Here is a 113,601-nt window from a genome sequence, read left to right on the forward strand (position 1 = left end):
GCCACGATCATCAGATCGGACTGGCGCGGGCTGGGGCGGAACAGCATGCCGAAACGGTCGATGTCGTAGCGGGCAGCGCCCGCGTGCATCATTTCGACCGCGCAGCATGCGAGGCCGAACGTCATCGGCCAGAGAGATCCGGTCTTCGCCCAGTTCACGACCGAGTCGTAGGTCGTGGTGACGAAGCCTTCTTTGAGAACGCCTTCAATGGCCATCGTGTAGCTTCCTTGTCATTCCCAGTCGAGCGCGCCTTTTTTCCACTCGTAGACGAAGCCCACGACGAGGATGGCGAGAAAGATCATCATGGCCCAGAAGCCAACAGCGCCGATTTCCTTGAGCGCAATGGCCCACGGAAAGAGAAAGGCAATCTCGAGATCGAAGAGGATGAAGAGAATCGCGACGAGGTAATAGCGCACGTCGAACTTCATGCGCGCATCCTCGAAGGCTTCGAAGCCGCACTCGTAGGGCGCGTTCTTCGCAGCGTCGGGCCGATTGGGCCCGAGGATGTATCCGATGACTTGCGGGGCGACGCCTACGCCGACCCCGACCAAAATGAACAAAAGGACGGGAAGGTAGGAATCGAGGTTCATCGAGAAATTTTCACCGCTTGCCACCGACAGAAGAGCCTCTGGAAAGAGATCTTCTGTCGGTGAGATTTGGTGCGGTCGGCGAGACTCGAACTCGCACAGCTTTCGCCACTACCCCCTCAAGATAGCGTGTCTACCAATTTCACCACGACCGCGGTTTTTAACTGTCCAGATGGCATGAGGTGCCGTTGAGGCATTTGGCTTTCTGAACAGATTTAGAGTTTACCCTGAAATGAAGCCGTTTCTCACGAACGGCTGCATGAAAACAACCTGATTACTTGGCCGGAATCTGGCCGGTGCCCGAAACGGGTGCCACAGGCGCCGAAGCCGCCTTGGCAGGTGCCGCCGCAGCGGGGATTTCGCCCGCAGCGCCAGTCGTCGCAGGAGCGACCGGCACAGCAGGCGCACCCACGGCTGCGCGCTCCAGCAGGCTGCCGCCGCCCGCAGGACGTGCGTGGCTGAAGTAGGCCAGCAGCAGCGTGCAGGCGAAGAACACCGCAGCCAGCACGGCCGTCGTGCGCGAGAGGAAGTTGGCACTGCCGCTGGCGCCGAACAGGCTGCCTGCACTGCCGCTGCCGAAGGCCGCGCCCATGTCGGCACCCTTGCCGTGCTGGATCAGGATCAGGCCGATCATTGCCAGCGCCGCCAGCATTTGCACGCCGACCAGAAGATTGAGGACCACGTTCATTCGTTCTTACTCCTAAGTGATGGCTGCCGTTGCCGCGATCAGCGTGCAGCGGCAGAAATGATCTGCAGAAAGTCGGGCGCCTTGAGCGAGGCGCCGCCGATGAGGCCGCCGTCGATGTCGGCCTGCGCCAGCAGTTCGGCGGCATTCGCCGCGTTCATGCTGCCGCCGTACAGAATCTTGATGCCCGCGGCGTGTTCGCTCGCGGCATGGTGCAGTTGCGCACGCAGCACGGCATGCACCGCCTGCGCCTGCTCCGGCGAAGCCGTCTTGCCCGTGCCGATGGCCCAGACCGGCTCGTAGGCCACGACGATCTCGCTGATGCAATGGCCGTTCACATGGATCACCGCAGCCAGCTGGCGCTTGACGATCTCTTCGGTCTGCCCTGCTTCGCGCTCTGCCAGCGTCTCGCCGACACAGACGATTGGCGTGATGCCGTTCGCCAGCGCCGCCGCCGTCTTCGCGGCCACGGCATCGTCGGTTTCGCCGTGGTACTGGCGACGCTCCGAATGGCCGACGATGGCATAGCGCACGCCGAAATCCTTCAGCATCGCAGCCGATTGCTCGCCGGTGAACGCACCTTGCGGGTGCGCCGAAATGTCCTGCGCACCGAGGGCCAGCGACGGCGTGTCCGCCAGCAGCGATTGCAGCTGGGCGAAGTACGGCGCAGGCGCGCACAGCGCGACACCGCATGCTGCAGGGCTGGCGGCCAGCCCTTGCTGCAGGGCCCTCACCAGCGCCTCGTTGGCGGCCAGACCGCCATTCATCTTCCAGTTGCCGGCAATCAGTTTCTTGAAGGTTGTCATCGCGTTGTTCGTCTCACCAAGTCAGCACGATCTTGCCGATGTGCTGGTTCGATTCCATCAGCGTGTGAGCCTGGGCCGCGCCGCTGGGCTCACCTGCTGCCGCATAGGTGCTGTGGATCACGGGCTTGACCGCGCCGCTTTCGAGCAACGGCCAGACCTTTTCACGCAAAGCCTTGGCGATGGCGCCCTTGAACGCCACCGGCCGCGGACGCAGCGTCGAGCCGGTGATCGTGAGCCGACGACGCAGCACGAGGCCCGCGTTGATCTCACTCTTCACACCGCCCTGCACCGCAATGATCACCAGCCGGCCGTCTTCGGCTAGGCACTCGACCTCGCGCGCCACGTAGTCGCCCGCCACCATGTCGAGCACCACATCCACGCCCTTGCCGCCCGTGAGCTGCTTCGCCACTTCGACAAAATCGCTCGTGCGGTAGTTGATCGCGTGGTCGGCGCCGAGTTTCAGGCAGGCTTCGCACTTGTCGTCGCTGCCGGCCGTGACGATCACGGTCGCACCGAGCGCCTTGGCGATCTGGATCGCCGTGACGCCGATGCCGCTGGAGCCACCCTGGATCAGCAGGGTCTCGCCCTTCTGCAGGCGGCCGCGCTCGAACACATTGCTCCAGACGGTGAAGAAGGTCTCGGGCAGCGAAGCCGCCTCGACATCGCTCCAGCCCTTGGGCACCGGCAGGCATTGCGCCACGGGCGCCACGCACAGCTCGGCATAGCCGCCACCAGCCACCAGCGCGCACACGCGGTCGCCGACCTGGAAGCCCGCATCGGCCAGCGCCTTGGCGTCACCCGACACGATCTCGCCGGCCACTTCGAGGCCCGGCAGGTCGGAGGCGCCGGGCGGCACGGGGTAGTGCCCCATCCGCTGCAGCACGTCCGGGCGATTCACGCCGCTGGCCGCCACGCGGATCAGCAGCTCGCCCTCGCCCGCCACCGGGTCGGGACGTGCAGCGACGCGCAGCACCTCAGGGGCGCCGTACGAAGTGATCTCAATGGCTTTCATGGGGGTCTCCGAGGCTCGGATGCCCGCACGGGGCGGGCATCACCACTGTCCACGCGAGAGGCGACGGCACAGGCCGTCGCGCCTCACTGCTTACTCCTGCGGTTCGCGCGGCCCTTGCTGCTGCGACTCGCCGGCGGGCTGCTGTTGCTGCTCGCCGCGGGGCTGTTGCTGCTGGTCGTTGAAGCGCGGTGCGCGCTCGCCGCGGTCACCGCGGTCACCGCGGTCGCCACGGTCCGAACGCTCGCGGCGGTCGCCGCCACGGTCGCCGCGATCACCACGGTCTTCGCGCGGCGGGCGCTCGCTGTATTCCATGCCGGCCGGACGCTCGGTCAGGGCCTTCATGGACAGCTTGACGCGGCCCTTTTCGTCGGTCTCGAGAACCTTGACCTTCACGATCTGGCCTTCGCTCAGGTAGTCGGTCACCTTCTCGACGCGCTCGTGCGCGATCTGGCTGATGTGCAGCAGGCCGTCCTTGCCGGGCAGCAGGTTGACCAGCGCGCCGAAGTCCAGGATCTTGGTGATCGGGCCTTCGTAGACCTTGCCGATTTCGACTTCAGCGGTGATCTGCTCGATGCGCTTCTTGGCGAATTCGGCCTTTTCCGGATCGGTCGAGGCGATGGTGATGGTGCCGTCTTCGTCGATGTTGATCGTCGTGCCGGTTTCTTCCTGCAGGCCGCGGATGACCGCGCCGCCCTTGCCGATCACGTCGCGGATCTTCTCGGGGTTGATCTTCAGCGTGGTCAGGCGCGGTGCGAACTGCGACACGTCGGCCTTGGCCTCGCCCATCGCTTCTTGCATCTTGCCCAGGATGTGCATGCGCGCTTCCTTGGCCTGAGCCAGTGCGACCTGCATGATTTCCTTGGTGATGCCCTGGATCTTGATGTCCATCTGCAGCGCGGTGATGCCGTTGGTCGTGCCAGCCACCTTGAAGTCCATGTCGCCCAGGTGATCTTCGTCGCCCAGGATGTCGGTCAGCACCGCGAAGCGGTTGTCTTCCTTGATCAGGCCCATGGCGATACCGGCCACGTGCGCCTTCATGGGCACGCCGGCGTCCATCATCGAGAGGCAGCCGCCGCAGACCGAAGCCATCGACGAGGAACCGTTCGACTCGGTGATTTCCGACACCACGCGGATGGTGTACGGGAATTCTTCCTTGGTCGGCAGCACGGCGACGAGCGCGCGCTTGGCCAGACGGCCGTGGCCCACTTCGCGGCGCTTGGTGGAGCCCATGCGGCCCACTTCACCGGTGGCAAAGGGAGGCATGTTGTAGTGGAACAGGAAGCGGTCTTCGTACTCGCCGGCCAGCGCGTCGATGCGCTGTGCGTCGCGCTCGGTACCGAGCGTGGTGACGACCAGGCCCTGCGTCTCGCCGCGCGTGAACAGCGCCGAGCCGTGGGTGCGGGGCAGCACCGAGTTGCGGATTTCGATGGGGCGCACGGTGCGCGTGTCGCGGCCGTCGATGCGCGGCTCGCCCTGCAGGATCTGGCCGCGCACGATGCGCGACTCGATCGCGAACAGCAGGTCGCTGACCTTGCCGGCGTCGAACTCGGCGCCTTCGGCCTTCAGGGCCGTGAAGACGCTGGCATTGGCTTCGCGCAGGGCTTGCGTGCGAGCTTGCTTGCTGCGGATCTGGTAGACGGCGCGCAGCTTTTCTTCGGCCAGGCCGTTGATCTTGGCGATGAAGTCTTCGTCCTTGGCTTCAGGCACCCAGGTGCCTTCCTTGAGCCATTCCGGCTTGCCGGCGTCGCGCACGAGGTCGTGGATCGCGTTGATCGCGATGTTGGCTTGCTCGTGACCGAACACCACGCCACCCAGCATGATTTCTTCGCTGAGTTGCTGGGCTTCGGATTCGACCATCAGCACGGCGGCTTGCGTGCCGGCGACGACGAGGTCCATCTGCGAATCCTTGCGGGCGGTGGGGCCCGGATTCAGCACGTACTGGCCGTTGATGTAGCCCACGCGGGCGGCACCGATCGGGCCGCTGAACGGGATGCCGGAGATCGACAGCGCGGCGCTCACGCCGATCATGGCGGCGATGTCGGCATCGACTTCAGGGTTCAGCGACACGGTGTGGATCACCACGTGCACTTCGTTCAGGAAACCTTCGGGGAACAGCGGGCGGATCGGACGGTCGATCAGGCGGCTGGTCAGGGTTTCGTGTTCGCTGGGCTTGGCTTCGCGCTTGAAGAAGCTGCCGGGGATCTTGCCCGCGGCGTAGGTCTTCTCGATGTAGTCGACGGTCAGCGGGAAGAAGTCCTGGCCGGGCTTGGCGGTTTTGGAAGCGACCACGGTCGCCAGGATCACGGTGCCGTCGATGTCGACCAGCACGGCGCCGGTCGCCTGGCGGGCGATTTCACCCGTTTCCATGACGACAGTCTTGTCGCCCCATTGGAAGGACTTGGTGATTTTGTTGAAGAGGCTCATTATTGCTCCTATTTTGATAGCGAATCACACAGGATTCGCAAGGGGCGGAGGCTGCTCAGAACACGATGCCATTCCAGCGAAGCTCGGGGCGAACTTCATTGGAATGACACAGCTTCGCTCTGTTGGGCACTCCGAAAGTGGATCGCGAAGTAAAAAACGCCTGAGCTAGCGGACTAACCCAGGCGTTTTTTCATGCGATTCGAATTACTTGCGCAGACCCAGCTTGGCGATCAGCGCGGTGTAACGCTCGGCGTCCTTGGACTTGAGGTAGTCGAGCAGCTTGCGACGGCGGCTGACCATGCGCAGCAGGCCGCGACGACCGTGGTGGTCCTTGGCGTGCGTCTTGAAGTGGGGGGTCAGCTCGTTGATACGGGCGGTCAGCAGTGCGACTTGCACTTCGGGGCTGCCGGTGTCGTTGGCTGCACGGGCGTTGTCCTTGACAACTTCGGCCTTGATGGAGGCTGCGATCATGTTGAATTTCCTTGTTCCGGGATGTTTGACTTGCGGTGAGCACTGGAACTGCCCTCACCGTGCGCCTTGCGGCATGCAAAGCTTTGGGAGTATACATCGGCCGGCTTGACCACTCCCTCTCGCCGCCTTCCGTCAAGCGAAACCAGCCCCACCGCCCCCAGCACGCAGGCGGCGCCGGCGACCTGGGCCCACCCCACCGCCTCCCCCAGCCACCACGCCGCCAGGACCAGCGCCGACACCGGCATCAGCGCCGTGAACAGCGCCGCCTCGGCACCGCGCAGCCGGGCGGCGCCCGCGTACCAGAGCAGGAAACCCGCCACCGTCGGCACCAGCGCGTAGTAGGCCACCCCGGCCAGCGCCTCGGCCGGCACCGGCCGAAGCCAGGCGCGCTCCAGCAGCGCGGGGATCACGGACAGCAGCAGCCCCAGCGCCACCATCGCGGTCGATTGCACGAGAGGCGCCAACGGCACGCGCAGCCGCTTGTTGAGCAGGATGAACAGCGACTCGAGCGCCACCGCCCCCAGCACCAGCAGGTTGCCGAGCAGCGCGGTCGACGTGCGCTCGCCACCTCCGTCGCCCGGACGCAGCGTGATCGCCAGCACGCCCAGGCTCGCGAGCACGATCCCGCCGATCAGATAACGCCCCGGCCGCTCGCGCAGCGCCAGCACAGCCACCAGCGCGGCCATCGCCGGCAGCGTGCCGGTCACCACGCCCGCGTCGGCGGCCGGCGCCCAGCGCACGCCCAGGATCAGCAGCACCGTGTAGCCGACGCTGCCCGCCGCCGCCTGGCACAGCAGCAGCACGGCGTCGTGGCGATCGGGGCGCGGCCAGCGCACGCGCATGAACCCCATCAGCGCCACGAACACGGGCAGCGCCAGCGCAAAGCGCAGCGCGGTCGCCGTGAACGGCGGCAAGCCGCTCGCGATGAGCTTGCTCGCGACCACCGTGCTGCCGACCGTGACCATCGCGAGCGCGCACAGCCACATTCCCTTGCTTCGTTCCGACATCCTGATCGCCTTCCGTTTTGCAGAAAGCGCGAGCGTCTCCCGCCAGGGGCACGGCGGTCTTGAACGAAATTGCAGGAATCGAGCTAGCGCGCCGCCGCATACGCCCCGGGCGTGAAGCCCAGGAAGCGCACGAAGACCCGCGTCATGTGGCTCTGGTCAGAGAAGCCCGCGCCGGCCGCGGCATCGGCCAGCGCCCTGCCCTGCGCGATCAGCCGGCGGGCGCGCGACAACCGGCATTGCTGCAGCCAGGCATGCGGCGGCAGCCCGAAGGCGGCCGCGAAGCCGCGCAGCAGCTGGTAGCGGCTCAGGCCGGCCTCGCGTGCCAGTTCGGCGAGCGTGGGCGCGTGGAGGCAATCGTCGGCGATGCGTGCACGCGCACGCTCCATCGCTGCCGGCGCCACGCGCCGTGGCGATTCAGGAGCCCGCGCGCCGGGGGCATCGCGCAGCAGTTGCAGCACGCCCTGCTCCAGCGCCAGCGCGTCGTCGCCTTCGACGACGGCCACGAACAGCCGGTCGAAGCCCTGCCGCAGTGCCGGATCGCTCAGCACCGGCCGCGTCAGCTCGAACCCCGGGGGCACACCGTCCGACAGCAGCGCAGGCGCCAGATGCAACATGCGCCAGGCCCGTGCCTCACCGCGCATCGCGACGCCGTCGTGCACCTCGCCCGGATTCACCGTGATGACATCGCCGCGCACCGCCTCGACCGCACCGCGCCCGCTGGCCGAGCGCTGCCCGCCGCGGTCCATCACGCCGATGCCGAACACGTCGTGCATGTGGCGCGGAAAGCTGCGACTCGATTCGGCCGCGATCGCCTGCAGTCCCGGCAGCGCCGAGCCGCGGATACGCACGGCATCGACGGGCGCAGACCTCGACGCCATGCCGGAAAGCCTCAGCGCGCCTGCTTGGCCAGCCAGCCGCGCAGCCGCTCGACGCCCTGCACCAGCCGCTGCGGATCTTTCGATGCGAAGCACCAGCGCAGCCAGCCCTGCGCCTCGGGCGCGAAGGCGTTGCCCGGCGCGAGCCCCAGGCCCGCTTCGGCGACCAGGCGCTTGGCGAGCTCGAGCGAATCGCCAAAGCCTTCGAGCCGGAAGAAGGCGTACATGCCGCCCTTGGCCGGCGCCACCTGCACGCCCGGCACGGCCGCCAGCAGCGGCACCAGCGTGTCGCGGCACTGCTTCAGGTGCGCGACCACGCGCGGCGTGATGTCCGCCGTGTGCTCCAGCGCCGCGATGGCGGCGCGCTGCGTGAACACGCTGGCGCACGAGGTGTTGAACTCGATCAGCTTGCCGATGCCGTCGACCATCGCCGGCGGCAGCACCAGCCAGCCGAGGCGCCAGCCGGTCATGAGGAAGCTCTTCGAGAAGCTGTGCGTGACGACGAGGCGGTCGTCCGGCGTCGAGATGTCGAGGAAGCTCGGCGCGCAGCCGTTCGGCGTGGGCTCGAAGTACAGGCGCTCGTACACCTCGTCGGCCAGGATCCAGGTGCCGGTTTCGCGGCAATGGTCGAGCACGGCCTGCTGCTCGTCGCGCGTCATCGTCCAGCCGGTGGGGTTGTTCGGTGCATTGACGATCAGAAGCTTCGTCTTCGGCGTGACCGCCTCGCGCAACGCGGGCAGGTCGAGCGTCCACTGCCCGTTCACCGGCACCAGCGACACGGTGCGCACCTGCGCGCCCATGATCGCCGGCTGTGCCGTGAGGTTGGGCCACACAGGCGTGACCGCGACCACGTCGTCGCCCGCGTCGACCAGCGCCTGCACCGCGAGCATTAGCGCGCTCACGCCGCCCGAGGTGACGGCGATGCGCGAGGCGTCGACCGTCGGGTGCAGGCGGCTGGTGTAGCGCGCGATGGCTTCGCGCAGCTCGGGCAGGCCGAGGTTGTGCGCGTAGAAGGTTTCGCCGCGCTGCAGCGACTCGATGGCCGCCTGGCGGATCACCTCGGGAGTGACCTCGTCGCTCTCGCCGAACCAGAAGGCGAGCACGTCGTCGCGGCCCATGCCGGCATTCGCGACTTCGCGGATCTTCGAGGCTTCGAGGTGGTGGATGGCTTCACGCATGTCTGGGGGTTCCTGTGCTGTCGGGTGTCGTCTGCCTCAAGGGCGCTTCATCTTGCAGGACGTGGGCTGCTCGGCGCGCTCGGGCGCAATCGTCTTGATCACGCGAAAGCCGTAGCCCGAGCCCTCGACGTCGAACTGCACGCCGGGCTTGCCCTGCTTGTCCATCACGCCGACCACGAGCTGCTGCTGGAACTGGTGGTCGGCCGCGCGCATGCGGCCGCGCTGGCCGTACAGGCTCACGTCGGCCTGCTCCAGCGCGCGCGCCAGCGGCACGGCCTCGGTGCTGCCCGCGCGTTCCAGCGCCTGCGCGAGCGACTCGACCAGAAGCTGCATGCGCATGTGCACGTAGTCGTCGGCCGGGCGCGGAAAGCGCGTGCGGAAGGCGCGGTAGAAGGCTTCGGACTGCGGCGTCTGCACGTTCGGCAGCCAGTCGGCCACGGCGACCACGCGGCCGATGCCCGCGTCGCCGATGGCGGCCGGCGCGCCCAGCGCATTGCCGTAGAAGGTGTAGAAGCTGCCGTTGAAGCCGGCTTCGCGCGCGGCCTTCACGAGCAGCGTGAGGTCGTTGCCCCAGTTGCCGGTGACCACCGCCTGCGCGCCGCTGGCGAGGATCTTGGTGGCGTAGGGCGCGAAGTCCTTCACCTTGCCCATCGGGTGCAGCTCGTCGCCGACGATCTCCACGTCGGGGCGCTGCGCGCCGAGCTGGCGGCGCGATTCGCGCAGCACGGCCTGGCCGAAGCTGTAGTCCTGCCCGATCAGGTAGACGCGCTTGAGCGCCGCGTCGTCCTTGACCACGTCCATCAGCGCGGCCACGCGCATGTCGGCATGGGCGTCGAAGCGGAAGTGCCAGAAGCTGCAGCGCTCGTTGGTCAGCACCGGATCGACGGCCGAGTAGTTCAGGAAGATCGCGCGGCGCGACGGGTCGCGCTCGTTGTTCTTGTCGATGGCATCGATCAGCGCCGCGGCCGTCACCGACGAGTTGCCCTGCAGCACGATGCGGGTGCCGTCGTCCATGGCCGCGCGCAGCGCCGACAGCGCTTCTTCGTTCTGGCCCTTGCTGTCGTAGCGGTCCAGTTGCAGCGGCCGCGCGCCGCCCGGCAGCTTCACGCCGCCGCGCGCGTTCACGCGCTCCACGGCCCACTGCAGGTTGCGGAACACGGCCTCGCCGGTGTTGGCAAACGGGCCACTCATGCTCTCGATCAGCGCCAGCCGGATGGGGGCGGGTTGCGGGGCCTGGGCCAGGCCGGCGAACGGGGTCGCGCATAGCGCCGCCGCTGCGAATTTCAAGGCCTGGCGGCGCCAAATAAAGGGGGTTTTCATTGTCTTGAAACGCGTGCCGATGCGCCTAGATGAGGTGTCAAGCGGCACTCACGATGGAAAGGCCGCGCAGTGTAAGGGACACACATTCCATGTCCCCATTGTGTTCATTCACCCAGGAGTTTTCGCCATGTTCTTCACCCCCACCCACCGCAGCGCGCATTTCGCTCCCCGTGCCCACGACCGCGCTTTCGAGCGCTTCGTGAACGAGGCTTTCTCCGGCGCCCGCCGCTCGCCCCTGGTCGAGCAGGACGACAAGAGCTGGACCCTGTCGCTGGACGTGCCCGGCCTGTCGCGTGAAGACCTGTCGGTGGCCATCGAAGGCGCCGTGGTCCGCATCGAAAGCAAGGCCGAAGCCAAGCGCCAGATCAAGCTCGCCTACGAGCTGCCGCAAGCCATCGACCTGGCCACCAGCGAAGCCAAGCTGGAGAACGGCGTGCTGACCCTGAAGCTCGGCAAGCTGGTGCCGGCAAGCCAGGTTTCGCACTTGCAGATCAACTAGTCCCGGCGATGCCCCCACGAAGAAAATGTTAGTGACAGCTTGTTTTGACTTTAAACAAGCGCCGTATTCACAATAGTGCCGGATAACGTCACATGATGTGACGATTTATTAGTACTTTCTTCTTCGTGGGCATCTCGTAAACGCATCGAGTTCCCGGGCGGTGCGGACAGCGGGTGTGCCTCAAGGCACCATGAAAACGCACCTGCAGTCAGCCAATGACAACGAACGGTCCGACACGCTCCTGATCTTCCTGCCAGGGGCCTACCTCAAACCCGAAGAGTTCGAGCGCGAGGGTTTCATCAGCGCCGTGCGCGAACGCCACCTCGCAGCCGATGCGCTGCTGGTCGATGCGGACGTCTCCTACTACTACGACCAGACCCTCAGCGAGCGGCTGCATGCCGACGTCATCGAGCCCCAGCGGGCCAAGGGCTACACCTCGATCTGGCTGGTCGGCATTTCCATCGGCGGGTTCGGCGCACTGATCCACGAACTGGCACGCCCGGGCTCGGTGGACGGCATCGTGGCGCTGGCGCCCTACCTGGGGCGCCGCGTGCTCGGTGCGGAAATCAAGAAGGCCGGCGGCCTGCGCGCCTGGCAGGCGCCCACCGGGCCGCAGCCCGACGAGGAACCCGACCGCAAGCTCTGGCCCTTCTTCCAGCAGTACCTGGCGCCGAAGCCTTCCCAGGACCTGCCGCCGCTGTACCTGGGTTTCGGCCTGGCCGACCGCTTTGCCAGCAACCACAAGCTGCTGGCCGACGCCCTGCCCCCGGGGCGCGTGTTCACCACCGAAGGCGGCCACGACTGGCCCGAGTGGCGCCAGCTGTGGCGCAACGTGCTCGACGTGCTGCCGCTGCCCTCGCTGGGGCGTGCACGGCCGCAGCCGGCTACACGGTTTCCGGCAGCGGCGTCTCGGGCGTCATCAGCGATGCCATCGGCCATCGCGGCTTGACGTCGAAGGCATAGCGCTCCGAGGCCTGCGACAGGCCTGATTGCAGCCGCATCGCCGCCGCCATGGCGATCATGGCGCCGTTGTCGGTGCACAGGTGCAGCTCGGGGTAGTGCACGCGCACCTTGCGCTTCGCGCAGGCCGCGTTCAGTTGCTCGCGCAGGTTCTTGTTGGCCCCCACGCCACCCGCCACCACCAGCCGCTTCAGGCCGGTCTGGTCCAGCGCCGCGAGCGACTTCTTCAGCAGCACCTCGACGATGGCCGCCTGCGTGGACGCCGCCAGGTCGGCCTTGCGCGCCTCGAGCTGGTCGCCGAGCTTCTTGGCCTGCGTGAGCACGGCCGTCTTCAGTCCGGCAAACGAAAAGTCGAGATCGCCGCTGTGCAGCAGCGGGCGCGGCAGCTTGAAGGCCGCGGCGTCGCCCTCTTCGGCCAGCTTCGCCAGCCAGGGGCCGCCGGGGTACGGCAGGCCCATGAGCTTGGCGCTCTTGTCGAAGGCCTCGCCCGCCGCGTCGTCGATGGTCTCGCCGAGCAGTTCGTAGCGGCCCACGCCGTCGACCCGCATCAGCTGCGTGTGACCACCCGACACCAGCAGCGCCACGAACGGAAATTCGGGCGGATCGGCGCTCAGGAACGGCGACAGCAGATGCCCTTCGAGGTGATGCACCCCCAGCACCGGCTTGCCCAGCGCCACGCCGAGCGCGCAGGCCACGCCGGCGCCCACGAGCAGCGCACCGGCCAGGCCCGGGCCGCGCGTGTAGGCCACCACGTCGATCTCGGCCAGCGAGCGCCCGGCCTCGGCCATGACGGCTTCGGTGAGCGGCAGCACGCGACGGATGTGGTCGCGGCTGGCCAGCTCGGGCACCACGCCGCCGTAGGCCTGGTGCATGGCGATCTGGCTGTGCAGCGCGTGCGAACGCAGCAGCGGCAGCGCGTCGCCGTGCGACTCGACCAGCGCCACGCCGGTCTCGTCGCAGGATGATTCGATTCCCAACAAGAGCATGGCGCCGAGTGTAGGGGCCGCCCGCCGGCGGCGCCGGCGAAGGGGCAAGCGAGGCACGGAAGTTGCACGAGCGGAAGGCGCCCCTTCCGCGCCCCCACGAATGACTTCCGGCCTGAGCTTCCTGATCGCCGCGCGCCGATGCGAGATCGACGCGCTGGACCAGCTCGCGCGCACCAGCGAGCTGGTCGGCGCCATCGGGCGGCTCGTGCATGCGCTGCAGCGCGAGCGCGGCATGTCGAACGTGTTCCTGGCCTCGCACGGCGGGCGCTTTGCCGACCAGCGCGGCCCGCAGATCGCTGAATGCCTGGCGCTCGAGCAGCAGGTGCGCGCCGGCTTCGACCGGCTCGAGGCCGAGCACCACCGCGCGGTGGGCGCCGGCCACGGCGCGCGCCTGTTCAGCCGCATCGCCTGGGTGCTGCCCGGCCTGGACGCCCTGCCCGCGCTGCGCCGGCGCATCGACGCGCTCGAACTCCAGCCCGCGCAGGCCGTGGCCGCCTTCGCCAAGCTCGTGGCCGGCCTGCTGGCGGTGGTGTTCGAGGCGGCCGATGGCGCCACCGACCCCGAGATCTCGCGCCTGCTGGTGGCGATGTTCAACTTCATGCAGGGCAAGGAGTTCGCCGGCCAGGAGCGGGCCTTCGGCGCCGCCGCGCTCGCGCTGGGCCGTGGCGACGACGCGCAGCGCCAGCAGTGGCGCCACCTCATCGAGTCGCAGGAGCGCTGCTTCCAGGTGTTCATCGATTTCTCGGGCGACGCGGTGCGCACGCTCTGGCACGACAGCCAGTCGGACGCCGTGCTGGCCGAGCTCGAGCGCCTGCGCCGCAAGGGCGCCACCTCGGTGCCGGCCGACGCGCTGCTGAGCCAGGCCTGGTTCGACTGCTGCACGCGGCGCATCGACGCCATGCAAACGGTCGAGAACCGCCTCTCGGCCGACCTGCGCGCGCTGTGCGACCACAAGACCGCCCAGGCGCGCAGCGAGCTGGCGGCCTACCGGCAGCTGCTCGGCACGCTGGCCCCGCAGGCCGGCGGCGCGCTGTTCTTCGACGATGCCCAACAGGCGCAGGACGCCACGCCCGCGCAACTCGGGCGCCACCTCGAACGCTCGGTGCTCGACATGGTCCAGGAGCAGTCGCAGCGCCTGCAGGCCATGAGCGACGAGCTCGACACCGTGCGCGCCTCGCTCAACGAACGCAAGATCGTCGAGCGCGCCAAGGGCCTGCTGATGGCGCACCGGCGCCTGAGCGAGGCCGAGGCGCACAAGATGCTGCGCCAGACCGCCATGAACCAGAAGCGCCGCCTCGTCGACGTGGCCGAGTCGATGCTGGCCATGGCCGACTACCTGCCGCTCGAGCCTGCACCGCGGCGCTGAGCCGGGCCGCTTGGATTGGTGCAGCGCACAACAGTTGTGCGTCGCCCGGGTTAGCGAGCCAGCAGGAACTTTCCCCTGCGCCGGCGCGCCCTGCCAGCTATCTTTTCCATAGCTCCCACCGGTGGTTGCGGGCTGGCACACCGCTTGCATGGAGCTTGTCACAGACCGCAAGGTCTTCAGGCAGGTTGCACCCAACGGCGGGTGCGGCCCACCGAACCGGACAAAGGCGTCCCCATCCCGCAAGGGCTCGTTCACGAGCAGCCCCTGCGCGGTGCGGACGCCTTTTCGTTTTTGTCTTTCACTTCTGGAGCCCCGCCCATGTCCGATCTGCTGCTGAAAACCAAACTGAGCCGGCGCCGCGTGCTGCAGGCCGCCGCCCTCGGCGCCGTGGGCATCGACCCGGCGCTGCGCGCCGCCGTCTGGGCCCAGGGCTCGGACAAGCCCGAGAAGGAAGAAGTGAAGATCGGCTTCATCCCGCTGACCGATTGCGCCAGCGTGGTGATGGCCTCGGTGCTGGGCATCGACAAGAAGTACGGCGTGAAGATCGTGCCGAGCAAGGAAGCCAGCTGGGCCGGCGTGCGCGACAAGCTCGTGAACGGCGACCTCGACATGGCGCACGTGCTCTACGGCCTCGTGTACGGCATGCACCTGGGCGTGAGCGGCCCGAAGAAGGACATGGCCGTGCTCATGACCCTCAACAACAACGGCCAGGCCATCACGCTGTCCAAGAAGCTGGCCGACAAGGGCGCGGTCGATGCCGCCTCGCTCGCCAAGCTCATCGCCAAGGAAAAGGGCGAGTACACCTTCGCCCACACCTTCCCCACCGGCACCCACGCCATGTGGCTCTACTACTGGCTCGCCTCGGCCGGCATCGACCCGTTCAAGGACGTGAAGAACATCACCGTGCCGCCCCCGCAGATGGTGGCCAACATGCGCGTGGGCAACATGGACGGCTACTGCGTGGGCGAGCCCTGGGGCCAGCGCGCGATCATGGACGGCATCGGCTTCACCGGCATCACCACCCAGGACATCTGGAAGGACCACCCCGAGAAGGTGCTGGGCTGCACCGCGGAGTTCACGAAGAAGTACCCGAACACCGCGCGCGCCGTCACGGCCGCGATCCTCGAGGCCGGCAAGTGGATCGACACCGGCCTGCAGAACAAGAACAAGATGGCCGAAACCATTGCTGACAAGAGCTACGTCAACACCAGCGTGGACGCGATCAACCAGCGCATCCTGGGCCGCTACACCAACGGCCTGGGCAAGAGCTGGGACGACCCCAACCACATGAAGTTCTACAACGGCGGCGCCGTGAACTTCCCGTACCTGTCGGACGGCATGTGGTTCCTCACGCAGCACAAGCGCTGGGGCCTCTTGAAGGAGCACCCCGACTACCTGAAGGTGGCCACCGAGATCAACCGCATCGACATCTACAAGCAGGCCGCCGCCGCCACGCAGACGCCCGTGCCCAAGGACGTGCTGCGCACCAGCAAGCTCTTCGACGGCACCGTCTGGGACGGCAAGGACCCGAAGAAGTACGCCGAGTCTTTCAAGCTCCATGTCTGAGGAGAAACGCACCATGGTCAGCGCTGTCTTCCATTCCCCGCTCGACGCCGTGGCCTCGCAGGTCGCCGCGCCCGTCGTGTCCAGGCCCCTGGCACCCGCCCCCGCTGTGGCCGTTGCGGCGGCGGCACCCGTGCCCCGCACCCGCGCGCCCCTCGATCTGCGCGCCTTCTGGATGCGCGTGCTCCCGCCGTTCCTGGGCTTCGGCCTGCTGGTGCTGGTGTGGGAGATCGTGGCCATGAAAAGCACCACCGGCTTCCCTTCGCCGCTGGCCACCTGGCAGCAGGCGCTCACGGTGTTCAGCGATCCGTTCTACAGCAAGGGGCCGAACGACCAGGGCGTGGGCTGGAACGTGCTGTCGTCGCTGCAGCGCGTGGCGCTGGGCTTCGGCCTGGCGGCGGCGGTCGGCATTCCGGCCGGCTTCGCCATCGGGCGCTTCGAATTCCTCTCGCGCATGTTCAACCCGCTCATCAGCCTGCTGCGCCCGGTGTCGCCGCTCGCGTGGCTGCCCATCGGCCTGCTGGTGTTCAAGGGCGCCAACCCGGCCGCGATCTGGACCATCTTCATCTGCTCGATCTGGCCGATGGTCATCAACACCGCCGTGGGCGTGCAGCGCGTGCCCAGCGACTACATGAACGTGGCCAAGGTGCTCAACCTCAGCGAATGGAAGATCCTCACCAAGATCCTCTTTCCCGCCGTGCTGCCCTACATGCTCACGGGCGTGCGCCTGGCCGTGGGCACCGCGTGGCTGGTGATCGTCGCGGCCGAGATGCTCACGGGCGGCGTGGGCATCGGCTTCTGGGTGTGGGACGAGTGGAACAACCTCAACGTCGCCAACATCATCATCGCGATCTTCGTGATCGGCATCGTCGGCCTGGTGCTGGAGTTCGCACTCATCAAGCTCGCCACGGCATTCACGTTCGAAGAGGTGAAGTCATGAACGACGACAGCAAGTACATCGAGATCCACAACGTCGAACAGGCGTTCAAGACCCCCAAGGGCCGCTTCGTCGCGCTGCGCGACGTGAACCTGAACGTGGCCAAGGGCGAGTTCGTCACGCTCATCGGGCATTCGGGCTGCGGCAAGTCGACGCTGCTGAACCTCATTGCCGGGCTGACCACGCCCACGCAGGGCGTGCTGCTGTGCGCCAACAAAGAGATCAAGGGCCCGGGGCCCGAGCGCGCCGTGGTGTTCCAGAACCACTCGCTGCTGCCCTGGCTCACCTGCTTCGAGAACGTGTACCTCGCGGTCGAGCGCGTGTTCGCGGCCACCGAGAACAAGGCGCAGCTGCGCGAGCGCACCGACGCAGCGCTCGCGCTGGTGGGCCTCACGCCCGCAGCGCAAAAGCGCCCCGGCGAAATCTCCGGCGGCATGAAGCAGCGCGTGGGCATCGCCCGGGCGCTGTCGATGGAGCCCAAGGTGCTGCTGATGGACGAGCCCTTCGGCGCGCTCGACGCCCTCACCCGCGCCAAGCTGCAGGACGAGCTGCTGGCCATCGTGCAGAAGACGCACAGCACCGTGGTCATGGTCACCCACGACGTCGACGAGGCCGTGCTGCTCAGCGACCGCATCGTGATGCTCACCAACGGCCCGGCCGCCACCATCGGCGACGTGCTGGCAGTGGACATCGCGCGCCCGCGCAACCGCGTCGCGCTGGCCGAAGACCCGGCCTATGTGCATGCGCGCAAGGCGGTGATCGATTTCCTCTACACGCGCCAGGCGCATGTGGAGAAGGCTGCGGCCTGACCCAGGAGGTGCCGCACAACCGGCGTCAGGACATGATGACCTGCAGGCTGTGCTCGTACCACCCCGTGAGACGCTCGAAGGTGTCCACGAGCGCCTCGCTGGAACGCACCAGCGTGGCGCGCCCCTCGGCGCTGTCGAGCGCCTGCACGCCGCCGACGAGGCGCAGCCACTCGTCGCGCGCGCTCGCCAGCCCGGCGCGGATCTCGGGCGAACTGAGCGGCGCGCGCTCCAGCTCCAGCAGCGCGGCTTCGAATTCGTTCATGGTCGGCAGCAGCCGTTCGCGCGAGGCGCCAGCCGCGAGCGTCGAGGCCAGCAAGGCGTCCTTGGCCAGCCGCTGTGCGCGCATGCGCTGCCGTCCGCAGATGTTGACGATGCGCAGCGCGCGCCGCGCACCCGAGGCCTCCAGCGCATCCGTCAGCGACTCGGCCGCCGACAGCAAGGCCTCGCCGCGCGCATCGATCGCAGCCAGCCCCTGCGACGCGGGCTTGGCCACCAGCAGCGCGGCCAGCGCGAGCCACGCGGCCTGCACCTCGCCGAGCGCCTGCACGCCGGCCGGGCCCAGCTCGAGGGCCGTCAGATGATCCAGCGTCTGCTGCACGCGTTCGGTCGACTGCGTGCGCAGAACGCGCGCGCGCTGCGCGTCGATGCCGGCCGCGAGCTGCGCCGCCACGCGCACCAGCCGCTGCGAGAGCATGCGCAGCTGGCCCGCGCGGTTGATCGCCTCGGCCCACTGCGCGGCCTCGATGACCGAGCGCGACACCTCGCCCAGCCGCAGGTTGGCGTGCATCGCGGCGCCCCGCAGCAGGCCGAAGGCCTCGTCCTCGCCGATGCCGCGCGCGGACATCAGCAGGCCCTTGGCGCGGTCGACCCACTTGCGCTCGTCCATGCGCGTGCGCAGGGCGTCGAGTTCGGTGCGCAGCGCGGCCTCGCGGGTCCAACGGGCCTGCGCCTGCGCGGTCAGTGCGGCGAGCGCATCGGCGCCATCGATGGGTACCCACCCGTGCACGCCCGCGGCCACGAGCGCCGCATGCTGGGCGCCGTCCAGCGGCGCGCTCATCACGCCCAGGGCGCACGGCGGTGCGCCGCCCCAGGGCGCCAGCGCATCGAGCAGCGCGTCGAGCTGCGGCTCTGTTGCATCCAGATGCACCAGGACCATCGACGGTGCAAGCGCCTGCGTGCGCTGCACCAGCGTGTGGCAGCCCGCGCGCCCGAGCACCGCGACGCCCGCGGCATCGATCGACTGCTGCAGCGACGCCGGCAAGGGCTCGCCTTCAGCGGGTTCAGGGGAAAGGACGACGAGAAGGGACATGGCGGCAAGGTGTGGCAAGGCCCGGGAAGCATAGGCCACGCCAGCCTGCATTCGCAGGCACGCCTCTTGCATCGAAGGGGGCACGGTGTAACGAAGCACCGCTTTGGTGAGGCTGCAGGTTCCTGCATCCAACCCGGCCCTCCTCAGGCCGGGCTCACCCCCATGCCGACGGCATTCGCCGCCGGCCTCCCGACTCCACCCCTGTCCGTCGACACGACCGCTGCCCGGTCGCGCCGCGGCTTTTTGCACCTTTGAACACCATGTCCGGTTTCAGGAATTTCTTGCAGTCAGGCCACAGTCCGACCCTGTTCGCGGCCTTCCTGTACTTCTCGTTCTCCTGCTGCATCTGGGTGCTCAACGGCGCCATGGCGCCCTTCATCGGCGAGACCTTCAACCTCTCGCCCGCACAGAAGGGCCTGATGCTGTCGGTGCCGATCATCGCGGGCGCGCTCATGCGCTTTCCGCTGGGCCTGCTGTCGCAGTACATCGGCCGCAAGAAGGCCACGCTGGTCGAGATGGGCCTCATCGCCGTGGCGATGCTGTTCGGCTTCTTCTTCGTGAAGAGCTTCAACGACCTGCTCGCCATGGGCGTGCTGCTGGGCATCGCGGGTGCGAGCTTCGGCGTGGCGCTGTCGCTGGGCTCGGGCTGGTTCCCGCCGCAGCACAAGGGCCTGGCCATGGGCCTGGTGGGCGCGGGCAACGTGGGCACGGCCGTGTCGGTGCTGGTGGCGCCGCCGCTGGCCAACTGGCTCGGCTGGCAGGCGGTGTACGGCGTGGCCGCCGTCGCGATCCTCATCCCGATGGTCGTGATGGTGTTCTTCGCCAAGGAGCCGCCGGACGTGGACCCGCACGGCAGCTTCCGCGCCCACATCGCCTGCCTGTTCGAGAAAGACGGCTGGGTCTTCAGCCTGATCTACGGCGTGACCTTCGGCGGCTTCATCGGCCTCACGACCTTCCTGCCCTCGTACTACTACGACCAGTTCGGCGTGAGCAAGGTGCAGGCCGGCCAGCTGACGATGCTCGCGGCCTTCATGGGCGCGGCGGTGCGCATCGTGGGCGGCTGGCTGTCCGACCGCTGGGGCGGCGTGAACACGCTCACGGTGGTGCTGCTGGTGGTGGCCGTGGGCCTCGTGCTGGTGGGCTTCTCGTCGGGCTCGCTGGCGCTCACCACGCTGCTGCTCATCGTGTGCTTCGCGGCGCTGGGCGCGGGCAACGGCGCGCTGTTCCAGCTGGTGCCGCTGCGCTGGCCCACGAGCACGGCGGTGGCCGGCTCGATGATCGGCGAGATCGGCGCCCTCGGCGGCGGCCTGGTGCCCAACGCCATGGGCCTGTCGAAGCAATACCTGGGCAGCTATGCCTGGGGCTTCGTGTTCTTCGGTGCGCTGTCGCTCGCGATGCTGGGCGTGATGCGCGTGATGCAGATCCGCTGGACGCGCACCTGGGCCGAAAAAGGCGGACGCGCGCGCGTCACGCCGGCCCCTGCGGTTGCCAAGCCCTCGCCCGTTCGCAAGGCCGCCCGTTCATGAGCCTCTTCACCCGCCCCCGCTCAACGTGGCAGGAAGAGAAGCCACACGATGAGCAGCACGTTGAACAGCACCGACACGCCGAGCGCGAGCTGGTACAGCGCGAGCGGGTCGCGGCGGATCAGCGGCGTGGCGGCGGGCGCGTTCACGGGGCGCGAGGCGCCGCGCTCCAACGCGAGCAGCATCTCCTCGGCGGTCTCGAAGCGTTCGCGCGGGTCGCGGGCCACGGCCTTGCGCACGAGGTGGTCGAGCCACACGGGCACGTCGGGCCGCAGGCGCGAGAGCGCGACCGGATCGCGCCGGTAGCGCGCCACCTGGTAGGGCTCGATCTCGCCGTAGGGCAGGTGCCCGCCGAGCCACTGGTAGAGCGTGGCGCCGAGCGCGAACAGGTCGCTGCCCGCATCGGCCACGCCGCCTTCCTCCCATTGCTCAGGGTTGATGTAGCTCGGCGTGCCCGCATGCAGCTCGCGCTGCGCCGCGCCTTCGCGGCCCGAGATCGCCACGCCCAGGTCGAGGATGCGCCAGCGCCCGTCGTCGCCCCGGTGCAGGTTGCCGGGCTTGATGTCGCGGTGGACCACGCCGTGGCGGTGCAGCCGCCCGAGCGCACGGCTCACCTCGATGGCCGCGGCGACCACCTCGGCCACGGCGCCGCGCGTGCCGTCCTTGCGCATCTGCTCGAGCGTGCGCCCGCCATGCCAGTCGAACACGATGTACAGCGCGCTGGCGTCCGGCGCGCGCTCGTGCACGCGCACGAAGCCGCCGCCCTGCCCCACGCGCTGCCCCAGCCAGGCCTCGTGCGCCAGCATCGCGCGCTCCTGCGGGTCGCCGGCGCGCGAGGGGTGCAGGGTCTTGAGCGCGACCAGTTCGCGCGTGACCGGATGGCGCGCCTGGTAGAGCAGGTGCACGCCGGTGTCGGCCACCAGGCCGGTGACGACGTAGCCGTCGAGCACGTCGCCCACCTTGAGCCACGGCGGCGGCGCCAGGCGGCGGCCGTCGCCGAGTTCGTCGTCGAGCTGGCGCGCATCGAGCCCCACCACGCGGATCACCAGCGCGGTCGCGTTGTCGCGCGTGCCGGCGTCGAGCGCCGCCTGCACCAGCGCTTCGCTTGCTGCCTCGGCGTCGCCCTGCAGCGCGAGCGCGGCCACCTGCTGCGGCTTGAGCACGGCGTGCACGCCGTCGGTGCTGAGCACGAAGCAGTCGCCCACGCGCACGTCGCCCTGCAAGTAGTCGACGCGCACCTGGTCGTCCAGGCCGATGGCGCGCGTGAGCCGGCTGCGCATGTCGGGGTGGTCGAAGGCGTGGTCCTGCGTGAGCAGCTGCGCGGGCTCGCCGTCGGCGCGCACGCGCCAGGCGCGCGTGTCGCCCACGTGGGCCAGCGTGTAGCTCTGGCCGTGCAGCACCAGCGCGGTGAGCGTGGTGAGCGCCGTGCCCGCGCCCTCCTGTTTGCCCTGGCGCCGGCGGTTGTGATCGGCCAGCCAGCCGTTCTGCGCGCCGATCAAACGGTCGAGCGCGGCGGTCGGCTCCCAGGTCGCGGGCGTGGCGAAGTAGTCGGCCAGCAGGCCCATCACCGTGGTCTGCGCCGCTTCGCGGCCGCGTCCGCCGCTCGAGACCCCATCGGCAATGGCCGCGATGAGCCCGCGTGCCTCGTCGCCGGCCGGCGCATGCACCGTGCCGGCGAAGTCTTCGTTCGCGTCGCGCGGCCCGCGCTGGCTGCTGTAGCCGATGTCCACTTCAAAGCTCATGGCGCGATTCTGACCGCGCGCCGCGGGTCGTCGTTCGGTTGATTTCCCTGAAAGGTCCCGCCCCATGAAGAAAATGAAACTCGTGATGGTCGGCAACGGCATGGCCGGCGTGCGCACGCTCGAAGAGCTGCTGAAGATCGCACCCGACCTGTACGACATCACCGTCTTCGGCGCCGAGCCGCACCCGAACTACAACCGCATCCTGCTGTCGCCCGTGCTCGCGGGCGAGCAGACGGTGGACGAGATCGTGCTCAACAGCTGGGAGTGGTACTCGGACAACCACATCACGCTGCACGCCGGCAAGAAGGTGGTCGAGGTCGACCGCGTGAACCGCATCGTGCGTGCGGAAGACGGCACCGAAGCGCCCTACGACCGCCTGCTGATGTGCACCGGTTCCAACCCCTTCATGCTGCCCGTTCCCGGCAAGGACCTGAAGGGCGTGATCGCCTACCGCGACATCGCCGACACCGACTACATGATCGAGACCGCGCGCACGCACAAGAACGCGGTGGTCATCGGCGGCGGCCTGCTGGGCCTCGAAGCGGCCAACGGCCTGATGCGGCGCGGCATGACCGTGACGGTGGTGCACGTGATGCCCTGGCTCATGGAGCGCCAACTGGACGACGTGGCGGGCAAGCTGCTGCAGAAGTCGCTCGAAGACCGCGGCCTGAAGTTCCTCATGGGCGCGCAGACGCAGGACCTCGTGGGCGGTGACGACGGCCGCGTGAAGGCGATCCGCTTCAAGGACGGCACCGAAGTCGCGGCCGACCTCGTGGTGATGGCCGTGGGCATCCGCCCCAATGTCGAGCTGGCCGAGAAGATGCGCCTGCACTGCAACCGCGGCATCGTGGTCACCGACACGATGCAGACCGTGACCGACGCACGCATCTACTCGGTGGGCGAATGCGCGGCGCATCGCGGCATCGCCTACGGCCTGGTGGCGCCGCTGTTCGAGCAGGCCAAGGTGGCGGCCAACCACCTGGCGCAGTTCGGCATCGGCCGCTACCTCGGTTCGCTCACGTCCACCAAGCTCAAGGTGACGGGCATCGACCTGTTCAGCGCCGGCGAGTTCATGGGCGGCGAAGGCACCGAAGAGATCGTCATGAGCGACCCCTTCGGCGGCGTCTACAAGAAACTGGTGCTCAAGGACGACAAGCTGATCGGCGCCTGCCTGTACGGCGACACGGTGGACGGCAGCTGGTACTTCAAGCTGCTGCGCGACGGCCGCAGCGTGCACGACATCCGCGACAAGCTGATGTTCGGCGAATCGAACATCGGCGACACCGGTCACGAGGGCCACAGCAAGGCCGCGAGCATGCCCGACGACGCCGAGGTGTGCGGCTGCAACGGCGTGAACAAGGGCACCATCTGCAAGGCCATCAAGGAGAAGGGCCTGTTCACGCTCGACGAGGTGAAGAAGCACACCAAGGCCAGCGCCAGCTGCGGCTCGTGCACCGGGCTGGTCGAGCAGATTTTGATGTTCACGGCCGGCGGCGACTACTCGGCCACGCCGAAGAAGAAGGCGATCTGCGGCTGCACCGACATGAGCCACCAGGACGTGCGCGACGCGATCCGCAAGGAGCACTGGCTCACGCACGACGCGGTCTACCGCGGCATGGGCTGGCGCACGCCCAATGGCTGCGCCACCTGCCGCCCAGCCGTCAACTACTACCTCATCAGCACCTGGCCCAAAGAGGCCAAGGACGATCCGCAGAGCCGCTTCATCAACGAGCGCAGCCACGCCAACATCCAGAAGGACGGCACCTACTCCGTCATTCCGCGCATGTGGGGCGGCCACACCACGCCCGACGAACTGCGCCGCATTGCCGACGCGGCCGACAAGTACAAGATCCCGACCGTCAAGGTCACGGGCGGCCAGCGCATCGACCTGCTGGGCGTGAAGAAGGAAGACCTGGAAGGCGTGTGGAAGGACATCGGCATGCCCAGCGGCTTTGCGTACGCCAAGTCGCTGCGCACGGTGAAGACCTGCGTGGGCAGCGAGTGGTGCCGCTTCGGCACGCAGGACTCCACGCAGATGGGCAAGGACCTGGAGCGCGCGCTGTGGGCCATGTACTCGCCGCACAAGGTCAAGCTGGCCGTGTCGGGCTGCCCGCGCAACTGCGCCGAGGCCGGCATCAAGGACGTGGGCGTGATCGGCGTTGATTCTGGCTGGGAGCTCTACGTGGGCGGCAACGGCGGCATCAAGACCGAGGTGGCGCAGTTCCTCGTGAAGGTGAAGACCGCCGGGGAAGTGATGGAACACGCCGGCGCCTTCCTGCAGCTGTACCGCGAGGAAGGCTGGTACCTGGAGCGCACGGTGCACTACATCGGCCGCGTCGGGCTGGACTACGTGAAGAAGAAGGTCCTCGAAGACGCCGAGGGCCGCAAGGCGCTGTGGGAGCGGCTGCAGTTCGCGCTCGACGGCGAGCCCGACCCGTGGTTCGAATCGGCGCAGGCCTCGGTGGACGTGCGGCAGTTTGCGCCGCTGAGCGTGTGATCGGAGCGACCGCTTGAAACGACGACTCTTCATCGCTTCTTCCGCCCTCGCCGCACTCGCCCCGGTGGGTGCCCGTGCGCAGGTGGCCGACCTCAACGACGCCATCAACAAGGCCGGCCGCCAGCGCATGCTGTCGCAGCGCGCGAGCAAGGCCTACCTGGCGCTGGTGCAGAAGGTGGAACCGCGCAGCGCGCAGCAGGTGCTCGACCGCTCGGTGGCGCTGTTCGAGCGCCAGCTCGGCGAGCTCAAGGCCTTTGCGCCGACGCCAACGCTGCGCGCCACCTACGACGGCCTGGACGGTGCCTGGCGCGCGTTCCGCACCGAGCTGGCCGACGCGGCGCCCGGCCGTGAAGCCGCCGCGCGGGTGGTGGCGCTCGACGCTGCCGTGCTCGCGCTGGCCCACCAGGGCACGGCGCAGTACGAGGCGGCCTCGGGCAAGCCGGTCGGGCGGCTGGTCAACATCGCGGGGCGCCAGCGCATGCTGTCGCAGCGCATGGCCAAGTGCTACCTGGCCGCGGCCATGCAGATCGACCCGGCCGGCAGCACCGCCGAGATCGCCAAGGCACGCACCGAATTCCTGGCCGCGCTCGAGCTGCTGCGCAACGCGCCCGAGGCCACCGCGCAGATCCGCCAGGAGCTGGTGCTGGCCGATGCGCAATGGATGTTCTTCAACCGCGGCCTGCAGCGCCTGGACGGTGCGGGCGCCTCGCCCGCGTTGATGTCCGACGTGTTCGTGAGCAGCGAGAACCTGCTCGCGATCATGGACCGCGTGACCGGCCTGTACGCCGAGATCAAGACCTGACCCGCGCCCGAACACAAGACAAGAGAGCCCCACCATGAGCGATTGGAAAGCCATCTGCCGCCTCGACGACATCCCCGTGCTCGGCGCCCGCCGCGTGATGCGGCCCGCTGGCCTGGACGTGGCCGTGTTCCGCAATGCCGAGGACCAGGTCTTTGCGCTGCTCGACCGCTGCCCGCACAAGGGCGGCCCGCTGAGCCAGGGCATCGTGTTCGGCACCAGCGTGGCCTGCCCGCTGCACAACTGGGCCATCGGCCTGGACGACGGCTGCGCCCGCTCGCCCGACGAAGGCTGCACGCCGAAGTTCGCGGTGAAGCTCGAAGACGGCGTGGTGCACCTGGACGCCGGCGAGCTGGCCACGCACGCGCTCGACCTGGAGCGCCCGGTCGCCGGGCCGCAGCGCCTGGCCGCCGTGACGGTCCTGTCCCCGGAAGAAGGTTGAGGCCCGCATGACCCAGGAGACGCGCTCCACCTGCCCGTACTGCGGCGTCGGCTGCGGCGTCATCATCGAATCGCAGGGCGACCAGATCACCGGCGTGCGCGGCGACCCCGACCACCCGGCCAACTTCGGGCGCCTGTGCACCAAGGGCTCGACCTTGCACCTCACGGCCAGCGCGACCGTCACGCGCCAGACGCGGCTGCTGCAGCCCCTGCAGCGCCTCGCGCGCAAGGAGGCGCCCGCGCCCGTGACGTGGGACCACGCGCTCGACCTCGCCGCCGGCAAGTTCGCGCAGGTGGTGCGCGACCACGGCCCCGACGCGGTCGGCTTCTACGTGTCGGGCCAGCTGCTCACCGAGGACTACTACGTCTTCAACAAGCTCGCCAAGGGCCTGGTCGGCACCAACAACATCGACACCAACTCGCGCCTGTGCATGAGCAGCGCGGTGGCCGGCTACAAGCAGACGCTGGGCGCCGACGCGCCGCCGGCCTGCTACGACGACCTGAAGCACGCCGAGTGCCTGTTCATCGTGGGCAGCAACACGGCGTGGGCGCACCCCATCCTGTTTCGCCGCATCGAGGATGCGAAGGCCGCGAACCCGGCGCTGAAGATCGTCGTGGCCGACCCGCGCCGCACCGACACGGTCGAGATCGCCGACCTGTTCCTGCCGATCCAGCCCGGCACCGACGTCATGCTGTTCCACGGCATGCTGCACCTGATGCTGTGGGAAGGCTGGACCGACACCGCCTACATCGCGGCCCGCACCAACGGCTTCGACGCGCTCAAGGCCACGGTGCGCGACTGCACGCCCGACACCGTGGCGCAGGTGTGCGGCATTCCGAAGGACGACCTGCTCGCGGCGGCGCGGATGTTCGCCACCTCGCCCGCCACGCTGAGCCTGTACTGCCAGGGCCTGAACCAGTCGTCCAGCGGCACGGCGAAGAACGCCGCGCTCATCAACCTGCACCTGGCCACGGGCCAGATCGGCAAGCCCGGCGCGGGCCCGTTCTCGCTCACGGGCCAGCCCAATGCGATGGGCGGGCGCGAGGTGGGCGGCCTGGCCAACCTGCTGAGCGCGCACCGCGACCTGGCCAACCCCGAGCACCGCGCCGAAGTGGCCGCGCTGTGGGGCGTGCCCTCGGTGCCCGACAAGCCCGGCAAGACGGCCGTCGAGATGTTCCAGGCCGCAGCCGACGGCGAGATCCGCGCGCTGTGGATCGCCTGCACCAACCCCGCGCAATCGATGCCCGACCAGGCCACGGTGCGCCGCGCGCTCGAACGCGCCGAGTTCGTCGTGGTGCAGGAAGCCTTCGCCACCACCGCCACCTGCGCCTTCGCCGACCTGCTGCTGCCCGCCACCACCTGGGGCGAGAAGGAAGGCACCGTGACCAACAGCGAGCGCCGCATCTCGCGCGTGCGCCCGGCCGTGCCCGCACCGGGCCAGGCGCGCAACGACTGGTCGATCGGCGTGGCCTTCGCGCGCCGGCTCGAACAGCAGTTGGGCCGCAGCTTCACGCTGTTCCCGTACGAGAGCGCCGAATCGGTCTGGAACGAGCACCGCGAATCCACGCGCGGGCGCGACCTCGACATCACCGGCCTGAGCTACGCGATGCTCGAGAACGACGGCCCGCAGCAATGGCCGCTGAAGGAAGGCGAGCGCACCGGCCGCGTGCGCCTGTACGAAGACGGCGTGTTCCCCACGCCCGACGGCCGCGCGCGCTTTGTCGACACGCCCTACAAGCCCGTGGCCGAAGCGCGCGAGGCGCGCTTTCCCTTCTCGCTGAACACCGGCCGGCTGCGCGACCAGTGGCACGGCATGAGCCGCACCGGCACGGTCGGCAAGCTGTTCGGCCACGTGGCCGAGCCCGTGGTGCAGATGAACGCGCAGGACATGGCGCGCCGCCAGATCGCCGAGGGCGACCTGGTGCACCTCACGTCCAAGCGCGGCTCGATCCTGCTGCCGGCGCGCGCCAGCGCCGAGATCGGCCTGAGCCAGGCCTTCGTCGCCATGCACTGGGGCGAGGAGTACCTGAGCGGCTGCTCGTCGACCGGCGTGCGGCTCGCGGGCATCAACGCGCTCACCACGCCGGCCTACTGCCCCACCTCGAAGCAGCCCGAGCTCAAGCACACGCCCGTGAAGATTCTCAAGGCCGAGCTGCCGTGGTCGCTGCTGACCATGGCCTGGCTGCCCGCCGGCGACGCGCTCACGGCGCAGCGCGCACTGCAGCCGCTGATGGCGCTGTTCCCCTTCGCCACCTGCGTGCCATTCGCGAGCAACGCGCAGGGCGAAGAGCGCAGTGGCGTGCTGTTTCGCGCCGCCGCGCACGACGCGCCCGACGCCGCGCTGGTCGAAAAAATCGAAGCCCTGCTGGGCCTGCAGACCGCCGACACCCTGCGCTATGCCGACCACCGCCGCGGCCAGCGCCGCGCCGCGCGGCTGGTGCGCCGTGCCGACGGCAGCGCCGGGCTCGAAGCCTTTTTGCTGGGCGGCGACACCAGCGCCGAGGCCTGGATCGCCACCCTGCTGCGCGAGGAGCTGCCGGCCCAGAGCTATGGTCGCCTGCTGCTGTCGCCGGGCGCCCGCGCGCCGGTGGCCGTGCAGTCGCGCGGCAAGCCGGTGTGCGCCTGCTTCAACGTGACCGACCGCGCCATCGAGGCCGAGCTGGTGCGCTGCACCGGCAGCGCCGACGAGCGGCTGGCGGCGCTGCAGGGGGCGCTGAAATGCGGCACGAACTGCGGCTCGTGCGTGCCGGAGCTCAAGCGCATGGTGCGGGCCACTCCGGCCGAAGCACTGGCCGTGGGGGCATAAGCCGACTCACATTCCGGCATAAGCGTTGCGGGACAATCCGCCTACCCATGGGAATCAGCCACTACATCAAGGAAATCGGCCGCGGCGCGCGGGGCGCCCGTCCGCTCACGCGCGAGCAGGCCTGCGACCTGTTCGGCCAGGTGCTGGACGGCACGGTCACCGACCTGGAAATCGGCGGCTTCTGCCTCGCGATGCGCATCAAGGGCGAGACGCCCGAGGAGATGGCCGGCTTTCTCGACGCCACGCATGCGCGCCTGAACCCCGTGACGACCCGCAGCGGCCCGCTGATCGTGCTGCCCAGCTACAACGGCGCGCGCAAGCTGCCGGTGCTCACGCCGCTTTTGGCACTGCTGCTGGCCCGCGAAGGCCTGCCGGTGCTGGTGCACGGCAGCGCGAGCGAAACCTCGCGCGTACTGGCATCGAACGTGCTTTCAGCCCTGGACATGCCCCCGATGACCACGCTCACCCCTTTGGCCGCCGGCCAGGTGGGCTTTGCCCCGACCGAGCTGCTGAACCCCGCACTCAAGCGCCTGCTCGACGTGCGCCGCGTGGTGGGTCTGCGCAACCCCGGCCACAGCGTGGTCAAGCTGATGCGCCCGACCACCGGCCCCTGCGTGGTGGTGGCCAGCTACACGCACCCCGAATACGCCCGCACGATGGGCGAGACCTTCGAGCTCACGGGCATGACCGCCCTGCTCTCGCGCGGCCTCGAAGGCGAGGTGGTCTCCGACCCGCGCCGCACCGCGCAGATCGACGGCTTCGTGCGCGGCGTGCGCAGCGAACTCCAGGCCCAGGCCGCCGGCACCGCCGCCGACGTGCCTGGGTTGCCGAAAGAAATCGACGTCGCCACCACGGCCGCCTACACGCGACGCGTGCTGGCCGGCGAGCTTCCCGTGCCCGAAGCCATCGCGACGCAAGTCAGGCACATCACCGAACTGGCCTCCCACGCATGAACACCCCTTCCCCCCTCATCACCGGCCGCTGCACGCTGGTGGGCGCCGGCCCCGGCGACCCCGAGCTGCTGACCGTCAAGGCCGTCAAGGCGATCCAGGCCGCCACGGTGCTGCTGGTCGACGACCTCGTGAACGACGCCGTGCTCCAGGCCTACGCCCGGCCCGGCGCGCGCATCGTGCACGTGGGCAAGCGCGGCGGCTGCAAGAGCACGCCGCAGGCTTTCATCGAGCGGCTCATGATCACGGCCGTGCGCGAAGGCGAGACCGTGGTGCGCCTGAAGGGCGGCGACCCGTTCATCTTCGGGCGCGGCGGCGAAGAGGTGGAGCACCTGCGCGAGGCCGGCATCGAATGCGCGGTGGTCAACGGCATCACCGCCGGCCTGGCCGCCGTGACCTCGCTGGGCGTGCCGCTCACGCACCGCGACCACGCGCAGGGCGTGGTCTTCGTCACCGGCCACGCCAAGACCGGCGCCGGCGCGGCCGAAGACCCGACCGACTGGCGCGCGCTGGCCGCCACGGCGCACAACGCGCGCCTCACGCTGGTGATCTACATGGGCGTCTCGGGCGCCGGCCACATCGAGCGCGAGCTGCTGCACGGCCTGCCGGGCGACACGCCCGTGGCCGTGGTGCAGCACGCGAGCCTGCCGCACCAGCGCCACCTCGTGACCACGCTGCAGGGCCTGCAGGCCCGCATCGCCGAGGCCGGGCTGGCCAGCCCGGCGGTGATCGTGGTGGGGGATGTGCTGCAGGGGCTGGCTGCGGCCGCGCTGCAGCCGGGCGACGCCGGCCGGTTCGGGACCTAGCGCGCAGCTTCGAGGTGCGTGACGGTCGGCTTGCCCTTCACCACCTCGACATGAAACCGGACCTTGTCGCCGGGCTTGACCTGTTCGAGCATCTGCTTCTCGGCCACATCGAAACCCATCGTCATCGGCGGCATCGCCAGGTTGGGAATGTCGCCGTGCTTCAACACGATCAGCCCGCGGGCCGGGTCGATCTTCTGGACCACCGCATCGGTCAGCATGCCCGGCGCTGACGCCTTCGCGGGCGGCGGCTCGCTCTTCGGCGCCTGGGCCTGGGCGACACCGGCCAGGCCTGCGATCAGTGCGAACGCAAGGGGATGGAGGATGTTCATGGGGTGACTCCTGGGTTGGACGAGTGGTTGGAAACAGCAGGCGACAAAGGGGCGCGGCGGCGCAACAGATACCAGGCCGCGGGCACGACCAGCATGCTCAGCAGCGGCGCGGTGACCATGCCGCCCACCATGGGCGCGGCAATGCGGGTCATCACCTCCGAGCCGGTGCCGCTGCCCCACAGGATGGGCAGCAGGCCGGCCATCACGACGGCCACGGTCATGGCCTTGGGCCGCACGCGCAGCACGGCGCCTTCGCGGATCGCGGCCAGGAGCGTCTCGTCGTTCATCGGCTCGCCGGCGTCGAGGCGCCGTGTCAGCGCGTTCTTCAGATAGACCAGCATCACCACGCCGAACTCGGCCGCCACGCCGGCCAGCGCGATGAAGCCGACCGCCGTCGCCACCGAGATCGAATGGCCCAGCGCCCAGATGAGCCAGAAGCCGCCGACGAGCGAGAACGGCACGGCCGCCATCACGAGGGCCGCATCGGCGAACGAGCGGAACAGCAGGTAGAGCAGTACGAAGATCACCGCCAGCGTGGCCGGCACGACCAGCTTCAGCCGCTCGGTCGCGCGCGCCAGGTACTCGAACTGGCCGGACCATGACACCGCATAGCCCGCGGGCATCTTCACGGCCTGGTCGACGGCGGCCTGCATGTCGTGGACGGCGGAGCGCAGGTCGCGCCCGCGCACGTCGACGTAGACCCAGCCCGAGAGCCGGGCGTTCTCGCTGCGCAGCATCGGCGGGCCGTCCTCGATGGTGATGCGCGCGACGTCGCCCAGCAGCAGCTGCGCGCCCTTGTCCGTCACGAAGGGCAGCTGCCGCAGCCGCTCCAGCGAATCGCGGATCTCGCGCGGGTAGCGCACGTTGATCGGATAGCGCTCGCGGCCCTGGATGACCTCGCCCACGTTCTCGCCGCCGATGGCCGTCGACACCACGGCCTGCACATCGGCCACCGAGAGGCCGTAGCGCGCGGCAGCGAGCCGGTCGACATCGACGTCGATGTAGCGCCCGCCGGTGAGCCGCTCCGCCAGCGCCGACGACACGCCGGGCACGCCCTTCACCGCCGCCTCGATCTGCGTGGTCAGCGCATCGATGGCGGCCAGGTCCGCCCCCGCCACCTTGATGCCGACCGGGCTCTTGATGCCCGTGGCCAGCATGTCGATGCGGTTGCGAATGGGCGGCACCCACACGTTGGTCAGGCCCGGCACCTTGACGGCGCGGTCCAGTTCCTCGACCAGCCTGTCGGGCGTCATGCCGGCGCGCCACTCGCGCTTCGGCTTGAACTGGACCGTGGTCTCGAACATCTCGAGCGGCGCCGGGTCGGTCGCGGTGTCCGCGCGGCCGGCCTTGCCGAACACGCGCGCGACCTCGGGCACGGTCTTGATGAGGCGGTCGGTCTGCTGCAGCAGTTCGGCGGCCTTCGACACCGACAGCCCCGGCAGCGCCGACGGCATGTAGAGCAGGTCGCCTTCGTCCAGCGGCGGCATGAACTCGCCGCCCAGGCGCATCAGCGGCACCACGGTCAGCGCCAGCAGCACCGCGGCAACGGCCAGCGTTCCCTTGGGAAAGCGCAGCACCAGCTCCAGCGCAGGCCGGTACACGGCCATCAGGCAACGGTTCACCGGATTGGCGCCTTCGTGCGGAATGCGCCCGCGCACCAGGTAGCCCATGAGCACCGGGATCAGCGTCACCGACAGCCCCGCCGCAGCCGCCATCGCGTAAGTCTTGGTGAAGGCCAGCGGCGAGAACAGCCGCCCCTCCTGCGCCTCGAGCGAGAACACGGGCACGAAGGACAGCGTGATCACCAGCAGCGAGAAGAACAGTGCCGGCCCGACTTCCACCGACGCGTCGGTGACGAGCCGCCATCGCTCGACCACCGTGGGCTGCCGGCCCTGCTCTGTCTCGAAGGCCTCGATGTGCTTGTGCACGTTCTCGACCATCACGATGGCGCCGTCCACCATCGCCCCGATCGCGATCGCGATGCCGCCCAGCGACATGATGTTGGCGTTGACGCCCTGCCAGTGCATCACGATGAAGGCCGCGAGCACGCCGATCGGCAAGGCCACCACGGCCACCAGCGCCGAGCGCAGGTGAAACAGGAAGACCGCGCAGACCAGCGCCACCACGATGAACTCCTCGATCAGCTTGCCGCGCAGGTTGTCGACGGCGCGGTCGATCAGCAGCGAACGGTCGTAGGTGGGCACGATCTCGACGCCCGGCGGGAGGCCGGGTTGGAGGGCATCGAGCTTGGCCTTGACGGCCTCGATGGTCGAGCGCGCGTTCTTGCCCGAGCGCATGACGATCACGCCGCCGGCCACTTCGCCCTCGCCGTCGAGCTCGGCGATGCCGCGGCGCATCTCGGGGCCGATCTGCACGGTGGCCACATCGCGCAGCAGCACCGGCGTGGCGCCTGTCACAGCCAGCGGGATGGTGCGGAAGTCGTCCAGCGAACGCAGGTAGCCGCGCGAACGCACCATGTACTCGGCCTCGGCGAGTTCGACGACCGAGCCGCCCGAGGCCTGGTTGGCCTTCTGCAGCGCCGCCACGACCGCCTGCTGTGTGATGCCCAGCGCGCGCATGCGATCGGGATCGAGCACCACCTGGTACTGGCGCACCATGCCGCCGATGCTGGCGACCTCGGCCACGTCGGGCACGGTCTTCAGTTCGAACTTGAGGAACCAGTCGTTCAGTGCGCGCAGCTGCCCGATGTCGCGCGTGCCCGTGCGGTCGACCAGCGCGTACTCGTAGACCCAGCCCACGCCCGTGGCATCGGGGCCCAGCGAGGCGTTCGCGCCCGCGGGGAGCCTGCCCTGCACCTGGTTCAGGTACTCGACGACGCGCGAGCGCGCCCAGTAGGGGTCGGTCTTGTCGTCGAACAGCACGTAGACGAACGAATCGCCGAAGAACGAGTAGCCGCGCACGGTCTTCGCGCCGGGCACGCTGAGCATGGTGGTCGTCAGCGGGTAGGTGACGAGGTCTTCGACCACCTGGGGCGCCTTGCCGGGAAAAGGCGTGCGGATGATGACCTGCGTGTCGGACAGGTCGGGCAGCGCATCGAGCGGCGTGCGCACCACCGACCACCACCCCGCGGCCACCAGGAACAAGGTCGCGATCAGCACCAGGAAGCGGTTGCCGATCGACCAGCGGATGACGGCGGCGATCATCGCTTGGCGCCCTGTGGCATGCGCTGCACGGAGACCAGCTCGTAGCCGGTGGGGCCGCCTTCCTTGAACTCGAAGCGGACCAGGTCGCCGGGCTGGATGTCCGGGAACGCCTCGGGCGTCGCTTTCGCAAAGCCCATCGTCATCGAGGGCCACTTGAGCGTGGCGACAGGGCCGTGCGAGATCGTGAGGCCGTCGGGCGCCACGCTTTCGACCTTGCCTTCGGCTTGGTGCAGCACGGCGGCCGGCGCTGCGGCCGTGACCGCAGGCGATGCCATGCTGCCGAGCATCGACCGCAGCCGGGCCTCCGAGTCGATGAGGAACTGGCCGCTGGCCACCACCTGCTCGCCTTCATTCAGACCGAAGATGACTTCGGTGTCGTCACCCAGGTCCGCGCCAGTCGACACGTCGCGCGGCTCGAACGCGCCGTCGGCCTTGCGCACGATGACGACCGCGCGCTTGCCGGTGCGGATCACGGCTTCGGACGGCACGACCAGCCGGGTGCTGGCGGGCCCCGTCACCTGCAGGCGCAGCAGCATGCCGGGCGTGAGCTTCCCGTTCTTGTTGTCGACCTCGAAGCGGGCCTTCAGGGTGCGGGTGGATGTGTTGACCTCGGGCAGGATCTCGTCGAGCGTGCCCTCGAACGACTGGGCGGCGTCGGCTTGGAGGACCGCCCTGACCTTCTGGCCGCGTGCGAGCCGCACGGCCTGTGCTTCCGGAATCTCGGCCACTGCCCAGACCTTCTCCAGGCCCGCGATGCGGAACAGTGTCATGCCGGGCGTGACCGCGACACCTTCGCGCACGCCCAGCTCGGCCACCACGCCGTCGGACGGCGCGGTGAGCACGTAGCGCGCCTGCGCCGTGCCGGTCTCCTCGCTGCGGCGGATGAGCTCGGCGGGGATGGACAAGGCCCGCATGCGCTCGCGCGCCGCCGCGACGAGGTCGGCCGCAACACCCGATCGCTGGAGGGCCAGCCATTCGTTCTGCGGGCCCAGCCATTCGGGTGCGAAGACCGTCGCCAACGCCTGCCCCTTGCGCACGCGCTCCATCGGCGCGCGGACCGACAGGCGCTCGACGTAGCCCGCCACGCGCGTCTGCACGACGACGTTGAGCCGCTCGTCGAATTGCACGGCGCCGACCGCATCGAAAGAGGCGGAGGTTTGCGCCCGCCGCACGCCGGCATACCGGATGCCGAGGTTCTGCTGGACCGTGGGGCTCACCTGCACGCCGCCTGCACTGCCCGTGCCCGTTGCGCTGTCTGCGTACATGGGCACCAGCTGCATGTCCATGAAGGGCGACTTGCCGGGCTTGTCGAAGCGCGGGCCCGGCACCATGGGGTCGTGCCAGTAGAGGACCTTGCGGCTGTCAGCGGTGGGCGGCGTGGTCGCCGACGCCTCCGTGGGCGGGGCGGTCGTGCGCCCCAGGTAGAAGGCGCCTGCTGCGAGCAACAGGGCGGCCAGCAGCGAAGCACCGATCGTGCGTGTGCGGTTCATGGGGCCCCCTCGGTGGTGAGCGGCCGGAAGGCCAGTTGGACGTGGGTTCTGGCCAGGTCGCGCTGCAGCGTCAGCAGCTTGCGCTGCGCTTCGACTTCGGCATGCCGCGCCTCGAACAACGTGACGAGGCTGCCCTGGTTGGAGCGGTAGGCCGCGGTCGCGGCTGCCGTTCTCTGGCCGGCAGGAACGACCACGCCCGTGCGGTAGCGGTCGATGCGTTGCTGCAGGCGTTGCGCATCGCTGCGCAGCGCCTGGTATTCGGCGGTCGCGGCCCGGGTGGCTTCGGCCAGGTCGGCTTCGGCTTTCTCGACCAATGCGAGCTTGGCGGCGGTGTCCCGATCCTGCCGCTCGCCGGGTGCGATCGGAAGAGGAATGCTCAGGCCCACCGACACCATGTCGGCGTAGCCAGTGCGCTGGCCATAGGCAAGCTCCCAGGTCCAGTTCGGCTTGCGGTTGGACGCGGTGACGGCCGCCGTCTGCCGGGCCACATCGACATCGCGCTGCAGGGCCGCGACCGTGGGGTGCGCGGCCACGTAGGCGGCTTCGGAGGGCACGGCGATGGCGCCCGGAGACTGCAGTTCATCGGGCGACACGCCGACCCAGCGCTGGAAGGCGGCGCTGGCGGCTTCCTGCTGCTGCAGGAGGTCGGCCGTCTCGTCTTCCGCGATGCCTCTGGCGCCGGCCAGCGCCAGCACGTCCTGGCTGCTCCCCGCGGCCGACGACAGGCGTGCGCGCGAGGCCTCCAGTTCTTCGTGCGCGTGGTGTTCCATGCGCCGCGCGAGCTTGATGCTCTCGCCGGCGTAGAAAGCGTCCACGTAGGCGAGCGCGGCCTGCCTGCGGGTGTCGGCCACGGCAGCCTGCACCCGCACCGCCTCCAGCCCGACCGACGCCTCGGCGGCGGCCTGCCGCGCAGCGCGCTTGTCGGCGGACAGCCATTCCTGGCTGATGCCGATGCGCTTCATCGTCATCGAATCGCGCGTGGTGTGGAAACGATCCGAGCCCGTCGCGGGCAGGTTGTCGACACCGATGCGCAGCGTGGGGTCGGAAAGCTGCGGGGCCGCGGAGGCCGCCGCCGTGGCGCTGGCGACGCCGGCACGGGCGGCGCGAGTGGCTTCGGAGCGCTGCGTCGCCAACTGAAGCGCGTCCTCCAGGGACAGGGGGGCCGCCGTCGCCAGGGACGGCAGCAGCGCGGCAGCCCAGGCGGCCGCGCGCGAAAAGGAAATGAACATGAAAACTCCGCAAACGAACGAGCGAATCGCTGGCGGGCGGACGCGCCGCACCAGCACCGGTCAGTCGACGGAGATGTCAGACGCGCAGTCGGCGCGTGGCGAGAAAAACGGGATCGGGCGGTGGATGCTGCCGCTCCGGCACGGCCTGCGGCGGAAGGACATGGCCTTCCGACACCAGCACCAGGGGCATCACCACGAGCTGCACGATGGCCGGCAGCGAAGGCGTGGTCAGCTTCACCGGTTCGAAGGACAGCGACAGGTCAGCGGCGTGCTGGAAACACAGCACCGGCTGGGCCATGTCCATGCCTTCGCAGGGCTCGCCCGACGCCATCCTCTCGGTCATCGAACCCGGGCTGTCCGACGCGCCGGGGCAGACATAGCCTGCCAGCGCCAGCTGCGAGAACAGCAGCGACAGGACCACGAAAATCGCGGTCGTGCAGCGACGAAGGGAGCGGCGGGCCATGAGGAGGCGCAGTGTAGCGCCGCCGTCCGGGCGCCGCCTAAAATCCCGCCCGGCCCAACGAACAAGAAGGAAGAGGCAGGGATGCTCGACAAACTCAACGAATTCACCGAAAGCCACGGCGAGCTGCGCCGCGGGCGCGGTCTGGTCACGGGCACCATTGCCTTCAGCCTCGCCGCCCTGTGCTTTCTGGGCGTGCTGGCCTTCCACTTCCCGCAGTACCTGACGACACCCGAGCTGCGCAAGAGCTACAACGTCGATGTGATGCGCGTCATCCTGCTCACCGCGCTGGTCATTGCGGGCGGGCTCTCGCTGGTCAACATCATCTTCAACCGCTCGCGCTGGCTCTCGTCGGCCGCGTTCCTGCTGGTGGCGGTGTCGGCCCTGCTGGGCGGGCACAAGGTGCCGGTGCACGACTTCGCGGACCACACGCCGTACATCGGGCTCGATTGGTTCATCCTCGACCTGCTGGGTTCGTCGCTGATCTTCATCTTCATCGAGAAGCTCTTTGCGCTGCGCAAAGATCAACCCGTGTTCCGCGAAGAGTGGCAGACCGACTTTCATCACTTCGTGGTGAACCACATGATCGTGGGCTTCGTGCTGCTGGCCACCAACCTCATGGTGCACAAGCTCTTCGGCTGGGCCGCCAACGACGGCATCCGCGGCTGGGTGAGCAACCTGCCGTTCTGGGCCGGCATTTTGCTGATCATCCTGGTGGCCGACCTCGTGCAGTACTGGACGCACCGCGCGTACCACGAGGTGCCGGTGCTGTGGCGCCTGCACGCCGTGCACCACAGCGTGAAGAGCATGGACTGGATGGCGGGCTCGCGCCAGCACATCCTGGAGTTGCTGATCACGCGCACGCTGGTGCTCGCGCCCATCTACGTGCTGGGCTTCAGCAAGGACGTGATCGACGCCTACATCGTGGTGGTCGGCTTCCAGGCGGTGTTCAACCACTGCAACGTGAGCGTGCGCCTGGGCCCGCTGCGCTACCTGATCGTGACGCCCAACTTCCACCACTGGCACCACAGCCAGGACATCGAGGCACTCGACAAGAACTACGCGGCGCACTACGCCTTCCTCGACTACCTCTTCGGCACGGCCGTGAAGAGCACCAAGCTCTGGCCCGAAAAATACGGCGTGCTGGGCGACTACGTGCCCAACGGCTTCTTCAAGCAGCTGAAGTTCCCGTTCGTCTGGAAGGGATGACCATGGCTTCCCTTCTTCGCGCCGTGGCGCTCGCCGCGGCGCTGCCGCTCTTGCTCTCGGCCTGCGCCACGCGCATCGACCTGCCCTCCGAGACCTCCGGCCTGCGCCTGCGCGTGCAGAGCTCGGTGATCGCCCCCGGCAACGGCGGCGAGCTGATCGGCGCCGAGGTGCTGGCGCCCGGCGACATCCTGCTGACCTCGATCGCCACGGTGAATTCGTTCGGCATCCGCCTGGGCACCTTCTCGCCGGTGAGCCATGCCGTGCTGTACCTGGGCGACGGCCAGATCGCCGAGGCCGTGGGCACCGGCGTGCGCGCGCGGCCGCTGGCCGAGGTGGTCGACGAAGAGCAGATGGTCGTGGCCTTTCGCGTGCCGGGCCTCGTCGAGGCCGATGTCGAGAAGATGCGCGACTGGGCGCATTCGCAGGTCGGCACCCGCTACAACACCGCCGGCGTGCTGCTGAACGCGCCCTTCGTGCTGAACCGCCGGCTGTGCGAGCTGCCGCTGATTCCCTCGGCCGTCAGCGCGTACTGCATCAGCGGCCTGGCCACGGTGCAGCTGGGCGCCAGCCGCAACGACCAGTTCTTCTGCTCCCAGTTCGTGCTGGAGGCCTACCGCCAGGCCGGCGTGCCGATCACCGACGCCGACCCGCGCTGGGTGAGCCCCGCCGACCTGCTCCACATGCGCGAAGGCGACGTGCCCTCGATCGCCGCCACGCAGCCGCTGCGCTACGTGGGCCACCTCAAATACAACCCGCCGCCGGTGCTGGCGGCGGACGGACCCGCTTGAGCTCTTCTCCTCCCTCTTCTTCCTTTGACGTCGTTGTCGTCGGTGCCGGCGCCGCCGGTCTTTTTTGCGCCGCACTGGCGGGCCAGCGCGGCCTGCGCGTGCTGCTGGTCGACCACAGCGAGAAGGTCGGCGAAAAGATCCGCATCTCGGGTGGCGGCCGCGCCAACTTCACCAACCGCGACCTCGACGTGCGCGCCCCGCAGCGCCATTTCGTCGGCGACAACCCGAATTTCTGCCGCTCGGCGCTCTCGCGCTACGCGCCGCAGCAGTTCATCGACATGGTGCAGCGCCACGGCATCGCGTACCACGAGAAGCACAAGGGCCAGCTGTTCTGCGACGGCTCCTCGCAGCAGATCGTCGACATGCTGCTGGCCGAATGCGCCGCCGGCAACGTCGAACGCTGGCAGCCGTGCAAGCTCGGCGACATCGCCTTTGTCGACGGTCGCTACCAAATCAGTAGCACGCGCGGCCCGATCGACGCGCCCAAGCTCGTGGTGGCCACCGGCGGCCTGTCAATTCCCCAAATTGGTGCAAGCGACTTCGGCTACCGGCTTGCCGAGCAGTTCGGCCTGCGGCTGGTCACGCCCCGCCCGGCGCTGGTGCCGCTGACCTTCGGCGGCGACGCCTGGGCGCCCTACGCCAGCCTGGCCGGGCTGGCGCTGCCGGTGCGCATCGAGACCGGCGGCAAGAAGGACAAGATGGCTTTCCTGGAAGACCTGCTGTTCACCCACCGCGGCCTGTCGGGCCCGGCGGTGCTGCAGATTTCGAGCTACTGGAAGCCCGGCGCCCCGCTGACACTCGACTTCGCGCCCGGCATAGACGTGGCCGAGTCGCTGTCCGACGCCAAGCGGCGCTCGAAGAAACGCATCGCCAACGAGCTGGCCGCGTTGGTGCCCTCGCGCCTGGCCGACGCCTGGGTCGGCGAAGACCCGGCCCTGCAGCGCCCGGTCAACGAGGCCACCGACAAGGCGCTGGCGGCACTGTCCGAGCGCATCGCCCGCTGGCAGATCACCCCCAGCGGCACCGAAGGCTACAAAAAGGCCGAGGTGACGGCGGGCGGCGTCGACACGCGCGATCTGTCGTCGCAAACGATGGAATCGAAGCAGCCGGGCCTGTATTTCATCGGCGAAGTGGTCGATGTGACGGGCTGGTTGGGCGGATACAACTTCCAGTGGGCGTGGGCGAGCGCACATGCGTGCGCAACCGCGCTATAATCGCGGGCTAACTCTGGCCTTCCCTCAACGGCCGCAAAAAGTTTTCAGTTGAGGAACCCCGGCTTGGGGCCTCGATCTCCCCCGGCCAAATCCATTTCAACGATTCATCAATGACCACCATCCGCGTTAAAGAAAACGAGCCCTTCGACGTCGCCCTGCGCCGCTTCAAGCGCACCATCGAAAAGCTCGGCCTGCTGACCGACCTGCGCGCCCGCGAGTTCTACGAGAAGCCGACGGCTGAGCGCAAGCGCAAGAAGGCAGCTGCGGTCAAGCGCCACTACAAGCGCGTGCGCAGCATGCAGCTCCCCAAGAAGCTGTACTAAGCAACGCCCAGGGTGGCTGGCCCCGACGAAAGTCCCCGCCAGCGCCCCGTTGCACCAGCCGCGCCAGGGAAACCTGCCGCGGCTTTTGTTTTTTCCGAAAGGTTGCGAAGAATGACTCTCAAAGAACAAATCACCGAAGACATGAAGACGGCGATGCGCGCCAAGGACTCGGAGCGCCTGGCCACCATCCGCCTGCTGCTCGCCGCCATGAAGCAAAAGGAAGTCGACGAGCGCGTGGAGCTGGACGACGCCATGGTCGTGGCCATCGTCGACAAGATGGTCAAGCAGCGCAAGGACTCGATCGCCGCATTCACCACGGGTGGCCGCGCCGACCTGGCCGACAAGGAAGCCGCCGAGATCAAGGTGCTCGAGGTCTACCTGCCCCAGCGCATGAGCGCCGATGAAACGGCCGCCGCGGTGAAGGCCATCGTGGCCGAACTGGGCGCCTCGGGCCCCGGCGACATGGGCAAGGTGATGGGCGTGGTCAAGACGCGCCTGGCCGGCAAGGCCGACATGGGCCAGGTCAGCGCTGCGGTCAAGGCCGCCCTCACGGGCGCCTGAGGCGGCCACCGCCATGAAGAACGGCAGCAGCAGCCCGCTCGGCGCCGCCCCCGTCGCGACGATCCCGAAGGCCTGCGCCTGCCTGGTCGATGCGCAGGGCCGGCTGCTGGTGTTCCGTCATCCCGAAGACGGCAACATGCAGCTGCCCAAGGGCACCATCGAGCCCGGCGAGTCGCCCGAGGCGGCCGTGCGGCGCGAGCTGCTCGAAGAGTCGGGCCTGGTGTTCGCCGGCCGGCTCGAATCGCTGGGCACGCTGGAGCGCGAATGCGAAGCCGGCGTCGAAGGCAACACGCACCGCCATCCGCAGCGCTGGCACATCTTCCTGATGCGCGACCACCGCGCCCTGCCCGAGACCTTCGAGCACATGGCCACGGGCAGCCCCGAAGAAGAAGGCCTGGTGTTCTCGTTCTACTGGCTCGAGGCCGACGCGGCCATCGAGGACTTCGCCCTGCCCTACCGCCAGACCATCGAGCGCGTGCGCGCGGCCCTGCTGGCCGCCAGCTGACCGATCACGGGATCAGGCGGACATGACGGCGCGCAGCGCCATGTACGCCCCCAGCAGCGCCAGCCCGATCAAGAAGCAGCGCCGGAACACGGCCACCGGCAACCGCTGCCGCAGCCAGGTGCCCAGCACCATGCCGCCGACCGCCGGCACCAGCATCGCGACCGACCCGCCCAGCACTGCCGCCGGGTAGCTCCCGTTCGCCGCCAACCCCAGCGCCAGCACCATGGTCGAGGTGGTGAACGAGATGCCCATGGCCTGGATCAACGCATCGCGCTGGAAACCCAGCGCCTGCAGGTACGGCACGGCCGGCACCGCGAACACGCCGGTCACGGACGTCACCAGCCCCGTCGCCGCGCCCACCACGGGCCCCAGCCAGCGCGCCTGCGCGTCGCTCACGTGCAGCTGCCGACCCGTCAGCCCCCACAGCGCATAGATCACCAGCGCCACGCCGAGCGCCAGCGAGGCCCAGGCCCCGGCCGGTACGCCCTGCCACCACGCCCCGGCGAGCGTGCCCACCACGACGCCGGCCTGCATGCGACCGATGCGGCGGAACACCGCACCGAAGCTCGCGCGCGGCCCGGTCTGCCAGAGGTTGGTGACCAGCGAGGGCACGATCAGCAGCGCCGCCGCCTGTGCGGGCGACATCCACAGCGCGAGCAGCGCCATCGCCACGGTCGGCAGCCCCAGGCCGATCACGCCCTTGATCAGGCCGGCCAGCAGGAAGACCGCGGCGGCCGCCGCCCACAGGCCCATCGCATCGTTGGAGATCGTCATCGCCGCGGAGTCTGCCGACCGGCGCCTTCACTGGAAATGCGGCTTTCGCGCAGCCAGCCTCAGGCACAGGCTGAGGCTGGCGTGCTACCTTGCGGCCCACCATGCGATTCGACCTGACCGACCTGCGGCTCTTTCTCCACGTCGTCGAAGCCGGCAGCCTCACGGCCGGTGCCGGCCGCTCGCACATGACGCTGGCCTCGGCCAGCCAGCGCGTGCGCGGCATGGAAGACGCGCTCGGCACGCCGCTGCTCACCCGCCATGCGCAGGGCGTGCGCCCCACCGAGGCCGGACGCACGCTGCTGCACCACGCGCGCGTCGTGCTGCAGCAGATGGAGCGGCTGCGCGGCGAACTCGGCGAGTATGGCCAGGGCCTCAAGGGCCACGTGCGCTTCATGTGCGGCACCTCGGCACTCACCGAGCACCTGCCCGAGGTGCTGAGCCGCTTCCTGGCCGAGCATCCGCGCATCTCGGTCGACCTCGAGGAGCGCGCCAGCCCCGACACCGTGGAGGCCCTGCGCAGCGGGCTGTGCGACATCGGCATCGTCTCCGACGCCATCGAGAGCGACGGCCTCGAATGCCACCCCTTCCGCCGCGATGACCTCGTGCTGGTGATGCCGCGCGGCCACGCGCTGGCCGGCCGGCGGCGCGTGCACCTGGCCGAGGTGGTCGACAGCGAGTTCGTCGGCCTGCCCGCCGACAGCGCACTGCAGCAGCTGATCACCGGGCATGCGCGCGCGCTCGCCAGGCACCTGGCCTACCGCGTGCGCGTGCGCAACTTCGAGGCCGTGTGCCGCATGGTCGAGTACGGCATCGGCGTGGGCATCGTGCCGCAGACCGCGGCCGAGCGCTGCGCCCGTTCGATGAAGATCGCGCGCGCCTCGCTCGCCGACCCGTGGGCCGAGCGCACGCTCATGGCCTGCGTGCGCTCGTCGCAGGACCTGCCGCTCAATGCGCGGCGCATGCTCGACTACCTGATCGCACCGCCACCACCGCCGCCGGCGGACGCTACGCGCAAGTGACCGGCCGCCCCTGCTTCGCGCGCGCCGCGATGAAGGCCTCGAAGGCTTCGCGGCTGGTCTTGCGCGGCACGTAGCCGAACTGGGTCTTCAGCGCGGTGTTCAGCAGCACCGGCCGGTAGCGCAGGAAGTCGAGCTGCTCGGGCCCGTAGCGGCTCACGCCCAGCGCCGAGCCCGCGGCCAGCGCCGCCTGCAGCACGCCGGCCGGCCAGGCGATGGCGCGCTTGCCCAGGCGCGCGGCGATCTCGTGGATGGTGAGCGCGCCGTCGCCCGCGAGGTTGTAACAACCGGGCGGCGCGCCGCCGAGCGCATGGGCGATGGCGCCGGTCACGTCCTCGTCCCACACGAACACGAAGGGGCTGTCGCTGCCGCGGATGGCGATCAGCCGCTTCTTCTCGAACAGCGCCGTGATCTGGTTGTCGACGCGCTCGCCGAGGATGGTGCCGATGCGCAGCACCGTCTGCGCCAGCGCGGGATGTTGCCTGCGGCACTCGGCCAGCATCTCTTCCACCTGCCGCTTGTGGTCGGCATAGGCGAACACCGGGTTGCCGCGCAGCGGCTGCGACTCGGTGATCCAGGCCGGGTTGTCCGCGTGGTAGCCGTAGGCCGCGCCGCTGGACGACACCACGATGTGCCCCACGCCGCATGCCACGCAGGCGTCGAGCACGTTGCGCGTGCCGCCCACGTCGACCGAATGCTCGAAGGCGCGGTTGGAGTCCTTGCCGGGCGTGACGATCGACGCGAGATGCACCACCGTGTCGATCGCGTGTTCGGCGAGCACGTCGGCGATGCCGCCGTCGCGCACGTCCTGCTGCAGGTAGACCACGCCGGGCAGCCGCCGCACGGCGGGCACCTCGCGCACGTCGAGTGCCACCAGGGTTTCGAAGGTGCCTTGCGCGGCCAATGCAGCGAGCACGCTGCGCCCCAGAAAGCCGTCGCCGCCCGTCACCAGCACGCGCCGCGCGGACGCCTTCCAGACCTCGCTCATGGCGTCGCAGGCTTGCGCCCCCACCAGCTCGCCAGCGCCAGGCCCGCGATGATGTCCCAGAAGCCCCACACGCCGGCCACCACGGCCATGCCGCCGAGCCCACCGAAGAAGCTGAAGATCAGCACCAGCCCGAGCCCCGCGTTGCGGATGCCCACTTCGATGGCCACCGCGCGCCGGTCGTAGTCGCCCAGCCCCGAGAGCCGCGCGCACAGGTAGCCGGTGCCAAAGGCCAGCGCGTCGTGGATCACCACGGCCATCAGCACCAGCCCCACGTAGTCGAGGAAGTAGCGCCAGTTGCCCGCGATGGCGCCGACGATGAACGCGATCAGCGCCAGGAAGCTCAGGATGCGCGCCGGCTTCTTGATGCGCGCCGTGAGCCCCGGCAGCTTGTGCGCGCAGGCCACGCCCAGCACGAAGGGAATGCCGATGATCATCACGATGTGGCCCAGCATGTCGAAGGGGTCGAGCGCGATGGTCTTGAGCAGCACCGAGGCCGTGGGATGCAGGCCGCCCCAGAACGCGAAGTTCAGCGGCATCACCACGATCGACAGCGCGTTCGAAATGGCCGTCATCGACACCGACAGCGCCACGTTGCCGCCCGCGCGGTGCGTGAGGATCTGCGAGATGTTGCCCGGCGGGCAGCAGGCCACGAGGATCATGCCCAGCGCGATGCTCGGGCCCGGCTGCAGGATCAGCGTGAGCACGAAGGTCACGGCCGGCAGCACCACGAACTGCGCGCCGATGCCCACCGCCATCGCGCCGGGCATGCGCGCCACGCGCTTGAAGTCGTCGATGCGCGTGTCCAGCGCAATGCCGAACATCAAAAAGCCCAGCACCACGTTGAGCAGCACCAGCGAGGCCGGGTTGAAGTGCAGGCGGATCTCGTCGACAGGCAGCATGCGGAGAACCTCGTGAAGAAAGACGATCGGTCAGTCAATCAGCCAGTGCCGCAGCGGCCTGACGCACGGCCGCGCGGTAGGTGTCCTTGTGGACGTAGTACGCCATGCGCTCCAGCTGCAGGTACTTGAAGCCGCCCGACAGGTCGGGCGGCGGCCCCTGCACTGCTGTACGCAGGGCCGTAGCTTTGGGCGAGCCCGCCGCCTGCGCACGGAAGTAGCGCGCCAGCAGCTCGGCCTGCTCGTAGCGCCCCTGCCAGCCGATGCCGCTGGCCTCGATCATGCCGAGCACGCCCAGCGTCTCGAAGCGCGGCGAGAAGATGTTCAGGTACAGGCGCGGCGCCATGCCCTGCCAGTTGAGCAGCTCGCGGTCGATGAACGGGTAGTGCAGCGCATAGCCCGTGGCCGTGAGGATCAGGTCGTAGTCGCGCGCGCTGCCGTCCTTGAAATGCACGGTGCGCCCGGCGAGCCGCGCGATGTCGGCGCGCACGCCGATGTCGCCATGGCCCACGTGGTGCAGCACCAGCGAGTTCACCACCGGGTGCGACTCGTACATCTTGTAGTCGGGCTTGGGAAAACCGAAGCGCACCGGATCGCCGGTGAACCACTGCAGCACGGTGGCATCGACCTTCTGCTTGAGCCACGGCGGCAGCGGGCGCTTGCCGCCCAGCGTGTCGGCCGGCTTTCCGAACACGTACTTGGGCACGAAGTAGTAGCCGCGCCGCACCGAGATGTCGACGCTTTGCGCGTAGTGCACCGCATCGACCGCGATGTCGCAGCCCGAGTTGCCGGCGCCGACGATCAGCACGCGCTTGTCCTTGAAAAGTTCCGCGTGCTTGTAGCGGCTGGTGTGCAACAGCTCGCCGTCGAAATGGCCTTCGAACTGCGGGTGCTTGGGCTCCGACAGCGTGCCGTTGGCAATCACCACGCCCTTGTACTCGTCGGTTTCCACGATGCCGTCGGGCGCCTCGACGCTCACGCGCCAGCGCGTGTCGGGCGCGTCGCTCACCGGCTCCACGCGCAGCACGCGCGTGCCGAAGCGGAAGTGCGCGCGCAGGCCGAAGCGGTCGGCAAAGTCGCTGAAGTAGCGGCGCAGCTCGCGGTGGCTCGGGTAGTCGGCCACGGTGTCGGGCATCGGGAACTCGGCGAACTCGGTCGTGCGCTTGCTCGAGATCAGGTGCGCCGAGTGGTAGACCGTGGAGCGCGGGTTGTCGATGTCCCAGAGGCCGCCCACGTCGCTGTGCGCCTCGAAGCCCTGGAACGGAACGCCGAGCTTCTGGAGATTGCGGGCGCCCGCCAGGCCCGAGGGCCCGGCGCCGATGAGGGCGATCTGTTCGTGCGTGGGAACGGTGGCGGCGGCAGCGGAAGACGTCATCGGCGGGGAGGTTCTTTCTGGGAATTCAGGCCGGGGATGGCGGTGGCACCCGCCTCGCCCACGCGCGGCTTGCGCGGCTGACCGCGCAGCAGGCGGTCGTGCAGCGGCGCGGGCAACAGGCCCAGTGCTTTCGACAGCCAGCCGATGCGCCGCGGCAGCACGATCTTTTCGCGCCGCGCGGCCAGGCCCGCCAGCAGCTGGCGCGCCGCCGCGTCGGCCTCGAGCAGCCCCGGCATCGCGAAGCGGTTGCCGGCCGTGAGCGCGGTGCGGATGTAGCCCGGGCTCACCGTGTGCACCGTGAGCCCCGTGCCGCGCAGCTCGGCGCGCAGGCTTTCGAGGTAGCGGATCAGCCCGCCCTTGCTCGCGCAGTAGGCGCCGTTGCCCGGCATGCCGTGCCAGCCCGCGATGCTGGCCACGCCGACGAGCGCGCCGCGGCCCTGCGCACGCATCGGCTGCACGAAGGGCTGGAAGGTGGTGGCCGCGCCGAGCAGGTTGATCTCGAGCATGCGGCGGAACACGGCCAGGTCGTCGGCCTCGGCGGTGTCGTAGCCGCCGGCCACGCCCGCGTTGGCGATCACGAGGTCCGGCGGGCCGAAGCGCTGCATCCAGTCGGCCGCCATCGCCTGCATGGCAGGGCTGTCGGACACGTCGGGCGTGTAGGCCTTGCAGCGCCCTTCACCTTGGGCAGCGAGCGCCGCGAGGCGTTCGGTGTCGAGCCCCACCAGCGCCACGCGCGCACCGCCGTCGATCAGCGCACGCGCCAGCGCCTGCCCCAGGCCACCGCAGGCACCGGTGAGAACGACATTGCGAAACGGCAAGAGCATGGGCAGGGAGGCGCGCAAGGCTGCGAGTGGCAAAACGCAGCCACTGTAGCCGCGCCCTGCCAGCGCACTCCCCAGCGTTTCCCCTTGTCCCGCGCCCTTGCGGGGCGTTCAGGCGGCTTCGGCGGCGGGAAATTCGATCTGGATCTTCACATCCGTGACGCGCCCGGCCGCGGCCTCCTCGAACGCGGCGATGCCGTCCTCGAATGCGAAGGTGCGCGAGATGAAGGGCTTCACGTCGACCTGCCCCGACGCGATGAGCGCCAGCGCGCGCGGAAAGATGTTGGCGTAGCGGAACACCGACTCGATGCGCGCCTCCTTCGCCTGGATCGCGACGATGTCGAAAGCCACCTTCGCGGCGGGTATGCCCACCAGCACCAGGCAGCCGCCGGGGCACAGCAGGTCGAACACGTTGTCGAAGGCGCGCGCGCTGCCGCTGGCTTCGAAGACCACGTTCGCGCCCCAGCCGTCGGTGAGGGCCTGCACGGTGTCGGCGAGGCTGGTGCTGCGCACGTCGACCGTCGTCACCGCCGGGTTGTGGGCGAACAGCGCCAGCTTCTCGGGCACGAGGTCGGCCAGGATCACGCGCGCCGCACCGCCCGCGAGCGCAGCCAGCGCCGTCATCGCGCCGATGGTGCCGGCGCCGATGACCACCGCCACGTCGCCCGGCTTCAGCGCCGCCTTCTTCGCGGCCTGCAGGCCGATGGCCAGCGGCTCGACGATGGCGCCCTCGCCGAAGCTCACGTTGTCGGGCAGGCGGAAGGTGAAGGCCGCCGGGTGCACCACGTAGGGCGTGAGGCAGCCGTGGATCGGCGGCGTGGCCCAGAAGCGCACGGCAGGGTCGAGGTTGTAGAAGCCTTCGCGCACGGCGCGCGAGTCCATGTCGGGAATGCCGGGCTCCATGCAGACGCGGTCGCCGGGCTTCAGGTGCGTGACTTCGGCGCCCACCTCGGCCACCACGCCCGAGGCCTCGTGGCCGAGGATCATGGGCGCATCGACGACGTACGGGCCGATGCCGCCGTGCTGGTAGTAGTGAACATCGCTGCCGCACACGCCCACGGTGTGCATGCGGATCTTCACGTCGCGCGAGCCGACGTGCAGCGGCAGCTCGACATCACGCAACGTGATCTCGTGCGCCTTTTCCAGAACCAGTGCTTTCATTGCATCTTTCTCAGAGGGTTGAAATGGGGGCTGCCACTCAGTGCAGCGCGGCGTCCGGACGCCGCAGCGAAGCGCCCGTCCCGACATCGAACAGGTGCACCTGCTGCGCATCGGCCACCAAGCGCAACGGCTCGCCGAGCCGGGGGCCTTCCGCGGACGGCAGGAGCACGGCGATCTCTTCGCCGCCCTGCCCCACGCTCACCAGCACTTCGTTGCCGAGGTATTCGATGAGCTGGACCTCGCCGGCAAAGCCTTCGCTGCTCGCCTTGGCGGTGTCTAGGTGCAGGTGCGCGGGGCGCACGCCCAGCGTCACGCGCGCGCGGCCTTCGAGCGCGAAGCGGCGCGCATCCACGCGCACCGAACCGCCGCCGCCGCGCAGCTCGCACTGCCCGCCGTCCAGGCCGTGCACCGCCATCTCCATCAGGTTCATCGGTGGCGTGCCGATGAAGCCGGCCACGAAGGCCGAGCGCGGGCGCTCGAAGATTTCCTGCGGCGTGCCGACCTGCTCGATGCGCCCGTCGCGCAGCAGCACGATGCGGTCGGCCAGCGTCATGGCCTCGTGCTGGTCGTGCGTGACGTACACCGTGGTGGTCTTCAGCGTCTGGTGCAGCTTCGCGATCTCGATGCGCATGTGGTTGCGCAGCTTGGCGTCGAGGTTCGACAGTGGCTCGTCGAACAGGAACACCTTCGGCGTCTTGATCATGGCGCGCGCAATCGCCACGCGCTGCTGCTGGCCGCCCGACAGCTCGGTGGGCTTGCGCTGCAGGTAGCGCTCCAGGCCCAGGGTGTCCGACACCTCCTTGATGCGGCTGTCGATCTCGGCCTTGGGCACCTTCAGGCGCTTGAGCCCGAACGCGATGTTGTCGCGCACCGTCATGTGCGGGTACAGCGCGTAGTTCTGGAACACCATCGCGATGCCGCGCTCCTGCGGCGGCAGGTCGTTCACGCGCTGGCCGCCGATGTGCAGGTCGCCGCCGCTGATGTCTTCCAGGCCCGCGAGCATGCGCAGGATGGTCGACTTGCCGCAGCCCGAGGGGCCGAGGAACACGACGAACTCGTTGTCGGCCACGTCGAGATCGAAGGCGTGGACGACCTGCGTTTCTCCGTAGCGCTTGATGAGGTGGTGACAGCGGATGGCGGACATTTTGGGTTCTGGAGAAAGGGAAGCGGCGGGGTTCATGCAGCCTCCCGCTTGCGCTTGAACGCGGCATTGAGAAAACCGCTGAGCACGCCCACCATGAGCAGCGGCGGCAGCGACAGCAGGATGACCGAGGCATTCAAGATGCCCCAGGGCACATCGCGCCCGAGCTGGCTGAGTTCCGACGCCACGATGGGCAGCGTCTTGGCCTCGGAGGTGGTGAGCATCAGCGCGATGAGGAACTCGTTCCACACCAGCACGAAGCCGAAGGCGATGGCGCCCACCAGCGAGCGCGCGGCAATCGGCAGCGCGATGCGAAAGAAGATCGCGTAGGGCCCGTAGCCGTCGACGCGGCCCGCTTCTTCCACTTCCTTCGGCACCGCCTTGAAGGCCGGGATGGCGAGCCAGATCACGGTCGAGAGCGTGAGCAGCGTGTAGGTGGCGATGAGCGCCGCGCGCGAGTCGTACAGCTCCAGCTGCAGCCAGATCACCATGAGCGGAATGGCCACCGCCACCGGCGGCAGGAAGCGCATCGACAGCACGAAGAACTGGATGTCGTTGCCCCAGCGCAGCGGGTAGCGCGCCAGCGCATAGGCGGCCGGCAGGCCCAGCATCGCGCCGATGACCACCGCCGCGCCCGCCACCACGATCGAGTTGACCAGCCCGGCGGCCACGGCCTCGCGGTTCAGCACGTACAGGTAGTTGTCGAGCGTGGGCGTGAAGAAGAACTTCGGCACGGCCGAGACGATGTCGACCCGGTTCTTGAACGAGTTGAGAAAGGTCCACAGCACGGGCACGAGGGCCGAGAGCCCGGCCGCGATGAGCGCCAGCCGCGCCAGCAGCGTTCCGATGGCAAGCTTCTTCATGACGGTTTGGTCCATTTCCAGATGTAGGTGAACGCGACCGTCGAGGCGACCATCATCAGCACCGCCATGCTCGACGCGTACGAGATGCGGCCCGACTCGATGAAGCCCTGCGAGAAGGCGTACATGTCGAGCGTCTCGGTCGAGATGCCGGGGCCGCCGCGCGTCATCACGTAGATGAGGTCGAAGGCGCGCAACGACTCCACCATCTTCACGAAGGCCAGGCTGATGAGCGGCGCCTTCAGCATCGGCAGCGCCACGTAGGCATACACCTCCCAGGTCTTCGCGTGGTCCAGCCGCGCGGCCTCGAAGGGCTGTGGCGGCAGGGTTTCGAGCAGCTTCAGCACGATGACGCCGAAGAACAGCCCCCACTGCCACACGTCGACGAAGGCCACCGTGAGCAGCGCGAGCACCGGGTCGGCGAACAGGTCGAGCGGCTCGCCGGTGATCGCCTTGTACGGCCAGGTGATGAGGCCGAACAGCGGATGGAAGGCGAACTTCCAGACGAAGGCCGCCGACACGCGCGGCAGCAGCACCGGCACGATGAACAGCATCGACAGCACCTGGCGCCAGCGCGGCGTGGCGCAGCGGTGCATCAGCGTGCCCATGAGCACGGCCAGGGCCATGGTGGCGCTGACGGTCAGCACCTCCCACACCAGCGACACGCGCACCGAGTTCAGGAAGCGCCGGTCGGAGAACAGCTGCACGTAGTTGCTGAACCAGACCCAGCCGGTGTCGGCCTGGCCCAGTTCGCGGTCCTGCAGCGAGATGGCGATGGCGAACACCGTCGGCACCAGTGCCAGGACCGCCAGCACGAGCAGCCCCGGCCCGATGAACACGGCCGGCAGCCGTGTGGTGTGGGAACGCATGCTCACTTCTTGCGACGCGCGATCAGCTGCTTGGCGTAGGCGTCGAGTTCGTCGAGCCCGCCCTGGATGTCGGTGCGCGAGCCGGTGATCAGCTCTTCCAGAATGATCCCCCAGCGGTCGCCCAGGTCGGGCCAGGCCGGGTCTTGCCAGAAGTTCACGGCCGTGACCTTGCCGGTGTCGGCCAGCGCCTTGCCCAGGTCGGCGCCGTAGCGTTTGGCGAACTCGGGGCTGCCGAGCACGCTGGTGCGGTTGAGTTCGCCGAACTGGCCTTGCGCCAGGCGGCGCTGCTCGTTCTCCTTGGACGTGGCCCAGGCGATGAACAGGCCCGCGCACTTCTTGGCCTCTTCGGTCTTGTTGGCGCGCGCGCCGATGGCCAGGCCGTGGCCGTAGCCGCCGCCGGTGAGCGGCGCGGGCGGCACGGCGTAGGCGATCTTGCCGACCACGGTCGACATCTTCGGGTCGAGCGCGTTGCCCGCCAGCGGCGTCGACTCGACCAGGATCGCGACCTTGCCGGCCAGGAAGGCGCCGGTGGACTCGTCCCATCCGCCCGTCTTGGTGCCGGGCGCGGAGTACTTGAAGAGATCCAGGTAGGTCTGGGTCGCCTTCACGGCGGCGGGCGAGTTGAAGACCGGCTTGTCGCCGTCGAACCACTGGCCGCCGTAGCCGCGGAAGAACGGCATCCAGCGCCACACGTTGGCACCCGAGCCGCGCTGCCCGCGCAGCGCCACGCCGTAGACGCCGTTGGCCGGGTCGTTGAGCTTCTTCACGGCCGCCACGAACTCGTCGAGCGTGGCCGGCGGCTTGATGCCCGCCTTCTCGAGCAGGTCCTTGCGGTAGACCATGAGGTCGCCGCCGCCGGTGAGGGGCGCGAACCAGGCCTGGCCGGCGAAGGTCGCGACCTTCTGGCGGCCGGCGTCGAAGTCGGCGTAGTCGTAGCTGGCCGGGTAGTACGGCGTGAGCGGCACGATCCACTTCGACTGGACGAACTGCGCCACGTTGGCCTCGTCGACGTAGTACACGTGGTACTTGCCGACCGTGGACGCATCGGCGCGCGACTTGGCACGGCGGTCGTTCTCATTGAGGTTGTCGATGCTGAACGAGGCACCACTCAGGCGCTTGAACTCGTCCTTGGATTTCTCGAGCAACGTCAGGCCTTCGCGCGGCTGCGACAGGACGCGCACGTCCTCCTTGCAGACCTGCGCCAGCGCGGCGGGCGCCAGCGTGGCCAGCGCGAGCGCGAGGCCGGCCAGACGGTGGGGATGCGGAATCGGCATGCTTGTCTCCTTCGTTGTTCGTGCAAATTGCCGGCGAAATGCCGGCAAATGCAACGAGACGAAGGTTAGGAGGCCGATCCGAAGGGCCTCCTACATGCCCACCGGGCGCCTGATACTTTGCTGCCAAGCCGTCTCGGGGTTTAGCCCGAGAGGCAAGTGCGTATCAGTCGGCAATCAGGCAGCGAGTGGCGTGTGCTGCGCGCTGCGCAGGCCGAAACGCTCCTGCGCCTGCTGCCGGTAGGCCGAGGGCGTCATGCCCTTGAGCTGCAGGAAGCGACGGTTGAAGTTCGCGAGGTTCGAGAAGCCGACCTCGTAGCAGATGTCGCTCACCAGCCGGTCGGACACCTGCAGCATCTCGCAGGCCTTGGTGATGCGCAGCCGCGTGACGAAGTCGGTGAAGGTGCTGCCCATGTGCTTGTGGAAGTAGCGCGAGAAGCTGCTCTCGGCCATGTTGGCGACGCCGCACACGGTGGGCAGCGAAAGCTCTTCGGCCAGGTGCGCATGCAGGTAGTCGAGCACACGGCGCATGCGGGTGTTGGCCGTGGGGTCCTCGTCGCTCGGGTCGGCGTTGCTCGAGATCTGGCGCCAGTCGCTCCAGCTCGCGAGCTCGTGCAGCAGGCCGATGAACTCCGACAGCCGGGCCATGCCCTTTTGCTTCTGCACGCGCACGAAGCGCTCGCGCACGAGGTCGCCGATGCCGAAGAACTCGATGCCCAGCTTGGCGCGGTCGAGCATCGGCAGCACCGTCTCCAGCTCGGGAAACAGGTCGACGCCCTGGCGCAGGGGCGCGTCGCGGAAATGGATCACCATGCTGCGGTCGGCCACGCCCTCGGGCGGCACGTCGTGCGAGATCCAGGTGTGGGGCAGCCGCGCGCCCACCAGGGCGACATAGCCGGGTTCGAAGCGGCCGATGTGGTTGCCGACGAAGGCGTCGCCGCTGGTGCGGTTGATGCACTGCAGCTCGTACTCGTCGTGGTAGTGCCAGCAGTCGAAGGGCCAGGGCACGCCGTGCTGCAGGCAGCGCACCGAACTGCTGCCCGCCGGCTCGAAGCCCAGGCGCGGGTCACGCAAGAGTTCGTGTTCGAGGGCCGGCTTGCGTACGGCGCTGTGTTTGCTCATGTCCTGTCCCCCTGTCCTTGAATGGAGGGGTCGTCGAGCCAGCGCCGTTGCGAGCGGCAGGGCCTGTCAGGCGCCCGCCACCTTCATGCGGTTGACCAGGATCGACCCCGTGGTTTTTGCGCCGAAAGTGTAAGCATCTGCGCCAATCGCTTCAATTCCCATCAACATCTGACGCAAATTGCCGGCAATCGTGATTTCCTGCACCGGATAGGCGATGCGGCCGTTTTCCACCCAGAAACCGCTGGCGCCGCGCGAATAGTCGCCCGTCACGTAGTTGACGCCCTGCCCCATCAACTCGATCACGAACAGGCCGGTGCCGAGCTTGGCGAGCATGGCGTCCAGGTCGTCGCCGTGCTTCGTGAGGCGCGAACTCAGCGTCAGGTTGTGCGAGCCGCCAGCGTTGCCGGTGGTCTTCATGCCCAGCTTGCGCGCCGAGTAGGTCGACAGAAAGTAGCCTTCGAGGCGGCCGGCATCGACCACCTTGCGGGCGCGGGTGATCACGCCTTCGTCGTCGAAGGGCGAGCTGCCCTTGCCGCGCAGCACGTGCGGGTCTTCGGCCACGTCGACGTGCTTGGGCAGCACCGGCTTGCCCAGCGAGTCGAGCAGGAAGGTGCTCTTGCGGTACAGCGCCCCGCCGCTCACGGCCTGCACCAGCCCGCCCAGCAGGCCCACGGCCAGCGGCGACTCGAACAGCACCGGGCATTCGGTGGTCTTGATCTTGCGCGACTTCAGGCGGCTGAGCGCGCGCTCGGCGGCGTAGCGGCCCACGGCCTGCGGGCTGGCCAGTTCGTCGGCCGAGCGCATCGAGCTGTACCAGGCGTCGCGCTGCATGTCGTCGCCCTTGCCGGCGATGGGGGCCACCGAAATCGAGTGCCGCGAGCTGGCGTAACCGCCGCGAAAACCGTGCGTGTGGGCGCTGAAGAAGTGGCTCTGCTGCGCCGAGACGCCGGCGCCTTCGCTGTTGGTGATGCGCTTGTCGGTCGACAGCGCCGCCGCCTCGCATTCCAGCGCCAGCTTGGCGGCCTGCTCGCTCGTCACGTCCCAGGGGTGGAACAGGTCGAGCTCGGGCTGCACCTTGGCGATGTCTTCCTCGTCGGGCAGGCCGCTCACCGGGTCTTCGGCCGTGAAGCGGGCGATGTCGTAGGCCGCCTGCACCGTGCGGGCGATGGCCGCCTCGGAAAAGTCGGAGGTGCTGGCGTTGCCGCGGCGGTGGCCCACGTAGACCGTGATGCCCAGCGACTTGTCGCGGTTGCGCTCGACGTTCTCGAGTTCGCCCTTGCGCACCGAGACGCTCAGGCCGCAGCCCTCGGAGGCCTCGGCGCCGGCGTCGGTGGCCCCGAGCTTTTTGGCGTGGGCCAGGGCCGAATCGACCAGGTTTTCGAAGAAGGAGCGGCTGTAGGCGAAGCCGGAATCGGCGCGCGAGGAGGATGTCGTCATGTGGTGGCTATGATACTTGCGCCCCCTGTTTCACGTTTTCCCTTCCGCGCCCCCTGTGCGCGTTGCAGCGCCGCACGGCGCGGCCCAGAATCCACCCCATGTCCCGCAAACCAAAAAAAGGCTATTTCGTCCGTGGCCACTTCGTTGCCGAAGGCAGCGAACTCGACCTGGAGCTCAAGCGCGAGCTCAAGGGCGGCACCGACGAAGCCAGCCGCACCGAACTCAAGCGCGAGAGCGCCGAACTGCAGAAACTGGGCGAAGAATTGCTCACCCTGCGTGCCGGCCTGTTCGACGCCCTCCCGCTGAGCGAGAAACTGGTCGACGCCATCGCCGAGGCGAAACGCATCACCAATTTCGAGGGCAAGCGCCGCCAGATGCAGTTCATCGGCAAGCTCATGCGCGCCCTCGACCCCGAGGTGCTCGAGGCCGTGAAGCAGGCGCTGACCGAGCAGAACACCGTGCCGGCCGCCGAAGCCGCCGCGCTGCACGAGGCTGAACGCTGGCGCGAACGCCTGATTGCCGACGACGACGCCCTCGGCGGTTGGATCGAAACCCACCCCGCCACCGACTCCCAGCAGCTGCGCGCCCTCGTGCGCCAGGCCCGCAAGGACCTGAAGTCCGGCCCCGCCGGCGAAGCACCGCGCCAGGGCAAGGCCTACCGCGAGATCTTCCAGCTCGTGCGCGCGCAACTCGCGGTGCATGGCGGCGACGATCACGCCGAAGCGGCTGCGGCGCAAGACCGGGAAGAAGACGCATGAGCGACGGCGGCTTCGATTCGGTGCGCATCGGCATCGTCTCCATCAGCGACCGCGCCTCCAGCGGCACCTACGAGGACAAGGGCCTGCCCGCGCTCAAGGACTGGCTGGGCCGCGCGCTGAAGAACCCCCTCGAATTCGAAGCCCGCCTGATCCCCGACGAGACTGCGCGCATCAGCGCCACGCTCGTCGAGCTGGTCGACGCCGGCTGCTCGCTGGTGCTCACCACCGGCGGCACCGGCCCCGCGCTGCGCGACGTCACGCCCGAGGCCACGCTGGCGGTGGCCCACAAGGAAATGCCCGGCTTCGGCGAACAGATGCGCCAGATCAGCCTGCGCTTCGTGCCGACCGCCATCCTCTCGCGGCAGGTGGCGGTCATCCGCGACCAGAGCCTGATCATCAACCTGCCGGGCCAGCCCAAGTCGATCGCCGAGACGCTCGAAGGGCTGAAGGACGCCGACGGCACACAGATCGTGCCCGGCATCTTCGCCGCCGTGCCCTACTGCATCGACCTGATCGGCGGGCCCTACCTCGAGACCGACGACACGGTCTGCAAGGCCTTCCGGCCCAAGTCGGCGATCCGCGCCGCGCGCTGAGGCGCAGCACGCCCCTCGAGCCTGCCTGCCGCCGCCGGTTCTCGCGCGGCGGCATTCACCACCAAAGACCTGCCGCTTCGCCGATGCGCGAGGGGCGCGCTCGCGTGCGCATCGCTCGCCCCGGCTTTTATCGGACCCGTCCGATGGTTCCGCTCCCCTGTTCTTCCTAGAGTTCCTGACGCCCGGGCCGCCGGATCGAACAGCGTGAATTCGCTGCCCGATCCGATCTTTCTTCCCCTTTCAGAGCACAGGAACTGCATGGCATCCAACAAGGCAAACGTCTTCGTCGACAACAGCCCGAGCATCGATCAGACAGCAAGCGCACGGCCCTTCGCGCCACAGCCGCCCACCATGGACAGCGTCATCGACGACGCGGGCGACATCATGGGCACCCTCGCCGCCGGCGGCGTCACGGACGACCGTCAACCCGAGTTCCAGGGCCAAGGCACACCGGGCGACACCATCCTCATCAGGAACCACGGCGTCGAGATCGGCCAGACCGTCGTGGACGAAGACGGCCAATGGGCCTTCACGCCGTCGACCGACATGAATGAAGGCCACCACGCCATCACCATCGTGGCGCGCGACCCCGCCGGCGACGAGAGCGAACCTTCGGGCCCGTTCAGTTTCGAGATCGACGTCACGCCACCCAACGCCAGCAAGCTGTCCATCACCGGCGTCCTCGACACCGCAGGCGGCATCACCGGCAACGTGGCCGCCGGCAAGACCACCGACGACACGCGCCCGCTGCTCACCGGCACGAGCACCGGCCAGCCCGGCCACACCGTCACGGTGATGGTCAGGGACAGCACCGGCACCCATGCGCTGGGCGAAGCCGTCGTCGGCGACAACGGCCAGTGGTCGCTGCAGGTCATGGCGCCGCTGGCCGCGGGCCTGAACACCTTCACGCTCGTGGAGAAAGACGCGGCGGGCAACGAGACGGCGCCGACGGGGCGCTACCAGGTGACCATCGACACCAGCAAGCCGACGCCCCCGGTGATCGAGCACGTCTACGACGACGTGGGCGTGCCCCACATGCTGGCGCCCGGCGAGGTCACCAACGACGCCCGGCCGACCCTGCACGGCACGGCCCAGCCCGGCCATACCGTGACGTTCCACGACGGCACCACCGTCCTGGGCACCACCCAGACCGGCGCCGACGGCACCTGGGCGTTCACGCCCAAGGACAACCTGAGCGAGGGTGCGCACCACATCACCGCCACGGCCACCGGCCCGGTGGGCCAGACCGGCGACGCGAGCAGCGCCTGGCACTTCGAGGTGGACACCCTGGCGCCCACGCAGACCCCCACCGTCTCGGGCATCGGCAAGGACAGCGGCATGAACGCCGACGACCACGCCACCAACGACGGCAGCGCGGGGCGCCTGATGACGGGCCGCCTGAGCGCATCGCTGGCGGCCGGCGAGACCCTGCAGGTGGCCTTGCGCGCCCCTTCTCCCTAGAGTGCCCGATCCCCCAGACCGTGGATCGAACAACGTGCACAGGCACGCCGATCCGGTCGACTTCTTATTGAGAGCACAGAAACCGCATGGCAGCCTGCTGCACAGCGCCAGCATGGCGCCCCTGAACGGCACCATCAACATCGACGTCGCGTCGACCGGCAAGTCGTTCTCCAGGTTCGAGATCGTCACCTACTACAACGCGGGTCAGCGGGGCAACGACCAGCTGTGGATCGACAACATCCAGATCTCCAGCAGCGGCAAGGTCGCCACGACGGGCGTGTTCACGCTCACGGCCGACAGCGCAGCCGTGCTGAACGGCGACGCGGGCAAGGCGTGACCGTCAAGCTCAGCAACGTCGCGCTCAAGGCCTTCAGCCTCGACCTCGTATCGGACGATGCACTCGACCACGCGACGCAGGCCTGGACCCAAGGCGACGACACGCTCATCGCCAGGCTCGGCTTTGCCGACCGTCTCGAAGGCGGTGCCGGCAACGACACCCTCACGAAGGTCGGCACGGGCGACACGGTGCATGGCGGCGCGGGCAACGACGTCATCCACGTGCTCAGCGGCGACTTCGAGCGCGTCGATGGCGGTCTGGGCATCGACACCCTCGTCATGGACGGCACCGCCATGCGCATCGACCTGGCCGCCTTCGGCCTGAAGCTGCAAGGCTTCGAGAAGTTCGACCTGGGTGCGGGCGGCAACACGCTGGCGCTACACACCAGCGACCTGCTGGCCGGCGGCATGCGCGACATGGTCACGGCCGACGGCAAGGTGCAGATGCTGGTCAACGGTGCCAATGGCGATGTGAACCTGCTGGGCGGCAGCGCGGGTGACGATGGCTGGAGCCAGGGCGGCAACACCGCCGTCGGCGGCGTGACCTACAGCGTCTACACCAACCTCGCCGGCACCGCCGAGCTGCTGGTCGAGGACAAGGTCCACGTGACCCTCATGTAAGCCACCGCACTCACCGGCGCAACCCGCGCCGGTGCAGCCGACAACGCGACAGCCGCCATCAGCGACTGTCGCGTTTTTTGTTTCTGCTGCGTCGCGATGCCCAGTTGTGAGCCACCACGCCGTGTTGTGCCTTCCCGCACGACTTTGTGCGCGCTTTGAGCTCCGACTTATTCCTTCGCGCTTAGGTTTCGGACTCGTCCGATGGTCCCGCAGGGCCGTTCTTCCTAGAGTGCTCCATTCCCCCAGACCGTTTGATTGCGCTGCGTTCATTTGCGCGCCGATGCGGTCTTTTCTTTCCTTTTCAGAACAGAGAAATTCCATGCCCTCCGAGAAAATTCAGGTCGCCATCGACCACCCGAGCACCACCTTCGCAGCCCCTCCCGCCATCGTGAGCGGCGCCCTCGACGACGCCGGCGACATCCAGAACTCCATCGCCCCCGGCGGTATGACCGACGACCGCCAGCCCGGCTTCCATGGCCAGGGCACGCCGGGCGACACCATCGTCATCCGCGACAACGGCAACGAGATCGGAACCACCGAAGTCAGCGAAGACGGCACGTGGACCTTCACACCGTCGACCGACCTGCTGCAGGGCCTTCATGCCATCACGGTCGCCGCGCTCGACACCAATGGCAACGAGAGTGCGCCCTCCCCCGCGTTCAACTTCGAGATCGACGTCACCCCGCCCGACGCCAGCCGGCTGAACGTCAGCGGCTTCACGGACAACGTGGGCGGGGTCACCGGCAACGTGATCTCGGGCGGCACCACCGATGAAACGCGCCCGCTGCTCAGCGGCATCAGCAACGGCACGCCCGGCCACACCGTCACCGTGATGGTGAAAGACGCCACCGGCACCCACGAGCTGGGCCTGGCCACCATCGGCGAAAACGGCCAGTGGACCTTCCAGGTCGACACCCCGCTGGCCGCAGGCCTGAACACCTTCATGCTCGTGGAGCGCGACGCCGCCGGCAACGAAACGATGCCGACCGGGCGCTACAAGGTGACCGTCAACACCGACAAGCCGAACGCGCCTGTCATTGACAGCGTGTTCGACGACGTGGGCGAGCCGCACATGCTGCAGCAAGGCGAGGCCACCAACGACGCGCGGCCGACGCTTGCGGGCACGGCGCCGGCCAACCACACGGTCAAGTTCTACGACGGCTCGACCTACCTGGGCAAGGCCGTGGCCGACGAGAGCGGCAAGTGGAGCTTCACGCCCCAGATCGATCTGCCCGATGGCCCACACGGCATCACCGCCACGTCCACCAGCCCCGTGGGCCAGACCAGCGAGGCCAGCAGCGCCTGGAACTTCGTGGTGGACACCACCGCCCCGACGCAGACCGGCACGGTCACCGACATCGGCAAGGACAGCGGCTTCGACGCCGACGACTACCTGACCAACGACGGCAGCGCCGGACGCCTGCTGCAGGGCAAGCTGTCGGCCACTCTGGGCGCGGGCGAGACGCTGCAGGTGTCGACCGATGGCGGCACCACCTGGACGACCGCCTTCGTGGCCGGTGACCAATGGAGCGCGCAGGACGGCAACAGCCATACGGGCGACTGGACCGTGCAGACGCGCGTGGTGGATGCCGCAGGCAACCTGGGCCCGGTGGAATCGCAGGCCATGGCACTGGACACCAGCGCGCCGGGAGCGCCCACCAAGGTCGTCGTGACCGATGCCGGCGTGGAGGTCCAGTTCAATTCAGCGAACGTGGCCGTGGGTCACAAGATCAGCCTCGTCGTGCGAGGAGACCATTTCGACTACACCCTGACCGCCGCCGACATCGCGGCGGGCAAGGCCCTCATTCCCGGGGTCAAGGCTGTGGATGCAGGTCACGTCGCAGCCGCCATTTCGGATGACGCCGGCAATCTCTCGCTCTACCTGTCGCCGCCCTTCCAGGGAACGGACGACCTGAAGAATTCGCCGAAGGTCGTTGCAGGGTCGACGCACACGAATGCCTCCGGCGTTGCCATCGAGATGCTGCAAGGCTACGTAGAGAACTTCAGCGATTCCCGGATGTATCTGTCGAACAAGGGGATCGCGAAATTCGAACTCCCCGCCCCGTCCAAGTCGGCCGGCATCGAATACACGAACACGCACGTCGCCCCTTACGGCAAGGTGGAGTTCTATTCGGCGGCCGGTGTCCTGCTGAACACGCAGAACATGGTCTACGACCCGGGCTCGGTCGTCATGAAGCGGATCGACTTTGTTTCGGAAACGCCAATTGCCTACATCAAGGTCTATTGCCTGGACAGTGGCGCCAGCGATGCCATCCTGATCGGCGGCTTGAAGTGGAGCGACAACGGGGGCTCTTCGAATTCGCCGCAGCAACAGACCCTGACCGACGCATCGGCAGGCACCCTGCACGGTGGCTCGGACAACAACGAGTTCACCGTGACCGACGTCAGACACCTGGCCGACTCGGCCATCTCCGGCAACAGTGGCCTCGACACGCTCAAGCTGACCGGCGCCAACCAGGTGCTCGACCTGACCGCGCTCGGCCACAAGGTCAGCTCGGTCGAAGTCATCGACATCACCGGCACGGGCAACAACACGCTCAACCTGTCGCTGGGCGACGTGATGGAAAACGGCGCCATGGACCAGTTCGTGGCCAACGGCCGCGTGCAGATGATGGTCAAGGGCAATGCCGGCGACGCCGTGTCGCTGCTCGACCTCCTGCCCAACGGCACCGACCCGGGCGACTGGTCGCAGGGCGCCAACGTGACCATCGACGGCGTGGTCTACGAGGTCTACCAGCACTCGGGCTTCAAGGCCGACGTGCTGGTACAGCAAGGCGTGACGGTCACGCTGCAGATCACCATCGACCGCGTGATGGACGACGTAGGCGCGTTCACCGGCGCCATCGACAAGGGTGGCGTCACCGACGACACCACCCCGACGCTGAATGGCAAGGCCGCCGCGGGCGGCACCGTGAAGGTGTACGACGGCAGCACACTGCTGGGTTCGACCGTGGCCGACGCCAAGGGTCACTGGAGCCTCACGCCGGGCACGCCTCTGAGTGAAGGGCTGCACAGCCTGAGCGCTACCTTGACGCCGGAGGGTGGCAACGAAAGCGCCCACACCGCAGTATTCGAACTGACCGTGGACACATTGCCGCCGGCAGCACCGACCATCGTGTCGGTGTACGACGACGTGGGCACGATGGGCAATGTGGCCAACGGCGGGAGTACCGATGACAACAAGCCCGACTTCAAGGGGAAGGCCGAAGCGGGGAGTACCGTGGTGATCTATGACGGCGTTGCCGAGATCGGTCGCGTGAAGGCTAGAGCCTCAGGTGACTGGAACTTTACGCCAAGCGAGAGCCTGAGCAACGGCAAGCACAGCATCAGCGCCAAATCCATTGATGTTGCAGGCAACATCAGCTTGCCATCCAGCACTTTTACTTTCGACGTGGCAGTTTTTGATCTTTTCGAAGATTTCAACTCCGATTCAAAGCAGACTTTCCAAAAAACCGGAGATTCACTCGACTCCGGAGTTTTTAAAATCACCCAACTGAGCGATGCAACTTACTGGAGCATGACAGGAATTGTCAGTGCAAATCAGACGCAAACCAATCAAAGCCATGTCTGGGGATTATCTGGCGGCTCCGCTGAAGCAAAATTGAACAATGGAGTTCAAGCTTCCGCCATCAAATTTTGGATGGGTGACAATCAAGACCCCCTGGGGCCGACAATAAAATTCCACGACAAGCTTGGGAATTTGATATACGGCACGAGATTCCAATCCCATGGGGAAGGCGAGTATCACGAGTTCAATATGCCTAATGGATTGCTTTTCAGTTCTTTTGTCATTACGCCCGGGGCGGCTGGCGGCGGATATCAATGGGACTATATTGAAATCGACAATATATCGATCGCAGCTGTATTTCCGGGAAGCTCGCAATTTACCGCTGATCAAGAATTGGATGAGGCAGTCGAATCGCAATCACTTGCGAACTCGGAGGTGCGTGCAAATCCGATTCATGACGGCGAGGTCCTGAATAATTCGACCCAAGGCTATAGCGCAGGCGACGACACGATCATCGCCAAGCTCGGCTTCGCGGACCGTCTGAGCGGCGGCGCCGGGAACGACACCTTCATGAATGTCGGCACGGGCGACACGGTGCATGGCGGCGCAGGCGATGACACGATCCGCATCAACAGCGGCGACTTCGCGCGCGTCGAAGGTGGCTTGGGCATCGACACCCTCGTCATGGACGGCAAGGCCATGCACATCGACCTGTCGGCCTTCGGCCTGAAGATCCAGGGCATCGAGAAGTTCGACCTGGGCACCGGCGGCAACACGCTGGCACTGCACGCCAGCGATGTGCTCGCCGGCGGCATGCGCGACATGGTCACGGCCGACGGCAAGGTGCAGATGCTGGTCAACGGCGCCAATGGCGATGTGAACCTGCTGGGCGGCAACGACAGCTGGACTCAAGGCGGCAACACCACGGTGGGCGGCGTGACGTACAGCGTCTACACCAACCTCGCCGGCACCGCAGAACTGCTGGTCGAAGACAAGGTCCACGTGACCATCCTCTAAGCCTGCAGACAGGCCACGCGGCGCCCCATCGGCGCCGCCCCCGACGCGACAGTTGCCCCGTGCGACTGTCGCGTTTTTTTTGCGCCCCGCCCTCGCGTCAGCCCGCCGTCACCGCAGGCCCGAACCCATGGGTCTCCCCCGCCTGCTCGCACGGCACACGCTCCACCTGCACGGTCGAGTGGTGGATGTCGAACTTCTCGGCCAGCAGGCCGCGCAGCTGCAGCATCAGCGGTGCCAGGTCGACCACGTCGGGCGTGCACACCACGTGCACGCTCAGGCTCACCTTGCCGCTGGACAGCGCCCACACATGCAGGTCGTGCAGGCCGGCCACGCCCGGCTGGGCCTGCAGCGCGCGCTCGACCTCGGGCAGGTCGATCTCGTCGGGCACGCCTTCGAGCAGCACGTTGAGGCTCTCGCGCAAGAGGCGCCAGGTGCGCGGCAGCACCCACAGGCCGATGGCGACGGCGATCACCGAGTCGACCCAGGCCCAGCCGGTGAAACGGATGACGAGCGCGCCCGCGATCACGCCGACGGAGCCCAGCATGTCGGCCCACACTTCAAGGTAGGCGCCCTTCACGTTGAGGCTCTCGTCCTTGCCGCTGGCCAGCAGGCGCATGCCGATGAGGTTGACCACCAGGCCGCCGATGGCCACGAGCAGCATCATGGTCGACTGGATCTCGGCCGGCTGCGAGATGCGCCGGTACGCCTCGTAGAGCACGTAGATCGCCACGAAGAACAGCAGCACCGCGTTGACCACGGCCGCCAGGATCTCGAAGCGGTAGTAGCCGAAGGTGCGGCGCTTGTCCGCCGGCCGCTTGCCCAGCCAGATGGCGGCCAGCGAGATGGCCAGCGCCACGGTGTCGGTGGCCATGTGGGCCGCGTCGGACAGCAGCGCCAGGCTGCCCGACACCAGCCCGCCGATCACCTCGGCGACGAGGTAGGTCGAGGTCAGCGCCAGCGCCCAGCGCAGCGCCTTCTCGTTGCCACCAGCAACGGCTGTGGCATGTGAATGCTCATGGGCCATGGGAACCTTGCAGTGCGGGATCGAGGGGTGCGCCGTGTTGCTGCTCTGCGTTGGCTTCCTGTACCTCGTCTTCATCGCGCCGGTGCGCGATGCGGTACAGCAGCGGCAACACCAGCAGCGTCAGCGCGGTCGACGACAGGATACCGCCGATGACCACGGTGGCCAGCGGGCGCTGCACTTCGGCGCCCGTGCCGGTGGCGATGGCCATGGGCACGAAGCCCAGCGAGGCCACCAGCGCGGTCATGAGCACGGGGCGCAGCCGCGTGAGCGCGCCTTCGCGAATCGCCGCGTCCAGCGGCAGGCCGCCCTCGCGCAGGTTGCGGATGAACGAGATCATCACCAGCCCGTTGAGCACGGCCACGCCCGACAGCGCAATGAAGCCCACGGCCGCCGAGATCGACAGCGGAATGCCCCGCATCCACAGCGCGACGATGCCGCCCGTGAGCGCGAACGGAATGCCGGTGAACACCAGCAGCCCGTCCTTCAGGTTGCCGAACATCGCGAACAGCAGCGTGAACACCAGCAGCAGCGACACGGGCACCACCACCTGCAGGCGCTGCGTGGCCGAGGCCAGGTTCTCGTACTGGCCGCCCCACACGGTCCAGTAGCCCGGCGGAATGCGCACGGCGCGCATGGCCTCCTCGGCCTCGGCCACGAAGGAGCCGAGGTCGCGCCCGCGCACGTTGGCGCTCACCACGATGCGGCGCTTGCCGTCTTCGCGGCTGACCTGGTTGGGGCCGGGCGCCAGGTCGAGCGTGGCCACCTCGCCCAGCGGGATGAAGCTGGTGCGCAGGCCCTCGCCGCCCGCACCCTTGGGCAGCGCGATCGGCAGGCGGCGGATGGCCTCCAGGTCGGTGCGCAGGGTCTCGGGCAGCCGCACGAGGATGTCGAAGCGGCGGTCGCCGTCGAACAGCGTGCCGGCCTCGCGCCCGCCCACGGCGGTCGAAATGGCGTCCTGCACGTCGCCCACGTTGAGGCCGTAGCGCGCGGTCTTCTGGCGGTCGATGTTCACGGTGAGCATCGGCAGGCCGGTGGTCTGCTCCACCTTCACCTCGGCGGCGCCGGGCACCTTGCCCAGCGCAGCCGACACCTGCGCGGCCGTCTGGTTGAGCACGTCCATGTCGTCGCCGAAGATCTTCACGGCCACGTCGCTGCGCACGCCCGAGATCAGCTCGTTGAAGCGCAGCTGGATCGGTTGCGAGAACTCGTAGTTGTTGCCCGGCAGCTTCTCGACCTCTTCCTGCACGGCGGCCAGCAGCTCGGGCCGCGTGCGCTTCGGCTTCGGCCATTCGCTCTCGGGCTTGAGCATGATGTAGCCGTCGGAGATGTTCGGCGGCATCGGGTCGGACGCGATCTCGGCCGTGCCGGTGCGCGCGAACACGCGCTCGATCTCGGGGAACTTGTCTTTCAGCGTGCGCTCGAGCTGCTTTTGCATCTCGACCGACTGCGTGAGGCTGGTGCCCGGGATGCGCAGCGCCTGGATGGCGAAGTCGCCCTCGCTCAGGCTGGGCACGAACTCGGTGCCCAGGCGCGTGGCCAGCAGGCCCGAGAGCACCACCGCCACCACCGCCGTGGTGATGACCAGCGGCTTGGCATTCATCGCGCGCGACAGCAGCGGCGCGTAGCCGCGCTTGGCCCACAGCATGAGGCGGTTTTCCTTCTCGGCGACCTTGTTGCCGATGAACAGCGCCACGGCGGCCGGGATGAAGGTGATCGACAGGATCATTGCGCCCAAGAGCGCAATCACCACGGTGAACGCCATCGGGTGGAACAGCTTGCCCTCGACGCCGGTGAGCGCAAAGATCGGCAGGTACACGATCATGATGATGAGCTGGCCGAACAGCAGCGGCCGGCGCGCCTCCTGCGAGGCCGCGAACACCTCATGAAAACGCTCGCTGCGCGTGAGCGCCCTGCCATGCTTCTCCTGCGCATGCGCCAGGCGCCGCACGCAGTTCTCCACGATCACCACGGCGCCGTCGATGATGATGCCGAAGTCCAGCGCGCTCAGACTCATGAGGTTGGCGCTGACCTTCTGGTTCACCATGCCGGTGAAGGTGAAGAGCATCGACAGCGGGATCACCGTCGCCGTGATGATGGCCGCGCGGATGTTGCCCAGAAACAGGAACAGGATCGCCACCACCAGCACCGCGCCCTCGAAGAGGTTCTTCTTCACGGTGGCGATGGCCTTGTCGACCAGCACCGTGCGGTCGTACACCGTCACGGCCTTCACGCCCGAGGGCAGCGTGCGGTTGATCTCCTGCATCTTCTTGTCGACCGCCTGCGAGACGGTGCGGCTGTTCTCGCCGATGAGCATGAACACCGTGCCCAGCACCACCTCGCGGCCGTTGTCGGTGGCGGCGCCGGTGCGCAGCTCCTGGCCGATGCCGACCTCGGCCACGTCGGACACGCGCAGCGGAATGCCGCCGGCGTTGCCCAAGATCACGTTGCCGATGTCCTCCACCGACTTCACCTGCCCCGGCGCGCGAATGAGGTACTGCTCGCCGCGCTTCTCGATGTAGCCCGCGCCCACGTTGGCGTTGTTGCGCTCCAACGCGGTGACCAGGTCGGTCATCGTGAGGCCGTGCGCCAGGAGCTTCGCGGGGTCGGGGGCGATCTGGAACTCCTTGGCGTAGCCGCCGATGGAGTTGATCTCGGTCACGCCCGGCACGTTGCGCAGCTGCGGCTTGATGATCCAGTCTTGAATCTCCCGCAGGTCGGTCGGCGTGTAGGGCTTGCCGTCGGCCTTCTTGGCGCCCTCTTCGGTCTCGACGGTCCACAGGTAGATCTCGCCCAGGCCGGTCGAGATGGGCCCGATCACCGGCGACACGCCGGGCGGCATGCTCTCGCGCGCCGACTGGATACGCTCGTTCACGAGCTGGCGCGCAAAGTAGATGTCGGTGCCGTCCTTGAAGATCACCGTGACCTGCGACAGGCCGTAGCGCGACAGCGAGCGCGTCTGCTGCAGGCCCGGCAGGCCGGCCATGACGGTTTCGATGGGGTAGGTCACGCGCTGCTCGGCTTCGAGCGGCGAGTAGCCGGGCGCGGAGGTGTTGATCTGCACCTGCACGTTGGTGATGTCGGGCACGGCGTCGATGGGCAGCTTCTGGTAGCTGAAGACGCCGAGCGCCGCCATGCCGAGCACGGCCAGCAGGATCAGCCAGCGCTGCTCGATGGAGAAGCGGATGATGCGTTCGAACATGCGGGCGTCCTCAGTGGGTGTGCGTGGCCGAGCTCTTGCCCTGCTGCGACTTCACGACGAAGCTGCCGCTGGCCGCATAGGCCGCGCCGGACTTCAGGCCGCCCACGATCTCGATGCGCTGGCCGTCGCTGCGGCCGGTCTTCACGTGCTGCGGCACAAAGCCGCCGGGCACGCGCAGGAACACGGTGGGCTGGTCGTCCACGGTCTGCACGGCTTCGGCCGACACGGTGACGGGCGCATCGGCCTCCGACGCCACCAGCTCCACGTTCACGAACAGGCCCGGGCGCCAGGTGCGCTGCGGGTTGGTGAGCGTGACGCGCGCGGTGGCGGTGCGCGTCTGCGCCCCCAGCAGCGAGCCCACGTACGACACGGTGCCGCGCGCGGCCTGCTCAAAGGAACCGGCGCGGATGGTCACGGCCTCGCCGACGCGCACGAGGTTCAGGCTGCTGGCGGGCACGCTGATCTCGGCCCACACGGTCGACAGGTCGGAAATGGTGAACACGTTGACCGCCTCGCCCACCGATTCGCCCAGCGAGATGTGCTTCTCGACGACCATGCCGTCGAAGGGCGCGCGCAGCTCGTAGCGGCCCAGTGCCGACGAGCCGGGCGTGGCGCCCAGCGCCAGCAGCTTCTGGTTGGCGTTGGCCACGGCGATCTGCGCCTCCTGCATGGCCTGCTCGGCCTGCAGGTAGTCCTGCTGCGGCGAGATCTTTTCTTCCCACAGTTTCTTCTCGCGGTCGTGCGTGGTGCGTGCCAGCGCCAGCCGGCGCTGCGCGGTCTGCAGCTCGCTGCGCTGCTCCGAGAGCGCGGGGCTGGAGATCACGGCCAGCACCTGGCCGCGCTTGACCTCCTGGCCCAGGTTGGCCGACACGCTGTCGACCACGCCCGCCACGCGCGGCACCACGTGGGCCGTGCGGTCTTCATTGAACTTGATCTCGCCAGGCAGCTGCAGCGACGTCTTGATGCGCGCCGGGCCGACGCTGTCGATCGCGATGCCGGCGGCCTTGACCTGTTCGTCGGTGAAGGGGATCTTTTCCTCGTCTTCCTTGTGGGCGTTGGCGGCGGCCTTCTGCGGCTCTGCGGTTGCAGGCGCTTCCTTGCCCGCCTCCTTGCCGGCATCCTTGCCTTCTTCCGCGTGGTGTTCCTTGTCGCCATGGCCTTCGTCATGCGAATGGCCGTGGTCGTCTTCCTTGCCCTTGGCGTGGCCCTTGTCTTCCTCGTGGTGCTCGCCGTCGGCATGGCCGGCGGACTCCGAGTGCCCGCCCGCCTCGGGCTTGGACGGCGCGGTGCGCAGGATGAGCGCGCCGGCGACGAGGCCGGCGAGCAGGACGGCGGCAATGGCGATCCACTGCTTGCGGCCGGCGGACGATGTGCGGTTGTGTGGTGTGGTCATGGTCGGAATCGGTTCGGTGTTCTTCTTCAGCGCGCGATCGGCGTCAGGTTGGGCGTCGCGTTCGAGGCGATGTCGTCGCCCTCGGTGCCCAGCAGGCGGTCGAGCTCGCCGGCCGCGCGGTGCGCCTCGGCCAGCGCGACGAGGTACTGGTTGCGCACCTGGAACAGCGTGCGCTGCGCGTCGAGCGCCTCGAGAAAGCTGAACTTGCCCAGCTCGAAGCCCTTGGTGGCGGCGCGGTAGGCGGTCTCGGCGCCGGGCAGTGCGTCGCGCTGCAGCGTCTCGGCCGTGGCGCGCGCCGAGCGCAGACGCTCGCTGGCCTGGGCCACGTCGGCGCCCAGTTGCAGCTCGGCGGCGGCGAGCTCGTCGCGTGCCTTGTCTTCGCGGCTCAGCGCTTCGGCGATGTTGCCGCGGTTGGTGTCGAAGATCGGCAGCGGCACCGACAGGCCCACCACCACCTGGTTGCGCCGGCTGCTGCTCACGGCCTCGCCGCCCTCGCCTTCCGATGCGGGCACGCGCTTGACGCCGAGCGACACGGTCACGTCGGGAATGCGTTTGGCCTGCTCCAGGTCGCTGAGCGCGCGGCGGCGCTCGACCTCGAGCCGGGCCTGGCGCAGCACGGGCGCATCGGGCAGGCGGCGCGCCACCTCGGGCGCGGCGGCCTGGGCCGGCAGCTGGTCGACCGCGCCGTCCACCTGCGTGAAGCGCGGCGACGGGTTGCCCCACAGCGCGGACAGCAGCTGGCGCGACGCGCGCAGCGTGCCTTCGGCCTGCAGCAGTTCGACGCGGATGCCGGCCTCGGCCACGCGCGCCTTGGTTTCCTCGAGCGGCGACACCTTGCCGGCCGCCACGCGATTGGCCGCGGCGCGGGTGGCGATCTGCGCGAGCCCCACCGAGTCTTGCGCGAGCCGCAGGCGCTCCTGCGCGGTCAGCACGTCGAAGAAGGCGGTGACGGCCGCGGCACGCAGTTCGGCGCGCCGCGCCGACAGCGCCGACACCGCCTGGTCGCGCGCACGCTCGGCCGCCGTGACGCGCGCGGCGCGCTTGCCGCCCAGTTCCAGGGGCTGGCTCAGCTGCAGCGTGGTCGTGCGGTTGTTGCGGCGCAGGTCTTCCAGCTGCGTGTCCAGCGTGGGGTTGGGCCAGGCGCCGGCCTGCACCACGGCGCCATCGGCGGCGGCCTGCTCATGGCGCGCGGCCGACAGGCCCGGGTTGGCCTGCAGCGCCAGCGCGACGGCGGCGCGCAGGGTCAGCGGGCCTTCGGGCTCCAGCGTGCGGGCGGGTGTCGAAAGGGACGACGAGGGACCGGCCGCCTGCGGGGTCTGCTGTGAAAAGGCCGGGGGTACCGCCAAGGCCAACACGGCCAGCGGCACGAAAAGCGTGCGCATCGAATTCTCCTGGGTTGCGAAACAACGGACGGACGAATTCGGCGAGGAGCGCTCAGCTGATGAGTGAGATCAGAAAAAGAAAAGGGGCTGTGCTCTCGCCGAATCAGGCGGAGAGCAACCAGTCGGGGCGCACCGGCACTTCGGCGATGTGCGAGGCGAAGCGTTCGGTGGTCGTGGCGCGCAGCGCCTGCGAGGCGATGGGCAATTCGGCCGGCAGCGCGGCGGCGGTGTCCGCATGCTGGGCCTGCCCGAAGTGGGCAACGATGCAATGGCCGACCGCCGCATTGGGCTGGCGGGTGCTGTCTTTCTTGGCGCCGTCGCCCGCGTGGGTGCGGTCGGTGCCGCGCGGCTCGTCCTCGTGGTGGCCCCAGTGGCCGCTCCCCGTATCGCCTTCGTGCAGGCAATAGGCTGCCGACACCGCCCAGCTGTACTGGAAAGGCAGGAGAAACAGCAGGAAAATGAGGAGCCAGCGGCGCATTGTTGACAAAAGTATATCGACGGGGCGTGGCGCGCCGACCAAGAAAAGCCCTGCGAACCGAGGGCCCGGCCCACTGTACGACAGCGTGTCGGCGCTTTGTCCTTCAATAGGATTACTAAATCGTAACCAGCGTCTCGAAAGGCCTTGGGTACGATCCGTACCATGCGAATTCTTGTCATCGAAGACGAACCCAAACTGGGCGATTACCTGAAAAAGGGTCTGGAAGAGAACGGCTACGTGGTCGACATCGCCCGCGATGGCATCGAAGGCCGCTACCTCGCCACCGAGGGCGACTACGCGCTCGTGCTGCTGGACGTGATGCTGCCGGGCATCGACGGCTTTGCCGTGCTGCAGGCCATTCGCCGCACGAAGAACGTGCCCGTGCTGGTGCTCACCGCGCGCGACAAGGTCGAAGACCGCGTGCAGGGCCTGCAGCAAGGCGCCGACGACTACCTGGTGAAGCCCTTCTCCTTCTCGGAGCTGCTGGCGCGCGTGCAGGCGCTGCTGCGGCGCGGCAAGACGCAGGAGCCCACGGTGCTGCGCCTGGCCGACCTGGAGCTGGACCTGGTGAGCCGCAAGTGCATGCGCAACCGCACGCGGCTGGACCTCACGGCCAAGGAGTTCACGCTGCTGGTGGTGCTGCTGCGCCGGCGCGGGCAGATCCTGTCGCGCTCCACGCTCGCCGAGCAGGTGTGGGACATGAACTTCGACAGCGACACCAACGTGGTCGAGGTGGCCATTCGCCGCCTGCGCAGCAAGATCGACGACCCCTTCGACGTGAAGCTGCTGCACACCGTTCGCGGCATGGGCTACGTCCTGGAAGACCGCTCCTGGGCATGAGCCCGAAGCCGCATTCGATCCAGAGCCGGCTGTCGTTCTGGTTCGCCGCGCAGACGCTGTCCGGCCTGAGCATCATTTGCCTGGCCATCTACCTCGTGACCGCCTGGAGCTTCGGCGCCAAGCAGCGCGACGCACTCGACCAGAAGACGGTGCTCGTCGAGCACCTGCTCAAGGAGGCCGAGAAAGGCGGCGACCTCGTCTTTCTGCGCCACAAGCTCGACGACTTCTTCTCGATGCAGGACGACGTGACCCTGTCGATCGCCAACGCCGGCAAGCCGCTGTTCCAGTCCACGCCTCCGCCGCAGGGCCGCTGGCTGCGGCGCGCCATCGTCGTGCCCTGGCAGAACGGCGACTTCCACACCGACCTGTCGGTGCAGGTCGGCGTGAACATCGCGCAGGACTCCCGGCTGCTCGAGCGCCTGGCCTGGACGCTGCTGGGCGCGGTGGTGCTGGGCACGGCGCTGGTGTCGCTCACCGGCATGTGGCTGGTGCGGCGCGGGCTGCGGCCGCTGAAGGCGCTGGCCGAGCGCACCGCGGCCATCACGCCCGACCACGTCCACCAGTCGATCGACCCCGGCGCCTTCGCGCAGGAGCTGCGGCCCTGGATCACGCAGTTCAACGCGCTGCTGGCGCGGGTGCAGCGCGCCTACGTGCAGCTGGAGTCGTTCAACGCCGACGTGGCGCACGAGCTGCGCACGCCGCTGGCCAACCTGCTGGGCTCCACCGAGGTGGCGCTCACGCGCCCGCGCAGCAACGAGGAGCTGCAGGCCGTGCTGGCCTCCAACCTCGAGGAGATGGGGCGGCTGTCGGGCATCGTGACCGACATGCTGTTTCTTTCGAAGGCCGACCGCGGCACCTCGGCGCGCTCGATGGCCCCGGTGAGCCTGGCGGAGCAGGCGCGCGACGTGATCGACTTCTACGACGCCATGCTCGACGAGGCCGGCCTGCGTGCCGAAGTGCACGGCGAGGCCGTGGCCGAGGTGGACGCGGGGCTGATCCGGCGCGCCCTCTTCAACCTGCTGGGCAATGCGATCCGCTTTGCCGAGCCGGCCTCGACGCTGCGCATCGAGATTGCGGCCGCCCCTGGCGGAGAACACCACACCATCGCCGTGATCAACCGCGGCGCGCCGATCGACCCCGAGGCGCTGCCGCGCCTGTTCGAGCGCTTCTACCGCGCGGCCCAGGCACGCGACGGCTCCACGCGGCACCACGGGCTGGGCCTGTCGATCGTCGAGGCGATCGCGCGCATGCACGGCGGGCAGGTGTTCGCGTCGAGCCAGGGCGGCGAGACGCGCATCGGGTTCAGCGTGCGCCGCGGCGGCTGAAGGGGTTCAGGGCTCGGCGTGCGCCGCCGTCTCGGCGGGCTTGGGCTTGCGGCCGACGCACAGCGTCATCAGCGGCCCGGTCATCGCGGTGGTGGCCAGCGCCATCACCAGCAGCATCGTGAAGAGCTCGGGGCCGATCAGGCCGACGTCCAGGCCGATCTTGATGACGATGAGCTCCATCAGCCCGCGCGCATTCATGAGCGAGCCGGTGGCCAGGCTGTCGCGCCAGCTGTAGCCGGCGATGCGCGCGCCCGCCGCGCCGCCCGCGATCTTGCCCACGGTGGCCACGCCCACGATCAGCAGCATCGCGCCCAGGCTGGCGCCCGAGAACGCGTTGGCCGTGGTGCCCAGCCCCGCGAGCGCGAAGAACAGCGGCATCAGCACCACGATGGAAATGGGTTCGATGCGCTCGCTCAGCGAGCGCAGCAGGCGGTCGTCGCGCGGCAGGCAGGCGCCGAACAGGAAGGCGCCGAACACCGCGTGCAGGTGCAGCCACTCGGTCAGCAGCGCCGTGACCAGCAGGCCGATCATGAGCGCGGCCATCAGCGTGGTCGACGGCTCGCCGTCGGGCGCCTTCACGCGCAACAGCCACGCAAAGGCCGGCTTCAGCCCGAGGAACAGCACCGTGAGCATCACCACCACGCCGACCGTGATCTTGATCAGGCCCGCGTAGCCGTCGCTGGTGCCCACCAGCGCGACCACGAAGGCCAGCAGGATCCACGCGAACACGTCGACCACCGCCGCCGCGCTCAGCGAGAGCTGGCCGAAGGGCGTGCGCGTCATGCCGCGGTCTTTCAGGATGCGCGCCATCACCGGGAAGGCCGTGATCGACAGCGCCGCCGCCATGAACAGCGCGAAGGGCCAGAAGCCCACGCCGGCCGGCGCGAGCGTGGGATGCAGCGCCGGCGAGATCGCCAGGCCCAGCACCAGCGGCACCAGCACGCTGAGCACGCCCACCGCGCCGGCCGCCTGCAGCTGCGCGCGCATGTTGCGCGTGGCCCGCAGCTCCAGGCCCACCACGAACATGAACAGCACCAGCCCCACCGTCGCCAGCGACGACAGCCCCTGCAGCGACTCCTTGGCGAACAGCTGCGCGTGCAGCGACGGGAACAGCAGCCCCATGACCGCCGGCCCGAGCATCAGCCCCGCCGCCATCTCCCCCACCACGCTCGGCTGCCCCACATGGCGCAGCACCCAGCCGCACAGGCGCGCGGTGGTGAGGATGACGACGAGCTGCAGCAGGAGGGTGGTGACGGACATGGGTGAGGTCGCGGTGAAAGCGGGAACAGCGGCCGATGTTAGTGCCATCGCCGCCGGTGCCGCGCGCCCCCGAGGCCCCTCCCTCGAGCCCCGCCCGAACTCACTCCTTGGGCATGCGCATCAGCCGCAACCCGTTCGCCACCACCAGCAGGCTCGCTCCCATGTCGGCGAACACCGCCATCCACATGGTCGCGCTGCCGAACACGGCGAGCACGAAGAACACGCCCTTGATGCCGAGTGCGAGCGTGATGTTCTGCCACAGCACCGCGTGCGCGCGGCGCGACAGGCGGATGGTCTCGGGGATGCGGCGCAGGTCGTCGTTCATGATGACCACGTCGGCCGCTTCCATCGCGGTGTCGGTGCCGGCGCCGCCCATGGCGAAGCCGATGTCGGCCTTGGCCAGTGCCGGGGCGTCGTTGATGCCGTCGCCGGTCATCGCGACGGCGCCGTAGCGTTGCTGCATCGCCTGGATGGCATCGAGCTTTTCTTCGGGCAGCAGGTTGCCGCGCACGTCGTCGATGCCGGCGTGCGCACCGATGGTCTTCGCGGTGGCGGTGTTGTCGCCGGTGAGCATGACGGGCGTCACGCCCAGCGCGCGCAGTTCGGCCACGGCGGCCTGCGACGAAGGCTTGATGGTGTCGGCCACTGCGAACAGCGCCAGCACCGACTTTTCAGATGCCAGCAGCGTCACCGTGCGACCGGCCTCCTCGTGCCGCTTGAGTTCGGCTTCGAGTTCCGGCGAGCACAGGCCGCGCTCCTCGATCAACCGGTGGTTGCCCAGCACGTAGGTCTGGCCCGCGTGCGTGGCCTGCACGCCGCGTCCGGGCAGCGCGGTGAAGTCGCCGACTTCTTCGACCGACCCACCCAGGCCCTGGGCGATGGCCTTCGACACCGGGTGGTCGGAACGGCCGGCGATGTTGGCGGCCAGTGCGTACACCGCGCCCTCATCGCCGCCCGCCTTGTCGATCAGCACCGACTCGACCAGCTTGGGCTTGCCTTCGGTGATGGTGCCGGTCTTGTCGAGCGCCACGGCCTTGAGCTTGCGCGCCTCTTCGAGGTAGGTGCCGCCCTTGATGAGGATGCCGCGCCGCGCGGCCGAGGCCAGCGCGCTCACGACCGTCACGGGCGTGGAGATGACCAGCGCGCACGGGCAGGCGATGACCAGCAGCACCAGCGCCTTGTAGACGGCCTGCACCCAGGTCCAGCCCAGCAGCCACGGCGTGAGCACCGCGATGGCCAGCGCCAGCACGAAGACGGTGGGCGTGTAGATGGCAGCGAATCGGTCGACGAAGCGCTGCGTGGGCGCGCGCGAACCCTGCGCCTCTTCGACCGCGTGGATGATGCGCGCGAGCGTGGTGTTGGCCGCCACGGCCGTCACGCGGAACACCAGCGCGCCGGTCTGGTTGATGGTGCCGGCAAACACCGCATCGCCCGCGGCCTTGTCGACCGGGATGCTCTCGCCCGTGACCGGCGCCTGGTCGATGGCGCTGGTGCCTTCGAGCACCACGCCGTCCAGCGGCACGCGCTCGCCGGGGCGGATGCGCGCGACGGCGTCGAGCGCCACCGCATCGGCGCGCACGGTCTGCCAGCTGCCGTCGGGCTGCCGCACCTCGGCCTGTTCGGGCGCCAGCGCGAGCAGGCTCTGGATGGCGTTGCGCGCACGGTCGACGGCACGGGCCTCGATGAGTTCGGCGATGGCGTACAGCGCCATCACCATCGCGGCCTCGGGCCACTGGCCGATGATGAAGGCGCCCGTGACGGCGACGGCCATCAGCGCATTGATGTTGAGGCGCCCGCGCACCAGCGCGGCGAAGCCCTTCTTGTAAGTGTCCAGGCCGGCCAGCGCGATGGCCGCGAGCGCGAGCCCCATCTCGGCGGCCATGAAGCCCACGCCGTCGAGCGCCAGGAAGGACACGGTCTCGGCCGCAATGGCCAGCACCAGCGCGGCCACAAGGCGTGCCAGCCCGGTCGACATGCCGGCGAAGCGCGCGGGCTCGGCCTTCTGCCCCGTCGACGACGCCACCGGCTCGGGCTTGAAGCCGGCCTGGCGGATGGCTTCGAGCGCAGCGGGCAGCGCGCCGTCTTCGGTGGTGAGGGCCAGCGTGCGTTCGCTTAAACGAAAGCGCAGGGCCTTCACGCCCGCGACGGGCTCGAGGGCGCGGCGGATCTCGGACTCTTCGACCGCGCAGTCCATGGTGGGAATGCGAAACAGCACGGCGCCCTTCGGCAGGTCGGCGGGCTCGGTCGACGCCGGGGTGCTGCCGCACACGGGGCTGCCGCAGCAGGCCGTTGCCGGCGCGGCGGGGGCGTGATCGTGGGCATGGTCGTGCCCGTGGTCGTGCGCGTGGTCATGCCCGCGGCTGTGCCCGTGGTCATGGGCGTGGTCATGCGGCGCAGCGCGTGGCACCGGCTGATTCAGGGTGGTCTGATTCGTCATGCGTTCCATTGGAAACCCTGAAGCAGGTGTAGAGTCAACCGTTGATTGCCACTTCCTTGAGATGCCGCATCATGAAAATCGGTGAACTGGCCAAGGCCACGAACACGCCGGTCGAAACCATCCGGTACTACGAGCGCGAACAGCTGCTGCCCGCGCCCGCGCGCACCGACGGCAACTACCGCATCTACGACGAGGAGCATGCCCAGCGCCTGGGCTTCATCCGCCGCTGCCGCTCGCTGGACATGACGCTCGACGAGATCCGCAGCCTGCTGAAATTCCGCGATGCGCCGCAGGACGACTGCGGCGAGGTGAACCAGCTGCTGGACGACCACATCGGCCACGTGGCCTCACGCATCGCCGAGCTGAAGACGCTCGAAAAGCAGCTGAAGGCGCTGCGCCTGCAGTGCGGCGGCCCCGAATCGGCCAGCGCCTGCGGCATCCTGCAGGAGCTGGACACCGCCGCGCTCGCGCCCGAGACCTTCGGCCAGCACGCGGGGCACGTGCACGGCACGCTGCACGCGCCGGGCAAGCGGGCCGGCTGATCGGCGCTCTTGTCTACTTGCCGATCAGCTGCGTCAGCTTGTCGGCCTCGAATGACTCGCCACGCGCCGCGTCGCCCGGCAAGCAGTCCTTGGTGCCCGGCTGCGCCGACAGCTTCTCGATGGCCTGCCACAGGAGCGCGATCTGGTGCTCCTGGCTCGAGGCGTTGTCGATCAGGCCGCGCATGGCCTGGCTCAGCGGGTCGTCGTCCTGCGTGATGCCGTAGGCCGAGAACTTCTGCGGCGCGGCCACGTCGGCGCTCTCGCCCTCTTTCGACGGGATGATGCGCGCCGGAATGCCCACCGCGGTCGCCCCGGCCGGCACCGGCTTGATGACCACCGCGTTGGAGCCGATCTTGGCGCCGTCGCCCACGACGAAGCCGCCCAGCACCTTGGCGCCCGCGCTCACCACCACGTTCTTGCCCAGCGTCGGGTGGCGCTTGGTGCCCTTGTAGAGCGAGGTGCCGCCCAGCGTCACGCCCTGGTAGATGGTGCAGCCGTCGCCGATCTCGGCGGTTTCGCCCACCACCACGCCCATGGCGTGATCGAAGAACACGCGCTCGCCGATCTTGGCGGCCGGGTGGATCTCGATGCCCGTGAACGCGCGCGCGCAGTGCGCGATGAAGCGGGCCGGCCACTTGAAACCGTGGGTCCAACAGGCGTGCGCCCAGCGGTGCAGCACCACGGCATGGAAGCCGGGGTAGACCGTGATCACTTCCCAGGCGCTGCGGGCGGCCGGGTCGCGTTCGAGGATGCACCGGATGTCGGCGCGCAGTCGAGAGAACATCGCTGCCTTTGTTGTCGTTATATCGATAGGGGCCGGGCAGTCTAAAGCCGGGCGTCTTCGCTTACGCGCGATGGGGTTTTGTGACGGTTCAGCTGCCGCGCGGGCCGCGCGTGGCATCGCTCATGGCCTTGGCGATGCCGCGCAGGATGTGGATTTCCTCGGGCGTGGGCTGCGCGCGGTTGAACAGCTGCTGCAGCCGCGGCATGAGCTTCTTGGGCGCCGCCGGGTCGAGAAAGCCGATGTCCACCAGCGAGCGCTCCCAGTGGTCGAGCATGCCGGCCACGGCCTGCGCGTCGGCCGCCTGCACCGGGGCGATGGCCTCGCGCACGCCGTAGCCGCCCAGCGCCAGGCGCCATTCGTAGGCCACCACCTGGATGGCCGCGCCCAGGTTCAGCGAGCCGAACTTCGGGTCGGTCGGGATGCTCAGGGCCACGTTGCAGCGGTAGACGTCCTCGTTGCGCATGCCGAAGCGCTCGGAGCCGAACAGGAAGGCCACATGCTGGTCGCCCTGCGTGGCCAGCGGTTCCAGGTGCTCGCGCGGCGTGCGCGTGGGCGGGCCGAAGTCGCGCGGGATCATGGCCGTGGCGCACAGGTGGGTCACGCCGTCGAGGGCTTCGTCCAGTGTTTCGACGATGCGGGCGTTGTTCAGCACGTCCAGGGCGCCGCTGGCGCGCTGGATGGTTTCCTCGCGCCGCAGCACGTTGGCCCAGCGCGGCGCGACCAGCACCAGGTCGTCGAAACCCATGGTCTTCATGGCGCGGGCGGCAGCGCCCACATTGCCGGCGTGGCTGGTCTGGATGAGGATGAAACGGGTGCGCATGACGGGTGGGGAAGACACAAACGGGCTGAGCCGGTAAAATGCCCGATTCTCGCCGCCCGCATCGCCGGACTGCAGGGTCGCCCAGATTGCATTCTTGGGGACCTCTCCCACCCGTTCTTCTCACAATCCAGAATGTCGTCCCCCAACCTGCATCCCATGCTCAATGTGGCCGTCAAGGCCGCACGCGCCGCCGGCGCCATCATCAATCGCGCCGCCCTCGACGTCGAGGCCGTGCGCATCTCCCAGAAGCAGGTCAATGACTTCGTCACCGAAGTCGATCACGCCAGCGAGAAGGTCATCATCGAGACCTTGCTGGGCGCGTACCCGGGGCACGGCATCCTGGCCGAAGAATCGGGCACCGAATACGGCGCCAAAGACTCCGAATTCGTCTGGATCATCGATCCGCTCGACGGCACCACCAACTTCATCCACGGCTTTCCGGTCTACTGCGTGTCGATCGCGCTGTCGGTGCGCGGCAAGATCGAGCAGGCGGTCGTTTTCGACCCGTCGCGCAACGACCTGTTCACGGCCACCAAGGGCCGCGGCGCCTACATGAACGAGCGCCGCATCCGCGTGTCCAAGCGCGTGAAGCTCAGCGAGTGCCTCATTTCCACCGGTTTCCCGTTCCGCACCGGCGACAACTTCAAGCAGTACCTGGCCATCATGGCGGACATGATGCCCCGCATGGCCGGCCTGCGCCGCCCCGGCGCCGCCGCGCTCGACCTGGCCTACGTGGCCGCGGGCTTCACCGACGGCTTCTTCGAAACCGGCCTGAACCCCTGGGACGTGGCCGCCGGCTCGCTGCTGGTGACCGAGGCCGGTGGCCTCATCGGCAACTTCACCGGCGAGCCCGAGTTCCTCGACCAGCGCGAATGCCTGGCCGGCGCCCCGCGCGTGTACGGCCAGCTGGTGCCGCTGCTCGCCAAGTACTCCAAGTTCGCCAACGTGGACGACAAGCTGCGCGCCAGCGACCGCGTGCGCGCCGTCTCGGCCTCGACCAGGTCGAGCCCCGCCGACGCCTCGGTCGACCTGTACGCCCGCAGCACCGTGACCGAAGCCACGGCCGCCCCGCTCGACGGCAGCGCCGAAGCCCCGGCCGCCGCAGCCCCCGCCGCGCCGGCCGCCCCGCGCAAGCTCACCCGCATCAAGCGCGAGGCGCCCGCCGAGGGCGACGCCTCCGCCAAGTGATGACGGGGCCGGGCGCCGCCTCGCGGGTTCGCGCGGCGTTGCGCATTGCGCTGAGCCACTACGTCGCGAGCGGGCTCACCGTCGCGCTCGGCCTGCTCGTGATCTCGGGCGGGGTGCACCTGTGGCTGGGCACCCTGGCCGCCTCGGCCGCCGCCACCGGCGTGATCGTCACGGCGCCGCCCGACCTGCCCGGCCCGCGCCGCGGCAAGTTTTTGCAGATGCTGCCGGCGCCGCTCATCGGCCTGCCGCTGTTCTTCGCGGTGCAGATGCTGCACGGCGCACCGATCCGCCTCGGGCTGCTGCTGGTGCCCGCCACCTTCATGGCCTTCGTGGCCATGGCCTGGGGCAAGCGCGGCATTCCCATCGCCATCGCGGTGATGTTCTCGATGGTCTTCTCCATGGCCACGCCCGCCCCCACCGGGCTGTCCGACGCCATCGCGCGCACCACCGAGTTCGGCCTGGGCGCCGGCCTGTACGTGGTGTGGGCCACGCTCGCCAACCTGCTGCTCAACGGGCGCTTTCGCACCCAGTCGATCGCCGATGTGCTGTTTTCGCTGGCCGCGCTCATGCGCACCGAAGCCAGCCAGTTCACGCCGCAGGACGAGACCCGCGACATCCGCGACACCCCCGCCTCGCTGCTGGGCCAGCTGCTGCGCGAGCAGGCCGCGCTGGCCGACCAGCTGCAGGCCACGCGCGACATCGTGCTCGAATCGCCGCGCACGCCGCGCCGCCAGCGCCTGGCCGGCATGCTCGTCATCGTGCTCGAGATGCGCGACCAGCTGCTCGCCAGCGAACTTGATCTCGACGCCCTGCGCGCCCATCCGTCGCACGCGCAGGCGCTGGTCGAGATGCGCCGCATCCTCGAAGAGCTGGCCGACGAAACGACCGGCCTGGCCGATGCGCTGCTCATGCGCCGCCACCCCGCCGCCGTGGCCGACCGCCGGCCGCGCCTGGCCGCCATCCACGTGACGGCGGACGACGAAGACACGCACGGTCAGATGGGCCCGTCGGCCGCCATGCTCGCGCGCGGGCTGGCCAGCCGCATCGGCCACATCAACGACGAGGTGCTGCGCCTGGCGGCCATGGCGCGCGGCGACGCCGAGCCCAACCTGGCCGTGGTGCGCGCCAACTGGCAGCTCTTCGTGAGCCCGACCGACTGGTCGCTGCGCCCCTTCCTCGCGCTGTGGCGCTGGGACGCGCCGCCGCTGCGCCACGCCATTCGCGCGGCGCTGGCCATCGCGGCCGGCTACGGCATCGCCGTGTCGATGCCCTGGGGATCGCACGACTACTGGATTTTGCTGACCATCGTGGTCGTGCTGCGCGGCAGCCTCTCGCAGACGCTGGAGCGGCGCAACAGCCGCGTTGCCGGCACGCTGCTGGGCTGCGTGCTCGCGGTGGGCCTGCTGTCGGCGCACCCCTCGCCGCTGATGCTGCTGGTGACCGTGACCATCGCGCAGGCCATTGCCCACAGCTTCGCGGTGCGGCGCTACCTCGTCACCGCCGTGGCCGCCACCGTGCTGGGCCTGCTGCAGGCCCACATGCTGAACACCGGCACCGCGCCCATCTTTGCGCTGTTCGAGCGCATCGCCGACACGCTCATCGGCGCCGCGCTGGCCTGGGGCTTCTGCTACGTGCTGCCCTCGTGGGAGCGCACGCAGATCCCGGCGCTGGTGGCGCGCGTGCTCACCGCGCAGGCACGCCATGCGCGGCTCGCGCTCGGCCTGGGCCAGCTGCAGGCCATCCAGAGCAGCCCCGAGCTCGAATGGCGGCTCGCGCGCCGCGAGGCTTACGACAGCCTCTCGGCGCTCGTGCAGGCCACGCAGCGTTCGCTCTCCGAACCGCGCGCCGTGCAGCCGCCGCTGGAGCCGCTGGAGCATCTGCAGGCCCACAGCTACCAGCTGCTCGCGCAGCTCAGCGCCGTGAAGTCGATGCTCGTGCTGCGGCGCGACCGCCTCACGCCGGGCGACATCGAAGGCCCGCTCGTGCGCACCGCGCAACGCATCGAGGCCGCCCTGGGAACCATTCCGATCGCAGGGCCCTCTCACCCCGAGAGCACGGGGGCCACCACCGTCGGCGGCCCCATTCCACTGCCTGACCCGTTCGACAACGACATCAGCCCCTGGCTGGTGCGCCGGCTCGACCTGGCCACGGCGCTCGCCACGCAGCTGCGCGACGACGCAGCGCGCATTCTTCAACCACTGAACGACAACACCCCAGAAGCAAAGACCACCCCCGCCTGATGACCCAAGAGCTCCTCGCACACCCCTGGTTCGGCACCTGGATTGCCGCCCTGATCGCCGCGCCCCTCGCCCTTCTCGCCCACCGCATCGGGGGCATGGTCCTCAGGCGGATCACCCGCCCGGCGCCCGCCGTGCATGCGATGGTGCTCAACTGCACCGCCCCCGCGCGGCTGGTGCTGCCGCTGGCGGCGCTCATGATGGTGTGGCAGGCGGCGCCGGACGACCTGCGCTTCATCGGCAGCGTGCGACATCTCACGGGGCTGCTGCTCATCGCGGCCAGCACCTGGTTCGTGCTCAAGGCCATTAGCGGCTTTGCCGACGGCGTGCTCGCGCAGCACCCTTCGGACATCTCCGACAACCTGCAGGCGCGCCGCGTGCTCACGCAGACCCGCGTGCTCGCGCGCACCGCCATGTCGGTCGTCGTCGTGGCCGGCGGCGCCATGATGCTCATGACCTTCCCGGGCGCGCGCCAGGTCGGCGCCAGCCTGCTGGCCTCGGCCGGCGTGATCGGCATCGTGGCGGGCCTGGCGGCCAAGCCCGTCTTCAGCAACCTCATCGCCGGCCTGCAGATCGCGCTGTCGCAGCCGATCCGCATCGACGACGTGCTCGTGGTCGAGGGCGAATGGGGCCGCGTCGAGGAGATCACCGGCACCTTCGTGGTCGTGCGCATCTGGGACGACCGGCGCCTCATCCTGCCGCTCACCTACTTCATCGAGAAGCCGTTCCAGAACTGGACCCGCCACTCGGCCGAACTGCTCGGCTCGGTCTTCTTCTACCTGGACTACGGCACGCCGCTGGCGCCGCTGCGCGCCGAGGTCGAGCGCCTCGTGAAGGCCGCGCCCGAATGGGACGGCCGCTTCTTCAACCTGCGCGTGACCGACGCCACCGAACGCACCATGCAGGTCCGCGTGCTCTGCACCGCCGCCACCTCCGGCCTGGCCTTCGACTTGCGCTGCCACGTGCGCGAAGGCGTCATCGACTTCATGCAGCGCGAGTACCCGCAGTTCCTGCCGAAGATGCGCTTCGAGGGCAACGATCCGGCGATGGGGCAGCCGCCGGTGATGCAGGGCGCGGCGGCGGGCTGAAGCTCCCGCCGCCGCCTTCTTGCTTCTCCCCTACCGCGCAGGCGCCGCCGCCGGCAGCACCATCGGCGCCCCCAACCGCGAGGCGCGCTCCCAGCCCGGTTGCGACTGCGCGCGTTCCAGCTCGGCCACCACCTCCGCGCGCGTGCGCGGTTGCGTGGCCTTCACGGGGATCGGGGCGCCCCAGCGCAGTACGCCGGCCCACTCGGGGCTTTGCTGCGCGGCGCGCAGTTCGGCCACCACCTGGGCGTCGGTCTTGCCCGGGCCGGCGTTTTCGGGGTGCTCCTTGATGCCGGCTTCGGTCGCCGCGAAATGCGCGGGGCCCTCGACGTGCTGCTGGCTGGTTTGTGCGCCAGCCACCAGCGGGAGCGCTGCGGCGGCCATCGCCGCCAGCGCAAAGGCCATCTTCCTGTTCGTCATGTGTCATCTCCTTCGTTGAACGCCGAAGAGGACCACCCGCTTCGGCGATGGCGGTTTTGCTTCGCCATGCCGACACGCTAGGAATTCGGACCGTCGCCGCGCGAACGGTTCAATTACAAAAACGACAGGATGAAGACCAATTCATCAATTCCCGGGAAGACGCAGCCCGAGCTTTCCAATTCGTAACCCGGCTGCACGAAAAACGTAATTGAAAAAGGCGGTTTCGATCTTTTCCTGTCGCAATCGATCGATATGATTTGCCCAGACGCATGAACCATGCGGAAGGCAGAAGAAATCAATTGAATTTATTTCCGCACGCCGAACCGGAGCTCCAGCGCAGTGCGTGGGAGCGATGAATTTCATATTCAATTCAAGGGCAACAATGAAAAGACAATTCCTCACGGCCGCCGCACTGTTCGGTGTCGGGTTCGCCAATGCACAGTCTTCCGTCACGCTGTTTGGCGTGGTGGACACGGGCATCAGCAATTACTCCTCCAAATCGCAGGACATGAGCGGCGCCACGCTGTTCAACCCGTTCTACGTGAACCAAGGCACGCGCACCGCGAGCCAGACCGCCCTGAGCTCGGGCGGTTATTCCACGAGCCGGCTCGGCTTTCGCGGCACCGAGGACCTGGGCGGCGGGCTCGCGGCCAGCTTCTGGCTCGAGGCGCCGATCAGTCCCGACGACGGCAAGACCGGCATCACCACCTTCCAGCGCCGTTCCACGGTCAGCCTGTCGGGCGGTTTCGGTGAGTTGCGCCTGGGCCGCGACTACGTGCCCACGGCCTGGAACGACATCGTGTTCGACCCCTTCGGCATCGTCGGCGTGGGCCGCAGCCTGATCTTCACCGCCGCCAACACGAACGCCGGCGGCGGCTCGGGCGGGTTCGGCGGCGACCTCAATTACAACCGTGCCAGCAATTCGATCGGTTATTTTCTGCCGAAGAACCTCGGCGGCTTTTATGGCCAATTCATGTACGCATTGCATGAAAACACCAAATACGACCCTGGCACGGCAACGCCGCCCGGCGTCAATGCGGCGGGCGCGCTCAATTCGGGCAATTCGGCCGCATCGCGCGCGGGGCGCTACCTGGGCGGGCGCGTCGGTTATGCCAATGGCCCGTTCGATGTGGCCGTGTCGTATGGCAACAGCACGGCGGCCAACAATTTCTATGCGGGCACCACTGACAACGTCAAGACCTTCAATCTCGGCAGCTCCTACGATTTCGGCGTGGTCAAGCTGTTCGGCGAATTGTCGAGAATCAAGAAAACGCGCGATTACGCCGTCACGCCCTTGGTCGGCGGCGCGCCGGACTTCGACCTCACGGGCTACCTGATCGGCGTGACCGCGCCGGTCGGCCCAGGCCTGATCCGCGCCTCGTACTCGCAGGTCAAGTACGACCTCAACACCGTCAACCTGCCGTTCACGCCGTCGGTCGCCGACCCCAAGGCCAACAAGCTGGCCATCGGCTACATCCACAACCTGTCCAAGCGCACCGCCCTCTACGCCACCGTTGCCCGCATCAGCAACAAGAACGGCGCGGCGCTCACGGTCGGCGGCCCTGCCTTCGTGAACACCGGGGTGTTCGTGCCCAAGACCTCGACGGGCTACGACGTGGGGCTGCGCCACTCGTTCTGATCAGGGAAGACTGTCACGCGCAAAGAAGCAAGCAAGTGAGTGAATGACCGCGGGCGGCCCTGCGCCCGCGGATGTTCCGTTTCTCCAGGAGCCCGTCAGGCGGGTCCATTCGGTCCGCCTTTGTGCGGACCATTTTTTTGGGGCGAGAGAAGCGCGCCTCAGTCAGGCACAGTGCCCGCCGGCGCCGCCACCGCGCGCGCCGCGATCGGCACCGACATCACGATCGAGGTGCGCGTCTCGCCCAGGTGGTTGATGCTGCTCACGAACGACTCGAGGTGTTCGATGTCGCGCGCGACCACCTTCAGCACGTACGAGTCCTGCCCCGTCACGTGAAAGCACTCGAGCACTTCGCGCCGGCTGCCGAGCAGCTTCAGCAGGCGGGCCTTGTCGGGTTGCGCGGTGGTGATGCCGACGAGCGCGGTGACGGTGTAGCCCGCCTTGCGCGGCGGCACCACGGCGCGGTAGCCCTCGATGACGCCGGCTTCTTCGAGGCGCTTCACGCGCTCGGAGGTCGAGGGCACCGACAGCGCCACCTGCCGTGCGAGTGCCGTGAGCGAGGTGCGCGCGTCCTGCTGCAGCGCGTCGAGGATCTGCCAGTTCTTGGCGTCGATTTCCATGGATTTCAGGCCCGATTGAGAATTTCGCTTCCGATTTCAGGCAAGGCATGCCGCGCGCCTGAATTTCGCCATTCTCGTCATGCAGGCCTCGCCGAACAATCGACGGCATGGACTTCCCTCTCTTTCTCAAGGCCCTCGTCATCGGGCTCTCGATCGCCGCACCCGTCGGCCCCATCGGTCTGCTGTGCATCCAACGCACGCTCGCGCATGGCCGCACGATCGGCTTTCTCAGCGGCCTCGGCGCCGCATTGGCCGACGCCTGCTATGGCGCCATCGGTGCGTTCGGCGTGTCGGCCGTGGTGTCGACGATCGTCGCGGCGCGCGTGCCGCTGGCGCTCGGTGGTGCGGCGTTTCTTGCGTGGATGGGCGTGCAGCTGCTGCGTGCGCCGGCCGCGACGCAGGCCCGAGCTGCGGAAGACGCGGCCACGCCGGTGAAGGCGCTGCTGTCGGTGTTCGTGCTCACGCTGGCCAACCCGATGACGATCCTGTCGTTCGTCGCGGTGTTCGCCTCGCTCGGCAGCGGCCACGTGGGCAGCGGCAGCGGTGCGGCGCTCACGATGGTGGCAGGGGTGTTCCTCGGCTCGGCACTGTGGTGGCTGGGGCTGTCGAGCATCGTGTCGGTGGTGCGGCACAAGCTGGGAGCGCGCGTGCTGCAGGGCATCAACAAGCTGTCGGGCGCACTGCTGCTGGGCTTTGCGGTGTTTCAGCTGTCGACGCTGCTGTCACGCTGAGGAATCAACTACCCGGCTTTGGCCGCCGGCTTGCGGCGCGCGGGCTTGCGCGCACCCAGCGCGCTCGCCAGCGCCTTCGTCGCCCAGTCACGCAAGGCGTGCGGGTCTTCGAGCGCATCGACCGGCGCTTCGTAGTAGCTCGCGACCTTCACGGTCGAGGCGCTGGTCGCGTACGAGAACGGCACCGCGCCCAGGCGCTCGAAGTCCGGCCGGGTGGCATCGTCCACACGCAGGTACAGCGTGCCCTTCATCACGAAGGCGAACTGCACGCCAGCCTGCACGAGGCCGAAGCCGCCGAAGAAGCGCTTGACCTCGATGGGGCCCATCGCGCCGAGCGACTCGGCCAGCTCGAGCGCTCGCCCGTGCGAACGCTCGGCACCGCCAACGGCAGCCGCACCTTTGGCGCGGCTCAAGCGACCGCCTTGCGTCGCGCGTCAGTCACCGGCGCGCCGCCATGCACTTCGAGCAAACGCAGCAGCGCCTCGGAGCTGTGGGCCTTGGCCCAGTCGCGTTCGGAATCGTTGATGCCGACGAGGTGCAGAAAATCGAAGCGGCCCGAGTCGAGCTGCGCCGTCGCGGGGTAGTGCTTCGGCTCCATCAGCACCACATGGCGCAGGGCCACGGTGCCCTTCTCGCGGATCGCTTCGCCGACGGGAATGCGGTCGCCGTAGTCGAAGGGCTGCTTGTCCTCACCGAAGTGCGAGTGCGCGAGCAGCACGTTGTAGGCGAGCAGGCGGCGCAGCAGCTTGATGGCCCATTGGTCCTGCGGCTGCGACGGCACTTCGATGACCAGCTCGGAGCCGATCCACGAATAGTCCTCGGGGTCGTAGTCGGCCGGTTCCGTTTCCCACGGCGTGGAGCCGCCCGAGGTCACGTACAGCCAGGTGTTGCGCACGGGCGTGGGCGCGAACTCGAACACGCCCAGGTGCAGCCAGCGCGGGTCGACGTCTTCGGCGCCCAGCGCCTTGAAGTCGTCGAAGTCCAGCACGTAGATGCCGGTGCGCTCGGGGCCGAACAGGCGCGGGTAGAGCGTCTCTTCGCGGTAGGCCCACACGTCTTCCATGGAACTCATCGGCGCATCCTCCTCGTTGGAACGAGGGCATTCTCGTCGCTCAACGTGACCGTTGCATACGCCGCAGGGCGGGCCACTCGAGGTTGGTGAAGGCGCGCAGCACCCACTCCACCGGGCCGTACGCAAAGCGTGCCAGCCACCAGCGGCTGACCACCATCTGCGCGCCGAAGATGCCGAAGGCGACCATGAGGCTCATGAACGGCCCGAGCTCGCCGATGAGCCGCAGCCCATACGCCAGGAAGAGCCACGCGCACACCGCCGACTGCAGCAGGTAGTTCGACAGCGCCATGCGCCCCGCCGGTGCGAGCGCCTGCGCCAGCCAGGCGCCCCAGCGCGACTGGAACAGCAGCATCATCGCGCCCACGTACGTCGCCGTGAGCAGCGGCGAGGTGAAGACGCCGACCGCCAGGCCGAGCACGTCCCAGCGCGAGCCCGGCACGACGGACGCGGTCCACGCATACACGGCCGCGCCCGGCAGCCCCAGCACCAGGCCGGGCACCAGCAGGCGCTTGAACAGCGGCCGGTAGCGGTCGGCCCGCGCGAACAGGTTGCGGCGGCCTTCGATGACGCCCGCGAAGAACATCGCCAGCGCCATCGGCGCCTGGACCAGCCCGAGCACGATCCACACCTGCGACAGCTCGCGCAGATGCTGACGGATGACCGTCGCCGCCGTGCCACGGTACGCCGCGAGCGCCGAGGCCGCGTCGGCCCTCGCGGTGCGAAGAACGTCTTCGGTTGCCGGGCCGCCCAGCATCGCGAGCATGCCGATGGCGCCCCACACCAGCGCGGTCGCCAGCACCAGCCGCAGCGCCCAGCGCGCGAGCACCGCGTCGCTCTGGTGGCGCAGCGCCAGCAGCACGGCGCCGAGCACCGCGTAGGTCGTGAGGATGTCGCCATGGAACAGCAGCACCGCGTGCAGCACGCCGATGCACCACAGCGCCACCAGCCGGCGCGCCAGGCGCGGCACGAAGGGCTTGCCGCTGCGCTGCGCCGACTGCATCTGCAGCGTGAAGCTGTAGCCGAACAGGAACGAGAACAGCAGGTAGAACTTGGTCTCGAACAGGAAGGCGACGGCAAAGGCCGCCACGCGGTCCAGCCCCGAACGCATCATCGGGTCGGGCAGCGGCTGGCCGTAGTACGGCGAGGCAAAGGCCGCGATGTTCACGACCAGGATGCCCAAGAGCGCAAAGCCGCGCAACGCATCGACGAGCGACTGGCGCTCGACTGCAACGGGGGTGTGGTTCATGCGCCCCGCCCCGGCTTCGCGAGAAAGCGGCCCACCACGCGCCGCAGCATCGGTGCCTCGCGCGCCGGGTCGAAGCCCGTGTCGAGTGCCAGGCGCGAGAACACCCCGTCGATAAGCGCGGCGATCCAGTTGGCCGATTGCACGGGGTCGAGCTCGGGGTCGATCTGCCCGCGCGCCGCGGCCTTGCGCAGCAGGGCGGCAAGGCCGTCGCGCATTTCGGTGTCGCCCGCGGCCACGCTGGCGCAGACCACCGGGTTGCGCAGGGTCTCGGCGGCCACCTCCAGCGCCAGCCGCGAGTAGCTGCGGTCGGAGGCGAAGACCATCACCACGTCGAGGAAAGACAGCACCACCTCCAGCGGGTCGGCCGGGTCGTCGTCGATCGCGGCGAAGTACGCGGCCGTGTCGCGCCATTCCTCTTCGGCCAGGGCCTCGATGATCGCGTTCTTGCTGGGAAAGTAATGAAAGAGATTGCCCGGGCTCATGCCCGCGGCGGCGCAGATCTCGGCGGTGGTGGTGGCATGGAAGCCGCGCCGCGCAAAGCAGTCGCCCGCGGCCTCCAGGATCTGGCGGCGCTTGGCCTGCTGGCGTTCGGGGTCAACTTTGCGCACGGTGGTTCTCGCGGAATTCGGTCATGCCCGAATTATTAGACCGAGCGCTCGATCTATTCTGAAGGAAGCCTGAAGAAACCCTTCAGGCAGCGCGTGTGGCCGCAATGCCCCGGATGGTGTCCAGCAACAGCCGCGCGCCCTCGCCCGTCTCGCTGCCGCGCCGCACGGTTACGCCCACCGGGCCTTCGGTGCTCGCCGTGTCGATGGCCACGCGCTGGAGTTCGCCGCGCGCCACGAAGCCTTCCACCGCGCCCTGCGGCGCAAACCACACGGCGTCGGAGCGTTGCAGCAGGCCTACCGCAAAGCTGGTGTCGGTCGCCTCCACCAGCCGCGCCGGCAGCGCGAGACCCTGCGCGATGAGGAAGGCGTCGGCCGTGTGCCGGATCAGCGTGCCCGACACCGGCAGCACCAGCGGGTAGGCGGCCAGCGCGTCGAGCGTGGGCTTGCGCCGCGACGCCAGCGGATGGCCGGGGCGCACCACCAGCAGCAGCACCTCGCTGTACAGCTGCTCGAAGGCCAGGTCGGCCATGGCCGAGGCCTGCGCCAGCCGGCCGAGCACGAGGTCGATCTCGCCCTGGCGCAGCTGCGTCATGAGCTGCGCGTTGGTGCCGCTCACCACGCGCACGCGCATCGCCGGGTGCGCCGCATGCAGCCGTGCGACGGCTTCGGGAAGCAGGTGCGCCGCCATGTTCGGCAAGGCGCCGACCGCCACGCGCAGCTGGTCGGCCTCGGGCTGGTCCATCGCCAGGCCCAGGCCTTCGCGCAGGCCGCGCAGCGCCGACACGGCATGGCGCACCAGCACCTCGGCGGCCGGCGTGAGCTCCACGCCGCGGCGGCGGCGCAGCAGCAACTGGCGGCCCACGATCTCTTCGAGTTCGGCCACCGTCTTCGACACCGCCGGCTGCGTGAGCGACAGCGCCTCGGCCGCGCGCACCAGGTTGCGCTCCTGCGCCACCATGACGAGGCATTGCAGGTGGCGCATCTTCAGGCGCTCAAAGTTCATGGCTGACATGCGGTTCTCCTCGGAGCCAGTGGGGCGACGTGCTTTCAAATATAACCAGAGGGAATAGCTGGCGGAAGAGACTTCAGTTGTGCCGCGCCGCGCAGCCTTCTAGAGTGCCGTGGATACGGAGACAGACAAAGCAGCCCATGACCACGATTTTTTCCTCGAAACCAACCCCTTCAATCTTCGGTACGCGCCGCCGCCTCACGCTCGCCGCCGCCTGCGCCGCGCTGGCCCTCGGACTCGCCGCCCCGGCCGCGCAGGCCCAGGCGAGCTACCCCGCCAAGCCCGTGAAGTTCCTCGTCAACTTCCCCGCCGGCGGCCCCATCGACATCCTCGGGCGCGCGCTGGCCGACGCGCTGCAGAAAGACCTGAAGCAGCCCTTCGTGGTCGACAACCGCCCCGGCGCGGGCGGCAACATCGGCGCCGACGCCGTGGCCAAGAGCCCGGCCGACGGCTACACCGTGCTGCTGGGCATCGACAGCACCTTCACCGTCAACCCGCACCTGTACGCCTCGATGCCCTTCGCGGCCAAGGACCTCAAGCCGCTGATGATCTTCAGCTCGTCGGGCCTGAGCTTCACCACCGCCGCCTCGGTGAAGGCCAAGACGCTGCCCGACTTCATCGCGCAGGCCAAGGCCAAGCCCGCCACCTTCAGCTCGGCCGGCAACGGCAGCCCGGGCCACATCGCCGCCGAGATCTTCGCGAGCGCAACCGGCGCGAAGATCGTGCACGTGCCCTACAAGGGCAACGCGCCGGCCGTGATGGCCATGCTGGGCAACGAGGTGCAGGCCGGCATCGTCGCCACGCCCGGCGTGCTGCCGCAGATCCAGGGCGGCAAGCTGCGCGCCCTGGCCGTCACCGGCCGCCAGCGCGCGCCGCTGCTGCCCGAGGTGCCCACCGTCGGCGAGCTGGGCCTGAAAGACCTGGAGTTCGAAGTGCTCTACCTCGCCATGGTGCCGGCCGCCACGCCCGAGCCCGTGATGCAGACCCTGCGCCAGGCGCTGCACAAGGCGCTGGCCCTGCCCGAACTCAAGGCCCGCCTGGCCTCGCTCGACATGGTGCCGCTGGCCGAAACCGATGCCGCCGCCGCCACGCGCCTGGCCACGGCGCAGGCGCGCTACGGTCGCATCGTCAAGGCGACCGGGATGAAGGTGGACTGACGGCCTTGCCGCTGCGCGCCGTGCTGTTCTTCTTGCCCTGGCCTGCTGCTGCCGCTGCAGCCGCCGCCGCATGGCGCCCCCGGTCGGCCTTGGGCAGCACCGCCTGCGCCACCATGGTTTCGGCATGCGCCTGCAGCCGGTGCAGCGCGTCGTCGAAGCGCGCGGCATCGTCCGCGTCGAGCGTGCCCATCAGCTCGGCGTTGATGCGGGTCACCAGCGGAAAGAGCTCGTCGTACAGCGCCTGCCCCGTCGCCGTGAGGCCCAGCCGCACCTGCCGCCGGTCGCCCGCCAGCGCCGTGCGCGACACCAGCCGCTTGGCCACCAGCGAGCCCACCGCCTTCGAGGTGCGCGCCCGGTCCAGCTGCGCATGCTCGGCCAGTTGCGACGAGCCCAGCTCGCCCCGGCTGGCCAGCACCGCGATCAGCCGCCACTCGCGCCGCGTGATGCCGAAGCGGCCCTCGCACAGCCGGATCACCATGCTGCCCGCCACCGCGAGCAGGCGCGACAGCCGGTACAGCAGCAGGTCGTCCAGCGGGCGGCGCGGCGGGGTGGCGGCGGCTTCGGCAGTCATGGGGTGGCGTCTCGAAAGGCCGGGTAAATCCGGGCGATGGTTGATTTGATCAATCGAATGTAGCGTCTCCAGAATCGTCCGCAGCCGCGGCCACCCGCCCCGGCCACGCACAGCCCCTGCCGAACGCCGAACGAGACCCCGGAGAGATTGACGATGCCCCAGCTTCCCGACCCGACCCGCCGCCGCACCCTGACCACCCTTGGCGGGCTGGCCCTTGCCCCCCTTGCGTCCTTCGCACCGCTTGCGTTCGCGCAGCAGCAACCCGCCGCCTTCACGCCCGGCCAGCCGATCAAGGTGCTCATCGGCGTGCCCGCCGGCGGCACGCAGGACGTGCTGACCCGCGCCATTGCCCACCAGGTGCGCGATTCGCTCGGCCCGCTCATCATCGACAACCGCTCGGGCGCGGCCGGTCGCATTGCCGTGGACGCCGTGAAGACCGCGCCGCCCGACGGCCACACCCTGCTGCTGGGCACTGCGAGCATGATGACCATGTTCCCCAGCGCCTACCGCAACCTGTCGTACGACCCGATCAAGGACTTCGTGCCGCTGGTGAACGCCGCGCGCTTCGAGCTGGCGCTCACCGTGCACAAGGACGTGCCCGCCAACACCCTGGCCGAGTTCATCACCTGGGCCAAGGCGCAGGGCGACAAGGTCAGCTTCGGCTCGTACGGCGCCGGCACGCCCTCGCACTTTCTGGGCGAAATGCTCAATCGCGCGGCCGGCCTGAAGATGGTGCACGTGCCCTACCGCGGCTCCACGCCCGCGCGCCAGGACGTGATGGGCGGCACCGTGCCCGTGTACTTCGACACCATCGGCGGCGCGCAGCAGATGCTGCCCACCGGCCGCGTGAAAGTGCTGGCCACCAGCGGCGACAAGCGCTCGCCGCTCATGCCGCAGCTGCCCAGCTTCGTGGAGAGCGGCTACAAGGACGTGGTGGCCACCGCATGGTTCGCCTACTACGCGCCGCTGAAGACGCCGCCCGCCACCGCCGAGAAACTGCGCACCGAAATCATCCGCGCCGTGAACAGCCGCGACGTGCGCCAGCTGCTGCTGCAGAACGGCATGTATCCCGTGGCCGACGGCCCCGAGGCGCTCGTGAAGACCATGCGCGAAGACATTGCCCGCTGGGCCGGCATCATGAAGGCCGTGAACTTCCAGGCCAACGACTGACCGACCGATCGACAACAAGGACACACCCTTCATGATCCCGCGCGCCCTCCCCGCTTTCGCTTCTTCCTTCAACCCGACTCGTCGCCGCCTCGCCGCCGTGCTGGCCATGGCCGGTCTCGTGGCGGCCATCGCCGCCCCCACGCTGGCGCGCGCGCAGGCCGCCCAAGCCGCACTCGACAGCCCGCTGCGCATCGTCGTCGGCTACGCGCCCGGCGGCGCCACCGACCGCGTGGCGCGCATCGTGGGCGACAAGCTCGCGGCCCAGCTCGGCGTGCCCGTGATCGTCGACAACAAGCCCGGCGCGGGCGGCCGCCTGGCCGCGCAGCAGGCCAAGGCCACGCCCGCCAACCAGAACGTGCTGATGCTCGCCAACCCCGCCGTGATGGTGGTGGCGCCGCTCGTCTTCAAGGACAACGGCTACGACGCCGAGCGCGACTTCGTGCCCGTGTCGCACGTCAACGCCTACGACTTTGCGCTGGCCGTGTCGCCCACCCTGCCCGTGCGCGAGCTGAACCATTTGCTCGCATGGATGCGCGCCAACCCGCAGCAGGCCAACGTGGGCGTGCCCGCCACCGGCAGCCTGCCGCACTTCTTCGGCCTCATGGTGGGCGAGAAGGCCAAGGTGCAGACCCAGGTGATCGGCTACCGCGGCTCCGCCCCGCTGCTGAATGACTTGATCGGCGGCCAGGTGCCCATTGCCGTCGACACCGAAGACGTCGTGCTGCCGCAGCACACCGCCGGCAAGCTGCGCATCCTGGCGCTGTCGGGCGAAAAGCGCTCGCCCTTCGCGCCCACCATTCCGACCTTCAAGGAAGCCGGCCTCGACCTCGCCGCCACCGGCTGGAACACCTTCTTCGCGCCGGCCAGCATGCCCAAGGAGAAAGTCGAACGCCTGGCCACCACCATCCACGCCGTGATGCAAGACCCCGACACCCAACGCAAGTTCAAGGACGCCGGCATGACGCCGGTGGTGAGCACCCAGGCGCAGACCGCCGCGATGCTCAAGGCCTACAAGGCGCAATGGGCGCCCGTGGTCCAGAAATCCGGCTACCAGCCCTGATCGAAAAACCTTCCGACCTATGACGACACGCAGCACCCGCCCCAACATCATCTTCATCGTGGCCGACGACCTCGGCTATGCCGACCTCGGCTGCTACGGCGGCCGCGAGGCGCCTTTTGGCCGCGTGTCGCCCGTGCTCGACGGCCTGGCCGCCAACGGCTTGAAGCTCACGCAGGGCTACTCGAACTCGCCCGTGTGCTCGCCCACGCGCTTCGCGATGATCACCGCGCGGTATCAGTACCGCCTGCGCGGCGCGGCCGAAGAGCCCATCAACAGCCGAAGCCGCGGCAGCACCACGCTGGGCCTGCCCACCGAGCACCCCACCCTGCCGTCGCTGCTGAAAGACAGCGGCTACAAGACCGCGCTCATCGGCAAGTGGCACCTGGGCTACCCGCCCAGCTTCGGCCCGCTGCGCTCGGGGTATGAAGAATTCTTCGGCCCCATGTCGGGCGGTGTCGATTACTTCACCCACTGCGACTCGGCCGGCCGCCACGACCTCTGGTACGGCGAAGAAGAGCACAAGGACGACGAGGGCTACCTGACCGACGTGCTGTCGAAGCGCGCCGTCGACTACGTCGAGCGCATGGCCACGCAAGAGGCGCCCTTCTTCCTGAGCCTGCACTACACCGCCCCCCACTGGCCGTGGGAAACCCGCGACGACGCCGACAAGGCGCCGCTCGTGAAGGACAACCTGTTCGACCTGTCGGGCGGCAACATTCATGTGTACCGCCGCATGATCCATCACATGGACGAGGGCATCGGCTGGATCATGGCCGCGCTCGAAAAGCACGGCATGGCCGACAACACCCTCGTCGTGTTCACCAGCGACAACGGCGGCGAGCGCTTCTCGGACAACTGGCCGCTCGTCGGCGGCAAGATGGACCTGACCGAAGGCGGCATCCGCGTGCCATGGATCGCGCACTGGCCGAAGGTGATCGCCAAGGGCGGCGAGAGCACCCAGCTGTGCATGACCATGGACTGGTCGGCCACCATGCTCGACGCCGCCGGCGTGAAGGCCGACGCGGCGTACCCGCTCGACGGCGTGTCGCTCATGCCCGTGCTGAAAGACGCCACCCACACCTTCCGCCGCCCCCTGCACTGGCGCATGAACCATCGCGGCCAGGAAGCCATGCGCGACGGCGACTGGAAGTACCTGAAGGTCGACGGCAACGAGTACCTGTTCAACATTCCGGCCGATGAGCGCGAACGCGCGAACCTCGGGAAGAAGGAGCCGCGGCGGCTGGAGGCGATGCGGGCGCAGTGGCAGGCTTGGAACGCGACGATGCCGGGGATTCCGGAGGATGCGACTGTGAGCCTTGGCTATTCGGTGAAGGATATGCCGCAGAGGTGAAACGCGAGTGCCGGGAATTCGTCGCTGAAAAGCGTTTATTCCCGAGTAGTCCTTCCCCAGAGTGCTGCGACCAGCATCGCCGAGATGGACGCTTCATACTGATTGAAGCCTCCTAAGGCAGCCGTGCACTACGACCGCTTCTGCACTGCTTGCGCCGCTCGCTGCGGAAGGGGAAGCTCTTCTCCATGTCGTTGAGACTCTTGAAGAATGCGCTGCAGGGCGCAACGACACCGTACTCCTTCGTCGTTTTCAGAATTCAGAGGTAAGACCACACATCGCAAGGGCCTGTTCGTCGGGGACAAGGCCCATAGATCTGACCCGGCAGCGTCGGAGCAAGTTGTGGACGCCGAAGTGTGCACTGTCGCCGGGTGACCACCGGCTGGCTGGACTATCACTCGTGTTGGTACACGTTCCGCCAGCAATGCCCATTCTGTGGAGGGCATCGAAATGAAGTTCGCGACGCGCTTGCTGGGAATTAGATCGGCTACTCAGATTCCGGCTGGACCTACTTCCCCATCAAGCACCAAGGTCCTGAACCGACTTAGTAACCTTTGCCCAAGCGTCTGTGAGGTCCTTTGATTCTTCGCGAGCAAACTCTTTACCAAATGCCCACCAATCGGGAGGGAGCGGAAAGCCCTCAGGCCTCAACTTAAGCGAGCTCTTCACTGACTCAAGTTGCAAGGGGAGTTTCAGCTGTGCCAGAAAGTCTTGTGGTGAAGGCTTGTCCCCAGCCCAGAGCCGTTTGCCCGTGGCGAACTCCTCTACCGTCTTACCTGGTTGAGCCATCTTCAGCACGATTTCTCCACTGAGGAAGAATCGTGAAAGCGCAGAGTAGTCGTAGAGATAGACTCCTTCAACAGGCCCAGGTGCCGCATATGGAAAGCAGTTCAAGATAACCGGTACTCTGGTCTTGGAAACTGCGTCTGCAGAAATGTGCTTTTCCAGCATGTCGGGATAGTCGTCTAAGCCTTGCATCAGGCGATGAACCTGACGAAGATTGTCCTTTGTCTCCAAGTCAAAGTAGTGCATCTGAACTGGACTTCCGAAGGGTAGTGAGCGGTTCTTGCACTCGATGACAAACAGGAAATCTCCCCAAGGAACAATAACGTCGTACTCGAATTCCTCGCCGGCGCGTTTCTCTTTGATCGAGTATGTTTTCAAACCCGCGTCCTCAAACGTCTCCCTAACAGTTGCCTCAAATCCTTTGCCCTTTTTCCCCAGTTGCACGCTCAGATGGCTCAACGTTGAAAGGACAACAATTGGGATGTTAAGGGACCGAACTGCAGGTGAGAAAAGTCTGTATTTTCCGTTCGCAAGCTTGATGAACGGATGGTCAAAGAGGTCGCGGCTTGAGCGTTTGAAGGTTAGTCGTGCGATCAGCGTCTCTGAAGTCGCTGCGGAGAGTCCGAAGCCTGCAAGGTAGTGCTGCCAGCCCGACCTAGTTCGACAAACTTCTCCAGAAGTTCCACTTCGCGCTAGATGCATCAGCGCATAGTAGCCGCGCACCCACTCGACCAAGCGAAGCCCACCTGGTCGCTCTTGGTCCGCTAGCGCGTCATATGCGAGAAATTGGGTTAGTCCCCAAATAGCGTGAACCTCTTCGTCCGAAGCCCAATGGTGAGGGGGAAGAGGGCGTACTTGCGCTGACGAGTACCTGCCGCCTTGCGTTCCTTCGATGCCTAAAGACGCCTTCATCTCGACAAGATTCTGCGAGAGCTTGTCATTGATCCGTTCTAGCGCTATGCGATGCAACCAGTCTGATGAGTCATCCCCTTCATCAGCGATGAACAACTTCAACTCCAAGGGAGCTCCCTTGGGGCGCTCCTCGTCAGAAAGAAATCGAAGTTTTCTTCCCAAAACTCTCGCCTTCTCTTCAGTCTTTTGCCAACGCTGCCACATGACAGCTAGAAAGAACGTGGACCCGGCTTTAAGAATTTCCTCTTCGCTTACGTCCGGCAATTCCGGCACGACGATTTGCTCATCCGCGTCGTACCACTTGCCTTTGAACGCCTCCATCTTCACTGTCATCGACACGAAGTCGACACAACTCTCCAACGCGCCGTCCATGTCGACTGAATTGCCAAAATCGTCAATCACCCCCATGTTCAAAGTGATGCTGTCGCGCTGTGCCATTTGCTCGTGGAACTGCGCGGTGAGCAAGCTCAAGTCGCTCTCTGCCCGTTGCAGCGCCGCGGCGACGTGCACCGTCGCGTCCAGCTTCGAAGCGTCAGTTTTGGACAACTCGCCTACAAGTTTTCGGTAGGCTGCCTCGGCCACCTTGATGGTTTCGATAGCGATCCGAATGGGTGAGGACGGTTTATCGTCGGTCTCAACTCCGTCCACATAGTCGGCTAGTGCGACCAAAAGTGCATCTCGCTTCGTTTCGGAGGCAACAGGGTATTGAAGTACTAGCTTTCCCGCGCGCCGAATGGCCTCCGCAACATCCTGATGGTCGATTGCTGGACCTCCTGCCGCTTCCAGAAGCGGTCGCACCTTTGCAAAATCAAGGGATTCCAACGCTGTTTTCAGTTGTTCGATGGAGAGCTTTTCTTGTTGCTTGGTCATGGTCACGAAGTATGCCTAGCCCGCGCCATAGCTTTGGTGCGAAATCGTCAGCGCGGCAGAGCACTCGACAACTCCGGAAGAGCATCCTTTCCGCTGACCGCCTTCAAAAGCTCACCCTGGATGCAAGACATGGCCGCTTCCCGAGGCGACGATGTCTCATGCCGGAGAACAGCGAAGGAAGATGAGGCCGTTTTGAGAACGCTCACACGCCCCCCATCTTCTGGCTGGCTCCAATTGAGAGCTCGACCGAATGGTGGGAACGAGCCCCCTAAGTCTAAGTAGGAAGGCCCAGTGGCTTCCCCGGGGACCGCGAGCAAGAATTGCAGTCCCGTCCGCCGTTTGGAACGAAGCGGTCCGTCTGAGGCCTACGCGCACCGTCCGCTCCCGCGGCAAGGCGGTCAACCCTCGATCGAGGAGTCGACAACACCCGCCTCTTGCTACGTTGAAGAAAACGGGAGAGCGAACCGCTGCCGGTCACATAGACACGGCAGCCGCCCCCCTACCCCCTCCCACTCTCCCCCAACAACCTCTCCGCATCCCGCGCCAGATCCGCCGCGATCCACAGCATGTGATCCCGGTGTTTCTCCCCAGCTTCCTCGAACCAGCCGTTGCCGTCGCCGTAGCAGCACCACAGCAGGGAGTTCAGCTGGGCCAGTTTGACTTCGAGGAGATCTCGGGCGTCTTCGCCTGTGGGGGTGGATGGAGGTGTCGCCCCACTCTTGCGGCGGGGAGATTGGGGCGTGGAACGCCCGGCCATAATTCGATCAGCCATTTGGTGTGCCTTCCTTCAAGTTTGTGCACGTCTCTTGGTCAGACGGTCAGGGTGTTCACGCACCCTGGCCGTCGCCTTTTGTGCCTCACATTCGTGTCGCTGCTTCACAAAGAGACATCGACACCCGCCGTGAGGCAAAGCGGTTCATTCGCTCGTCAATCGATCAATGGATGCATGGGGAGAAGGCGTTCCTTTCACGGGGTTCGTCGGCCGCTACAGCGGGCCGTCTTGTCGCGGGGGCATTCACTGTAGAGAAGCGAAGCCGCGCAAGAGAAAAGAATTCGTCGACGATTTCTCGAATCGACGAGATATCTGAGGTGCCCCGGTTTTTCTGCTTCGCCGGAGGCGAGACGGGGCGAAGCAAGATTCGGCTCAGGGCCGGCCGCCAGCTAGTGCGCGTGCGTGGCGCGCTCGGCTTCGCTGTCGTGGTGGTCCTGGCTGACGCCTCGCGCCGGCAGTGCATCGGCCGCCAGCGCAAGGAAGAGCGCAAGGAGCAGCCACAGCGCCACGTCGCTCAACCGGTAGAGGTTCTTGCGAAAGCGCTTGGTGCGGCGGATCACGGCGCGGCTCCCGGGGCGGCCGTGCGGGCGTCGTCGTTCAACGCCGGAAGATGACCAAGCCCCATGCGGTGGACCGCATCCACCGCGAGGGCCGCGTCGTCCACCTCAGCCATGGGGCATGAGGTGGTACAGCTCCGGCAGAAAGCCGCCGGGCGCGGTGAGGCGCGACTTGAGCCGCACGACCAGGTGCAGGTCGTCCACCAGATGAATGTCGCCGCCGCGGTTGGTGAGCTGCAGCTTCACGGCCAGCAGGCCCTGCAGCTTGGCGCGGTGCCATTCGGCGGCGTCGGCGATCTGTGCGCGCGTCATGGCCGCGATGCCGATGCCGTGTTCCAGCTCGGCCGCACGCAGGCAGGCCACGACGCGGTCGACGCTCTTCAGCGTGCCCTCGATCACCTCCAGGCAACGCTCGGCCAGCCGCGTGGGCTCGTCGGCGGAGTTGCCGTACACGAAGGCCTCGTAGGGACGGGACGCGCGCTTGGAATCGCGAGGCATGGGCTGCGGGCCGGCGTTGCGGCTCAGCGCGGCAGCAGGTCCAGGCATTGGCGGCGGCGCCACACGGCGCTGCGCACGGCCTGGCTGTCGTCGAACACGACCTTGTACTGGCACACGAGGTAGTTGGCCGACTGGGGCATCTGGAACTTGAAGTGGTAGTCCCACTCGGTGCCGAGCGCGCCGCGCTGTTGCTTCAGCGCCTGCCCGAGCACGGCGAGCACCTGGGCCTGGTTGAGGCCGGGCTTGATCTCGCGAAAGCGCTCGGGCCGCGACACGACGCCATCGCGCAGAAAGGGCTCCTTGAAGTCGGGGCGGCGCGCCTCGACGTCGCGGTAGTCCAGCTTGTCGGGGTTGCTCACGGGGTCCACGGGGTTGTCGCGGGCCACCGCAGGGGCGGCGGCGCCGAGCAGCGCGGCAGCGAGCACGAAGGCGGCAGCGGCGGGGGATGCGTGCGGGGTGTTTTTCATGGCTAGCGTCCTCTTGGGTCGGATGGGTGTCGGATGGGTTTCGTGGGAAATGAGCGCGCGCGGGTCAGCGCTCGCGCATGGCTTCGCGCGCCTTGTTCAGCGGCTTGGTCAGGTAGTCCCACACGGTCTTGCGGCCGGTGCGGATGTCGGCGGTGGTCACCATGCCGGGCACGATGGGCATGCGCCGGCCGGCCTTGTCGGTGAGTGCGTCGGAGTCGGTGCGCACGAGCACGGGGTAGTACACGATCTCGGGCTTGACCTCGTCGCGCTGGGTGTCGGGCGCGATGGTCACCACGCGGCCCTTGAGGCCGCCGTACACGGCGTAGTCGTAGGCGGTGATCTTGATCTGCGCCTCCTGCCCGGGCCGCATGAAGGCGATGTCGCGCGGCGAGATGCGCGCCTCGACCAGCAGCTGGTCGTCCAGCGGCACCAGCGTCAGCAGCGACCCGTTGGGCGGCACGACGCCGCCGATGGTGGTGACCTGCAGGCTCTTGACGATGCCGCGCACGGGCGAGTTCAGGGTGAGCCGCTCGAGCGAATCAGCACGCCCGCGCACCACGGACGACAAGGACTTGACCTCGGCATCGGCCTTGGCCAGCTCTTCGCGGCTGCGCACCATGTAGTTGGCGCGCGCCTCGGCGATCTTCAGTTCCAGGTCGGCGGCCTGGCGTTGCAGGCGGATGAGCTCGACGTTGCTGGCCGCGCCGCTCACTTGCAGCGAGCGCGTGATGTCGAGCTCCTTGCGTACGAGCGAAAGCGCCTGGCCCAGGCCGGACACGGTGTCGCGCAGGCTGCCCTGGCGCGAGCGGAAGAGCGCGCTTTCGGAATCGACCAGTTGCGCGTAGGCCTTCAGCTCGGCGGGGAACTGCAGGCTGCCCTGCCCTTGCACCTCGGCGCGCAGGCGCACGCTGCTGGCCAGGGCGGCGCGGTAGCGCGCGGCGGTTTCTTCCACGTTCGATTCGCCGCGCGTGGGGTCGAGCTGCGCAAGCACCTGGCCCTTCTCGACGATCTGGCCTTCGTGCACGCGCAGCTCGGCCAGGATGCCGCCTTCGAGCGACTGGATGCGCTGCTCGCGCGAGCTGGGAATCACCTTGCCCATGCCGCTGGACACCTCGTCGATCTCGAAGACCCAGGCCCACACGAAGAAGGCGAGCAGAAAGAGCGCAATGAACCACACGACGCGCGCGGAGCCGCTGGCGCGGGCTTCGTCGAAGTCGTCGGCGCCGCCGGGGCCCCACACGGTGGCGGCGGATACGGCCGGTGCCTGTGCGGCGGCTTGCACCTGCGCCTTGGTCAATGTCACGGCGTTCATGCCTGCCCCTCCTTGCTGCGGCCTGCGGAGGCCATGGCCTCGCGCGAGGCGACCGCGCCCTGGCGCAGCCGCGCCATCACCTGCTCGCGCGGCCCGTCGAGCACGACGGCGCCGCCGTCCACCACGAGGATGCGGTCGACCGCCTCGAGCACGGCCGGGCGGTGCGTGGCCAGCACCAGCGTGCGGCCGGCGGGCAGCGCGCGCAGGTGTTCGATCACTTCGCGCTCGGCCACTTCGTCGAGCGAGGCGGTGGGCTCGTCGAGCAGCAGCACGCCGGGGCGGCGCAGCAGGAGCCGCGCGAGCAGCAGGCTCTGGCGCTGTCCGCCCGAGAGGCCGCGCCCGCCTTCGAGCAGCGGATGGTCCAGCCCGGTGGGCAGGCGGCGCACGAAGGCCCAGGCGCCGGTGGCTTGCAGGGCCGCCACCAGTTCGGCGTCGGTGGCGTGGGGCGTGCCCATCTGCAGGTTCTCGCGCAGGGTGCCATGGAACAGGCGCGCGTCTTGTGCGAGCAGCCCGACGTCGCGGCGCACGTCGGCGGGGTCGATGTGGGCCATCGACACGCCGTCGAGCAGCACGCTGCCCGCACGCGGTTCGATGAGGCCCGACAGCGCCTGCAGCAGCGTCGACTTGCCCGCGCCGTTGCGCCCGAGCACGGCAATGCGTTCGCCGGCGCCGATGTGCAGCGCCTTCACGTGCAGCGCGGTGGTCTGGCCGTCGTGGCTGAAGACGGCGTCGTGCAGCGTGTAGTCGCCCTGCACGGCGGGCCGGTGCACGCGGGTCTCATTCGGCGGGTGGTCGACCGGGAGCTTCATGAGCTGGTCGAGCGCCTCGCCGGCCACCTTGGCCTGCTGCCAGCGGTTGAGTACCTGCGTCACGCCGGCCAGCGGCGCGAGCATGCGGGTCGACAAAATCGATGCGGCCACGAGCACGCCGGTGCTCATGTGGCCGTCCATCACCAACGGCGCACCGAAGAACACGACGAAGGCGAAGGCGGCGCCCTGCACGGTCTGCGTCCAGTTGCTCAGGGTGTTGAGCAGCGCGCGCAGTTGCAGGCCCGAGTCGGCATTGACGGCGTTGTAGTGGTTCCACTGGTTCTGGAAGCGCGGCTCGGCCTGCAGCCCCTTGATGTCGTCGATGCCCTGCACGGCCTCGACCAGCATGGCGTTGCGCAGCGACGACTCGCGCATGCCCGTCTGGGCCAGCGCGCGCAGGCGCGGCTGCGCCAGCAGGCTGGGCACGATCAGCAGCACGCACGCGGCCAGCGGCACGAGCACGAGCCAGCCGGCAATGAACCAGAACAGCACGCAGAACACGAAGAAGAACGGCAGGTCGGCCACGGCCGCCACGGTGGTCGACGTGAGCATTTCGCGCACGGGCTCCAGCTCGCGCAGCTGCGAGATGAAGGTGCCGGTGGCGCGCGGGCGTGCCGAGCCGCGCACGCGCAGCGCGTGGCCGAACACGCGGTCCGAAATGCGCAGGTCGGCGCGCTTGCCCACCACGTCGGTGATGCGCATGCGCGCGCCGCGCATGACCCAGCTGAACGCGATCGACAGCAGCACGCCGCCGAACAGCACGTGCAGCGTGGGCAGCGACTGCGCGGGCACGACGCGGTCGTACACCTGCATCGAGAACAGCGTGCCGGCCAGCGCCATGAGGTTGTAGGCCAGCGACGCGACGAGGATGTGGGCGTAGGGCCGCCAGTCGGCCAGCACGATCTGGCGCAGCCAGTGCGGCTCCACCGGGCGGATGTAGGCGTCCACGCGCGAGTCGGGCGCCGATTGCGCGGGCCGCAGCACGGCCATGGCTTCGAGCGCGGGTTGCAGCTCGTCCACGGTGCAGACGGTTTCCGCGCCCTGGTCGCCACCGAGCATCACGCGCAGGCCCTGCGCCGAGATGGCGGTGACCACGGCCACCTGCCCGTCGCGCAGCTGCAGCACCACGGGCAGGCGCCAGGGGCTCAGGGTGTCCAGGCGCGGCGCGACCTGGCGCACGGTGAGCCCGGCCTGGCGGGCCATCTGGCGCACGCGCTCGCCGATGTCTTCGTGGTCGCTCCACGCGGCGGCGCCGCGGATGCGCTCGCGCGAGGTGTCGAGGTGGTAGTGGGCGGCCACGGCCAGCACGGCATCGACCCAGCCGGCGAGCAGCTCGGGGCCGCGCGCGGCGGACAGTTCGGGCACGGTGGTGGCGGTCATGGCTGGCCTCCGGCGACGAGCTCGCCCGCGTCGACCAGCCCGAAGGCCTCGCGCAGGCGGCCCGACTGGTACAGGCACTCGACCGCGAGCCGCTGCACTTCGTGCGCGCTCTCGGCCTGCTCGAAGCGCGCGCCGTGGAACTCCTGCTCGGCATTGAGCAGGTCGAGCAGCGAGCGCGTGCCCAGCTGCAGGTACTGCTCGCGGTACAGGTCGCGCGTGCGCTGCGTGCTGTGCACGCGCGCGGCGAGCACGGGCAGGCGCAGCGCGTGGCCTTGCGACTGCACGCGCGCGTCTTCGAGGCGCTGGCGCACGCTGAGTTCGGCATAGCCCAGCGCGGCCTCGGCCGCCTCGACGGCGTGCGCGGCGGCGCGCTGGCGGGCCTGGCTGCGCCCGCCTTCGTACAGCGGCGCGGTGAAGTTGACGGTGAACGTGCTTTCGTTGGCGGACTGGCCGGCGGGCCGCGCGCCCGATTCGAGCCCCCGGTTGACAGCGGCGTTGAGCGACAGCGTGGGCAGCAGTTGCGCATCGGCACCGCGCAGCGCGGCCTGCGCCATGTCGCGCTCGGCCTGCGCCATCTGCACGGTCGGCGCAGGCAAGGCCGTCTGCAGCTGCGCGGCGCAGGCGCTCGCGAGCGGCGCGGGCGCTTCGCCGGCGATGCCGGCCGGCGTGCGGCCCTGGGTCAGGTGCATGAGGTTGAGGCGCCAGCGCTCGGCCTGCGACGCGGTGTTGAGTTGCTGGGCGCGCGCGGCTTCCAGGCGCGACTGCGCCTGTGCCACGTCGGACTGGCTGGTGGCGCCCTTGGCCTGGCGTTCGCCCACCAGGCCGGCCAGCGACTGCACGCCCTTCACCTGGGCCTGCGCGATTTCGCCGAGCGCCTGCTGGCGATGCACTTCGATCCATGCCTGCGCGGTGTCGCGCACCACGTCGTCGACCGCCACGAGCAGCTTGGCGCGCGCGGCGGTGGCCGAGGCTTCGGCTTCGCTCACGGCACTCGACACCTTGCCGAAGTCGTACAGCAGCTGGGTCACCGACAGCGAGGCCTGGTGCACCTGGCGGCGACCGTCGGCCTGCAGCTGGCGGTTGCCCGTGCGCGCACTGACGCCGGCGCTGACCTGCGGGTAGTAGCCCGAGCGCGCGGCTGCAATGCCCTCGCCCGCCTGCAGCGCCTGGCCGACGGCGTTGCGCACGGTCGGATGCGAGGTGGCGGCCAGGCGCACGGCCTCGGCCATGCCCAGCGGGGCGACGGTGCTCGCTTGCGCAAGCGCCGCCGATCCGGCGAACAGGAAGAAAAGGCCCGCGGCAGCAGACGAAAGATGACGGGAAGCAAGCATGCGTGAAGACGTGCAGACCACCAGGTGCCGACGCCGCAAGCGGCGCCGGCACACCGGTCGGTCAGTGGTGAAGCGCGAGGCCCATGTGGAGCTCGTCGTCGAGCGAAGGCGCCACGGGCGGTGCGTAGGCCGCGAGCGAATCGGCCGACGACGCCAGCGACAGCACCGTGGGAGACGCCTGCGCGCCCCCGAAGGCCGGCGGGAACGCGGCCTGCAGCAGCGCGTGCAGCGACTCGACGGCGCCGAAGCCCTGCAGCATGTCGGACAGCTGCAGCCCGCCCCACGCCGGGCTGTCGCCGAAGGGGAAATGCGGCGCATCGTGCGGTTGCTGTTGCTGCTCGATCGACACCGTCACTTCGTCGACGCCGGCCAGGCCCAGCGAGTCTGCCGAGGTGAAGAGCGCTGCCGCCCCCGCTGCAGGCGTGTAGTTGACGTGCAGCGTCTGCGTGGCCACGTTGCTCGCATCGCCGTCGCGGTCGACCACCTGGTAGCTGAGGGTCTCGTCGTAGTTGTGCGAGGAGGTGGTGCGCGGTGCCACCTGGTAGCTGAACTCGCCCGTGTCGAAGTCCACCACCAGCTTGCCGCCCTTGTCGGTGGCGATGGTGACCTGGTGCGTCGCCTGGTTGTAGCTGTAGTCGCTGCCGGTGGCCGGGCCGGTCTTCGTCATCAGGCCCGTGCTGCTGTCGAAGGTGTAGGTGGTGCCGTCGATGGTCAGCGTGGACACATGGCCGCCGTCGGCTCCGAAGCCCGACGAACCGCCGAGGCCGCCGGTCAGCAGGTTGCTGACCGTGGGCGGCACGCTGATCGTGCCTTGCAGCATGTCGTTCAGCTGGCTCGTGTCGGTGACGATCTTGCCGTTGGTGTTCGTGCCGGTGTTGCCGTTGTAGGCGATGGGGTCGATGATGCCCTGCGCCGCGGGCAAGAGGTCGGACCCGAGACCCAGTGCGAACGAGTTGATCTTGTTGTTGGTGAGGAAGGTCTTCCAGAGCGCTTCTTCCGCTGCCTGGATGCCGAAGTCGGCCGCGTTGCTGCCGTTGCTGTTGTTCCCGAGCTGGCCGGTGTTGCCGTCCCCCCGGGTCGGCTCGCCGTCCGTGAGGAAGTAGGACACGTTTTGGGCGCCCTGCAGCTTGCCATTGGCCTCGAAGCCGGTCATCGCCGTAGCCAGGGCGGCGTCGTAGTTGGTGCTGCCCCCGTCCTCCAGGCTCTGCACCAGCGTCTTGGCTTGGGCCGCCGTCATCCAGGCCTGTTGTGCCTGCCCGGTCGTGCTGAAGGTGACGAGTTGCACCCGCACATCGCCGTACATGTCGTAGCCGTCGATCAGGTTCTTGATGGCCTCCTTCGCACGCGAGAGCCGCGTCGGGTTCTCCTCGCCCATGCTCCCGGAGAGGTCCAGGATCACCATCAGGTTCGTGTTGATCGGTGCCACGTCGACGGACTGCTCGCCGTTCACGAGCACCGGCGCATCGTCCTTGACCGGCACGTTGAAGCCCACCGGCGCGCCGCTGAGCTGGCCATCGCTCACCACGGCCTCGAAGTGCAGGTTCGACACGCCCTCGCCGTTGCCCGTCGGGTGGTCGATCGGCGCCTTCAGCGTGACGGTGTAGCCCGCCTCGAACTGCCCCGCGCCTGTGGCGGTGACATTGCCCACGGCCACGGTCATCACCTGGGTGGTGACGCCGTCGACGGTGACGCTGCCCGTGAGCGTGTGCGTGCCCGCGTCCCAGGTCCACGACACCGGCTGGCCGCCGGAGGTGACGCCGGTCGGGCCGCTGAGCGACACCGACAGGTCGCCGGCCAGGCTGTCGGGGTCCGCGATGGAGATCTTGCCGGTCGATTGCAACGACGGCTCGCCCACCGCCGGAATGCCGCCGGGCAGGCTGCCTTCGGAGACGATGCCGGCGTCGGTCGCCGTGGCCGTCGGCGGGTCGTTCACCGGGTTGACGGTCACGGTCACCGTGCTGGTGGTCGTGCCGCCGTGGCCGTCACTCACCGTGACGGTGAAGCTGTCGGTGCCGTTGAAGTTGGCGTTGGGAACGTAGGTGTAGGTGCCGTTGGGGTTCACCGTCACCGTGCCGTTCGACGGGTTGCTGCCCTTCACGTAGGTGAGCGTGTCGCCGTCGACGTCGCTGCCGATGATCTGACCGCTGACCGGCGTGTCTTCGTCCGTGGTCTTGGTGTCGTCGGGAGCCTCTGGGGCCTCGTTGACGTTCTGCTCGTTGAGCGTGACGGGGATGTTCGTCGTGACGGTGCCGTCGCTCGCACCGACCACCAGCGCGTGCGCGTTGGCGCCAGCTTCGTAGTCGTTGACGAAGGCCGCTGCGCCTGCCGCCGTGAGGCTGATCGCGCCGGTGGCCGGATCGATCGCGAAGTAGCCGTTGTCGTTGCCCGAGAGGATGCTGTAGGTGACGGTTGCGCTGTCGATGTCGGTGGCGCGGACCGTACCCAGCACGGTGCCCGCTGTGCGGTTCTCGTCGTAGCCGAAGACGTAGCCGGTGGCTGAGTCCACCGGCGTGCCGCCGCCGTCGACGAACACCGGGGCGTCGTTGACGGGGTTGATGGTCACGGTGACGGTGCTGGTCGTCGTGCCGCCGTGGCCGTCGCTGACCGTGACGGTGAAGCTGTCGGTGCCGTTGAAGTCGGCGCTGGGCGTGTACGTGTAGGTGCCGTCGGCGTTGACGGTGACCGTGCCGTGCGACGGATCGCTGCCCTTGGCGTACGTCAGCGTGTCGCCGTCGACGTCGCTGCCGACCACTTGGCCGCTGACGGGCGTGTCTTCGTCCGTGGTCTTGGCGTAGTCGGGCACCGTCGGTGCGTCGTTGATGTTCTGCTCGTTGAGCGTGACGGGGATGGTGGTCGTGGCCGTGCCATCGGTCGCGCTGATCACCAGCGCGTGCGCGTTGGCACCTGCTTCGTAGTCGTTGACGAAGGCCGCAGCGCCTGCCGCCGTGAGGCTGATCGCGCCCGTGGTGGGGTCGATGGCGAAGTAGCCCTGATCGTTGCCCGAGAGGATGCTGTAGGTGACGTTCGCGCTGTCGACGTCGGTGGCTTGGACCGTGCCGAGCACGGTGCCTGCGGGGCGGTTCTCGTCGTAGCCGAAGACGTAGCCGGTGGCCGTGTCCACCGGCGTGCCGCCGCCGTCGACGAACACCGGGGCGTCGTTGACGGGGTCGATCGTCACGGTGACGGTGCTGGTGGTCGTGCCGCCATGGCCATCGCTCACGGTGACGGTGAACGTGTCGGTGCCGTTGAAGTTGGCGCTGGGGACGTAGGTGTACGTGCCGTCAGCGTTGACAGTCACCGTGCCGTGGGCTGGATCGCTGCCCTTCGTGTAGGTGAGCGTGTCGCCGTCGATGTCGCTGCCGACGACCTGGCCGCTGACGGGCGTGTCTTCGTCCGTGGTCTGCGCGTAGTTGGGCACCGTCGGCGCGTCGTTCACCGGATCGACGGTGACCGTGATGGTGCTGGTCGTCGTGCCGCCGTGGCCGTCGCTCACGGTGACGGTGAACGTGTCGGTACCGTTGAAGTTGGCGCCAGGGACGTAGGTGTACGTGCCGTCGGGATTGACCGTGACGGTGCCGTGCGCTGGATCGCTGCCCTTCGTATAGGTCAACGTGTCGCCGTCGACGTCGCTGCCGACGACCTGGCCGCTGACCGGCGTGTCTTCGTTCGTGGTCTCGGTGTAGTTGGGCGCCGTCGGCGCGTCGTTGACCGGGTTGACGGTCACGTTCACCGTGCTGGTGGTGGTGCCGCCGTGACCATCGCTCACCGTGACGGTGAAGCTGTCGGTGCCGTTGAAGTTGGCGCCGGGCACGTAGGTGTACGTGCCATCGGCGTTGACCGTGACAGTGCCGTGCGCTGGATCGCTGCCCTTGGTGTAGGTCAACGTGTCGCCATCGACGTCGCTGCCGACGACCTGACCGCTGACCGGCGTGTCTTCGTTCGTGGTCTCGGTGTAGTTGGGGACTGTCGGTGCATCGTTCACCGGATCGACCGTGACGGTGATGGTGCTGGTCGTCGTGCCGCCGTGGCCGTCGCTCACCGTGACGGTGAAGCTGTCCGTGCCGTGGAAGTTGGCACCAGGGACGTAGGTGTACGTGCCATCGGCATTGACGGTGACCGTGCCATGCGCCGGATCGCTGCCCTTGGTGTAGGTCAGCGTGTCGCCGTCAACGTCGCTGCCGACGACCTGACCGTTGACGGGCGTGTCTTCGTTCGTGGTCTCGGTGTAGTTGGGGACTGTCGGCGCATCGTTGACCGGATCGATCGTGACCGTGATGGTGCTAGTCGTCGTGCCGCCATGGCCATCGCTCACCGTGACGGTGAAGCTGTCGGTGCCGTGGAAGTTGGCACCAGGGACGTAGGTGTACGTGCCATCGGTGTTGACCGTGACCGTGCCGTGCGCTGGATCGCTGCCCTTCACGTAGGTCAGCGTGTCGCCATCGACGTCGCTGCCAACGACCTGGCCGCTCACGGGCGTGTCTTCATCTGTGGTCTTGGTGTAGTCAGGCACCGTCGGTGCATCGTTCACCGGGTCGACCGTCACGGTCACCGTGCTCGTCGTCGTACCGCCGTGACCATCGCTCACCGTTACCGTGAAGCTGTCCGTCCCATGGAAGTCCGGGTTCGGCGTGTAGGTGTATGTGCCATCCGGATTGACCGTGACAGAGCCGTTCGAAGGATTGCTGCCCTTGGTGTAGGTCAACGTGTCACCGTCAACATCGCTGCCGGTGACCTTGCCGTTGACGGGCGTGTCCTCGTTCGTGGTCTGGTTGTAGTTGGGCGCCGTGGGGGCATCGTTGACCGGATCGACGGTGACCGTGATGGTGCTCGTCGTCGTGCCGCCGTGGCCGTCACTGACCGTGACGGTGAACGTGTCGGTACCGTTGAAGTTCGGGTTCGGCGTGTACGTGTAGGTGCCGTCGGGGTTGACGACCACCGAGCCATTCGAGGGATTGCTGCCCTTCGTGTAGGTCAGCGCATCGCCGTCCACGTCAGCGCCCGTCACCTTGCCGTTGACCGGTGTGTCTTCGTTCGTGGTCTCGGTGTAGTTGGGCGCAGTCGGTGCGTCGTTGACCGGGTTGATGGTCACATTGACGGTGCTGGTGGTGGTGCCGCCGTGGCCGTCACTGACGGTGACCGTGAAGCTGTCGGTGCCGTTGAAGTTGGCGCCAGGGACGTAGGTGTACGTGCCATCGGGATTGACCGTGACCGTGCCGTGCGCTGGATCACTGCCTTTGGTGTACGTCAGCGTGTCGCCATCGACGTCGCTGCCAACGACCTGGCCGCTGACCGGCGTGTCTTCGTTCGTGGTCTGGTTGTAGTTGGGCGCCGTCGGTGCATCGTTCACCGGATCGACGGTGATCGTGATGGTGCTCGTCGTCGTGCCGCCGTGGCCGTCGCTCACCGTCACGGTGAAGCTGTCCGTGCCGTGGAAGTTGGCACCCGGGGTGTAGGTATAGGTGCCATCGGCATTGACCGTGACGGTGCCGTGCGCCGGGTCGCTGCCCTTCGCGTACGTGAGCGTGTCGCCATCCACGTCACTGCCGACGACCTTGCCGCTGACCGGCGTGTCTTCATTCGTGGTCTCGGTGTAGTTGGGCGCCGTCGGTGCGTCGTTGACCGGGTTGACGGTCACATTCACCGTACTGGTGGTCGTGCCACCGTGGCCGTCGCTCACCGTCACGGTGAAGCTGTCCGTGCCGTGGAAGTTCGCACCGGGGGTGTAGGTGTAGGTGCCGTCGGCGTTGACCGTGACGGTGCCATGTGCCGGGTCGCTTCCCTTCACGTACGTGAGCGTGTCGCCATCGACGTCGCTGCCAACGACTTTGCCGCTGACGGGCGTGTCTTCGTTCGTGGTCTTGGCGTAGTCGGGCACCGTGGGTACATCGTTCACCGGATCGACGGTGACCGTGATGGTGCTCGTCGTCGTGCCGCCGTGGCCATCGCTCACCGTCACGGTGAAGCTGTCCGTACCGTGGAAGTTGGCACCCGGGGTGTAGGTGTAGGTGCCGTCCGCGTTGACCGTGACGGTGCCATGTGCAGGGTCGCTGCCCTTCACGTACGTGAGCGTGTCGCCGTCCACGTCACTGCCAACCACCTTGCCGCTGACCGGCGTGTCTTCGTTCGTGGTCTCGGTGTAGTTGGGCGCCGTCGGCGCATCGTTCACCGGATCGACCGTCACCGTCACCGTGCTCGTCGTCGTCCCGCCATGGCCATCGCTCACCGTGACAGTGAAGCTGTCCGTCCCATGGAAGTCCGGGTTCGGCGTGTACGTGTACGTGCCGTCCGGGTTGACCGTGACCGTGCCGTGCGCCGGGTCGCTGCCCTTCGTGTAGGTCAGCGTGTCGCCGCTGTCGATGTCGCTGCCGGTCACGCGGCCGCTCACGGGCGTGTCTTCGGTCGTGGTCTCGGTGTAGTCGGGCGCGGTGGGCGCGTCGTTCACGGGCGAGACGGTCACGGGCACCGTGACGGTGGTGGTGCCGCCCTTGCCGTCGCTGACGGTCACCTCGAAGCTGTCGGGGCCTTCGTAGCCGGGCTTGGGCGTGTAGACGAACTGGCCGGTGGACGGATCGACGGTGACGGTGCCGTGCTCGGGGCCCTTGGCGACGGTGTAGGTCAGCGTGTCACGGTCCGGGTCGGTCGCGTGCACTTGTCCGGTCACGGGCTTGTCCTGATCGGTGACGACAGGGTCGGCCTTGCCTTCGGGGCCGCGGTTCTGCGCGGGAAGCAACGGCGGGATGAAGGCCGGGCCGCCACCACCACCGCCGCCGCCACCGCTCGCGGCGGCACCGACGCCCAGCACGCCGAGCGCGCCCAGCAGCCAGCCCGGCACGCCGTCGGGCAGCAAGGCGCCGCCGGCGTCGTTCCATTCGATCTCGGTGAAGTGGAAGTCTTTCCAGGGCGCGGTGTACTGGCCCCACCACTGCACGCCGGCGCCGTCTTCGAGCACGAGGTCGTTGCGGCCGGCGTCGGGGTACTCGGCGAAGAAGCCGCGCACGGCGACTTCCTGGCCGTCGCGCAGCACGAGCACGAGGTCGTCGCCGCGGCGCTCGAACTTGAGCACGCTCTCGGGCGCGATCTTCAGCGTGACGATCGACGGGCGATCCAGAACCAGAGGGGCTTCCGCCGTCGCTTTGCGGGATGACGCGCCACCAGACTTGTAAACAGCTTCCATGATTGGTCTTTCTCCTTGACTCCGGACCTCGGGCGAGCCTTCGCTTTCAGCGAACAGCCCGGGTCGCACGTTGGGAAATCTCGAAGGCCGCGGGTGGCTCTCGAGGACTCGCCGGCGCGACCCGGTGTGCGGGTCACGCAGGCTTGCGCTTGCATGGGGCGGGATTCTTGGTTCGGGGGGGTGTCCGGACTTTTGCCGGAGAGGCCGTGGCGTTTGCCGTGGCGTACAACTGTTCACAAACGTGTGTGAATGTCGAATACTTCACACGATTGGCGAAAGAAAATCAGCAATTCGCAAGTTGGGAAAGCGAGCGCTGGCGGTCTTTTGGCTTACGGGCTTTTGCCGGAGCGTCCAATTCTTTTGATGGACGGAATCGGCCCGGCTATTTCCTGCAATACCGGGCAGGCCCTGTCC

93 protein-coding genes, 1 tRNA gene and 1 pseudogene (1 of these 95 running past the window's edge) are annotated in these 113,601 nt (G+C 68.3%); 38 read left to right on the plus strand and 57 right to left on the minus strand.

Translation table 11 applies throughout. The features are described 5' to 3' along the window. The 12 genes and pseudogenes from AC1RAD_RS17885 to AC1RAD_RS17940 all read right to left on the minus strand — a co-directional run. Nucleotides 1-215: the start of a NuoB/complex I 20 kDa subunit family protein gene (locus tag AC1RAD_RS17885; RefSeq protein WP_007837763.1), read on the minus strand. It extends 265 nt beyond the left edge of the window; only the first 215 of its 480 coding nucleotides appear in the window; the start codon lies at nt 213-215; its stop codon lies off the left edge, out of view. Nucleotides 216-230: 15 nt separating this feature from the next. Further along, entirely contained in the window at nt 231-590 is a 360-nt protein-coding gene (locus AC1RAD_RS17890) for an NADH-quinone oxidoreductase subunit A (protein WP_055805154.1), read from the minus strand. A gap of 67 nt (nt 591-657) precedes the next feature. Continuing rightward, nucleotides 658-742: transfer RNA gene (locus AC1RAD_RS17895), tRNA-Leu, on the minus strand. A gap of 119 nt (nt 743-861) precedes the next feature. Continuing rightward, entirely contained in the window at nt 862-1,275 is a 414-nt protein-coding gene (secG, locus tag AC1RAD_RS17900; RefSeq protein ID WP_062475415.1) for a preprotein translocase subunit SecG, read from the minus strand. A 38-nt stretch (nt 1,276-1,313) separates the two neighbouring features. Next, the gene (tpiA, locus tag AC1RAD_RS17905; protein ID WP_492736341.1) at nt 1,314-2,078 is read right to left on the minus strand and encodes a triose-phosphate isomerase; all 765 of its coding nucleotides are present in this window, start codon (nt 2,076-2,078) and stop codon (nt 1,314-1,316) included. A gap of 13 nt (nt 2,079-2,091) precedes the next feature. Then, a complete protein-coding gene (locus tag AC1RAD_RS17910; protein WP_159276094.1) occupies nt 2,092-3,090 on the minus strand; it encodes an NAD(P)H-quinone oxidoreductase in 999 nt (332 codons plus the stop codon). 90 nt (nt 3,091-3,180) lie between these two features. Next, nucleotides 3,181-5,514 (minus strand): polyribonucleotide nucleotidyltransferase, encoded by a 2,334-nt coding sequence (gene pnp, locus AC1RAD_RS17915; protein ID WP_492736344.1) that lies wholly within the window; start codon nt 5,512-5,514, stop codon nt 3,181-3,183. A gap of 204 nt (nt 5,515-5,718) precedes the next feature. Continuing rightward, nucleotides 5,719-5,985 carry a 30S ribosomal protein S15 gene (gene rpsO, locus AC1RAD_RS17920; protein WP_056579564.1) on the minus strand — a complete coding sequence of 89 codons (267 nt, stop codon included), beginning with the start codon at nt 5,983-5,985 and terminating at the stop codon, nt 5,719-5,721. Next, entirely contained in the window at nt 5,982-6,992 is a 1,011-nt protein-coding gene (locus AC1RAD_RS17925; protein ID WP_492736346.1) for a DMT family transporter, read from the minus strand. The genes rpsO and AC1RAD_RS17925 overlap by 4 nt, the downstream gene beginning before the upstream one ends. Nucleotides 6,993-7,075: 83 nt before the next feature. After that, nucleotides 7,076-7,870, minus strand: a complete 795-nt coding sequence (locus tag AC1RAD_RS17930) for a helix-turn-helix transcriptional regulator (protein WP_487848383.1) — start codon at nt 7,868-7,870, stop codon at nt 7,076-7,078. 11 nt (nt 7,871-7,881) lie between these two features. Further along, a pseudogene (locus AC1RAD_RS17935) lies at nt 7,882-9,051 on the minus strand (pyridoxal phosphate-dependent aminotransferase); the annotation flags it as partial. Between the two features lie 30 nt (nt 9,052-9,081). Continuing rightward, nucleotides 9,082-10,365 carry a branched-chain amino acid ABC transporter substrate-binding protein gene (locus AC1RAD_RS17940; RefSeq protein WP_492736348.1) on the minus strand — a complete coding sequence of 428 codons (1,284 nt, stop codon included), beginning with the start codon at nt 10,363-10,365 and terminating at the stop codon, nt 9,082-9,084. Nucleotides 10,366-10,492: 127 nt separating this feature from the next. On the opposite strand from AC1RAD_RS17940, the gene AC1RAD_RS17945 reads away from it, so the two are divergent. After that, the gene (locus AC1RAD_RS17945) at nt 10,493-10,864 is read left to right on the plus strand and encodes an Hsp20/alpha crystallin family protein (RefSeq protein WP_070063120.1); all 372 of its coding nucleotides are present in this window, start codon (nt 10,493-10,495) and stop codon (nt 10,862-10,864) included. A gap of 190 nt (nt 10,865-11,054) precedes the next feature. Continuing rightward, nucleotides 11,055-11,813: an alpha/beta hydrolase gene (locus AC1RAD_RS17950; RefSeq protein WP_095949087.1), complete on the plus strand. Its 759-nt coding sequence runs from the start codon at nt 11,055-11,057 to the stop codon at nt 11,811-11,813. On the opposite strand, the gene tsaD is transcribed toward AC1RAD_RS17950, so the two are convergent. Beyond that, on the minus strand, nt 11,749-12,810 hold the full coding sequence (gene tsaD / locus AC1RAD_RS17955) for a tRNA (adenosine(37)-N6)-threonylcarbamoyltransferase complex transferase subunit TsaD (protein ID WP_492736350.1): 1,062 nt from the start codon (nt 12,808-12,810) through the stop codon (nt 11,749-11,751). The genes AC1RAD_RS17950 and tsaD overlap by 65 nt on opposite strands. Nucleotides 12,811-12,910: 100 nt before the next feature. Here tsaD and AC1RAD_RS17960 point away from each other — a divergent pair, with 100 nt between their 5' ends. The 4 genes from AC1RAD_RS17960 (at nt 12,911) to AC1RAD_RS17975 (ending at nt 17,485) form a co-directional block, all read left to right on the plus strand. After that, the gene (locus AC1RAD_RS17960) at nt 12,911-14,176 is read left to right on the plus strand and encodes a nitrate regulatory protein (protein ID WP_062475447.1); all 1,266 of its coding nucleotides are present in this window, start codon (nt 12,911-12,913) and stop codon (nt 14,174-14,176) included. Nucleotides 14,177-14,494: 318 nt separating this feature from the next. Further along, complete coding sequence (locus AC1RAD_RS17965; protein WP_062475451.1) at nt 14,495-15,742, plus strand: CmpA/NrtA family ABC transporter substrate-binding protein; 1,248 nt, start codon at nt 14,495-14,497, stop codon at nt 15,740-15,742. Nucleotides 15,743-15,755: 13 nt separating this feature from the next. After that, nucleotides 15,756-16,679, plus strand: coding sequence for a nitrate ABC transporter permease (gene ntrB / locus AC1RAD_RS17970; protein WP_492736352.1), 924 nt, complete (start codon nt 15,756-15,758; stop codon nt 16,677-16,679). Further along, on the plus strand, nt 16,676-17,485 hold the full coding sequence (locus AC1RAD_RS17975) for an ABC transporter ATP-binding protein (RefSeq protein ID WP_492727739.1): 810 nt from the start codon (nt 16,676-16,678) through the stop codon (nt 17,483-17,485). The genes ntrB and AC1RAD_RS17975 overlap by 4 nt, the downstream gene beginning before the upstream one ends. A gap of 25 nt (nt 17,486-17,510) precedes the next feature. Here AC1RAD_RS17975 and AC1RAD_RS17980 read toward each other — a convergent pair whose 3' ends face one another. Beyond that, a complete protein-coding gene (locus AC1RAD_RS17980) occupies nt 17,511-18,794 on the minus strand; it encodes a type IV pili methyl-accepting chemotaxis transducer N-terminal domain-containing protein (RefSeq protein ID WP_492736354.1) in 1,284 nt (427 codons plus the stop codon). Between the two features lie 260 nt (nt 18,795-19,054). On the opposite strand from AC1RAD_RS17980, the gene AC1RAD_RS17985 reads away from it, so the two are divergent. Beyond that, on the plus strand, nt 19,055-20,320 hold the full coding sequence (locus AC1RAD_RS17985) for an MFS transporter (protein ID WP_062475477.1): 1,266 nt from the start codon (nt 19,055-19,057) through the stop codon (nt 20,318-20,320). Between the two features lie 20 nt (nt 20,321-20,340). Here AC1RAD_RS17985 and AC1RAD_RS17990 read toward each other — a convergent pair whose 3' ends face one another. Continuing rightward, nucleotides 20,341-22,059, minus strand: coding sequence for a bifunctional protein-serine/threonine kinase/phosphatase (locus AC1RAD_RS17990; protein WP_492736356.1), 1,719 nt, complete (start codon nt 22,057-22,059; stop codon nt 20,341-20,343). A 64-nt stretch (nt 22,060-22,123) separates the two neighbouring features. On the opposite strand from AC1RAD_RS17990, the gene nirB reads away from it, so the two are divergent. Genes nirB through cobA form a run of 6 tightly spaced genes read left to right on the plus strand, consistent with a single transcriptional unit; the run spans nt 22,124 to nt 30,359 of the window. Beyond that, nucleotides 22,124-24,556 (plus strand): nitrite reductase large subunit NirB, encoded by a 2,433-nt coding sequence (gene nirB, locus AC1RAD_RS17995; protein WP_492736358.1) that lies wholly within the window; start codon nt 22,124-22,126, stop codon nt 24,554-24,556. Between the two features lie 13 nt (nt 24,557-24,569). Further along, the gene (locus tag AC1RAD_RS18000) at nt 24,570-25,358 is read left to right on the plus strand and encodes a type IV pili methyl-accepting chemotaxis transducer N-terminal domain-containing protein (RefSeq protein WP_070063129.1); all 789 of its coding nucleotides are present in this window, start codon (nt 24,570-24,572) and stop codon (nt 25,356-25,358) included. Nucleotides 25,359-25,392: 34 nt separating this feature from the next. Then, nucleotides 25,393-25,797 (plus strand): nitrite reductase small subunit NirD, encoded by a 405-nt coding sequence (nirD, locus tag AC1RAD_RS18005; RefSeq protein ID WP_062475470.1) that lies wholly within the window; start codon nt 25,393-25,395, stop codon nt 25,795-25,797. Between the two features lie 7 nt (nt 25,798-25,804). Then, nucleotides 25,805-28,603, plus strand: a complete 2,799-nt coding sequence (locus tag AC1RAD_RS18010; RefSeq protein ID WP_492736360.1) for a nitrate reductase — start codon at nt 25,805-25,807, stop codon at nt 28,601-28,603. A 47-nt stretch (nt 28,604-28,650) separates the two neighbouring features. Continuing rightward, nucleotides 28,651-29,556 (plus strand): DNA-binding protein YbiB, encoded by a 906-nt coding sequence (gene ybiB, locus AC1RAD_RS18015; protein ID WP_492736362.1) that lies wholly within the window; start codon nt 28,651-28,653, stop codon nt 29,554-29,556. Further along, complete coding sequence (cobA, locus tag AC1RAD_RS18020; RefSeq protein ID WP_492736364.1) at nt 29,553-30,359, plus strand: uroporphyrinogen-III C-methyltransferase; 807 nt, start codon at nt 29,553-29,555, stop codon at nt 30,357-30,359. Before ybiB ends, cobA begins: the two co-directional genes overlap by 4 nt. On the opposite strand, the gene AC1RAD_RS18025 is transcribed toward cobA, so the two are convergent. The 5 genes from AC1RAD_RS18025 to AC1RAD_RS18045 all read right to left on the minus strand — a co-directional run bounded on the left by AC1RAD_RS18025 (nt 30,356) and on the right by AC1RAD_RS18045 (nt 37,034). Further along, nucleotides 30,356-30,688, minus strand: coding sequence for a copper-binding protein (locus AC1RAD_RS18025; RefSeq protein ID WP_492736366.1), 333 nt, complete (start codon nt 30,686-30,688; stop codon nt 30,356-30,358). The two genes, cobA and AC1RAD_RS18025, sit on opposite strands and share 4 nt — an antisense overlap. After that, on the minus strand, nt 30,685-33,852 hold the full coding sequence (locus AC1RAD_RS18030) for an efflux RND transporter permease subunit (RefSeq protein ID WP_492736368.1): 3,168 nt from the start codon (nt 33,850-33,852) through the stop codon (nt 30,685-30,687). Before AC1RAD_RS18030 ends, AC1RAD_RS18025 begins: the two co-directional genes overlap by 4 nt. Beyond that, entirely contained in the window at nt 33,849-35,342 is a 1,494-nt protein-coding gene (locus AC1RAD_RS18035) for an efflux RND transporter periplasmic adaptor subunit (RefSeq protein WP_492736370.1), read from the minus strand. Before AC1RAD_RS18035 ends, AC1RAD_RS18030 begins: the two co-directional genes overlap by 4 nt. Continuing rightward, nucleotides 35,339-36,571 (minus strand): TolC family protein, encoded by a 1,233-nt coding sequence (locus AC1RAD_RS18040; protein ID WP_492736372.1) that lies wholly within the window; start codon nt 36,569-36,571, stop codon nt 35,339-35,341. Before AC1RAD_RS18040 ends, AC1RAD_RS18035 begins: the two co-directional genes overlap by 4 nt. A gap of 76 nt (nt 36,572-36,647) precedes the next feature. Then, complete coding sequence (locus AC1RAD_RS18045; RefSeq protein WP_492736374.1) at nt 36,648-37,034, minus strand: hypothetical protein; 387 nt, start codon at nt 37,032-37,034, stop codon at nt 36,648-36,650. 81 nt (nt 37,035-37,115) lie between these two features. Between AC1RAD_RS18045 and AC1RAD_RS18050 the strand changes: the two genes are divergently transcribed. The 6 genes from AC1RAD_RS18050 to AC1RAD_RS18075 all read left to right on the plus strand — a co-directional run bounded on the left by AC1RAD_RS18050 (nt 37,116) and on the right by AC1RAD_RS18075 (nt 41,631). Then, a complete protein-coding gene (locus AC1RAD_RS18050) occupies nt 37,116-38,240 on the plus strand; it encodes a sterol desaturase family protein (RefSeq protein ID WP_070063138.1) in 1,125 nt (374 codons plus the stop codon). Between the two features lie 2 nt (nt 38,241-38,242). Beyond that, nucleotides 38,243-39,028 carry a YaeF family permuted papain-like enzyme gene (locus AC1RAD_RS18055; protein ID WP_307693449.1) on the plus strand — a complete coding sequence of 262 codons (786 nt, stop codon included), beginning with the start codon at nt 38,243-38,245 and terminating at the stop codon, nt 39,026-39,028. After that, a complete protein-coding gene (locus tag AC1RAD_RS18060) occupies nt 39,025-40,242 on the plus strand; it encodes a BaiN/RdsA family NAD(P)/FAD-dependent oxidoreductase (protein ID WP_492736376.1) in 1,218 nt (405 codons plus the stop codon). Before AC1RAD_RS18055 ends, AC1RAD_RS18060 begins: the two co-directional genes overlap by 4 nt. A gap of 110 nt (nt 40,243-40,352) precedes the next feature. Then, complete coding sequence (gene rpsU, locus AC1RAD_RS18065) at nt 40,353-40,565, plus strand: 30S ribosomal protein S21 (protein WP_007833691.1); 213 nt, start codon at nt 40,353-40,355, stop codon at nt 40,563-40,565. A gap of 111 nt (nt 40,566-40,676) precedes the next feature. Next, nucleotides 40,677-41,126: a GatB/YqeY domain-containing protein gene (locus AC1RAD_RS18070; protein ID WP_062476513.1), complete on the plus strand. Its 450-nt coding sequence runs from the start codon at nt 40,677-40,679 to the stop codon at nt 41,124-41,126. A 13-nt stretch (nt 41,127-41,139) separates the two neighbouring features. Continuing rightward, nucleotides 41,140-41,631 carry an NUDIX domain-containing protein gene (locus AC1RAD_RS18075; RefSeq protein WP_307693451.1) on the plus strand — a complete coding sequence of 164 codons (492 nt, stop codon included), beginning with the start codon at nt 41,140-41,142 and terminating at the stop codon, nt 41,629-41,631. Nucleotides 41,632-41,643: 12 nt separating this feature from the next. Here the strand turns inward: AC1RAD_RS18075 and AC1RAD_RS18080 are convergent, their stop codons facing one another. Next, entirely contained in the window at nt 41,644-42,405 is a 762-nt protein-coding gene (locus tag AC1RAD_RS18080) for a sulfite exporter TauE/SafE family protein (protein ID WP_492736378.1), read from the minus strand. 101 nt (nt 42,406-42,506) lie between these two features. On the opposite strand from AC1RAD_RS18080, the gene AC1RAD_RS18085 reads away from it, so the two are divergent. Next, complete coding sequence (locus tag AC1RAD_RS18085; protein WP_492736380.1) at nt 42,507-43,424, plus strand: LysR family transcriptional regulator; 918 nt, start codon at nt 42,507-42,509, stop codon at nt 43,422-43,424. On the opposite strand, the gene AC1RAD_RS18090 is transcribed toward AC1RAD_RS18085, so the two are convergent. The 11 genes from AC1RAD_RS18090 to pmbA all read right to left on the minus strand — a co-directional run bounded on the left by AC1RAD_RS18090 (nt 43,411) and on the right by pmbA (nt 55,362). Then, entirely contained in the window at nt 43,411-44,409 is a 999-nt protein-coding gene (locus tag AC1RAD_RS18090; protein ID WP_492736382.1) for an SDR family oxidoreductase, read from the minus strand. The two genes, AC1RAD_RS18085 and AC1RAD_RS18090, sit on opposite strands and share 14 nt — an antisense overlap. Continuing rightward, nucleotides 44,406-45,308: a bile acid:sodium symporter family protein gene (locus tag AC1RAD_RS18095; protein WP_095746086.1), complete on the minus strand. Its 903-nt coding sequence runs from the start codon at nt 45,306-45,308 to the stop codon at nt 44,406-44,408. Before AC1RAD_RS18095 ends, AC1RAD_RS18090 begins: the two co-directional genes overlap by 4 nt. 34 nt (nt 45,309-45,342) lie before the next feature. Next, nucleotides 45,343-46,680, minus strand: a complete 1,338-nt coding sequence (locus AC1RAD_RS18100; RefSeq protein WP_492736384.1) for a flavin-containing monooxygenase — start codon at nt 46,678-46,680, stop codon at nt 45,343-45,345. Next, nucleotides 46,677-47,504 (minus strand): SDR family oxidoreductase, encoded by an 828-nt coding sequence (locus AC1RAD_RS18105; protein ID WP_369629509.1) that lies wholly within the window; start codon nt 47,502-47,504, stop codon nt 46,677-46,679. Before AC1RAD_RS18105 ends, AC1RAD_RS18100 begins: the two co-directional genes overlap by 4 nt. A 108-nt stretch (nt 47,505-47,612) precedes the next feature. Further along, on the minus strand, nt 47,613-48,662 hold the full coding sequence (locus tag AC1RAD_RS18110; RefSeq protein ID WP_492736386.1) for an NAD(P)-dependent alcohol dehydrogenase: 1,050 nt from the start codon (nt 48,660-48,662) through the stop codon (nt 47,613-47,615). 37 nt (nt 48,663-48,699) lie between these two features. After that, entirely contained in the window at nt 48,700-49,806 is a 1,107-nt protein-coding gene (locus AC1RAD_RS18115; protein WP_492736388.1) for an ABC transporter ATP-binding protein, read from the minus strand. Between the two features lie 32 nt (nt 49,807-49,838). Beyond that, the gene (locus tag AC1RAD_RS18120; RefSeq protein WP_492736958.1) at nt 49,839-50,651 is read right to left on the minus strand and encodes a carbohydrate ABC transporter permease; all 813 of its coding nucleotides are present in this window, start codon (nt 50,649-50,651) and stop codon (nt 49,839-49,841) included. An 11-nt stretch (nt 50,652-50,662) separates the two neighbouring features. Continuing rightward, nucleotides 50,663-51,532 (minus strand): carbohydrate ABC transporter permease, encoded by an 870-nt coding sequence (locus tag AC1RAD_RS18125; RefSeq protein WP_159276062.1) that lies wholly within the window; start codon nt 51,530-51,532, stop codon nt 50,663-50,665. Between the two features lie 2 nt (nt 51,533-51,534). After that, the gene (locus AC1RAD_RS18130; RefSeq protein WP_159271005.1) at nt 51,535-52,806 is read right to left on the minus strand and encodes an ABC transporter substrate-binding protein; all 1,272 of its coding nucleotides are present in this window, start codon (nt 52,804-52,806) and stop codon (nt 51,535-51,537) included. 174 nt (nt 52,807-52,980) lie between these two features. Then, a complete protein-coding gene (locus AC1RAD_RS18135) occupies nt 52,981-53,925 on the minus strand; it encodes a helix-turn-helix domain-containing protein (RefSeq protein WP_062476487.1) in 945 nt (314 codons plus the stop codon). 66 nt (nt 53,926-53,991) lie between these two features. Beyond that, on the minus strand, nt 53,992-55,362 hold the full coding sequence (gene pmbA / locus AC1RAD_RS18140; protein ID WP_062476484.1) for a metalloprotease PmbA: 1,371 nt from the start codon (nt 55,360-55,362) through the stop codon (nt 53,992-53,994). A 98-nt stretch (nt 55,363-55,460) separates the two neighbouring features. On the opposite strand from pmbA, the gene yjgA reads away from it, so the two are divergent. The 6 genes from yjgA to AC1RAD_RS18170 all read left to right on the plus strand — a co-directional run bounded on the left by yjgA (nt 55,461) and on the right by AC1RAD_RS18170 (nt 63,677). Continuing rightward, nucleotides 55,461-56,120, plus strand: a complete 660-nt coding sequence (gene yjgA, locus AC1RAD_RS18145) for a ribosome biogenesis factor YjgA (RefSeq protein WP_062476481.1) — start codon at nt 55,461-55,463, stop codon at nt 56,118-56,120. After that, on the plus strand, nt 56,117-56,713 hold the full coding sequence (gene mog / locus AC1RAD_RS18150; protein ID WP_492736390.1) for a molybdopterin adenylyltransferase: 597 nt from the start codon (nt 56,117-56,119) through the stop codon (nt 56,711-56,713). The genes yjgA and mog overlap by 4 nt, the downstream gene beginning before the upstream one ends. A 258-nt stretch (nt 56,714-56,971) precedes the next feature. Further along, nucleotides 56,972-58,174 carry an Ig-like domain-containing protein gene (locus AC1RAD_RS18155; RefSeq protein WP_492736392.1) on the plus strand — a complete coding sequence of 401 codons (1,203 nt, stop codon included), beginning with the start codon at nt 56,972-56,974 and terminating at the stop codon, nt 58,172-58,174. A 34-nt stretch (nt 58,175-58,208) separates the two neighbouring features. Next, entirely contained in the window at nt 58,209-58,511 is a 303-nt protein-coding gene (locus AC1RAD_RS18160; protein ID WP_492736394.1) for a hypothetical protein, read from the plus strand. Further along, on the plus strand, nt 58,508-59,131 hold the full coding sequence (locus AC1RAD_RS18165; RefSeq protein ID WP_492736396.1) for a hypothetical protein: 624 nt from the start codon (nt 58,508-58,510) through the stop codon (nt 59,129-59,131). The genes AC1RAD_RS18160 and AC1RAD_RS18165 overlap by 4 nt, the downstream gene beginning before the upstream one ends. Nucleotides 59,132-59,450: 319 nt before the next feature. Beyond that, nucleotides 59,451-63,677, plus strand: coding sequence for an Ig-like domain-containing protein (locus tag AC1RAD_RS18170; RefSeq protein ID WP_492736398.1), 4,227 nt, complete (start codon nt 59,451-59,453; stop codon nt 63,675-63,677). A 97-nt stretch (nt 63,678-63,774) separates the two neighbouring features. Here the strand turns inward: AC1RAD_RS18170 and AC1RAD_RS18175 are convergent, their stop codons facing one another. The 5 genes from AC1RAD_RS18175 to AC1RAD_RS18195 form a co-directional block, all read right to left on the minus strand. Continuing rightward, nucleotides 63,775-64,701, minus strand: coding sequence for a cation diffusion facilitator family transporter (locus tag AC1RAD_RS18175; RefSeq protein ID WP_492736400.1), 927 nt, complete (start codon nt 64,699-64,701; stop codon nt 63,775-63,777). Then, nucleotides 64,691-67,900 (minus strand): CusA/CzcA family heavy metal efflux RND transporter, encoded by a 3,210-nt coding sequence (locus tag AC1RAD_RS18180; RefSeq protein ID WP_492736402.1) that lies wholly within the window; start codon nt 67,898-67,900, stop codon nt 64,691-64,693. The genes AC1RAD_RS18175 and AC1RAD_RS18180 overlap by 11 nt, the downstream gene beginning before the upstream one ends. Nucleotides 67,901-67,910: 10 nt before the next feature. Next, entirely contained in the window at nt 67,911-69,293 is a 1,383-nt protein-coding gene (locus tag AC1RAD_RS18185; RefSeq protein ID WP_492736404.1) for an efflux RND transporter periplasmic adaptor subunit, read from the minus strand. 26 nt (nt 69,294-69,319) lie between these two features. Then, complete coding sequence (locus AC1RAD_RS18190) at nt 69,320-70,675, minus strand: TolC family protein (RefSeq protein ID WP_492736406.1); 1,356 nt, start codon at nt 70,673-70,675, stop codon at nt 69,320-69,322. A 103-nt stretch (nt 70,676-70,778) separates the two neighbouring features. Continuing rightward, on the minus strand, nt 70,779-71,153 hold the full coding sequence (locus tag AC1RAD_RS18195; RefSeq protein WP_492736408.1) for a hypothetical protein: 375 nt from the start codon (nt 71,151-71,153) through the stop codon (nt 70,779-70,781). A gap of 162 nt (nt 71,154-71,315) precedes the next feature. On the opposite strand from AC1RAD_RS18195, the gene AC1RAD_RS18200 reads away from it, so the two are divergent. Next, nucleotides 71,316-71,993 carry a heavy metal response regulator transcription factor gene (locus AC1RAD_RS18200; protein WP_062481258.1) on the plus strand — a complete coding sequence of 226 codons (678 nt, stop codon included), beginning with the start codon at nt 71,316-71,318 and terminating at the stop codon, nt 71,991-71,993. Further along, nucleotides 71,990-73,318 (plus strand): heavy metal sensor histidine kinase, encoded by a 1,329-nt coding sequence (locus AC1RAD_RS18205; protein WP_492727764.1) that lies wholly within the window; start codon nt 71,990-71,992, stop codon nt 73,316-73,318. The genes AC1RAD_RS18200 and AC1RAD_RS18205 overlap by 4 nt, the downstream gene beginning before the upstream one ends. A gap of 6 nt (nt 73,319-73,324) precedes the next feature. Here the strand turns inward: AC1RAD_RS18205 and AC1RAD_RS18210 are convergent, their stop codons facing one another. Together AC1RAD_RS18210 and AC1RAD_RS18215 are read right to left on the minus strand one after the other, a co-directional pair. Further along, nucleotides 73,325-74,578: a cation:proton antiporter gene (locus tag AC1RAD_RS18210; RefSeq protein WP_070063158.1), complete on the minus strand. Its 1,254-nt coding sequence runs from the start codon at nt 74,576-74,578 to the stop codon at nt 73,325-73,327. 100 nt (nt 74,579-74,678) lie between these two features. Next, nucleotides 74,679-77,015, minus strand: a complete 2,337-nt coding sequence (locus AC1RAD_RS18215) for a heavy metal translocating P-type ATPase (RefSeq protein WP_492736410.1) — start codon at nt 77,013-77,015, stop codon at nt 74,679-74,681. 71 nt (nt 77,016-77,086) lie between these two features. Here AC1RAD_RS18215 and cadR point away from each other — a divergent pair, with 71 nt between their 5' ends. Then, entirely contained in the window at nt 77,087-77,557 is a 471-nt protein-coding gene (cadR, locus tag AC1RAD_RS18220; RefSeq protein WP_492736412.1) for a Cd(II)/Pb(II)-responsive transcriptional regulator, read from the plus strand. Nucleotides 77,558-77,570: 13 nt separating this feature from the next. Here the strand turns inward: cadR and cysE are convergent, their stop codons facing one another. Then, the gene (cysE, locus tag AC1RAD_RS18225; protein ID WP_492736414.1) at nt 77,571-78,458 is read right to left on the minus strand and encodes a serine O-acetyltransferase; all 888 of its coding nucleotides are present in this window, start codon (nt 78,456-78,458) and stop codon (nt 77,571-77,573) included. After that, entirely contained in the window at nt 78,430-79,161 is a 732-nt protein-coding gene (locus AC1RAD_RS18230; protein ID WP_159276044.1) for an RNA methyltransferase, read from the minus strand. Before AC1RAD_RS18230 ends, cysE begins: the two co-directional genes overlap by 29 nt. A gap of 132 nt (nt 79,162-79,293) precedes the next feature. Here AC1RAD_RS18230 and AC1RAD_RS18235 point away from each other — a divergent pair, with 132 nt between their 5' ends. Genes AC1RAD_RS18235 through AC1RAD_RS18245 form a run of 3 tightly spaced genes read left to right on the plus strand, consistent with a single transcriptional unit; the run spans nt 79,294 to nt 83,674 of the window. Beyond that, nucleotides 79,294-80,349 (plus strand): inositol monophosphatase family protein, encoded by a 1,056-nt coding sequence (locus tag AC1RAD_RS18235; protein WP_095746114.1) that lies wholly within the window; start codon nt 79,294-79,296, stop codon nt 80,347-80,349. After that, nucleotides 80,349-82,589, plus strand: a complete 2,241-nt coding sequence (locus AC1RAD_RS18240; RefSeq protein ID WP_062479145.1) for an FUSC family protein — start codon at nt 80,349-80,351, stop codon at nt 82,587-82,589. The genes AC1RAD_RS18235 and AC1RAD_RS18240 overlap by 1 nt, the downstream gene beginning before the upstream one ends. Next, nucleotides 82,589-83,674, plus strand: a complete 1,086-nt coding sequence (locus AC1RAD_RS18245) for a mechanosensitive ion channel family protein (protein ID WP_354344883.1) — start codon at nt 82,589-82,591, stop codon at nt 83,672-83,674. The genes AC1RAD_RS18240 and AC1RAD_RS18245 overlap by 1 nt, the downstream gene beginning before the upstream one ends. A gap of 30 nt (nt 83,675-83,704) precedes the next feature. On the opposite strand, the gene AC1RAD_RS18250 is transcribed toward AC1RAD_RS18245, so the two are convergent. Beyond that, nucleotides 83,705-84,091 (minus strand): hypothetical protein, encoded by a 387-nt coding sequence (locus AC1RAD_RS18250; protein ID WP_070063166.1) that lies wholly within the window; start codon nt 84,089-84,091, stop codon nt 83,705-83,707. 382 nt (nt 84,092-84,473) lie between these two features. On the opposite strand from AC1RAD_RS18250, the gene AC1RAD_RS18255 reads away from it, so the two are divergent. After that, nucleotides 84,474-85,730 (plus strand): porin, encoded by a 1,257-nt coding sequence (locus AC1RAD_RS18255; protein WP_492736417.1) that lies wholly within the window; start codon nt 84,474-84,476, stop codon nt 85,728-85,730. A gap of 158 nt (nt 85,731-85,888) precedes the next feature. Here the strand turns inward: AC1RAD_RS18255 and AC1RAD_RS18260 are convergent, their stop codons facing one another. Then, nucleotides 85,889-86,347 (minus strand): Lrp/AsnC family transcriptional regulator, encoded by a 459-nt coding sequence (locus tag AC1RAD_RS18260; protein ID WP_492736419.1) that lies wholly within the window; start codon nt 86,345-86,347, stop codon nt 85,889-85,891. A 107-nt stretch (nt 86,348-86,454) separates the two neighbouring features. On the opposite strand from AC1RAD_RS18260, the gene AC1RAD_RS18265 reads away from it, so the two are divergent. Then, the gene (locus tag AC1RAD_RS18265) at nt 86,455-87,078 is read left to right on the plus strand and encodes a LysE/ArgO family amino acid transporter (protein ID WP_492736421.1); all 624 of its coding nucleotides are present in this window, start codon (nt 86,455-86,457) and stop codon (nt 87,076-87,078) included. An 8-nt stretch (nt 87,079-87,086) separates the two neighbouring features. Here the strand turns inward: AC1RAD_RS18265 and AC1RAD_RS18270 are convergent, their stop codons facing one another. The 5 genes from AC1RAD_RS18270 to pcaQ all read right to left on the minus strand — a co-directional run bounded on the left by AC1RAD_RS18270 (nt 87,087) and on the right by pcaQ (nt 91,016). Next, nucleotides 87,087-87,404 (minus strand): TfoX/Sxy family protein, encoded by a 318-nt coding sequence (locus AC1RAD_RS18270; RefSeq protein WP_492736960.1) that lies wholly within the window; start codon nt 87,402-87,404, stop codon nt 87,087-87,089. Nucleotides 87,405-87,487: 83 nt separating this feature from the next. Continuing rightward, complete coding sequence (locus tag AC1RAD_RS18275; RefSeq protein ID WP_492736423.1) at nt 87,488-88,150, minus strand: suppressor of fused domain protein; 663 nt, start codon at nt 88,148-88,150, stop codon at nt 87,488-87,490. A gap of 40 nt (nt 88,151-88,190) precedes the next feature. Then, a complete protein-coding gene (locus AC1RAD_RS18280; protein WP_492736425.1) occupies nt 88,191-89,396 on the minus strand; it encodes a DUF418 domain-containing protein in 1,206 nt (401 codons plus the stop codon). Then, on the minus strand, nt 89,393-90,004 hold the full coding sequence (locus tag AC1RAD_RS18285) for a TetR/AcrR family transcriptional regulator (RefSeq protein WP_307638635.1): 612 nt from the start codon (nt 90,002-90,004) through the stop codon (nt 89,393-89,395). The genes AC1RAD_RS18280 and AC1RAD_RS18285 overlap by 4 nt, the downstream gene beginning before the upstream one ends. Nucleotides 90,005-90,086: 82 nt before the next feature. Continuing rightward, complete coding sequence (gene pcaQ, locus AC1RAD_RS18290) at nt 90,087-91,016, minus strand: pca operon transcription factor PcaQ (RefSeq protein WP_159276039.1); 930 nt, start codon at nt 91,014-91,016, stop codon at nt 90,087-90,089. A gap of 137 nt (nt 91,017-91,153) precedes the next feature. Here pcaQ and AC1RAD_RS18295 point away from each other — a divergent pair, with 137 nt between their 5' ends. Then, complete coding sequence (locus AC1RAD_RS18295; protein ID WP_492736428.1) at nt 91,154-92,170, plus strand: tripartite tricarboxylate transporter substrate binding protein; 1,017 nt, start codon at nt 91,154-91,156, stop codon at nt 92,168-92,170. Here AC1RAD_RS18295 and AC1RAD_RS18300 read toward each other — a convergent pair. Continuing rightward, the gene (locus tag AC1RAD_RS18300; protein ID WP_492736430.1) at nt 92,142-92,741 is read right to left on the minus strand and encodes a MarR family winged helix-turn-helix transcriptional regulator; all 600 of its coding nucleotides are present in this window, start codon (nt 92,739-92,741) and stop codon (nt 92,142-92,144) included. The genes AC1RAD_RS18295 and AC1RAD_RS18300 overlap by 29 nt on opposite strands. Before the next feature lie 153 nt (nt 92,742-92,894). Here AC1RAD_RS18300 and AC1RAD_RS18305 point away from each other — a divergent pair, with 153 nt between their 5' ends. The 3 genes from AC1RAD_RS18305 to AC1RAD_RS18315 all read left to right on the plus strand — a co-directional run bounded on the left by AC1RAD_RS18305 (nt 92,895) and on the right by AC1RAD_RS18315 (nt 96,322). Continuing rightward, complete coding sequence (locus AC1RAD_RS18305; RefSeq protein ID WP_095746125.1) at nt 92,895-93,911, plus strand: Bug family tripartite tricarboxylate transporter substrate binding protein; 1,017 nt, start codon at nt 92,895-92,897, stop codon at nt 93,909-93,911. 106 nt (nt 93,912-94,017) lie between these two features. Further along, on the plus strand, nt 94,018-94,971 hold the full coding sequence (locus AC1RAD_RS18310) for a Bug family tripartite tricarboxylate transporter substrate binding protein (RefSeq protein WP_095949153.1): 954 nt from the start codon (nt 94,018-94,020) through the stop codon (nt 94,969-94,971). A gap of 19 nt (nt 94,972-94,990) precedes the next feature. Next, nucleotides 94,991-96,322, plus strand: coding sequence for a sulfatase family protein (locus tag AC1RAD_RS18315; RefSeq protein ID WP_492736432.1), 1,332 nt, complete (start codon nt 94,991-94,993; stop codon nt 96,320-96,322). 516 nt (nt 96,323-96,838) lie between these two features. Here the strand turns inward: AC1RAD_RS18315 and AC1RAD_RS18320 are convergent. The 8 genes from AC1RAD_RS18320 to AC1RAD_RS18355 form a co-directional block, all read right to left on the minus strand. Further along, a complete protein-coding gene (locus tag AC1RAD_RS18320) occupies nt 96,839-98,887 on the minus strand; it encodes a hypothetical protein (protein WP_492736434.1) in 2,049 nt (682 codons plus the stop codon). Between the two features lie 1,161 nt (nt 98,888-100,048). Further along, nucleotides 100,049-100,219, minus strand: a complete 171-nt coding sequence (locus AC1RAD_RS18325; RefSeq protein ID WP_157627413.1) for a hypothetical protein — start codon at nt 100,217-100,219, stop codon at nt 100,049-100,051. 105 nt (nt 100,220-100,324) lie between these two features. Beyond that, the gene (locus AC1RAD_RS18330) at nt 100,325-100,714 is read right to left on the minus strand and encodes a hypothetical protein (protein ID WP_492736436.1); all 390 of its coding nucleotides are present in this window, start codon (nt 100,712-100,714) and stop codon (nt 100,325-100,327) included. 23 nt (nt 100,715-100,737) lie between these two features. Further along, nucleotides 100,738-101,181, minus strand: a complete 444-nt coding sequence (gene bamE / locus AC1RAD_RS18335; protein WP_492683701.1) for an outer membrane protein assembly factor BamE domain-containing protein — start codon at nt 101,179-101,181, stop codon at nt 100,738-100,740. Nucleotides 101,182-101,245: 64 nt separating this feature from the next. Further along, complete coding sequence (locus AC1RAD_RS18340) at nt 101,246-102,493, minus strand: beta-barrel domain-containing protein (RefSeq protein WP_492736438.1); 1,248 nt, start codon at nt 102,491-102,493, stop codon at nt 101,246-101,248. Continuing rightward, entirely contained in the window at nt 102,490-104,682 is a 2,193-nt protein-coding gene (locus AC1RAD_RS18345; protein ID WP_492736440.1) for a type I secretion system permease/ATPase, read from the minus strand. The genes AC1RAD_RS18340 and AC1RAD_RS18345 overlap by 4 nt, the downstream gene beginning before the upstream one ends. Then, entirely contained in the window at nt 104,679-106,013 is a 1,335-nt protein-coding gene (locus AC1RAD_RS18350) for a TolC family outer membrane protein (protein ID WP_492736441.1), read from the minus strand. Before AC1RAD_RS18350 ends, AC1RAD_RS18345 begins: the two co-directional genes overlap by 4 nt. A 61-nt stretch (nt 106,014-106,074) precedes the next feature. Next, complete coding sequence (locus AC1RAD_RS18355) at nt 106,075-113,187, minus strand: tandem-95 repeat protein (RefSeq protein WP_492736443.1); 7,113 nt, start codon at nt 113,185-113,187, stop codon at nt 106,075-106,077. Nucleotides 113,188-113,601: the final 414 nt, after the last annotated feature.

The organism is Variovorax sp. GW823-FHT04B03 (genome assembly GCF_058796495.1).

What these genes read in the sequence shown, in the direction of transcription:
- AC1RAD_RS18045 (WP_492736374.1), bottom strand. Translation starts at nt 37,034, where the DNA reads ATGGCCCGCCGCTCCCTTCGTCGCTGCACGACCGCGATTTTCGTGGTC.
- AC1RAD_RS18180 (WP_492736402.1), bottom strand. Translation starts at nt 67,900, where the DNA reads ATGTTCGAACGCATCATCCGCTTCTCCATCGAGCAGCGCTGGCTGATC.
- AC1RAD_RS18345 (WP_492736440.1), bottom strand. Translation starts at nt 104,682, where the DNA reads ATGACCGCCACCACCGTGCCCGAACTGTCCGCCGCGCGCGGCCCCGAG.
- AC1RAD_RS17975 (WP_492727739.1), top strand. Translation starts at nt 16,676, where the DNA reads ATGAACGACGACAGCAAGTACATCGAGATCCACAACGTCGAACAGGCG.
- AC1RAD_RS18175 (WP_492736400.1), bottom strand. Translation starts at nt 64,701, where the DNA reads ATGGCCCATGAGCATTCACATGCCACAGCCGTTGCTGGTGGCAACGAG.
- AC1RAD_RS18010 (WP_492736360.1), top strand. Translation starts at nt 25,805, where the DNA reads ATGACCCAGGAGACGCGCTCCACCTGCCCGTACTGCGGCGTCGGCTGC.
- AC1RAD_RS18075 (WP_307693451.1), top strand. Translation starts at nt 41,140, where the DNA reads ATGAAGAACGGCAGCAGCAGCCCGCTCGGCGCCGCCCCCGTCGCGACG.
- ntrB (WP_492736352.1), top strand. Translation starts at nt 15,756, where the DNA reads ATGGTCAGCGCTGTCTTCCATTCCCCGCTCGACGCCGTGGCCTCGCAG.
- AC1RAD_RS18340 (WP_492736438.1), bottom strand. Translation starts at nt 102,493, where the DNA reads ATGAACGCCGTGACATTGACCAAGGCGCAGGTGCAAGCCGCCGCACAG.
- AC1RAD_RS18190 (WP_492736406.1), bottom strand. Translation starts at nt 70,675, where the DNA reads ATGCGCACGCTTTTCGTGCCGCTGGCCGTGTTGGCCTTGGCGGTACCC.
- AC1RAD_RS18085 (WP_492736380.1), top strand. Translation starts at nt 42,507, where the DNA reads ATGCGATTCGACCTGACCGACCTGCGGCTCTTTCTCCACGTCGTCGAA.
- AC1RAD_RS17965 (WP_062475451.1), top strand. Translation starts at nt 14,495, where the DNA reads ATGTCCGATCTGCTGCTGAAAACCAAACTGAGCCGGCGCCGCGTGCTG.
- AC1RAD_RS17925 (WP_492736346.1), bottom strand. Translation starts at nt 6,992, where the DNA reads ATGTCGGAACGAAGCAAGGGAATGTGGCTGTGCGCGCTCGCGATGGTC.
- AC1RAD_RS18245 (WP_354344883.1), top strand. Translation starts at nt 82,589, where the DNA reads ATGACCCAAGAGCTCCTCGCACACCCCTGGTTCGGCACCTGGATTGCC.
- AC1RAD_RS18310 (WP_095949153.1), top strand. Translation starts at nt 94,018, where the DNA reads ATGGCCGGTCTCGTGGCGGCCATCGCCGCCCCCACGCTGGCGCGCGCG.
- AC1RAD_RS18155 (WP_492736392.1), top strand. Translation starts at nt 56,972, where the DNA reads ATGGCATCCAACAAGGCAAACGTCTTCGTCGACAACAGCCCGAGCATC.
- AC1RAD_RS18135 (WP_062476487.1), bottom strand. Translation starts at nt 53,925, where the DNA reads ATGAGCAAACACAGCGCCGTACGCAAGCCGGCCCTCGAACACGAACTC.
- AC1RAD_RS18315 (WP_492736432.1), top strand. Translation starts at nt 94,991, where the DNA reads ATGACGACACGCAGCACCCGCCCCAACATCATCTTCATCGTGGCCGAC.
- AC1RAD_RS18115 (WP_492736388.1), bottom strand. Translation starts at nt 49,806, where the DNA reads ATGTCCGCCATCCGCTGTCACCACCTCATCAAGCGCTACGGAGAAACG.
- AC1RAD_RS18090 (WP_492736382.1), bottom strand. Translation starts at nt 44,409, where the DNA reads ATGAGCGAGGTCTGGAAGGCGTCCGCGCGGCGCGTGCTGGTGACGGGC.
- AC1RAD_RS18035 (WP_492736370.1), bottom strand. Translation starts at nt 35,342, where the DNA reads ATGAACCGCACACGCACGATCGGTGCTTCGCTGCTGGCCGCCCTGTTG.
- AC1RAD_RS18200 (WP_062481258.1), top strand. Translation starts at nt 71,316, where the DNA reads ATGCGAATTCTTGTCATCGAAGACGAACCCAAACTGGGCGATTACCTG.
- AC1RAD_RS18170 (WP_492736398.1), top strand. Translation starts at nt 59,451, where the DNA reads ATGCCCTCCGAGAAAATTCAGGTCGCCATCGACCACCCGAGCACCACC.
- tsaD (WP_492736350.1), bottom strand. Translation starts at nt 12,810, where the DNA reads ATGCTCTTGTTGGGAATCGAATCATCCTGCGACGAGACCGGCGTGGCG.
- AC1RAD_RS17985 (WP_062475477.1), top strand. Translation starts at nt 19,055, where the DNA reads ATGTCCGGTTTCAGGAATTTCTTGCAGTCAGGCCACAGTCCGACCCTG.
- AC1RAD_RS18330 (WP_492736436.1), bottom strand. Translation starts at nt 100,714, where the DNA reads ATGCCTCGCGATTCCAAGCGCGCGTCCCGTCCCTACGAGGCCTTCGTG.
- secG (WP_062475415.1), bottom strand. Translation starts at nt 1,275, where the DNA reads ATGAACGTGGTCCTCAATCTTCTGGTCGGCGTGCAAATGCTGGCGGCG.
- AC1RAD_RS18305 (WP_095746125.1), top strand. Translation starts at nt 92,895, where the DNA reads ATGCCCCAGCTTCCCGACCCGACCCGCCGCCGCACCCTGACCACCCTT.
- pnp (WP_492736344.1), bottom strand. Translation starts at nt 5,514, where the DNA reads ATGAGCCTCTTCAACAAAATCACCAAGTCCTTCCAATGGGGCGACAAG.
- AC1RAD_RS18300 (WP_492736430.1), bottom strand. Translation starts at nt 92,741, where the DNA reads ATGACTGCCGAAGCCGCCGCCACCCCGCCGCGCCGCCCGCTGGACGAC.
- AC1RAD_RS18070 (WP_062476513.1), top strand. Translation starts at nt 40,677, where the DNA reads ATGACTCTCAAAGAACAAATCACCGAAGACATGAAGACGGCGATGCGC.
- rpsU (WP_007833691.1), top strand. Translation starts at nt 40,353, where the DNA reads ATGACCACCATCCGCGTTAAAGAAAACGAGCCCTTCGACGTCGCCCTG.
- AC1RAD_RS18235 (WP_095746114.1), top strand. Translation starts at nt 79,294, where the DNA reads ATGTCGTCCCCCAACCTGCATCCCATGCTCAATGTGGCCGTCAAGGCC.
- AC1RAD_RS18350 (WP_492736441.1), bottom strand. Translation starts at nt 106,013, where the DNA reads ATGCTTGCTTCCCGTCATCTTTCGTCTGCTGCCGCGGGCCTTTTCTTC.
- nirD (WP_062475470.1), top strand. Translation starts at nt 25,393, where the DNA reads ATGAGCGATTGGAAAGCCATCTGCCGCCTCGACGACATCCCCGTGCTC.
- rpsO (WP_056579564.1), bottom strand. Translation starts at nt 5,985, where the DNA reads ATGATCGCAGCCTCCATCAAGGCCGAAGTTGTCAAGGACAACGCCCGT.
- AC1RAD_RS18260 (WP_492736419.1), bottom strand. Translation starts at nt 86,347, where the DNA reads ATGGAAATCGACGCCAAGAACTGGCAGATCCTCGACGCGCTGCAGCAG.
- AC1RAD_RS18265 (WP_492736421.1), top strand. Translation starts at nt 86,455, where the DNA reads ATGGACTTCCCTCTCTTTCTCAAGGCCCTCGTCATCGGGCTCTCGATC.
- AC1RAD_RS17910 (WP_159276094.1), bottom strand. Translation starts at nt 3,090, where the DNA reads ATGAAAGCCATTGAGATCACTTCGTACGGCGCCCCTGAGGTGCTGCGC.
- AC1RAD_RS18215 (WP_492736410.1), bottom strand. Translation starts at nt 77,015, where the DNA reads ATGACGAATCAGACCACCCTGAATCAGCCGGTGCCACGCGCTGCGCCG.
- AC1RAD_RS18355 (WP_492736443.1), bottom strand. Translation starts at nt 113,187, where the DNA reads ATGGAAGCTGTTTACAAGTCTGGTGGCGCGTCATCCCGCAAAGCGACG.
- AC1RAD_RS18210 (WP_070063158.1), bottom strand. Translation starts at nt 74,578, where the DNA reads ATGTCCGTCACCACCCTCCTGCTGCAGCTCGTCGTCATCCTCACCACC.
- AC1RAD_RS18095 (WP_095746086.1), bottom strand. Translation starts at nt 45,308, where the DNA reads ATGCTGCCTGTCGACGAGATCCGCCTGCACTTCAACCCGGCCTCGCTG.
- bamE (WP_492683701.1), bottom strand. Translation starts at nt 101,181, where the DNA reads ATGAAAAACACCCCGCACGCATCCCCCGCCGCTGCCGCCTTCGTGCTC.
- AC1RAD_RS18240 (WP_062479145.1), top strand. Translation starts at nt 80,349, where the DNA reads ATGACGGGGCCGGGCGCCGCCTCGCGGGTTCGCGCGGCGTTGCGCATT.
- AC1RAD_RS18205 (WP_492727764.1), top strand. Translation starts at nt 71,990, where the DNA reads ATGAGCCCGAAGCCGCATTCGATCCAGAGCCGGCTGTCGTTCTGGTTC.
- pmbA (WP_062476484.1), bottom strand. Translation starts at nt 55,362, where the DNA reads ATGACGACATCCTCCTCGCGCGCCGATTCCGGCTTCGCCTACAGCCGC.
- AC1RAD_RS17980 (WP_492736354.1), bottom strand. Translation starts at nt 18,794, where the DNA reads ATGTCCCTTCTCGTCGTCCTTTCCCCTGAACCCGCTGAAGGCGAGCCC.
- AC1RAD_RS18275 (WP_492736423.1), bottom strand. Translation starts at nt 88,150, where the DNA reads ATGAGTTCCATGGAAGACGTGTGGGCCTACCGCGAAGAGACGCTCTAC.
- AC1RAD_RS18270 (WP_492736960.1), bottom strand. Translation starts at nt 87,404, where the DNA reads ATGGGCCCCATCGAGGTCAAGCGCTTCTTCGGCGGCTTCGGCCTCGTG.
- AC1RAD_RS18100 (WP_492736384.1), bottom strand. Translation starts at nt 46,680, where the DNA reads ATGACGTCTTCCGCTGCCGCCGCCACCGTTCCCACGCACGAACAGATC.
- nirB (WP_492736358.1), top strand. Translation starts at nt 22,124, where the DNA reads ATGAAGAAAATGAAACTCGTGATGGTCGGCAACGGCATGGCCGGCGTG.
- AC1RAD_RS18195 (WP_492736408.1), bottom strand. Translation starts at nt 71,153, where the DNA reads ATGCGCCGCTGGCTCCTCATTTTCCTGCTGTTTCTCCTGCCTTTCCAG.
- AC1RAD_RS17950 (WP_095949087.1), top strand. Translation starts at nt 11,055, where the DNA reads ATGAAAACGCACCTGCAGTCAGCCAATGACAACGAACGGTCCGACACG.
- AC1RAD_RS18030 (WP_492736368.1), bottom strand. Translation starts at nt 33,852, where the DNA reads ATGATCGCCGCCGTCATCCGCTGGTCGATCGGCAACCGCTTCCTGGTG.
- AC1RAD_RS18230 (WP_159276044.1), bottom strand. Translation starts at nt 79,161, where the DNA reads ATGCGCACCCGTTTCATCCTCATCCAGACCAGCCACGCCGGCAATGTG.
- AC1RAD_RS17890 (WP_055805154.1), bottom strand. Translation starts at nt 590, where the DNA reads ATGAACCTCGATTCCTACCTTCCCGTCCTTTTGTTCATTTTGGTCGGG.
- AC1RAD_RS18125 (WP_159276062.1), bottom strand. Translation starts at nt 51,532, where the DNA reads ATGCGTTCCCACACCACACGGCTGCCGGCCGTGTTCATCGGGCCGGGG.
- AC1RAD_RS18320 (WP_492736434.1), bottom strand. Translation starts at nt 98,887, where the DNA reads ATGACCAAGCAACAAGAAAAGCTCTCCATCGAACAACTGAAAACAGCG.
- AC1RAD_RS17940 (WP_492736348.1), bottom strand. Translation starts at nt 10,365, where the DNA reads ATGAAAACCCCCTTTATTTGGCGCCGCCAGGCCTTGAAATTCGCAGCG.
- AC1RAD_RS18250 (WP_070063166.1), bottom strand. Translation starts at nt 84,091, where the DNA reads ATGACGAACAGGAAGATGGCCTTTGCGCTGGCGGCGATGGCCGCCGCA.
- AC1RAD_RS17960 (WP_062475447.1), top strand. Translation starts at nt 12,911, where the DNA reads ATGACTTCCGGCCTGAGCTTCCTGATCGCCGCGCGCCGATGCGAGATC.
- AC1RAD_RS18185 (WP_492736404.1), bottom strand. Translation starts at nt 69,293, where the DNA reads ATGACCACACCACACAACCGCACATCGTCCGCCGGCCGCAAGCAGTGG.
- ybiB (WP_492736362.1), top strand. Translation starts at nt 28,651, where the DNA reads ATGGGAATCAGCCACTACATCAAGGAAATCGGCCGCGGCGCGCGGGGC.
- AC1RAD_RS18255 (WP_492736417.1), top strand. Translation starts at nt 84,474, where the DNA reads ATGAAAAGACAATTCCTCACGGCCGCCGCACTGTTCGGTGTCGGGTTC.
- AC1RAD_RS17945 (WP_070063120.1), top strand. Translation starts at nt 10,493, where the DNA reads ATGTTCTTCACCCCCACCCACCGCAGCGCGCATTTCGCTCCCCGTGCC.
- AC1RAD_RS18105 (WP_369629509.1), bottom strand. Translation starts at nt 47,504, where the DNA reads ATGCTCTTGCCGTTTCGCAATGTCGTTCTCACCGGTGCCTGCGGTGGC.
- AC1RAD_RS18080 (WP_492736378.1), bottom strand. Translation starts at nt 42,405, where the DNA reads ATGACGATCTCCAACGATGCGATGGGCCTGTGGGCGGCGGCCGCCGCG.
- AC1RAD_RS18025 (WP_492736366.1), bottom strand. Translation starts at nt 30,688, where the DNA reads ATGAACATCCTCCATCCCCTTGCGTTCGCACTGATCGCAGGCCTGGCC.
- AC1RAD_RS18130 (WP_159271005.1), bottom strand. Translation starts at nt 52,806, where the DNA reads ATGCCGATTCCGCATCCCCACCGTCTGGCCGGCCTCGCGCTCGCGCTG.
- AC1RAD_RS18110 (WP_492736386.1), bottom strand. Translation starts at nt 48,662, where the DNA reads ATGAAAGCACTGGTTCTGGAAAAGGCGCACGAGATCACGTTGCGTGAT.
- cadR (WP_492736412.1), top strand. Translation starts at nt 77,087, where the DNA reads ATGAAAATCGGTGAACTGGCCAAGGCCACGAACACGCCGGTCGAAACC.
- cobA (WP_492736364.1), top strand. Translation starts at nt 29,553, where the DNA reads ATGAACACCCCTTCCCCCCTCATCACCGGCCGCTGCACGCTGGTGGGC.
- AC1RAD_RS18055 (WP_307693449.1), top strand. Translation starts at nt 38,243, where the DNA reads ATGGCTTCCCTTCTTCGCGCCGTGGCGCTCGCCGCGGCGCTGCCGCTC.
- AC1RAD_RS18295 (WP_492736428.1), top strand. Translation starts at nt 91,154, where the DNA reads ATGACCACGATTTTTTCCTCGAAACCAACCCCTTCAATCTTCGGTACG.
- AC1RAD_RS17930 (WP_487848383.1), bottom strand. Translation starts at nt 7,870, where the DNA reads ATGGCGTCGAGGTCTGCGCCCGTCGATGCCGTGCGTATCCGCGGCTCG.
- tpiA (WP_492736341.1), bottom strand. Translation starts at nt 2,078, where the DNA reads ATGACAACCTTCAAGAAACTGATTGCCGGCAACTGGAAGATGAATGGC.
- AC1RAD_RS18280 (WP_492736425.1), bottom strand. Translation starts at nt 89,396, where the DNA reads ATGAACCACACCCCCGTTGCAGTCGAGCGCCAGTCGCTCGTCGATGCG.
- AC1RAD_RS18050 (WP_070063138.1), top strand. Translation starts at nt 37,116, where the DNA reads ATGCTCGACAAACTCAACGAATTCACCGAAAGCCACGGCGAGCTGCGC.
- mog (WP_492736390.1), top strand. Translation starts at nt 56,117, where the DNA reads ATGAGCGACGGCGGCTTCGATTCGGTGCGCATCGGCATCGTCTCCATC.
- yjgA (WP_062476481.1), top strand. Translation starts at nt 55,461, where the DNA reads ATGTCCCGCAAACCAAAAAAAGGCTATTTCGTCCGTGGCCACTTCGTT.
- pcaQ (WP_159276039.1), bottom strand. Translation starts at nt 91,016, where the DNA reads ATGTCAGCCATGAACTTTGAGCGCCTGAAGATGCGCCACCTGCAATGC.
- cysE (WP_492736414.1), bottom strand. Translation starts at nt 78,458, where the DNA reads ATGCCACGCGCGGCCCGCGCGGCAGCTGAACCGTCACAAAACCCCATC.
- AC1RAD_RS18040 (WP_492736372.1), bottom strand. Translation starts at nt 36,571, where the DNA reads ATGTTCATTTCCTTTTCGCGCGCGGCCGCCTGGGCTGCCGCGCTGCTG.
- AC1RAD_RS17990 (WP_492736356.1), bottom strand. Translation starts at nt 22,059, where the DNA reads ATGAGCTTTGAAGTGGACATCGGCTACAGCAGCCAGCGCGGGCCGCGC.